We start from the raw sequence: 113598 nt of genomic DNA, 5'->3' as shown, positions 1-113598 counted from the left end.
GCTTACCCTGCCCGCAGGAGGACAGACAATGCGCATACTGGTGGTAGAAGATGAGCCCAAGACCGCGGACTATCTGAACAAGGGGTTGAGCGAATCCGGCTACACGGTGGCCGTGGCGCTGAACGGCTTTGACGGTCAGCACCTGATTCAGGAGGAAGAATTCGATCTGATCATCCTCGATGTCATGGTGCCCGGGCTGGATGGCTGGCAGCTGCTGCAGATCATCCGCCGCACCTCTCAGCTACCTGTGCTGTTTCTGACCGCCCGAGATGCCGTTGACGATCGGGTCAAGGGGCTGGAGCTGGGTGCCGATGACTACCTGGTCAAGCCCTTCTCCTTTGCCGAGCTGCTAGCCCGGGTCCGTACCCTGCTACGCCGAGCACCGGCACGGGAATCCTCGGTCTTCGAGGTCGCCGACCTGCAGCTGGACCTGCTACGCCGCCGCGTCAGCCGCAACGGTGAACGCATCAGCCTGACCAACAAGGAGTTTTCCCTGCTGCACCTGCTGATGAGCCGCGAAGGCGAAGTGCTGTCCCGCACCTATATCGCCTCCCAGGTGTGGCAGATGAATTTCGACAGCGACACCAATGTGGTGGATGTGGCCATTCGCCGCCTGCGCGCCAAGGTCGATGACCCCTACCCGACCAAACTGGTCCAGACTGTCCGCGGCATGGGCTATGTACTGGAGGCGCCTGCATGAGCATCTGGCCCCGGGCGCTCAGCCTGCGACTGGCTCTGCTGTTTGCCTTGGTCAGCATCCTGGTGCTGGGCAGTATTGGCTTGTACCTTTATCAATCGCTGTACAGGGAGATTGCCTGGCGGGATGACCAGGCGCTGCTGGGGCGGCTGGATCGCATGCATGCCCTGCTGGATGACAGCGCCAGTATTGCCGCACTGCGCGAGCGCCCGCAGTTGTACGGCAATATGCTGGGCAACCGCCAGAGTCTGCTGTGGATTCTGGATATCCAGGGCAAGGCACTGATCGAAATCAACCCCGCGAACCTGGCCATTCCTCGGCTGCCGCCTGCCGAGGCCATCCGCTTTACCCAGCTCTCCGGCAAGACGCCAGCACGGCTGGCCTGGGTCCAGGTACGCCAGGGTGAACGATCGGTCACCCTGGTTGCCGGCAAGCTTCTGGCCGAGCGCAACCAGATGCTGGCCGCTTACCGTCTCAAGCTGGGCATGGCCCTGGCCGTGGGAGCCCTGCTGGCCTTTGCGCTGGGCGGGCTGGTCAGCCAGCGAGGGCTGCGTCCGGTCCGCCACCTGGCGGATAGAGCCGCGCGCATCGATGCGCAGCATCTCCATCTCCGGCTGGAAGATCATCACCCGGTCAGTGAGCTACAGGCCCTCAGTCAGGCCCTGAACCAGATGCTGGCCCGCCTGGAAGACGGCTTTGCCCAGCTGTCTCGCTTCTCAGAAGACCTGGCTCACGAGATGCGTACCCCGCTGAGTAACCTGATGGGGCAGACTCAGCAGACCCTGAGCCACCCTCGCACTCGGGACGAGTATGAAAGCCTGCTGGTCTCTAATCTGGAAGAGTATGAGCGTCTGTCCCGCATGATCGATAGCATGCTGTTTCTGGCTCGTACCGAACAGCCCAGAGCCTCGATTCATGCCGAAGCCCTGGCGCTGGGCGAACTGGTGGAGCAGCTGAGCGAGTACTTTGAGGGTATGGCCGAGGACCGAGGCCTGCAGCTGATCAACCAGGCCAGACATGAAGTCTGTGCCGACCGTGACCTGCTGCGTCGGGCGCTGGCCAACCTGATCGCCAACGCCCTGCGTTATGCCGAGGCAGACAGTTCCATTCTGATCAGCAGCCATGAACGTAACGGCGGCATCGAAATTCGTGTCCACAATCGGGGGCCGGCCATCGCCGCCGAACACCTGCCTCGCCTGTTTGAGCGCTTCTACCGCTGCGATCCTGCCCGTGCCGAATCCGACGATTGCGGTGGCCTGGGGCTGGCGATAGTCCGCTCGATAATGCTGCTGCACGGCGGCCATGCTGAGGTCAGCAGTGATGACAGCGGCACCTGTTTCATGATCTGGCTGCCTTACCGTCAGACTTCGGTCTCATCTATACTGAAGTGAAATTAGGGTGGAAAAGGAGTCACGATGGCCGACCCACATACGCACCGGCCATTACGCTGGCTGTGGCTGTTACTGACCTGGCTGTGCATTGCGCTGGCTTTGGCCGGCGCCCTGTTACCGGGGCTGCCAACGACCATTTTCATATTACTTGCGGCCGGGTGTGCCTCACGCTGCTCGCCACGGCTGCGCCTCTGGCTTCAGCAGCACCCCCTGTTCGGTGAACGCCTGCGCAACTGGGAACAGGGGGGCTATATCGACCGGCGCACCAAGTGGGTGGCCAGTGCCGGTATGCTCACGGCCTTGGCAATTGTGCTGATCACCATTAGTCACCCAGTCCTGCTGGCGGCTATCCTGCTGTTTATCGCGACAGGGGCCTTAGTCGTCTGGTCGCGACCTGAGCCCATCTCGGATCAGACGGCCTGGCCCGACTCCAGAGATTCGGCCTGATACAAACAACAACGCCCTGCATCATGCAGGGCGTTGTCATTTGGGGCTCACAACTCGAAAGTCGCTTTATTCCACCGTAACACTCTTGGCCAGGTTGCGCGGCTGATCCACATCCGTGCCCTTGAGCACGGCCACGTGGTAGGACAGCAGCTGCAGCGGCAGGGTAAAGGCGATCGGATCCAGCACCGGGGGCATGGCCGGCAGGTAGATCACATGGATACCTTCCTGCGGCTGGATGCTTTCCTCACAGCCGGCAAAGACAAAGAGCTCGCCACCACGTGCCCGCACTTCCTGCAGGTTGGCCTTTAGCTTATCCAGCATGCCGTTACGCGGCGCTACGGCAATGACCGGCATATCCTTGTCCACCAGCGCCAGAGGACCATGCTTGAGCTCACCCGCCGGGTAGGCCTCGGCATGGATATAGGAAATTTCCTTAAGCTTGAGTGCTCCCTCCATCGCCACCGGGTAAAGGCTGTTGCGGCCGAGGAAAAGCGCATGGTGCTTCTCGGCGAAGTGGGCCGACATCTCCTCGATGGGGCCATCCAGTTCCAGCAGCTGTTCCAGCAGGGCCGGCAGCTGCTGCAGGGCCGCGATCAGTTCGAACTCTTTCTCGGTGTCGAGACCATGACGGCGCCCCAACGCGATGGTGGTCAGCATCAGCGCCACCAGCTGGGAAGTGAACGCCTTGGTCGAGGCCACACCGATCTCGGGGCCTGCGTTGGTCATCAGGCTCAGATCGGACTCACGCACCAGCGAGCTGCCCGGCACGTTGCAGATCGCCAGCGTTGCCAGCACCCTGTCCTTCACCTCACGCAGCGCCGCCAGGGTATCGGCGGTCTCGCCGGACTGGGACAGGGTCAGCAGCAGGGTACCTTCAGGCAAGACCACCGGACGGTAACGGAACTCACTGGCCACCTCCACCATGCAGGGGATACCAACCAGCTCTTCAATCCAGTACTTGGCGACCATACCGGCGTGATAGCTGGTACCACAGGCCACGATCTGCACCTGTTTCACCTGATCGAAGATGGCACCGGCCTCACTGCCGTACGCCTGCTCCAGCAAGTGACCGGAGGCGATACGCCCTTCCAGAACAGCCTGCATGACGCGGGGCTGCTCGTAGATCTCCTTGAGCATGAAATGACGGAACTCGCCCTTCTCAGCACTGCCCTGACCATGTTCGAAAGTGCTCACTGCACGCTCGACCGCATCTCCCTCAGCATCGAATACCTGAATCCGTTCAGCTTCCAGAACCGCAATATCGCCGTCCTCAAGGAACATGAAGCGATCGGTCACCGGCAGCAGCGCCAGCTGGTCGGAAGCGATGAAGTTCTCGCCGATGCCGACACCGATCACCAGTGGGCTGCCCTTGCGCGCTGTGAGCAGCTGCTCCGGCTGATCGGTATGAATCACCCCCAGGGCGAAAGCGCCCTCCAGGTAGCTCAGCGTCTGACGCAGGGCTGCCTGCAGGTCGAGGCCCATCTTCAGTTCGCGATCCAGCAGGTGCGCCACCACCTCGGTATCGGTCTCCGACGTAAACACGTAGCCTGCCTGTTGCAGCTCACGCTTGAGCGGCTCGAAGTTCTCGATGATACCGTTATGCACCACGGCCAGGCGTTCGCCGGACATGTGCGGGTGGGCATTCTGCTCCGACGGCTTGCCGTGGGTCGCCCAGCGGGTATGGGCGATGCCAAGATGCCCCTGCAGTGGCTGTTGCTCACAGGCATCGGCCAGCGCCTGCACCTTGCCGATGCGACGCAGGCGGTTGATTTCGCCCTGGTCAAGTACAGCCATGCCGGCCGAGTCGTAGCCTCGGTACTCCAGACGACGCAGGCCTTCCAGCAGGATCCCCGCCACAGGGCGCGCCGCGATGGCGCCAACGATTCCACACATGCTCAGGATCCCTTTTTCTGCGGGCGCGCCCAGTTATCGAGGTTAATCTGCTTGCCACGCGCTACGGCCAGCTGATTATCGGAAACGGCCTTGGTCACCGTAGAGCCGGCTCCTACCGTCGCGCCGGCACCAATCTCCACCGGCGCCACCAGCGAGCTGTTGGAGCCGATAAAGGCGCCGTCACCGATTCGGGTCAGCGACTTGTTGACGCCATCATAGTTGCAGGTAATGGTGCCTGCACCCACATTTACGTCCACACCGATCTCGGCATCACCGATATAGGTCAGATGGTTTACCTTGGAGCCGGCACCGATACGCGCCTTCTTGGTTTCAACAAAGTTGCCGACCTTGCTGCCAGCCGCCAGCTCAGTGCCGGGACGCAGACGAGCAAAAGGACCAACCTGGGCATGCTCCGCTACCACAGCACCGTCGATCATGGAGTTGGCTTCGATCCGCGTGCCGGCTCCGATGCGGGCATTACGGATAATGCAGTTGGCGCCGACCTCGACACCTTCACCCAGCACCACTTCACCCTCGAAAATGGTGTTGATATCGATCAGCACATCTTGACCCGTCTTCAGATTACCGCGAATGTCGATACGGGCGGGATCAGCCAGGGTCACGCCATCGGCCATCAACGCCTCGGCCAGCTGACGCTGATACCAGCGCTCCAGCTGGGCCAGCTGCTGGCGGTTATTGACGCCCTGCACTTCCTGCTCGGCCTCGGGCTGAATCGCGCGCACGCGCATGCCCTCTTCCGCTGCCATGGCGATGACATCGGTCAGGTAATACTCGCCCTGGGCGTTGTCGGCAGACAGCTTGGGCAACCACTCATGCAAGGCCGAGGACGGCAACGCCAGAATGCCCGTGTTAACCTCGCGAACAAGTTTTTCCTGTTCGGTGGCGTCCTTATGCTCGACGATGGCTACCACGTCACCAACCGCGTTGCGAATAATCCGGCCATAACCGGTCGGATCTTCCAGGGTCACGGTCAGCAGACCGAGGTCACCATGCGCCGCGATCCTGATCAACTGCTCGAGCGTTTCCGGTCGCGTCAGCGGTACATCACCATAGAGCACCAGTACCACCGAATCCTGGCCAATATTCGGCATCGCCTGAGCCACGGCATGGCCGGTTCCCAGCTGCTCACGCTGCCAGACAAAACTCAGCGCCTGGCCTGACATTGCCTGCTCGACCTGCTCGCCCTCATGGCCAATCACCACATGCAGGGCCTCGGGCGCCAGACGCTGAGCACTGTCGACCACATGCTGCAGCATCGGTTTGCCGGCCAGGCCATGCATCACTTTCGGCAACGCTGACTTCATGCGACTGCCCTGCCCGGCAGCCAGAATCACTACATCCGTTTTCATATTGTCTCGGTACCCTGAGGTCGCAACTGCCTGTCACGACATTGAGATATAAAGTGCACGAAACTTTAGCGTATACTCGTTCTCGATCAATACTATTTGTCACAAAAAAATTGACAAAATGACACCAGAAATTTTCGAGCTGCTTGGCCTGACCGAGCGCGATATCAATATCTACAAGGCCTTACTGGCACTGGGCCCCAGTTCTATTCGAACCGTAGCTGAACGTGCCGGTGTCAATCGTGGCAGCACATATGAATGCCTGAAGAGCCTGCAGCAACGTGGCATCGTCACCTACCTGCCCAAAGGCAAGCGGCGCTATTTTTCGGCACGGGAGCCGGGAGTGCTGCTGCAGCTGGCCGATGAGCGCCGCGAACAGATGGAACAGGCGATCGATCGGCTGAAGAACGCCGTCATCCCGGAATTGCACCACCTGAAACCGGACTTCAGTACCGCCAACGTGGAGTTCTATGAAGGGGATGCCGGCATTGAGCAGGTACTGCGCGATATCCTCAACCGGGTGGGCGCACAGCCGGAGCCGGTCTATTCGGTATTTTCATCCAAGCCGATACGACCCTTGCTCTACCGCCCCTTTCCCAACTTCACGGCACAGCGGGTCGCCCGGGGCATCCGTGTGCGTGCGATTGCGATCGGTGAAGGCGGTGAAAGTGCCGAGTTGTCCGAGCGCAAGTGGATCAGAACCGACGGCCCCGTGGATGCGGCCTATATCGCCATCTACCCGCCACGCTGCGCGATCATCTCGCTGGCCTCGGACAACTACCCCACCGCCGTGGTGATCGATTCCCGTGAGGTTGCCGGTGCCCAACAGATCATCTTCAATACCTTGTGGCAGCTGCTGTAATCACTCCTGCTCAGTCCCCTGGGCGAATCCGGCATATTTCAGACACAAAAAAAGCAGCCCGAGGGCTGCTTTTTTGAGCGTTGTCGAAAAACCGATTACTTACCGGCCTTGCGACGAATCTGCTGCAGAGTGCGAAGCTGGGCCGCTGCCTCAGCCAGCTGAGCCGCAGCACGGGAGTATTCGAACTCGCCGGTCTTGTCAGCCATGGCATGCTCGGCATGCTTCTGGGCTTCAAGCGCCGCGGCTTCACTCAGATCACCCGCACGCAGTGCAGTATCAGCAAGCACTGTCACCTTATGCGGCTGGACTTCGATGAAGCCACCGGAGACGTAGAATACATCTTCCTCACCGCCCTGCTTGCGCAGCTCGACAGGGCCTGGTTTCAGTTCCGTCAGAAGCGGAGCGTGACCCGGGTAAACACCCAGGTCACCCAGGCTACCTGTCACGGAGACGAACTCGATGAGGCCAGAGAAGATCTCTTCTTCGGCACTTACGATGTCACAATGAACAGTCATAGCCATCTTGATTACCTCTTAAAAGGTTCCGCGCGGAACTTACAGGCCCTTCGCTTTCTCGACTGCTTCGTCGATAGAGCCGACCATGTAGAACGCCTGCTCAGGCAGAGCGTCGTATTCACCTGCCAGGATGCCCTGGAAGCCACGGATAGTGTCTTTCAGAGACACGTATTTACCCGGTGCACCGGTGAAGACTTCAGCTACGAAGAACGGCTGAGACAGGAAGCGCTGGATCTTACGCGCACGGGATACGGTCTGCTTGTCTTCTTCAGACAGTTCGTCCATACCCAGGATCGCGATGATGTCCTTCAGTTCCTTGTAGCGCTGCAGAGTCTGCTGTACGCCACGAGCCACTTCGTAGTGCTCCTGACCAATGACCAGCGGATCCAGCTGACGAGAGGTGGAATCCAGCGGGTCGATCGCCGGGTAGATACCCAGCTCCGCGATCTGACGAGACAGTACTACAGTCGCGTCAAGGTGGGAGAAGGTGGTCGCCGGAGACGGGTCAGTCAAGTCATCCGCCGGTACGTATACCGCCTGGATAGACGTGATGGAACCAGTCTTGGTGGAGGTGATACGCTCCTGCAGAACGCCCATCTCTTCCGCCAGAGTCGGCTGGTAACCCACTGCAGACGGCATACGACCCAGCAGTGCAGATACTTCAGTACCCGCCAGGGTGTAACGGTAGATGTTGTCGACGAACAGCAGTACGTCACGGCCTTCATCACGGAATTTTTCCGCCATGGTCAGGCCGGTCAGGGCTACACGCAGACGGTTACCCGGCGGCTCGTTCATCTGACCGTAAACCATCGCTACCTTGGACTGGTCGAACTGGTCAACGTTTACAACACCCGCTTCCTGCATTTCGTGGTAGAAGTCGTTACCTTCACGGGTACGCTCACCTACACCAGCGAATACAGACAGACCGGAGTGCTGAGTCGCGATGTTGTTGATCAGCTCCATCATGTTTACGGTTTTACCTACACCGGCACCACCGAACAGACCGATCTTACCACCCTTGGCGAACGGGCATACCAGGTCGATAACCTTGATGCCGGTTTCCAGCAGTTCATTGGTCGCTGCCTGATCCGCGTAAGACGGTGCCTTACGGTGGATCGGGTAACGCTCTTCTTCACCGATCGGACCACATTCGTCGATCGGTTTACCCAGAACGTCCATGATACGACCCAGGGTCGCAGTACCAACCGGTACAGAAATCGGAGCGCCTGTGTTGGTCGTTTCCAGACCACGGTTCAGACCTTCGGTCTGGCCCATGGCGATTGCACGTACGACACCGTCGCCCAGCTGCTGCTGAACTTCGAGTGTCAGGCCGGTTTTTTCGACGGTCAGTGCGTCGTAAACCTTCGGTACGCTGTCACGCGGGAATTCCACGTCTACAACCGCACCGATAATCTGAACAATACGTCCGCTACTCATGTTCGGATCCTCTTAACTTTTAAACCTGTTCACTGCATCAAACAGCAGCAGCACCACCGACGATCTCGGAGATTTCCTGAGTAATCGCCGCCTGACGAGCCTTGTTGTATACCAATTGCAGCTCATCAATCAGGTTGCCGGCGTTGTCGGTTGCGTTCTTCATCGCCAGCATACGTGCTGCCTGTTCACAGGCATTGTTCTCAACCACGGCCTGATAGACCAGGGACTCGATGTAACGCGTCAGCAGGCCGTTCAACAGCTCTTTCGCGTCCGGTTCGTACAGATAGTCCCAGTGATGGTTGAGAGTCTCATCATCGTCTTCCGCCTTCAGCGGCAGCAGCTGTTCTACAACAGGCTTCTGAGTCATGGTGTTCACGAAGTCGTTAGACACGATGAACAGCTGATCCAGCTTGCCTTCGTCGTAGTTATCCAGCATCACCTTGACCGAACCGATCAGCTGTTCCAGTTCCGGCGCATCGCCGAGACCGCCTTTCGCTGCTACGACGTTACCGCCGAAGTTACGGAAGAAGGTGATTGCCTTGGAGCCCAGTGCGCAGACATCGACGTCGATGTTCTGGTCGTGGAACTCCTTCATTTTGCTTACAGCTGCCTTGAACGCGTTCACGTTCAGACCGCCACAGAGGCCACGGTCGGATGCCACTACAATGAAACCGACACGTTTGACCTCACGCTCCCGCATGTAGAGGTGCTTGTATTCAGGGTTGGCTTTCGCCAGATGCTGAATGACACCACGGATGCTCTGGGCGTACGGACGGGAAGACTGCATGCGGTCCTGAGCCTTGCGCATCTTCGACGCAGCAACCATTTCCATGGCGCTGGTGATTTTGCGCGTGCTGCTGATACTCGCAATCTGCGTCTTAATCTCTTTTCCGACTGCCATAGTTCCGCCTATTAAACTTGACTCAGTATTGGACCGGCCGGTGTTGCTGGCCGGTCACCTGCTCTGACGAGCGATTACCAAGTTTGGGTAGACTTGAACTTCTCGATGCCAGCCTTGAACTGAGCTGCGATTTCGTCGTTGAAATCGCCCTTCTCGTTCACTTTCGCCATCAGATCAGCGTGTTCGCTGTTGAAGTAGGCGACCAGGGCTGCTTCGAAAGCACCGATCTTGTCCAGCTCGACACCCTTCAGGAAGCCTTCGTTGGCAGCGTACAGGCTCAGACCCATCTCGGCGACGGACATCGGAGAGTACTGTTTCTGCTTCATCAGCTCGGTTACGGCCTGGCCGTGTTCCAGCTGATTACGAGTAGCATCGTCCAGGTCGGAAGCGAACTGTGCGAACGCTGCCAGCTCACGGTACTGAGCCAGAGCCAGACGCACACCACCACCCAGCTTCTTGATGATCTTGGTCTGGGCAGAACCACCCACTCGGGATACGGACAGACCTGCGTTGATCGCAGGACGTACGCCAGAGTTGAACAGGCTGGTTTCCAGGAAGATCTGGCCATCGGTGATGGAGATCACGTTGGTCGGTACGAACGCGGATACGTCGCCACCCTGGGTTTCGATGATCGGCAGTGCGGTCAGAGAACCGGTCTGGCCTTTCACTTCACCGTTGGTGAACTTCTCAACGTAGTCGGCGTTGACACGGGACGCACGCTCCAGCAGACGGGAGTGCAAGTAGAATACGTCACCCGGGTAAGCTTCACGGCCCGGCGGACGACGCAGCAGCAGAGAGATCTGACGGTAAGCCCAAGCCTGCTTGGTCAGGTCGTCAAATACGATCAGCGCGTCTTCACCGCGGTCACGGAAGTATTCACCCATGGCACAGCCGGCGTACGGCGCCAGGTACTGCATGGCAGCCGGATCAGCAGCGCCTGCAGCTACGACGATGGTGTGATCCATCGCGCCGTGCTCTTCCAGCTTGCGTACCACGTTAGCGATAGTGGACTGCTTCTGTCCGATCGCAACGTAGATACACTTGATGCCGGTACCTTTCTGGTTGATGATCGCGTCAATGGCGATCGCAGTCTTACCGATCTGACGGTCACCGATGATCAGCTCACGCTGACCACGACCTACCGGTACCATCGCGTCGATCGCTTTCAGACCGGTCTGAACCGGCTGATCAACGGACTGACGTGCGATAACGCCCGGCGCAACCTTTTCAACTGCGTCGGTGATTTTCGCGTCGATCGGACCCTTGCCGTCGATCGGGTTACCCAGCGCGTCTACAACGCGACCGAGCAGTTCCGGACCAACCGGTACTTCCAGGATTCGACCAGTACAACGGGCAGTCATGCCCTCTACCAGACCCTGGTAGTCGCCCAGTACTACGGCACCTACAGAGTCACGCTCCAGGTTCAGCGCCATACCGTAGACGCCACCCGGGAATTCGATCATCTCGCCGTACATAACGTCGGCAAGACCGTGGATCAGGATAATACCATCGGATACGCTGACGATGGTGCCCTCGTTACGGGCTTCAGAAGACACGTCGAGCTTTTCGATGCGCTTCTTGAGAATCTCGCTGATCTCAGAAGGATTCAGTTGCTGCATTGTTATTCCTCACACTCAGGAATTCATCGCTTCGGCCAGTTTCGCCAGTCGTGCACGAACGGAACCATCGATCACAAGGTCATCAGAGCGAACGACCACACCACCGATGATGGACTTGTCCACCTGGGAGGTCAGTTTCACTTCACGACCCAGCTTGCTGCTGAGGGCTTTCGCCAGTTTTTCCTGCTGTGCATCATCCAGCGCAAACGCAGTAGTCAGGTCGACATCGACCTTCATTTCCAGGTTTGCTTTCAGGATGTTGAACTGCACAGCAATTTCCGGCAGCAGGGCCAGACGGCGGTTTTCGGCCAGCAGGAAGACAAAGTTCTTGCCTGCCTCATCGATCTGCTGTTCGCAGACAGAAATGACCAGTTCCGCTTTCTGTTCCACTGTCAGTGCCGGATTGCTCAGCACACGGGCCAGCTCGCTGTCCTGAACCGCCTGAGCGGCCAGGGACAGCAGGTTGGACCACTGATCGAGGTTGCCCTTGTCGCGCGCATATTCGAATGCGGCTTTGGTGTAGGGCCGAGCGACTGTATTGAGTTCAGCCATCGTAAACCTCGCTTAAAGCTCAGCTGCCAGTTTCTCAACCAGCTGTGCGTGGGCTTTTTCGTCAACAGAGGCTTCCAGAATCTTCTCGGCACCGGCAATTGCCAGTGCGCCAACCTGTGCACGCAGAGCTTCACGTGCCTGGTTGATTTCCTGATCGAGTTCAGCTTCAGCGGATGCTTTCACGCGATTAGCTTCTTCGCGTGCCTGCTCCTTGGCTTCCTCGATGATCTGGTTAGCCCGCTTGTTGGCCTGTTCAATGATGGCGGCTGCCTCTTCCTTGCTGGCACGCATATCGTTAGCGGCTTTTTCCTGAGCCAGCTTCAGATCACGTTCAGCACGGTCGGCCGCATCAAGCCCTTCGGCAATCTTCTTCTTACGCTCAGCCAGCGCACCGGTGATCGGCGGCCAGACGTATTTCATGCAAAATACGACGAAGAGGAAGAATGCAATGGCCTGACCAATGATGGTGAGATTGATATTCACGCCATTACCTCTCGCGGTTGTCGGTTTAAGTAGTTACGTAAAACGCTATTCGAACTACTTGTTAGCCAGCAACAGCGAACAGGACGTACAGACCCAGACCCACGCCGATCATCGGGATCGCGTCAACCAGGCCCATTACGATGAAGAACTGAGTACGCAGCAGCGGAACCAGTTCCGGCTGACGAGCAGCACCTTCCAGGAACTTGCCACCCAGGATACCGATGCCGATAGCAGCACCGATTGCACCCAGACCCAGCATCAGCGCAGCAGCGATATACAGCATTGCTTCCATTTTTTCTCTCCAACTATTTTCAAGGTTAAGTTTAAGTTTTCAGAGTTTTACAAAAGTAAATCGTTAGCTATCCGATCGCACTCAGTGATCATCGTGAGCCATGGCCAGGTAGACAATCGTCAGGACCATGAAGATGAACGCCTGCAGCGTGATGACCAGAATGTGGAAGATCGCCCAGGGCACGGACAGTACCCACTGAGCCCAGAACGGCAGCAGCGCGATCAGGATAAAGATCATTTCACCGGCATACATGTTACCGAAGAGTCGCAGTGCCAGAGATACCGGCTTGGCCAGCAGACCGACGATTTCCAGGAACAGGTTGAACGGTGCGAAAATTTTCGGCAGCGGCTGGAAGGACAGCTCTTTCAGGAAGCCGCCAACACCTTTCTGCTTGATGCTGTAGTACACGATCAGGGCAAAGACGCTGAATGCCATGCCACCGGTCACGTTAACATCGGTAGTCGGTACGATCTTGAAGAAGTGAATACCCATCTGGCCGGCAACGTACGGAATCCAGTCGATCGGCACCAGGTCCATCAGGTTCATCAGGAAGATCCAGACGAAGATGGTCAGCGCCAGTGGCGCGATCACCGGATTCTTGTGATGGAAGATACCCTTCACGTTGTCGTCGATGAACTCGATGATGGTTTCAATGAAGTTCTGTGCGTTACCCGGAACGCCAGAGGTCACCGCCTTGGCCACCTTGCGGAAGAACCACACAAACAGGAGGCCCAGACCAACAGACCAGAGCATGCTATCCACGTTGATCGCCCAGAAACCCATCTCCGCAGCTTCCTGCGCACTGTGTGCGAAACCCCAACCGGATTCGGGATGGTTACCGAAGGTCAGGTTGGTCAGGTGGTGGGATATGTATTCTGAGGATGTAACTGTTCCACTTGCCATTCTCAGCTTCTCTCATTCAAAGTTTTTCAGGAACCGGTCTTGAACAGCTTCATCTGCAGCATCCATCCGGATAGTTGCAGCAAGATGAAGGTGCCAAATAGGGAAAATGGGCTCAGAGGTCGAACCAGCATGAAGGTTGCGCTGAACAGCGCGACCGCCAGCATCATTTTCCCTATTTCGCTCGCGTACATACTGACCAGTACGGTGCGTGCACTGTTGGCGTTCCGGTTACCCAGCGCGCGCCAGGTAAAATACAAATTCGGTAGCAGGTAGAGCATGCCCCCCAGAAAAGCCGAGTAGGCTTCCACTGTGCCGAGCAGCAAACAGGCCGCAGATACGATCAGTATCAACGCGGCCTGTAACAAAAAGATGCGCATAAACCCGCGAAAGCTGCGCTGGCCATAACGGCTGCGTGCTGCCGGGGCCTGTTCTGCCTCACCTTTTCTCAATTCTGATCCTGTTTCCAGCCTGAACAGTGCCCAAATTGCGGCCCGATTATAGGCATTCCCCCCCACATTCTCAACTCAATCCCGACAGTTTTGCACTAAGGTCTTAACTTCCTGCGTCCTTGGTGCGCCGGGTCATGAGATCAGCTGCAGGATCGCCTCAAGCTCCTCACGGGACTTGAAATCGATCGAGATCTTGCCCTTGCCGTTGGCACCACTGCGAATGCTGACACCCGTCGACAACCGCTGTGACAGGGAGCCTGCCAGCTGTTCCAGCGCAGGGTCCACCTCGGGCTTGGGTTTGGCAGGCGCTTCGGCCTGCCCCTGGTAGCGCTTGACCAGCTGTTCGGTCTGACGCACGGACAGCTCTTTCGCCACGACTTCGTCCGCGGCACGAATCTGCACCAGCCCCTGCAACGCCAGCAGCGCTCGGGCATGACCCATCTCCAGATCACCATGCTCCAACAGCGTACGGACTTCCGGTGTCAGGTTCATCAGGCGCAGCAGGTTGGTGATGGTGGAGCGCGACTTGCCCACGGCATCGGCGACCTGTTGCTGAGTCAGCTCGAACTCGGTTTGCAGGCGCTGCAGTGCGATCGCTTCCTCGATCGGGTTGAGGTTTTCGCGCTGAATATTCTCGATCAACGCCATCGCGATGGCGGCTTCGTCCGGCACGTCGCGAATGATTACCGGGATCTGGTTCAAGCCGGCCATCTGGCTGGCACGCCAACGGCGCTCGCCAGCGATGATCTCGTAGCGCTCATCCGCGATCGGACGGACTACGATCGGTTGCATCACGCCCTGACTGCGGATGGAGCTGGCCAGCTCTTCCAGCGCTTCGGGATTCAGGTCCCGTCGTGGCTGATAACGCCCCGGTTCTATGACGTTTACCGCCAGTTCGCGCAGGTTACCCTCCTGCGCGCTGCCTTTCGCCGCAGCAGCCGTACCCTGCTCACCATCGCCATGACTACCCGACACATCAGACAGCAGTGCATCCAGGCCCCGTCCCAGTCCGCGTTTCTTCACTACCATTTACTCTGTTTCCTGTTCCGTCAACGCTGTTTCCGTCGGGGCCGTTTCGGCCGCCTGCTCACGGTCGGTGCGCCGGATCAATTCACCGGCCAGGGCCAGATAGGCCAGGGCACCGCGCGAGTTCTTGTCATACTGCAACGCCGGCAAGCCGTGGCTTGGCGCTTCCGCCAGACGCACATTGCGCGGAATCACCGTGCGATAAACCTTGTCACCAAAATACTCCACCAGATGGGCCGAGACATCCTTGGTCAGGCTCATGCGTGGATCGAACATGGTGCGCAGGATCCCCTCGATTTTCAGCGAGGGGTTCAGGCGCTGGTTGATCTTGTTGATGGTACCGACCAAAGCACTGATCCCTTCCAGCGCGTAATACTCGCACTGCATCGGGATGATCACCCCGGCGGATGCGGCCAGCGCGTTCACGGTCAGCAGGTTCAGTGATGGCGGGTTGTCGATCAGGATGTAGTCGTAGTCATCCATCACCGGCAGCAACGCCATTTTCAGCCGGAATTCACGGCGCGGCAGCTGCAGCAGTTCGACTTCGGCGGCCGTCAGGTCCCCGTTGGCACCGATCAGATGGTAGCCGCACTGGGTCTCAGTGATGATCGCATCGGCCGCACTGGCCTGATCGGTGAGCAGCTCATAGACCGAGCACTCAAGCTGATGCTTGTCGATGCCGCTGCCCATGGTCGCGTTCCCCTGAGGGTCCAGGTCAATCATCAGCACCCGCTTGTGAGTCGCCGCCAGTGACGCCGCCAGATTGACGCAGGTGGTTGTCTTGCCCACGCCGCCCTTCTGGTTGGTAATGGTGATGATTTTGGCCACGCCTATGCTCTCCCTAGAATCAGCAGGTGCCGCTCGCCATCGGTATCCGGCAGTTGTAGCCGGTGAGTTTCACGGAGCACAAAGCCTGCCGGCATCTGTTCAATTTCGGACTCAGGATACAGCCCTTTCATGGCAAGAAAAACACCCTGATCAGCCGCCAGGTGACCGCTCAAGTTGAGCATGTCGGCAATGGACGCAAAGGCGCGCGAGATCACCATGTCAAACGGTTCGGCGTCGACCACCTCGACGCGGCCATTGATCACGGTCAGGTTGTCCAGGCCCAGTTCAGCCTTTACCTGTACCTGAAAACGGGTCTTCTTGCCGTTGCTGTCCAGCGTGGTCACCTGCAGATCGGGACGACAGATCGCCAGTGGAATCCCGGGCAGACCCGGCCCGCTGCCCACGTCCAGCAGGCGGCCTTCGCCGATCCAGGGCAGTACGCTGAGACTGTCGACCAGGTGACGGGAAATCATCTGCGCCGGGTCACGCACGGCGGTGAGGTTGTAGGCCTTGTTCCACTTCACCAGCATCTGGTGGTAGGCCAACAGGCGCTCGATCTGGCTGTCGTCCAGTTCAATCTGCAGCGGTTTCAAGCCGCGCAGCAAAAGGTCACGGAATTCGGACATTACTCGGCTACCTGCTTGTTGACGCTTTTGTTGAGCTGACGTTTCTTCAGGTACACCAGCAGCAGCGAGATCGCCGCCGGGGTCATGCCCTGGATGCGGGATGCCTGCGCCAGGGTCTCCGGACGCTGCTGGCCCAGCTTCAGCTTGAGTTCGTTGGACAACCCACTGACCTGGTCGTAATCAAAGTCATCCGGCAGGCGAGTATTTTCCTGACGACGCATCTGTTCGATCTCGCCTTTCTGACGCTCGATATAGCCGGAATACTTGAGCTGAATCTCGACCTGCTCAGCCGCCTGCTCGTCTTCGATCGGCTCGCCCTTGAGATTGGCCACGTCCGGGTAGTTCAGCTCGGGGCGCTTGATCAGATCGGCCAGATTGTATTCCCGGTTCAAACCGGTCTTCAGCTTCGCATCAAGCTGCTCGGCTTCCGGCGTGTTCGGATGCACCCAAGTATTTTTCAGCCGTTGCAGCTCCTGCTCCATAGCTTCTCGTTTGGCCTCGAAGCGCGCCCAGCGCTGATCACCCACCAGACCCAGTTCGCGGCCCTTTTCGGTCAGGCGCAGGTCGGCATTGTCTTCGCGCAGGATCAGGCGGTATTCCGCCCGGCTGGTGAACATGCGGTAAGGTTCAGACGTCCCCAGGGTAATCAGGTCATCGACCATCACGCCGATGTAGGCCTCGTCACGACGCGGATACCAGGCTTCGCGGTCCAATGCCCGGGCGGCGGCGTTGTAGCCGGCCAGCAGTCCCTGAGCGCCCGCTTCTTCATACCCGGTCGTACCGTTGATCTGACCGGCAAAGTAGAGCCCCTGGATATGTTTGGTTTCCAGTGTGTGGCGCAGGTCCTGGGGGTTGAAGAAGTCGTACTCGATGGCATAACCCGGTCGCGTGATATGGGCATGCTCGAAGCCACGAATGGAGCGCACCAGTTCCATCTGCACATCGAACGGCAGGCTGGTTGAGATGCCGTTGGGATAGAGCTCGTGGGTGGTCAGCCCTTCGGGTTCGACGAAGACCTGATGCTGGTCCTTGTCGGCAAAGCGGTTGATCTTGTCTTCGATGGACGGACAGTAACGCGGCCCGATTCCCTCGATCACGCCGGTGTACATTGGTGAACGATCGAGGCCACCGCGGATGATGTCGTGGGTGCGCAGGTTGGTGTGCGTGATGTAGCAGTTCACCTGCTGCGGATGGTCGTCAACACTGCCCATGAATGACATCACCGGCGTCGGTGTATCACCCGGCTGTGGCTGCATCACCGAAAAATCGACACTGCGGGCATCGATACGTGGCGGTGTTCCTGTTTTCAGACGATCGACCCTTAACGGCAGTTCACGTAATCGCTGTGCCAGGCGGACCGATGGCGGATCTCCCGCACGCCCACCGGCATGGTTGTCCAGACCGACATGGATGACACCTCCGAGGAACGTGCCTGCGGTCAGTACCACTGAACGGGCATGAAAGCGGATGCCGGTCTGGGTGACGACCCCTTTCACCGTTTCCCCTTCCATGATCAGGTCATCAGCCGCCTGCTGAAAGATCTGCAGATTGGGCTGGTTTTCCAGAATGGAGCGAATCGCGGCCTTGTACAACACACGGTCCGCCTGGGCACGGGTGGCTCTGACCGCCGGTCCCTTGCGGGCATTAAGTATTCGGAACTGGATACCACCACGATCGGTGGCACAGGCCATGGCGCCATCCAGAGCATCGATCTCCTTGACCAAATGGCTTTTGCCAATCCCGCCAATGGCCGGGTTGCACGACATCTGTCCGAGCGTCTCGATGTTATGGGTCAGAAGCAGTGTTTTGGCACCGATGCGGGCGGCTGCCAGGGCAGCTTCGGTGCCGGCATGTCCGCCACCAATCACGATCACATCAAAGCGGTCAGGGTAGTCCACTGAAGGCCTCACATATTGCAGGTTAGAGCTGGCCGAAACTGGCCGGAGAAAAGGGTGACAAGTATAGCGCTCCCGGAAGCGTTAAGAAATGGTCAAAATTTAGCCAGCCCTTCCTTATGACCTTTTGACGGACATACAGGACATATATAAGTAAGAAGAAAGGATATATATAAGAAAGGATTGTTATTGTTCTTTATATATAGGCAGCCCTGTTTTCAGGGATATCCATGTTTTTCTCTTTATCATCAGCTACTTACGACTATACAAACCCTGTTGTCCAATACGGTTCAGGCTGGTGAGCGCCTGAGGACAGCATGTGTACAGAATGGCCAATTATGCACAGGGTAAAGTTATCCCGTGATGAGACACAGTTATTCACCGGTCATGATCACAACAACTTCCCAGCCTTGTGTGCATAGTTTGAGCGGCGAACAACTCTGTTGGTTCACTCTGCATAAGTAGAGTATATCCTAGGGATAAGCGAGATGTGGATAACAATTCGTCCCAAGAAAATGTGATCGGCGCAGTGAATAACCCTGTGTGCGAACTGTATAACTTGTTCCCGCTGCGAGGCCTGTTTTTGTGCATAATTTATTTTTAAATAGAAGATTAAGCTATAGAAATCATTAAAATCAGTATGTTACTTGATTCTGCCCTGTGTGCTTTTATGTGAATAGATGAGTTTTCAACATGCGAGCCAGGCGCAGGTTTTCTGAGTTGTATGTGTTTTATACACTTCGGGGAAGTATGGCTGTGGCTGTGGAAATCAGTGGTAGGCGGGAAAAAATTTCGCTTGTGAATAAATTGCGGCCGACTGAATCGGCCGCGGCAGGTGTTACTGACGGATGCCCTCAATGCTGAGGATCAGGGTGACCTCTTCCGCAGCGGGGCCTAGTTGAGCATGGATGTTGAAGTCGGCCAGGCGGATTTTGGTGCTGCCCTCAAAGCCTGCACGGTAACCGCCCCAGGGATCCTTACCCTCACCAATCGGAGCTGCATCGATGACCACTTCTCGGGTGACACCATGCAAGGTCAGGTTGCCGGTTACAGCCAGTCGTCCGTTCTTCAGTGTCTCGACAGCGGAAGATGTAAAACTGGCACTGGGAAATTCATCCACAGCCAGGAAATTTTCGCCGCGTAAATGCTTGTCACGCTCGGCATGATTGCTGTCCACACTGGCTGGATCGATCTGGACACTGATTCGGCTGGCTTCAGGGTTAGTGCTATCCCAGCTGAAGGAGCCACTGAAGTCATTAAAGCGGCCATAGAGCCAGCTATACCCCAGGTGACTGATCTTGAAATTAATGAAGGCGTGCTGGCCGCGGGTATCGATGGTGTAATCGGCGGCCTGTACGGACAGGCTGCTCAATGCCATTGAAGCGCCCAGCAGCAGGGTGCCCAGAGTTTTCTTCATCTTATTGATCCTCGTGTGTGGAAATCGTGGGGTTGAGCATGCGTACCAGTGTGGTGTCACGATCATAAACATGATGTTTGAGTGCGCCCAGTGCATGAAGTGCCGTCAGAGTCAGTACGCTGATGGCGGACCAGTAATGGAACTGGCCGGCAAGATCGGCCTGCTGCTCCAGTCCACTGATCAGTGCGGGTATCTCGAACCAGCCAAACAGGCTGATGCCTTCTCCTTTGGCAGTCGAAATCAGGTAGCCGCTGGTCAGGATTACGGCCAGCAAGGCGTAGAGTGCCCGATGTGTGAGGTGTGCCAGCCGTCGCTCCAAGTCGCTGTGGCTCTTGGGGGGCTGGGGTACAGGCTGACGGCAACGCCAGTAGAGTCTGAACAGCAGCAGCGGGATCAGCAGCAGGCCGATACTCTTGTGCCAAAAGGGAGCAACCTGATACCAGGGACTGTAGTAACCCAAATCGACCATCCAGAGTCCAAGGATGGCGAGGCCGATAATGGCAATGGCCATGCTCCAGTGGATCAGGATGGCGATCCAGCCATAGGCGGATGAATGGTTGTTGAACTGCATGCAATATCCTCCGGTTGAGCTGCTCATTGTGCCAGCCCACCCGGAGGAGAAAAATGGTGATGAATGGAGGGGAATAATCTAAAAAGCTGATGACTTGGGCTATTTACCGATGCAGAAAGAGCTGAAGATACGTCCCAGCAGATCATCGGAGGTGAATTCCCCGGTGATCTCGCTCAGTACCTGCTGTGCCTGACGCAGATCCTCGGCCAACAGCTCGCCGGCTCCATGCAGCTGCAGCTGTTCGGCACCGGTATCGAGCAGCTCGCGGGCGCGTTCCAGCGCATCGATGTGGCGGCGGCGGGCCATGAAGCCGCCTTCGGTGGTGCTACTGAAGCCCATCACCTCTTTCAGATGCTGGCGCAGCAGATCCACACCCTGCTCTTGCCGTGCGCTCAGTGAGATCAGTGTGTACTCACCCTGTTGCGTCAAACCGATCGCCTCGCCGGTCAGGTCGGCCTTGTTACGGATCAGCGTGACATGGCTGAAGTCGTCCAGGTGGTCGGCCAGCTCGGGCCAGAGCTGGGCCGGGTCGGTGGTGGCCGACTGGGTACTGTCCACCATCATCAGAATGCGGTCAGCCTTGCGGATCTCTTCCCAGGCGCGATCGATGCCAATGCGCTCCACCGCATCAGGGGCATCCCTCAGGCCGGCGGTATCGATGATATGCAGCGGCATGCCGTCGATGTGGATATGTTCGCGCAGCACGTCTCGGGTGGTGCCCTCGATATCGGTGACGATAGCGGTTTCACGCCCGGCCAGGGCGTTGAGCAGGCTCGACTTGCCGGCGTTGGGACGACCGGCGATCACCACGTTCATGCCTTCGCGCAGCAGGCTGCCCTGGCGGGCTTCCTGACGGACTTCACCGAGTTGCTGCAGGATCAGATCAAGATCGTTTTGCACCTTGCCGTCTGCGAGGAAGTCGATCTCCTCCTCGGGGAAGTCGATGGCGGCTTCGACGTAGATACGCAGCTGAATCAGCGCCTCGACAAGTGCATGTACCCGTTCGGAAAAGGCGCCCTGCAACGAGCGCAAGGCACAGCGAGCCGCCTGTTCCGATGAGCTGTCGATCAGGTCGGCGATCGCCTCGGCCTGCGCCAGGTCGAGCTTGTCATTGAGGAAGGCGCGTTCGGAGAACTCGCCGGGACGTGCCAGGCGCGCGCCGAGGGCGATACAGCGCTGTAGCAGCAGGTCGATGATCACCGGGCCGCCGTGACCCTGCAGCTCGACCACGTCCTCGCCGGTAAACGAGTGCGGGTTGGGGAAATAGAGCGCGATGCCCTGGTCCAGCACCTGTCCGCCCTCGCCCAGGAACGGCGTGTAGTGGGCATAACGCGGTTTGGGGCAAAAGCCCAGCAGCTGTTCGGCGATGCTCAGCGCCTGTGGACCGGACAGACGGATAATGCCGACGCCGCCGCGTCCGGGCGGTGTGGCCTGGGCGGCGATGGTGTCCTGTTGAGTGCTGAGCATGTGAGTCTCCTGGCCATGATCGTGATTCTGAAACGCAAAAAGGCTCCCGAAGGAGCCTTTTATTTTACTGCGGAAGCGGACGTTAGTCTTTCGCTGCGCCTGCTTCGATCTGTTTGTTGATCACCCACTGCTGAGCGATCGACAGGATGTTGTTGACCAGCCAGTACAGTACCAGACCTGCCGGGAACCAGAGGAAGAAGAAGGTGAACAGAATCGGCAGCATCTTCATCATCTTGGCCTGCATGGGGTCAGGCGGAGTCGGGTTCAGTGACTGCTGGATGAACATGGTGACACCCATCAGGATCGGCAGGATGAAGTACGGGTCCATCTGCGACAGGTCCTGGATGTAGCCGAAGAACGGTGCGTGGCGCAGCTCAACGGATTCCATCAGTACCCAGTACAGCGCGATGAACACCGGCATCTGTACCAGGATCGGCAGACAGCCGCCCAGCGGATTGATCTTCTCCTTCTGGTACAGCTTCATCATCTCCTGGGACATCTTCTGGCGGTCATCGCCATAGAGTTCCTTCAGACGCGTCATTTCCGGGCCAAACTTGCGCATCTTGGCCATCGACTTGAACGCCTTGGCATTCAGGTGGAACAGGGCGGCCTTGACCAGGATGGTGATGCCGATGATCGACAGACCCCAGTTGCCAACGACGGAATGGATCCATTTGAGCAGCATGTACAGCGGCGAAGCGATCCACCAGAGCCAGCCGTAATCGATGGTCAGGTTCAGGTTGGGTGCAATCTGCTCCAGCTGGTCGACATCTTTCGGACCGGCATAGAAGGTCGCGCTGACCGTCTGGGTCTGACCCGGTGCCACGCTGAAGTCCGGTGACAGGAAGCCGGCGATGTAGTTGCCGTTCAGCTTGCGTGTCTGGTAGGTGTATTCGGCACCCGGTGCCGGAATCCAGGCACTGAGGAAGTAGTGCTGCACCATGGCAACCCAGCCATCCGGGCTGCTGGTCTTGAAACGCTCCTCATCCATGTCGCCGAAGTCAACCTTCTGGTAGTTGTTCTCGGCGGTGGAGAAGACAGCACCCAGGTAGGACTGCATGCCCATGGAAGTTTGCTGGGACGGGTCCGGGGTGCCGTCGCGCTTGATCTGGCCAAAGAGCACGGCATCGAAAGCGTCGGCGGAGCCGTTGTTGACGATGAACTCGACGCCAACCTTGTACTCACCCTTGGCAAAACTGAAGCGCTTGGTCACCTGAACACCGCTGTCGGTAGTCAGGACCAGGTCGACATTCAGGCTGTCGCCATCCATCACATATTCGGTCTGTTGGCTGGTGTACAGCGGGCGACCGCCCTTGGCCGCATCCGGGCCGTCCTGGCCGATCAGACCGCTTTGGGCAACATAGGTACGGTTGCTGTTCTGTTCCAGCAGTACGAACGGCTGGTCACTGTTCAGCACCGCATCATGCTGCGGCAGTGCGGCCTGGATGATGTCGCCACCACGCGGGTCGACCAGCAGGTCCAGCACATCGGTGCGGATATGGATCAGAGAACCGCTTTCTGCTTCCGCAACGGCGCTGTTGTCGGTGACCGGGATATCGGCACTGGCAGACGCATCGGATGCCTGGGGCAGTTCGGCAATGCTTTGGGAGTCGCCACTGTTGCTGTAGGCGGAAACGGTGGTCGCTTGCTGCTGCGGCTGGTGCTGGGCAGGACCATAATCTTCATTCCACTGCAGCACCATCAGGTAGGAGACCAGTGCCAGAGCGGCGATCAATATGACTCGCTGTACATCCATGGTGGTAGAACCATCAGTTTGTTATGTGAGCTTTCGGGCTTTTTTGCCGGCACGTGTCCAGCAACGCCTGATCATGGCATGCAAATCCGGGTTTTCCAGACCGTCCAGTCCCTTGCGGGCCAGAATGATCATGTCGAGAGCCGGGAGTTGATGCTGGTGCAGGCGAAACGATTCGCGAATGATACGCCGAACCCGGTTGCGTTGCACCGCCCGACGGACATTTTTCTTGGATATGACAAAGCCGATCCGGGGATGTCCAAGATCGTTGGGGCGGGCCAGAATCAGCAGGTGCTGATCCGGTACTTTGACGACCGCACGGTCGAAAACGCGTTTGAAATCCCCACCAGTCAACAAGCGCAACTGGCGGGGATATCGGAAGTCGGTCATTCAGTCATGCGACCTTATACAGAGTCTGAATCAGGCAGACAGACGCTTACGACCTTTGGCGCGACGACGGTTCAGAACCTGACGACCATTTTTGGTGGCCATGCGAGCACGGAAGCCGTGGTTACGTTTGCGTTTCAGAACGCTGGGTTGGAATGTTCTTTTCATTGCTCAGTCCTGCTTTCACTGATGTACGTGAGGTGGCTGATAACCACGGGTACAAAATCGAGACGCGAAATTTTATGGAATTGCTGGTTATCTTGCAAACAATTTTTGTGCTTTGCCGCATATTCTTTCTCTGAGCAGGTTTCAGCTCCTGAAAATACCGGCAGACAGGCAGGTGAGAAGGGAAAACTCATGTTGTAATCAATATTCTGGGGTTAATTATTATTATCAAAGCAAAAACAATAGTTTGGTCTGTTGGTAACTCTGCATAAAAGGTGTTTTTAAACTGTATTTTGCGGACTTTTGGCAGGTTTTTACCGGGGTGATCCTGGATTTTGGCTGCCGACTCAAGGTTATTCATCTTTTTGCACAAAAGCCGCATTTACTGTGGATAACCACTCTGTGAGGCGTTAGAATAGTCTTCTTTCTTTATATAGTACGATCACCCTTGGGCTCTGTAGGCTGAGCGGTCGGGAGTAGATGGATGTCAGTTGATCTTTGGGAGCAGTGCCTGAGAGCCTTGCAGCAGGAGTTTCCCTCCCAGCAATTCAACACCTGGATCAGACCTCTGCGTGCGCAGGACAGTGCGGACAATGAGCTGCTGTTGCTGGCACCGAACCGCTTCGTCAAGGACTGGGTGGCGGACAAGTTTCTGGCTCGCATCCAGCAGGCAGTCTGTGAAGCCATCGGCGATATGAGTGTCGAAGTGCGTCTGGATGTGGCCGGTCAGGTGGGCGCGGCAATGCCCCGTACCCGCACTGCCCCGGGCCGTATGCGGGCAGCGCGTCCGGCTGCTGAGCGCATGGCGCCGATTAGCCAGCCAACTCAAGCACCAGCTCCAGCTCCTGTACCCAGTGCAGCACCGACCTATGAACCGGTGGCTGAGCCTGAACCGGCTCCTGCTCCCGCCGTTATGCCCGCGATGGTCGAGCCCGAGGCACCTGAGCCTCTGAGTGAGCCGGTTGTCGAACCAACACCGCAGATGGGCTTCTTTGATCAGTTTGAGCAGCCTGAAACCACCGGTGGCATTCAGCCCATGGGCGGTCGCCGGGTCGAGGTTGAAGGCGGTGTGCGTCACCAGTCCAACCTCAACCCGATGTTTACCTTCGAGTCCTTCGTGCAGGGCAAGTCCAACCAGCTGGCGCTGGCCGCCGCCCAGCAGGTGGCCGACAACCCGGGGGGATCGTACAACCCGCTGTTTATCTATGGCGGTGTGGGCCTGGGTAAAACGCACTTGATGCACGCGGTGGGCACCGAGATGCTCAAGCGCAACCCCAACGCACGTATCGTCTATCTGCACTCCGAGCGTTTCGTGGCCGACATGGTAAAGGCGCTGCAGCTGAACGCGATCAATGACTTCAAACGCTATTACCGCTCGGTGGATGCACTGCTGATCGACGATATCCAGTTCTTTGCCGGCAAGGAGCGCTCCCAGGAGGAGTTCTTCCATACCTTCAATGCGCTGCTGGAAGGTGGTCAACAGATGATCCTGACCAGTGACCGCTATCCGAAAGAGATCCACGGCGTTGAGGAACGACTGAAATCACGTTTCGGTTGGGGGCTGACGGTGGCGATCGAGCCGCCGGAACTGGAGACCCGGGTCGCGATCCTGATGAAGAAGGCGCAGGAAGCGCAGGTTAACCTGCCGGATGATGCGGCCTTCTTCCTCGCGCAGAAGATCCGGTCCAACGTGCGCGAGCTTGAAGGTGCGCTGAAGCGGGTGATAGCGAATGCTCACTTCACCGGTAATGCGATCAATACGCCCTTTATCAAGGAATCCCTGAAGGATCTGCTGGCGTTGCAGGACAAACAGGTTAGTATTGATAACATTCAGCGGGTGGTGGCTGACTACTACAAGATCAAAGTGGCAGATCTGCTCTCCAAACGCCGTAGCCGCTCGGTGGCGCGGCCGCGCCAGATGGCGATGAGCCTGGCAAAAGAGCTGACCAACCACAGTTTGCCCGAGATCGGGAATGCGTTTGGTGGCCGAGATCATACGACAGTGTTGCATGCCTGTCGCAAGATCAAGGAACTGCGTGAAACCGATACCGATATTGCTGAAGATTACAAAAACCTGCTGCGTCATCTGACGGCGTAGTGATGGACCTGACAGGGTAGCCTGAATCATGAGACTTGTTATATCCCGCGAAGCGCTCATCAAACCACTGCAGCTGGTCGCTGGTGTTGTGGAACGCCGTCAGACGCTGCCGGTGTTGTCCAATATCCTGCTGGTGGCTGAAGGCAACCAGCTGTCGCTGACCGGTACCGACCTGGAAGTTGAACTGGTGGGTCGCGTACAGCTGGAGGAAGCGGCTGAAGCCGGTTCGGTGACCGTGCCGGCCCGCAAGCTGATGGATATCTGCAAATCCCTGGCCGACGATGCCCGTATCGAGCTGGAGCTTTCCGGTCAGAAGATGATGATCAAGTCCGGTCGCAGTCGTTTCAGTTTGTCGACCCTGCCTGCGCACGAGTTCCCGAACGTGGAAGACAGCCCGGAAACCTTCGAACTGCAGCTGCCGCAGTCGGCGTTGCGCCGCCTGATCGAGCAGACCGGTTTCTCCATGGCACAGCAGGATGTTCGTTACTACCTCAACGGCATGCTGCTTGAGGTCAAGGATGGCGAACTGCGCAGTGTGGCAACCGACGGCCACCGTCTGGCCACCTCGGTCAGCCCGGTACAGACCGATACCGGCTCTCAGCAGCAGATCATCGTCCCGCGCAAGGGTATCCTTGAGCTGGCTCGCCTGCTGCAGGGTGGTGACGAGAACGTCAAGCTGGTGATCGGTGCCAACCACATTCGTGCCAACGTGGGGGACTTCACCTTCACCTCCAAACTGGTCGATGGCAAGTTCCCCGACTACCAGCGCGTGATCCCGCGCAACGGCGACAAGGAGTTGCTCGGCGACCGTCAGGAGCTGCGTCAGGTCTTCAGTCGTATCGCCATCCTCTCCAACGAGAAGTACCGTGGTGTGCGTCTGACCTTGAACGATGGTTATCTGCAGGTGATGGCGAATAACCCTGAGCAGGAAGAAGCGGAAGAAACCGTGGCCGTGGATTACCAGGGCGGTCACCTGGAGATCGGCTTCAACGTCAACTACCTGCTCGACGTGTTGTCGATCCTCAACTCCGACGTGGTGCGTTTCACTCTGCTGGATTCCAACAGCAGTGCGCTGATTCAGGGCTATGATGAGCCCGAAGCGCTGTACGTCGTCATGCCGATGCGCATGTGATCTTTTCGGGCGCCCACCCGGGCGCCCTGCTTCCCGCACCCCGATGCCGCTCAAGCAGCTCAAGATTCAGAACATCCGCAACCTCTCGTCGGTCAGCCTGACCCCGTTGAGCCGTATCAATATCCTTCATGGTGACAACGGCAGCGGCAAGACCAGCGTACTGGAGGCGATCCATTTTCTTGGCCTCACCCGCTCCTTCCGTGGCAGCCAGTTCCGTCATCTGCTGCAGGAGGGTCAGCAGCAGGCTTTGGTATTTGCCCAGGCTGATCCTCTCGGCCAGGGACAGGTCAAGCCGCTGGGGGTTGAGCGCAGCCTCGAGGGTGAGGTGCGGGCCCGGTTTGCCGGGGAAAGTCTGGGTGCGACCGATCTGGCGGAGCTGCTGCCACTGCAGGTGATCAACAGCGATACCTTTGACCTGCTGGACGGCAGCCCCGGGGTTCGGCGCCAGTTTCTCGACTGGGGCGCCTTCCATGCTGATCCGGCGTTCATTCAGCACTGGCGCGGCTTCCGACGCGCACTCAAGCAGCGAAATTCCCTGCTGAAATGTGGTAAAATCGACCCTCGCGTCCGTAAGGTCTGGGACGCCGAGCTGATCCACTATGCCGAGCAGATGACTGAACTGCGCCAGGCCTATATCGACCGCCTGCTGCCCGACTTCGAAGCGGCGTTGAGCGCACTGCTGCAGGGTGTTGAAGTACGGTTGCTGTTCAGCCCGGGCTGGGATCGCAAGAAGGGACTGGAGGTGCTGCTGGCGGAAAGCTTCGAGCGTGATCTGCGCCAGGGCTTTACCAGCCTGGGACCGCAGCGAGCGGACCTCAGGTTCAAGGTTGGCAGCCTCAATGCCACCGACCGCCTTTCCCGTGGTCAGAAAAAACTGGTGGTCAGTGCATTCAGGCTGGCCCAGGGCGCGCTGTTTCATCGCCTCAGCAACCGCGCCTGCATCTATCTGATCGATGACCTGCCGTCGGAGCTCGATGAGCGCCACTGCCGGCAGTTTTGTGAATTTTTGGAGGCGAGTGCCAATCAGTGCTTTATCACCTGCGTGGATCCCGGCCTGCTGAGCCGGATCTGGCAGTCAGACACTGATGTTGCATTGTTCAGGGTGGAATCCGGTACGTTAACGCACGAAGGTGCGCCAGGAGATCAAACATGAGTGGTGAAAACCAGAGTTACGACTCGTCCAGTATCAAGGTTCTCAAGGGGCTTGATGCGGTCAGAAAGCGGCCGGGCATGTACATTGGTGATACCGATGATGGCAGTGGTCTGCATCACATGGTATTCGAGCTGGTCGACAATGGTATCGACGAGGCGCTGGCTGGCTTCTGCTCCGAGATCGGTGTGACCATCCACCCGGACGAGAGCGTGACCGTGTCCGATAACGGCCGCGGCATCCCCACCGATATCCATGAAGAGGAAGGCGTTTCGGCGGCCGAGGTGATCATGACCGTGCTGCACGCCGGCGGCAAGTTCGACGACAACACCTACAAGGTGTCCGGTGGTCTTCATGGTGTAGGTGTATCCGTGGTCAACGCCCTCTCCTCCGACCTCAAGCTGACTATCCGTCGCGCTGGCCAGGTGCATGAGCAGATCTATCACCACGGTGTGCCTGAAGCGCCGCTGGCGGTGGTCGGTGAAACCGAACAGACCGGCACCATTGTCCGCTTCAAGCCATCGGAAGATACGTTCAGCAACATCCAGTTCCAGTACGACATTTTGGCCAAGCGCCTGCGTGAACTCTCCTTCCTTAACTCCGGCGTGCGTATCCGCCTGAAGGACGAGCGCAGTGGCCGAGAAGAGGTGTTTGAGTACGAAGGCGGCCTGGGGGCGTTCGTTGAGTTCCTCAACCAGAACAAGTCGCCGGTGAACAAGATCTTCCATTTCAACCTGATGCACGAGAACGGCGTCGGCGTTGAGGTGGCGATGCAGTGGAACGACAGTTTCCAGGAAAGCCTGCACTGCTTTGCCAACAACATTCCCCAGCGTGATGGCGGTACCCACCTGTCCGGCTTCCGTACGGCGCTGACCCGCAGCCTGAACAGCTACATCGAGCAGGAGCAGCTGAACAAGAACGGCAAGGTCAGCACCAGTGGTGATGACAGCCGTGAAGGCCTGACCGCGATCATCTCGGTCAAGGTGCCTGATCCCAAGTTCTCCTCGCAGACCAAGGACAAGCTGGTCTCCTCGGAGGTGAAAACCGCGGTCGAGCAGCTGATGGGTTTGCAGCTGCAGGAGTACCTGCTGGAGAACCCCCAGGATGCCAAGGCCGTCGTTCAGAAGATGATCGACGCCGCCCGTGCCCGTGAGGCGGCGCGCAAGGCGCGTGAGATGACCCGTCGCAAGGGCGCGCTGGACGTGGCCGGTCTGCCGGGCAAGCTGGCGGATTGCCAGGAAAAGGACCCGGCGCTGTCAGAACTCTACCTGGTGGAGGGTGACTCCGCGGGCGGATCGGCCAAGCAGGGCCGTGACCGCCGTACCCAGGCGATCCTGCCGCTCAAGGGTAAGATCCTCAACGTGGAGAAGGCGCGCTTTGACAAGATGCTGACCTCTGCCGAGGTCGGTACCCTGATCACCGCGCTGGGCTGTGGTATCGGCCGCGAAGAGTTCAATCCGGACAAACTGCGTTACCACCGTATCATCATCATGACCGATGCGGACGTGGATGGCTCGCACATCCGCACCCTGTTGCTGACCTTCTTCTTCCGTCAGATGCCGGAGCTGATCGAGCGTGGCCACATCTATATCGCCCAGCCGCCGCTGTACAAGATCAAGAAGGGCAAGCAGGAACAGTACCTGAAAGACGACGAGGCACTGGATAACCATCTGCTGCAGGGTGCACTGGACGGCACCAGCCTCTACCCGAGCGAAGACTCGCCGGCGATCTCAGGCCCGGCACTGGAAACCCTGATCACTCGCTACCGTCAGGTCGAGCGCATGTGTCAGCGGCTGAGCCGAGTCTATCCGCAGGAAGTGCTCAAGCGCCTGCTTTACCTGCCGGCACTGAAGCTTGAACAGCTCTCTTCTGCGGATACCGTGCGCCAGTGGTCCGAGCAGCTGTGCCAGGCACTGGCCAACTACGTGGATGGTGGTGAGCGTTACGAGTGTTCGTTGCAGGAAGACCGTGAACACAGCCTCTACCTGCCGCTGATCAAGATCATTCAGCACGGCGTGGATACCGACTATGTCATGGATGTGGAGTTCTTCCGCTCTCGTGACTACCAGGCGATCGTCGAGCTGGGTCAGGAACTGCAGTCTCTGCTCGATGATGGCGCCTATCTGGCGCGTGGCGAGCGTCGCTTTGCCCTCACCGAACTGGGCCAGGGCATTCGCTGGCTGCTTGAGCAGTCCCGTCGCGGCAACACCATCCAGCGCTACAAGGGGCTCGGTGAGATGAACCCGGATCAGCTGTGGGAAACCACCATGGATCCGGATGCGCGTCGCATGCTGCAGGTTACGGTCGATGATGCCATCGCTGCCGACCAGCTGTTCACCACACTGATGGGTGACGAAGTCGAGCCGCGCCGGAACTTCATCGAGTCCAACGCGCTGAGCGTGGCCAACCTGGATATCTGATTCGGTACAGGCTGAAAGCAAAAAGCCGCTCACTCGAGCGGCTTTTTTGTGTTCGTTGTTTACCCGTCCTAACCCCACCTGGGGTCCGTTGCGATAACTTCTTCGCGCTTGGCATGTTCATCCCGAAACCCCTTCAGAATGGGGTAGTCTCTCAGGTTGATCAGTTCACGGAAGTCGGCCCAGTCAATTAGCGTGTACAGGCAGATGGCCGGGTATCGCCAGAGTCTGAAATTGCCTTCCAGCACCTCGTGTTCCAGAGTGGCCAGTGAACTCTTGATTCGCTCTCTCTGCAGGCGGTAGATCATCACCTCGGTACTGGTATCCAGTCCCGAACGCTGACTGAGCAACAGCATCACCAGTGAATCGAGCACCGCGTCGATGATGGTCATGCGGTTCTCTTCCTCCCAGCTGAGTGGCTCGCCAATGCCGTGGATCTGCTGTAGATAACGCGCGATGACGCGTGAGTCGTAGATGGGTTGTTCGTTGTCGATCAGCACCGGGATCTTCATTATCGGTGTCTGTGTGGCCAGGGTCGAACGGCCTTCGGCATAGATGTCGAGTTGTGTATAGGTATAGGGGAGCCCGGCCAGCAGCAGGCGTGTACGGCGTACAAAGGGGGATGTGTTTGAACCAATCAGCTCCATGGGGCCCTCCTGTTCGTCGGTTTCACGTGGAACCTTGGGGGCTATTCAGAGTATAGGTCGAGAACAGCGATAGATTGAAGGTGGGGTTCCACGTGAAACAGGAAGGCCTCTGTGCCCTCGTGGCATAGCGATCCACAAAAAAGCCCCGCGGGTGCGGGGCTTGATTCAACTGTTCCGGCTAGGCTTGTTGATTAGCCGAGCAGCGAGATATCGGCGACACCCAGAAAGAGTCGACGCAGGCGTTTGAGCAGTGCCAGGCGGTTGGCGCGGATCGCTTCGTCGTCGGCCATTACCATGACGTTATCGAAGAAGCTGTCGATCACCTCGCGCAGTGCGGCGAGTTTCTCAAGCGCTGTGCGGTAGTCGCCCTGCTCGAACACCGGCTGAAGGTCGTGTTCGACTTCGGCCAGTGCAGAGGCCAGTGCCTTCTCGGCGTCTTCCTGCAGCAGGTCGGTATCGACGTCGGTGGCGATCTCGCCTTTCTGCTTGCCGAGGATATTGCTGACGCGCTTGTTGGCAGCGGCCAGGGCTTCAGCTTCCGCCAGGTTGCGGAAGTGGCTGACCGCTTCGATACGACGGTCGAAGTCCAGCGGGCTGGTCGGACGCAGTGCGTGCACGGCGAGGAAGGTCTCGGCACTGATGCCGCGATCGTCATACCAGGCGCGGAAACGCTCGAGCATGAAGTCCAGCACGCGGTCGGCCAGGCCTTCGCTGCCCGGCAGTTCGCCGTGCTGTTCAGCCGCCAGGGTCAGCAGCTGATGCAGGTCCAGGTCCAGCTTGTGCTCGACGATGATGCGCAGCACGCCAAGGGCAGCACGACGCAGCGCAAACGGGTCCTTTGAGCCGGTCGGCGGCTGATTTATGCCGAAGAGGCCGGTCAGGGTATCCAAGCGGTCGGCGATCGCCAGCGCGATACCGGTACGGCTGGCGGGCAGTTCGTCACCGGCAAAGCGCGGCTTGTACTGCTCGTCCATCGCCTGAGCGACCTCTTCCGGCTCGCCATCATGCAGCGCGTAGTGATAGCCCATCAGGCCCTGGAGTTCGGTGAACTCGAACACCATGTCGGTCATCAGGTCGCACTTGCTCAGCTGAGCGGCGCGGCGAGCATAACCGGCATCGCCGTTGATCAGTTCGGCGATGGCGGCCGCGAGGCCTTCGATGCGCTGGCTCTTGTCGAAAACAGTGCCCAGCTGCTGCTGAAATACGATCGACTTGAGCTTGTCGATACGTGCGTCGAGCGGCTGCTTCTTGTCGGTCTCGAAGAAGAAGGCGGCATCGGCCAGGCGCGGACGAATGACCTTCTCGTTACCCTCAATCACCTGCTGCGGGTCCTTGGACTCGATGTTGGCCAGGGTGATGAAATACGGCATCAGTTTGTCGTCGGCGTCCAGCGCGTGGAAGTACTTCTGGTTCTCTTTCATGGAGAGAATCAGTGCTTCTGCCGGAACATCGAGGAAACGCTCCTCGAAACGACCGGTCAGCGCCACTGGCCACTCGTTCAGTGCGGTGACTTCATCGAGCAGGTCTTCGTCGATCTGCGCGGTGCCACCGATGCGCTCGCCTTCACGGATCACCTGCTCGCGAATCAGTTCGCGACGCTCGGCGAAATCGGCGATCACCTTACCGGTTTCCTTTAGTACGCGGGCGTAGTCGGCCGGGGCGATCAGCTCGATATCCTGATTGTAGTGGAAGCGGTGGCCACGGGTCTTGCGACCGGCCTTGAGGCCCAGGATCTCGGCGTCGACCACTTCGTCACCGAGCAGCATGCAAAGCCATTTGACCGGGCGTACGAACTCGGTGCGGGACGAACCCCAGCGCATGCGCTTGGGAATCGGCAGCTTGTTCAGGGACTCGGAGACGATGCCCGGCAGCAGGGAGGCGGTGCTCTGCCCCTGCTCTACGCCGCGGTAGACGTAGTAGCTGCCCTTGGGTGTTTCCATCACTTCCAGCTGGTCGATACCAACGCCGCAGGAGCCGGCAAAGCCCTGCACCGCCTTCTCGGGGGCCTGGGTCGCCGGGCCGCGTTTTTCAATCTGGCGGTCGGGCTGTTGCAGCTGGATACCGGTCAGCAGCACGGCCAAGCGGCGCGGCGCGGCATAGGGGCGGGCTTCGGTGTAGCCGATACCAGCGGCATCCAGGCCGGCGGTAATGCCATCAAGGAAGGCGCCGGACAGGGTCTTCAGCGCCTTGGGCGGCAGCTCTTCGGTACCGAGTTCAACCAGAAAATCGTGCTGGGACATTACTTATCCTCCTCACAGGCAGCCAGAACTTCTGCCCGGATCGCGTCGGGGGCCATCGGGAAACCAAGGGCGCGGCGTGCTTCGAAATAGGCATGTGCGACATCGCGGGCCAGGGTGCGCACACGCAGGATGTAGCGCTGACGCTCGGTCACGGAGATGGCGTGACGGGCATCCAGCAGGTTGAAGGTGTGCGACGCCTTGAGCACCATTTCATATGCAGGCAGCGGCAGGTTGGCAGCCAGCAGTTTCTGGCACTCGGCTTCGTAGTGATCGAAGTTGGTGAACAGGGCCGGGACATCGGCATGTTCGAAGTTGTAGGTCGACATCTCCACTTCGTTCTGATGGAAAACATCGCCATAGCTGACAGTGCTGCCGTCCGGATGACGCGCCCAGACCAGGTCGTAGACGCTGTCCACGTTCTGCAGGTACATGGCGATGCGTTCCAGGCCGTAGGTGATCTCGCCGGTCACCGGGTAGCACTCGAGGCCGCCGGCCTGCTGGAAGTAGGTGAACTGGGTCACTTCCATGCCGTTGAGCCAGACTTCCCAGCCCAGTCCCCATGCGCCCAGGGTTGGTGACTCCCAGTTGTCCTCAACGAAGCGCACATCGTGTACGTTCAGGTCGATGCCCAGATGTTCAAGCGAGCCCAGATAGAGCTCCTGAATGTTGTCGGGTGAAGGCTTGAGTACAGTCTGGAACTGGTAGTAGTGCTGCAGGCGGTTGGGGTTTTCGCCATAGCGGCCGTCGGTCGGGCGGCGGCTGGGCTGCACGTAGGCGGAGCGCCAGGTTTCGGGGCCGATCGCCCGCAGGAAGGTACAGGGGTGGAAGGTACCGGCACCCACCTCCAGGTCCAGTGGCTGCACGATGACACAGCCCTGTTCGGCCCAGTATTGCTGCAGGGCCAGGATCAGTCCCTGGAATGTGCTAACGTCTGGAGTCACCTTGTCAGTCACGGAAATCACCATTGCTGTTGAATGTGGTCGAAATAGGAGCAGAATTATACATGATCACGGCGGTGAATGGCCCTACTCCGCTTGACCCCGGGGCATATTTCTGCCCGCCGGCCCGCGATACTTACCCCTGCCTGCGGGTCTGTCTATAATCACTGCCACCAGGCATACCGGATGGAGAAAGTTGTGAAGCTGATCAAGTCGTTGTTGGCCGTTGCCCTGCTGGGATTGCTGTCTCTGCTGCCATTGCGCTGGTCGCAGGCGCTGGGCCGCAAGCTGGGCGATCGTTACTGGCACAAGGGTGATGCAGCCAAGATGACGCGGCAGACGCGACGCAATATCAACGCCTGTTTCCCCGAGTGGAGTGAGTCCGAGCGCGAGGCGCTGGTGCATGCCAGCCTGCAGCAGACCGGTTGTTCGCTGTGCGAGATGGGCATGTCCTGGCTCTGGCCGGCCAAGCGCACGCTGAAAAAGATTCGTCAGGTACACAATGAATCGCTGATTACCGAGGCGGTTGCTGCGGGCAAGGGGGTTATCCTTATCGCACCTCATTTGGGTAATTGGGAGGTGCTCAATCTTTACCTGTCCGCCCAGTATCCCTTCACTGCGATGTACAAGCCGCCGCGGATGAAGCTGATGGACGACCTGATCAAGCGCATGCGTGCTCGACTTGGCACCCGGATGGCCCCGGCCGATACCCGTGGCGTGCGTATGGTTATGAAGGCGCTCAAGCGCGGCGAGATGGTCGGTATCCTGCCGGACCAGGAGCCCGACGCCAGCGGCGGTATCCATGTGCCCTTCTTCGGTGTTCAGGCGCTGACCATGAAGCTGCTGCCCCAGCTGGCGGCTCAGACCGGTGCAGTCGTGGTCTGTGGCTATGCCGAGCGGTTGCCGAATGCGGAAGGCTTCGATCTGCATTTCGTGGCGGCAGAGTCAGGGATCAACAGTCGCAACCTCGAGGAAGCAGCAACGGCGATGAATCTGTCGGTAGAAGCATGTGTCCGTGCCCTGCCGGCACAGTACCAATGGGAGTACCGTCGTTTCAGTACGCGCCCTGAGGGCGCGCCCCGCTTTTACGACTAAAAATGCTCAGTAGTACGACCAATCAACGGCGCCAGAATGCCGGGGTGAACAGCACCAGCATGGTGAACACCTCAAGGCGCCCCAGCAGCATGGCCAGGCAAAGAATCCATTTGGCGGTCGGGTTGAGATCGCCAAAGTGGGCGGCCACCTCTCCCAGCCCCGGACCCAGGTTGTTCAGGGTCGCACCGACTGCCGACCAGGCAGTCACCTGATCCAGCCCGGTGGCCAGCAGCGCTATTAGCATCACCACAAACACGATCAGGTAAACCGAAAAGAAGCCCCAGACCGCCTGCAGGATAGGGTCCGGAATGGCTCTTTGCCCCAGTTTGACCGGAATCACTGCATTGGGGTGGATAAGGCGAAGGATCTCCCGGTAGCCCTGTTTCAGGATCAGCAATATGCGGATTACTTTCATGCCCCCCGCGGTCGAGCTGGCACAGCCACCGACGAACGCCATAACGAAGAGCATGAACGGCAGCATGGCCGGCCAGTGGGCGAAGTCAGCAGTAGCGAAGCCCGTGGTAGTGGCGACGGATACCACCATAAATGAGGCTTTGCGCAGTGAGTCTATGGCGGGATAGGTCTCGGTGATTACAAGTACGAACAGGGTCAGCAGCGTAATCAATCCCAGCAGTGACAGGTAAAAACGGAGCTCGGGGTCCTGTAGGTAGTGCAGCAGCGTACGGTGACGCCAGGCAACAAAGTGAAGGCCGAAATTGATGCCGGCGATCACCATGAAAAAGATGGCAATTGCCTCGATAGCGGCACTGTCGAAGTGTCCGATACTGGCATCATGGGTGGAGAAGCCACCAATGGCAACGGTGGAAAAGCTGTGGCCGATGGCATCGAACGGTGTCATGCCGGCCAGCCAGTAGGCTAGCGCACAAGTAACAGTCAGTGACAGGTAGATGTACCAGAGCGCCTTGGCGGTTTCCGTAATGCGGGGAGTGAGCTTGTTGTCCTTGACCGGCCCCGGAGTTTCGGCACGGTACAGCTGCATGCCCCCGATGCCCAGCATCGGCAGGATCGCTACGGCCAGGACGATGATTCCCATACCGCCCAGCCACTGCAGCTGCTGACGGTAATAGAGGATGGAATGCGGCAGTTCATCCAGTCCGGTCATTACCGTGGCCCCGGTGGTAGTGAGGCCGGAGATGGATTCGAACACCGCATCCACCGCGGAGAGTCCCGGGTGTTCCGACAGCATTAGCGGTAGCGAACCGAAGAGACCCAGTACTGTCCAGAACAGTACCGTGACCAGAAAGCCGTCCCGGATACGCAGCTCCTGACGTACGGCGTACACGGGTACCCAGATAATGAAGCCGGTGACCAGTGTGATGGCAAAGGCGGTACTGAATGCCCAGTGGGTCATGTCTTGATAGTAGAGAGAGACCGCCAGGGGGGGCAGCTGGGTGATGCTGAAGATCATCAGCAGGATACCAAGAATGCGCAGGATCACTTGAAAGTGCATCGACAGAACCTCAGAAGAAGGCCAGGCCAACCTGGAATAGACGTTCCACTTCGGCAATGCGCCGCTTATCGACCAGGAAAAGGATCACGTGATCGTTGTTTTCGATCACAAGGTCATCATGGGCGATCAGTACTTCACTGCCGCGAATGATGGCACCGATGGTGGTGCCCGGCGGCAGATCGATTTCTTCGATGGCACGCCCCACTACCTTGGAGCTGCGTTTGTCGCCGTGTGCAACCGCCTCCAACGCTTCAGCGGCACCGCGACGCAGTGAGTGCACGGCCGCGACATCACCGCGACGCACGTGGGTCAGCAGTGCACCGATGGTGGTCTGCTGCGGCGAGATGGCGATATCGATCACCCCACCCTGTACCAGATCCACGTAGGCCGGGTTGTTGATCAGAGTCATCACGGTACGGGCACCCAGTCGCTTGGCCAGCATCGAGGCCATGATGTTGGCCTCGTCGTCGTTGGTCAGGGCGCAGAAGACATCAGTGTCCTCGATGTTTTCCTCGACCAGCAGGTCGCGGTCGGAGGCGCTGCCGTGCAGCACGATGGTGTTATTCAGGTCACGCGCCAGCCAGTTACAGCGATCCAGGCTGCGCTCAATCAGCTTGACCTGGTAGTCACTTTCCAGTGATCCGGCCAGGCGAGCCCCGATGTTGCCGCCACCGGCGATCATGATTCGCTTGTAGGAGCGGTCAAGACGGCGCAACTCGCTCATCACTGCACGAATGTCGCGACGGGCGGCGATGAAGAATACCTCGTCATCGGCCTCGATCACCGTATCCCCCTTCGGGATCATCGGGTGGTCCTGGCGGAAGATCGCGGCCACGCGGGTATCGATATTGGGCATGTGTGAGCGCAGGAAGGAGATCTCGCGGCCCACCAGAGGGCCTCCATAGTAGGCCTTGACCGCTACCAGCTGGGCCTGGCCAGAGGCGAAGTCCAGTACCTGCAGGGCGCCCGGATACTGGATCATGCGCTTGATATGCTGGGTCACCAGCTCCTCAGGGCTGATCAGAACATCGACCGGGATCCCCTTCTCACCGAACATGGCATGGTCGCGCTGCAGGTAGTCATGTTCACGCACGCGGGCGATCTTGGTCGGGACGTTGAACAGTGCGCGGGCCACCTGACAGGCGGTCATGTTGACCTCGTCACTGTTGGTCACGGCGATCAGCATGTCAGCGTCCTGCGCGCCGGCCTGCTCCAGCGCACTTGGATAGGACGCCTTACCTTCGATGGTGCGAATATCGAGCCGATCCTGCAGTTCACGCAGTCGGGCACTGTCGGTATCGATCACGGTGATGTCGTTGGCTTCGTTGGCCAGATGTTCGGCCAGAGAACCACCGACTTGGCCCGCGCCCAGAATGATGATCTTCATGCGTTCGAATCGTCCGTCGCTTTGTTCAGGGTGGCCTTGTCCAGAACGGCCTTGTCTAGAACGGCATAGTAGAAACCGTCATGCCCTTTGACCTGTGGGAACAGCTGGCGGCCAAAGGGGCGGGCCTCGCCCCACTCCGCCTCGATCGGCTGATGGCGGGCATCGTCGTGCTGGCGCAGGAAACGCTCAATGATACGCTCGTTCTCCTGGCTGAAGATGGAACAAGTGGCGTACACCAGGCGCCCGCCTGGTTTCAGCATCTGCCACAGGTTGGTCAGGATGTTGAGCTGCACCTGTGCCAGTGCCGCGATCTCGTCACCCCTGCGCAGCCACTTGATATCGGGGTGGCGGCGGATGACACCGGTGCCACTGCAGGGGGCATCGACCAGAATGCGATCGAAGGCGGTGCCGTCCCACCAGTCCTGGCTGCTGGCATCGGCAGTCAGGACGCGGCATTCCAGTTCCAGCCCCAGGCGCTGCAGGTTGTCTGCGATGCGTTGGGCACGGGCCGGTTCGAGCTCAATGGCCAGCACTTCCTGCAGCCTGGGTGTGGCTTCCAGCAGGTGGCACAACTTGCCTCCCGGTGCCGCACAGGCATCGAGAATGCGTTCGCCGGGCGTGGCTGCCAGCAGCTCGGCGGCCAGTTGCGCCGCTTCATCCTGAACGCTGAGCTGGCCAGCGGTAAACCCGGGAATGGCCGCCACATCCATCGGTTCGGCCAGGGTCAGTCCTGCTTTGCTGAAGCGGCAAGGCTCGGCCTCGATACCGGCGTCGGCCAGTTGTGCCAAAGCCTGATCGCGTGACTGCTGGCGCTCATTGGCCCTCAGGGTCAACGGCGCCTGCTGGTCATTGGCGCTCAGGATGGCTTGCCAGTGGTCCGGCCAGTTGTGGCTGAGCTTGTCGATGAACCATTGAGGATGGTTCCACGTGAAACATGGATCATCGGCCAGTGCCTGCTCCAGGGCGTCCCGCTCGCGCTGATAACGGCGCAGTACGGCGTTGAACAGCTTCTTGGCCCAGGCCTTGTTCAGCGTCTGGGTCGCTTCAACGGTTTCATGCAAGGCGGCGTGGGCCGGAATGCGGCTGGACCTGAGCTGCCAGAGCCCGACCAGTAGCAGCGCTTGCAGGTCCATGTCCTGGGGCTTGAAGGGCTTCTTCAGCAGTTTGCCTGCCACTGCCTGCAGGCGGAACAGCTCGCGCATGCTGCCGTAGCAGAGCTGCTGAAGCAGCGCTCGGTCCTGGGGAGGGCAGTGCTCCAGGGCATCGGGCAGATGGGTGCTCAGGGAACCATGTTGGCGTAACAGCGGCGCCAGTACCCCGGCTGCGAGGGCGCGAATGTTGATCGGATCAGCCAAGGCGAACTCCCGGGGCAAAACGCTCCTTGTGCGCATTAAGCAGGGTTTTGACCGGCTGGGCTTTGCCGCCGGGTAGCTGGAGCTGGGTCAGGCGGAGACAGCCCTGTCCGCAGGCGATGCTAATACCGTCGCCATCGGCCGCCACAATAGTGCCTGGCACGGCGTCAGTGTCTGCCGGGTCAATTTCGGCCGACCAGATGCGCAGGTTGTCCTCGGCGAGACGAGTAAAGCAGACCGGCCAGGGGTTGAAGCCACGTACCCGGCGCTGGATCTCTGCCGCCGGCAGGCTCCAGTCGATCTGCCCTTCCTGTTTTTCAAGCTTGTGGGCATAGGTGGCTAGATCGTTGTTCTGGGGCTCCGGCGTCAGAGTGCCGGCGGCCAGTGGTGCCAGGGTGTCGACCAGCAGCTGAGCACCGAGTACCGCCAGACGGTCGTGCAGCGTGCCGCTGGTATCAGAGGCCTCGATGGCGCATTCAGACTTACTCAGCATGTCACCGGTATCCAGGCCGGCATCCATCTGCATGATGGTGATGCCGGTGGTGGCGTCACCGGCCAGCAGTGCGCGATGGATGGGAGCGGCGCCCCGCCAGCGCGGCAGCAATGATGCATGCACATTGATGCAGCCGAGCCGAGGTGTGTCGAGCACGGCTTGCGGCAGCAACAGGCCGTAGGCCACTACGATCATCAGGTCGGCATCGAGATCCGCGAGAATCTGTTGCTGTTCGCTGTCCTTGAGGCTGAGCGGCTGGTAGACCGGCAGGTCGTGTTCCAGGGCCAGTGCCTTGACCGGGCTGGGGCGCAGCTTGCGCCCGCGGCCTGCGGGGCGGTCGGGCTGGGTGTAGACGGCCACGACCTGATGCTCGGTGTTCAGGACAGCCGCGAGGCTCTCGGCGGCAAATTCCGGGGTGCCAGCAAAGACAATGCGCAGAGGGGTATCACTCATCAATCGGGACTCCATACAAAAACAGGCTTGCCTGCGCAAACCTGTTTCGGATCATGCCAGCGCCACTCAGGCCTGGTGGTGAGCTTCAAGCCGGTGCTTTTTTTCCAGCTTGGTGCGGATGCGGTTGCGCTTCAGTGCGGTCAGGTAGTCGACAAACAACTTGCCGTTCAGGTGGTCCAGTTCATGCTGGATACACACTGCCAGCAGGCCTTCCGCTTCCAGTTCGTAGGGCTCGCCGTCGCGACCAAGCGCCTTGAGCAGGATGCGGTTGGGGCGTTCGACATCTTCGTAGAAGCCCGGTACCGACAGGCAGCCTTCCTGCATCTGCTCCAGCTCATCCTGCAAAACGGTGTATTCAGGGTTGATCAGAACCAGCGGTTCGCTCTTGTCTTCCGAAATGTCGATCGTGACCACGCGCTTGTGCACATTGATCTGGGTGGCGGCCAGGCCGATGCCCGGGGCGTCATACATGGTCTCGAACATGTCGTCGACCAGTTGGCGGATCTCGTCGTCGACCTGCTCTACCGGCTCGGCGATGGTTCTTAGACGCGGATCAGGAAATTCAAGAATATTGAGCTTGGCCATAGGTATCTGCTTTTTCGGGCGGTAAAATCCGCCCCTTGAGTGGCAAAAAAAATCAACTGCCATCATTATACTGAATTACTTGTCTAATGCATTTCTTTGCAGGCCATGAGCACGTGGAAACGGCGGGTTGTCTGAGGCCATAATCGTACAAGGGAGCTGAACAATGAGAGGATTGCTGTATGGCGTGGTTGGCGCCTGCCTGATGCTGGCGGGAATCGCCTCCGCTGCCGAGCGCGCAGACCGGTTGAAGTTGCAGGAAAACCACCCGACCGAGTATGTGGTGGTCAAGGGCGATACCCTTTGGGGCATCTCAGGCCGTTTTCTGCAAAGCCCCTGGCGCTGGCCAGAGGTATGGAACGTAAACCCGCAGATCGACAATCCTCACCTGATCTATCCGGGTGACCAGATCTACCTGACCTGGGTCGATGGTCAGCCGCGACTTGGCTTGCGCCGTGGTATTCGCAAGCTGAGCCCCCAGGTACGCGTGCAGACATTGGCCCAGCCGGTGCCGGCGATCCCGCTGCGTGATATCGCCAGTTTCCTCAACGATAACCTGGTGACTCAGGGCGATGAGCTTGCAGCGGCGCCGTACGTGATCGGTGGTCGTAACGAGAGCATCATTGCAGGGGCCGGCGATCGTGTTTACGCCCGTGGCACCCTGATCGATGAAGAGGTCGAGCAGCAGACGCTGTACCGCCCGGCACGTGAGTATACTCATCCGGTTACCGGTGAATTCCTGGGCTATGAGCTGTACAAGGTGGCTGACGTTGCAGTGGCGGCGACCGAGGGGGATGTCATCACCCTGGATCTGCACAAGACCCGTGAAGAGGTGCGTGCCCGCGACCGTCTGCTGCCCAGCGGCTCTGAGCGGATCCAGTCCGTTTTCCATCCGCAGCCGGGTGGCGAGCTCAGTGACGGTGTGATCATCGATGTACTGGGTGGTGTGGCTAAAATTGGTCAGTTCGATGCTGTCGCGATCAGTGCCGGCGAGTATGAAGGGCTGGAGCCCGGCGATGTGTTTGCCATCTTCAAGAAGGGCGAAGCGGTCAAGGATCCGGTCAACGGTGATATCGTCGAGCTGCCGTCGGAGCGTGCCGGTGAGCTGATGGTGTTCAAGACCTTTGATCGTGTCAGTTATGCGCTGGTGATGAAAGCGACCAATGTGATCTCGGTCGGCGACGAACTGCGCGTACCCTGATTCACTAACTCAGGACTTCGATATGAGCGATCCAAGGGAATGGATCGCAGCCAGTCTGTTGCCGGGCATTGGCCCGGTGACGCTGGCGCGACTCCGCCAGGAAGGCACCGATATTCCTCGCCTGCTCAGGGGCGAAACCGCCCTGCCCCAGAATTGTCGGCTGCGACCGCAGACGCTTGCTGCACTGCATGAGTATCAGCGTCATGGTGAGCTGTATCGACAGGCGGAAGCCCTGCTGGCCTATGCCGAGACCGAGCAGCTGCATTTGCTGCCCCTGCCCCATCCCGACTACCCCGAATTGTTGCGGCAGATTGCTGACCCGCCCCTGGTGCTCTGGATCAGGGGGGATCCCGGTGTGCTGAGCTTGCCACAACTGGCGCTGGTGGGTAGCCGCAAGGCCAGTCGCGAAGGGGGGCGTCTGGCCTACGAATTCGCCACTGCGCTGTCGGCTTCGGGCGTGATACCGGTCAGTGGCTTGGCGCTGGGCATCGATGCCGCGACGCATCGCGCCTGTGTTGATCGGCAGGCGCCCACGACCGCAGTGGTGGGCACCGGGCTGGATCAGGTCTATCCTCGGCGACACCAGGCCCTGGCCGCTGCGATTGTTGAGCAGGGTGGCGCCATCGTCTCCGAATATCCGCCCGGTACGGCGCCATTGCCTGGCAACTTCCCCAAGCGTAACCGGATCATCAGCGGCCTTGCCGTGGGTACCCTGGTGGTGGAGGCGGCTCTGCGCAGCGGTTCGCTTATCACGGCCCGACAGGCGTTGGAGCAGGGGCGCGAGGTGTTTGCCATACCCGGCTCCATCCATCATCCGCTCAGTCGGGGCTGCCATGCCTTGATTCGAGAAGGCGCGATTCTGGTTGAACAGGTTGATCAGATCATTGAGCAGCTGGGCTCACTGATGGGGTCCCTGTTAGTGGCTGGAGACGTTGCCAGTTCGGTTGAAGCCCCGCCCCCCAGTCCGCTGTTGCAACAGATTCCTTTTGACAGCATTTGGCTGGACTCGTTGGCAGTAGAACTCGAGTTGCCAGTGGCCGAGTTGCAGGCAACATTGATGCTGCTGGAACTGGATGGCTATATTGAACTGAGTGGTTCACGGGTACGCCGGTTGCGCTAGGAGCGCTGGAAACTCTGTCTGGCGATTCGCCGCTCGACAGGTGGGGAATTTTCATCCAGTGCTTGCTATAATTGCGCCCTTTCCTTTTTTCCGGCCAAGCCGGAAGCCAGACCGTACGTGTAGTGGCGGCGCCCTTGCCCTGCTGCGCAGTCAGAGTGATGACGGGAGTAACAGATGAGTGCAAAAGTGGCGATCGTGATGGGTTCGCGTTCGGATTGGCCCACCATGGAGGAAGCGGCCGGAATCCTCGATACCCTGGGCGTTGAGTACCACACTGAGGTGGTGTCTGCGCACCGGACGCCGGACAAGATGTTCCGCTTCGCCGAGCAGGCCGCCGATAACGGCTACAAGGTGATCATCGCTGGCGCCGGTGGCGCGGCCCACCTGCCGGGCATGATCGCGGCCAAGACGCTGGTGCCGGTACTGGGTGTGCCGGTACAGAGCAAGGCGCTGAACGGTCAGGACAGCATGCTGTCGATCCTGCAGATGCCGCGTGGCGTGCCGGTCGGTACGCTGGCGATCGGTGGTGCCGGTGCCTTCAATGCCGGCCTGCTGGCGGCACAGATGCTGGCGACTGAAGACAAGGCGCTGGCTCAGCGCCTGGCTGACTGGCGCCAGGCTCAGACTCAGACTGTTCTCGATAATCCCGATCCGCGAGGTTGATTGCCATGCTGCCACGAATCGTCGTTGCCGGTAACGGTCAGTTGGGCCAGATGCTGCAGCAGGCCGGTGCGCCCATGCAGCTTGACGTGATGCCGGTGGATCCGAATGGTGATATCGAACTGGGCCTGCGTCCGGATGATGTCATCACCGTCGAAATCGAACACTGGTCCGACAGTGTCAGCGGCCTGCAGCTGAAGCAGCACCCGAACTTCCGCAACAAGGTTGCCCTGCACATGGTGATCGATCGCCAGCGCCAGAAGGCACTGCTGGATCGCTTGCAGGTACCGACATCACCCTGGGTCAGTCTGGAAGATGGTGACCTGAATGCGCAGCTGGAATCAGTTGCCGACAAGGTGATCGTCAAGCGCCGCCGTGGCGGTTATGACGGCCGTGGACAGTGGCGTTGGCAGAAAGGCGACCAGGCGGAAGCGGAATGGGCCGGTGAGTGCATCGCCGAGGCGATGATCCCGTTCAGTCATGAAGTTTCCCTGGTCGGCGCGCGCAATGCCGCCGGTGAGAAGGTGTTCTACCCGCTGACCCGCAACTGGCATGAAAACGGCATCTTGCGTGCCAGCGTGGCCAACCTGCCGGTACCGGCGGAGCAGCAGCAGAACGCCGAAGAGTGGCTGGGGCGCATCATGGATGACGAGGGCTACATCGGTGTCATGGCGATGGAGTGCTTCGTGGTCGATGGCAAGCTGCTGGTTAACGAGCTGGCGCCCCGCGTGCATAACTCAGGACACTGGACCCAGGAAGGCTCGGCCATCAGCCAGTTCCAGCTGCACCTGCGCGCGCTGGCCGACCTGCCACTGATCACCCCACCGGTGGATGGCGTGTCGGTGATGTACAACCTGCTGGGTCGAAACTGGAAACCCGAGTGGCTGCAGGTGCCGGGCGTGCACGTGCACTGGTACGGCAAGGAAATTCGTCCGGGCCGCAAGGTCGGTCACGTCAACATTTGCCGCCCCGATGTGGCCTCGCTGATCGACAGCCTCAAGGCGCTGCAGGCGCTGGTCGATGACGAGGACAAGATCGCATTCGAATGGAGCCTTGCCCAGCTGCAGGGCTGATACGCCTGTCACAAGACTTTCCACGGAGCCGCGGCTGAGATGCTGCGGCTCCCTCTTCCCTTTCTTCGCGGTGGTGTACACATGAATCACTGGCAACTCAAGGAAGCGGTACGCTGCATCAATGGCGGTGGTGTCATCGCCTACCCGACCGAAGCGGTCTGGGGACTGGGGTGTGATCCTTACAACCGTCAGGCGGTACAGCGGCTGCTGGAGCTGAAGCGACGTCCCGAGCACAAGGGACTGATCCTGGTCGCGGCGAATGAATCCCAGATCGAGCCTCTGCTGGCCCCGTTAAGTGATGAGCAGCGCCAATGCCTGCGCGACACCTGGCCCGGCCCGAATACCTGGCTGCTGCCGGATCCGAAGAACCTGATCCCGCGCTGGGTCAAGGGCTGTCACAGCCCGGTGGCTGTGCGAGTCAGTGCCCATCCGCTGGTACAGGCACTGTGCAGGGAATATGGTGGCCCCCTGGTATCGACGTCAGCCAACCGCAGCGCGGCCGAGCCGGCAAGGTCAAAATTGAAAGTCAGTACTTACTTCGGTGCTGAGCTCGATTTTATATTGCCGGGTGAACTTGGTGGCCTGGACAAGCCTACAGTGATTCGCAATATCCTCGATATGCAAACGATCAGGGCGTAGTAAGTATTCGCTAACTTTGATGGAGAGAGATTATGTCGGCACCTGATGCACAACTGGTGAAACAATACCTGCTTGACCTTCAGGATCGCATCTGCGCCGCCCTCGAGCAGGCAGATGGCGAAGGTCGTTTTGTCGAGGACAGCTGGGAGCGAGCCGAAGGTGGTGGTGGTCGCACTCGCGTGATCAGCAAGGGGGCGGTGATCGAGAAAGGCGGGGTCAACTTCTCCCATGTACACGGTGATGCCCTGCCCGGTTCGGCGACGGCACACCGTCCCGAGCTGGCCGGTCGCAGTTTCGAGGCGATGGGTGTCTCCCTGGTAATCCACCCGCATAACCCCTATGTGCCGACTTCCCATGCCAATGTACGTTTCTTCATCGCCGAGAAGGAAGGCGAGGAACCGGTCTGGTGGTTCGGTGGCGGTTTCGACCTGACCCCTTACTACGGTAATGATGAAGACTGCCGTCACTGGCACCAGGTGGCGCATGATGCCTGTGCGCCCTTCGGTGAGGATATCTATCCGCGCTTCAAGCAGTGGTGTGACGACTACTTCTACCTCAAGCACCGCCAGGAACCGCGCGGCATCGGTGGCCTCTTCTTCGACGATCTAAACGAACTGGGCTTCGATAAGAGCTTTGCCCTGATGCAGTCGATCGGTGACGCCTATGTGCCGGCGCTGCTGCCGATCATCGAGAAGCGCAAGGACACCCCTTATGGTGAACGCCAGCGTGACTTCCAGTTGCACCGTCGCGGCCGCTACGTGGAGTTCAACCTGGTCTGGGACCGCGGCACCCTGTTCGGTCTCCAGTCCGGTGGTCGTACCGAGTCGATCCTGATGTCACTGCCGCCGGAAGTACGCTGGGACTACGACTGGAAACCCGAGCCGGGGACCGAGGAAGCGGTGCTGTACGAACGTTATCTGCAGCCGCGCAACTGGCTGGAGGTCTGAGATGGCGGATCGCTATGCCGTGTTCGGCAACCCCATTGCGCACAGCAAGTCGCCGCAGATCCATGCCCGCTTTGCCGAGCAGACCGGACAGGCACTGACGTACACGGCCGAGCATATCGAGGAAAACGACTTCGAGGCAGCGGTAGAGCGCTTCCTGCAGGGCGACGGCAAGGGACTGAACATCACCGTGCCATTCAAGGAGCGGGCCTGGGCCTTGGCGCAGTGGCGCAGCGAGCGTGCCGAGCTGGCCGGTGCGGTGAATACCCTGTATCGACTGGACGATGGCCGATTCGCCGGCGACAACACCGATGGTATCGGCCTGGTGCGTGATCTGGCAGACAACAACGGTGTAATGCTGAACGGTGCTCGGGTGCTGGTGCTCGGTGCCGGTGGTGCCGTGCGCGGTGTACTCCAGCCGCTGCTGGCGGCCGGGGTGAACTCCATTCTGGTCGCCAACCGCACGGTCGCGCGTGCCGAGACCCTGGCCGAACTCTTTGCCGAGGATGGCCGGGTGCAGGCCTGCGGCTTCGATCAGGTGCCCGCCGAGGCGTTCGACCTGATTGTCAACGGTACCTCGGCCAGCCTGCAGGGCGAGCTGCCGCCGGTGCCGTCAGCAACGGTTGGTGCCAACACTGCCTGTTACGACATGATGTACGGTACCGAGCAGACCCCCTTCTGCCGCTGGGCCAGCGAGCTGGGTGCGGCCCGGGTGATCGATGGCCTGGGCATGCTGGTGGAACAGGCGGCCGAGTCCTTCCGTATCTGGCGCGGTGTTCAGCCTGACACGGCGCCGGTGATCGCGGCCATGCGCGCGGCCCTCACAGCCGGCTGACAGGTTTCATCAAGGCGTCAGGCTCTGGTGCTAGCCCACTGAATCTGAACGCCTTTTTCCATGCTCTTTGGCACTGGCGCCTTGCATCCGGTAAATGCGAGGCGGTATAACAGAGACACACCCTCTGTTAGTGGAGTACGCGCATGGACAAGCATCTGCCACTGGCGCCTGCGGCGCTCTATCGTACCTGCGACCCTGAACTCCTGCCTTTCAAGACCACCGAATCCCTGGAGCCCTTTGCCGGTTTCTTCGGCCAGGACCGTGCCATCGAGGCGATGGCGTTCGGCATCGGCATGCAGCGCCCCGGCTATAACCTCTTCGTCATGGGTAACCCGCATACCGGCCGTTTCTCCTTCGCCATGGAGAGCCTGAAAGCGTCCGCCAAGAAGCAGAGCAAGCCCAGCGACTGGTGCTATCTGAACAACCTCAGCGACAATCGCTATCCGGTGGTGCTGGAGTTGCCCGCCGGCCGGGCCGGTCAGCTGAAACGGGATATCCGCCACCTGCTCGACAGTGTGCTGGCCGAGCTGCCGGCGGCCTACGAGAACCCGGCCTACCAGCGCATGAAGAGCCAGATCGAGCGTGACTTCAATCGCCATTACGATGACGCGCTGAACCGGGTCGAGCGCAAGGGACGTGAGTACAGCATTGCCGTTTATCGGGATGGTGCCAATGTGGGCTTTACCCCGGTGGCCAACGGCCAGGCGATGGATGAAGCGGCCTTCTCCCAGCTGCCCGAGGACGACCGCGATGCGATCCAGGCACATATCTCCGAGCTGGAAGAGATGCTCAACGACAGCCTGACCGGGCTGCCGGTGTGGCGCCGCGAGGCCGCCGAACAGATGAAGGTGCTGGATCGGGAAACCGCGCGCCTGGCCGTGGAGCCGCTGATCCAGCCGTTGCGTGACAAGTACGCCAATATCGGCGGCATCGTCGACTACCTCAAACATATCGAGGCCGACCTGATCCGCAACGCCAGTGATCTGCTCGGCGAGGATGGCGCACTGGAGGGCAAGAGCGACGTGGTGCGCCGCGAGTACCTGGAGCAGAACTACGGACTCAACCTGCTGGTCGACAACCACAAGACCAAGGGTGCGCCGGTGGTGTTCGAGTCCCACCCCAGCTACGAAAACCTGTTCGGCCGGGTCGAGTACATCAGCGAGATGGGCTCTATGGTGACCAACTACACGTTGATCCGATCCGGTGCCCTGCATCGGGCCAACGGCGGCTATCTGGTGCTGGAGGCGGAAAAGCTGCTGGAGCAGCCGTTCGTCTACGCGGCGCTGAAGCGGGCGCTGAAGGCACACGAGATTCGCATCGAGAATCCGGTCAACGAGTACACCGGCATCAGCACCATCACGCTGAGTCCCCAGCCGGCCAATCTCAAGGTCAAGGTGGTACTGGTCGGTGAACGGGATACCTACTACCTGCTGCAGGAGCTGGATCACGACTTCGAGAAGATGTTCCGCGTGGTGGTCGACTTCGACGAGGATGTGCACCGTACGCCCCACTCCATTCGCCAGTATGCGCGCCTGATGAAAACCCTGGCCAGCGAGGAAAACCTGGCCCCGCTGACCCGCCGCGCGGTGGCCCGGCTGGTGGAACACAGCTCGCGCCTGGCTGGTGATCAGGACCTGCTCTCGGCCCATGTGGGGGAACTGGTGGACCTGCTCTGTGAATCCGACTTCCGCCGGCGCGAACAGAATGATGCCCTGATCAACGCCGACCATGTGGAGCTGGCGCTGGAGGCCAAGGAGCGCCGTACCGGGCGGCTGTCACAGAAGATTCTGGAGAGCATTCTCAACGAGACGGTGCTGATCGATACCGACGGCGAAGCCATCGGCAAGTCCAACGGCCTGACTGTGCTGCAGGTGGGCGACGTCTCCTTCGGCAGCCCGGCGCGGATCACCGCTACGGTACATCCGGGCAACAAGGGGATCGTCGATATCGAACGTGAAGTCGCCCTGGGGCAGCCGATCCACTCCAAGGGCGTGCTGATCCTGTCCGGCTTCCTCGGCCACACGTACGCTGGTGACTTCCCGCTGGCGCTGTCGGCCAGCCTGGCGATGGAGCAGTCCTACGGTTACGTCGACGGCGACAGCGCCTCCCTGGCGGAGATCTGTACGCTGATCTCCGCCCTGACCCATATCCCGATCCGCCAGCAGTACGCCATTACTGGCTCGATCAACCAGTACGGTGAAGTGCAGGCGATAGGGGGCGTCAACGAGAAGATCGAGGGCTTCTTCCACCTGTGCAAAACCCGCGGTCTGACCGGTTGGCAGGGCTGCATCATTCCGCGCGCCAATGTGCGGCACCTGATGCTCAAGGATGAAGTGGTACAGGCCGCGGAGGATGGCATGTTTCATATCTACGCTGTCTCCAGTGTCGATGAATGCCTGGAGATTCTGATGGGCCGCGCGGCAGGTGTGCGCAAGGAGGACGGTCACTTCACCCAGCGCAGCATCAATGCCCAGGTGGTGAAGCGGCTGCGTGAGCTGGCCAAGGCCAAGGCGTGAGTCCAGTAATGTGGAGGGACTGACCAGAAAACGGCCCTCTGATTACAGCGGGCTGCAGAGGCAGCCCGCATGCTCCCTTCCGATATCCTTCGGCGACCTGTTATCCCAAGCGCAGGCTCATATGGTTGTCCCAGGCCAGCCGGGCGGCTACCGGGTCCAGTGGAAGGCGCTCGCGCAGGTTGTCCAGCGGCCGCATGCGGTACAGATGGCCGGTCCCTGAACTGACCAGAAACTCGCCGTCCTGGTTGGTGGCACTGAGGCCGCAGCCGTCGCGACAGCGCATGGACGTAATGAACCGATCCTGCTCCAGATCCCAGAAGGTGATCAGGTTGCCCCTTGGCGCCGACACAGCCGCGACCCTGCCTGAGCGGTCGATGCGGGCGCTGCCGGCATACTGTTCCATCTGGTTGTTGATCGGCTCGGGTGCCCGCAGCAGCTTGAGCGCTTCGCCCCGCCGATGCAGCGCCACCAGCGATTTGTTGTCGCTGATAGGGCCCTGGTACTGCAGCGCGATCGCCACTGTACCGGCCGCATTACGATCCATGTGGCGGATGCTGAGCTGATGCTCTTCAGCGGCCATGCCGACCTGTTCCAGCAGCTTGCCGGAGCCAAGGTCAATGTAGGCCAGCGAGGGGTTCATGCTGTCCAGATTGAGTTTCTCGCGGCCCCGATCGGGTCGTGTCAGGATGCCGCCATTGGCTACGATTACCTCGTCCCCGTTCAATAACAGCTCGTGTGGGCCTATGCCATAGCTTGGTATACGGCTTATCTGGGCGAAGTGGTTACTGACATCGCGAATCACCACCTGCCCCTGGCCGCTGGCCAGATCGTTTTCGGTGCTGACCAGCCAGCGGCCGTCCGGCGTGAACAGGGCGTGGCCGTAGAAGTGGTGACCTTCGCCGGCGTCGATGCGTTTGACCTGCTGGCCGGTTTCATAGTCGACCACTTCGATGAAGCGGCCCGGACGCCGCGCCACGGCGGCAGCCCAGGGCTGTTGCGGATGCAGCTCGACGTGATGGGCGCGCTCCGGCAGCGGGTAGCGCAACCGGGTTTGCCCTTCGGCGTCGGTGACCAGCAACCAGTGTTGCTTGCGGTCACTGGCGGCGCTGACCAGTACGCCCCTGCTCGAGGCGGTGCCGGCCAGTACGCCGGTGGCGGGCAGCATCAGGCCTGCAGCGAGCAGACCCAGAAAATGGCGGCGGTTAGTCTCCATCACGGCTGTTGAACCCCAGTTGGATACCGAGCACGTTCATGGCGCTGTCCAGCTGTTCACTCAGCTGCTTGAGTTGAGCGGTGACGCTGACCAGCTGGGCATGCGATTCCGCCTGGGTAATGGCGGTTTTCAGCGGTGTCTGAACCTGGTCCAGTGACTGGTTGATGTTGCTGAAACTGAGGCGGATATCGCGTGCCAGATCAGAGGCGCCGGCCTGTTGCAGCAGCTGGTCCACACTGGGCTCGGTCCCCTGGTAGAGCTCGTTCAGCGCCGCCAGGTTGCTGCGGATGTTGGCCAGGGAGTGGCCGCTGCGGTGGCTTTCCAGCAGTTTGGGTTTGGCCGCGCGGGCCGTTTCACCCATCGGCTTGCCCAGTTTGCTGTCGCGGATCGCCTCGATCGGCTCTACCAGTGATGCCATCAGCTCCACGGCCAGTTCGGCAGCGACTGCGCTATCCTGTTGCAGCGGAAATTCCTCAGTGGCCTGAGCCTGCCATTCCTGATGAATCGCATGGCTGACCTGAGCGACGTGTTTGGCGGTGGCCCGGGTCAGCTCGCAGCTGCGATCCTGCTGTAGTCGTTCCAGAGCATCATCACTGAACAGCAGGCGTTCCAGTGCCGGGAAGCCCTGGATGGAAACGCTGGCGTGGCGGAAGAACTCGGCATCGTAGGGCTGGTCGGATGCCAGCGCCTGGCGCAGCTGACGTGCCCCGATGTTCTTGCGGTCGGGCCAGAACTCCAGGCCGAAGTTGCGCATCAAAAACTGTACGGGGCCGAACTGCACGTGCTGGATGCCCTGCCAGGCCTGCATGGCATCACGCCAGGCCGCGCGAGTCGCCTCCAGCGTCTGTTCGGTTGGTGTCTGGCACAGTGCCGCTGAGGACTGCGCCAAGGCGTCCGCCGTGGTGTCCAGCTGTGCATATCGCGGCAGTACATGCTGCTGCACGGCCTGGTGGTTGAAACGGGACCAGTCCGGCTGGTAAGAGTCGGCATGGGCAAGCCCCGCTGCCAGCACCAGGCCAGTGGTGGCCAGCCAGAGCGGCCACATGCGGGAGTGAGTTGATTGCATCAGAGTGACTCCAGAAACGAGATCAGTTGCTTACGCTGTTGCGGGGGCAGTTGGCGGAAATACTCACGGGCACTTTCCGCCTCCCCTCCGTGCCAGAGTATGGCTTCGGCAAGGGTACGAGCGCGACCATCATGCAGCAGGGCACGCTCTTCGCTAACGGCTTGATGGTGACTCAACCCCCACAGGGGCGGGGTACGCCATTCACGGCCACTGGCGGCAAATTCGGGACGTCCATCGGCCAGTCCTGCGCCCATATCGTGCAACAGCAGGTCAGTATAAGGCCAGATGGTCCTGTTGCTCAGTGCGGGGCGGTCGGGGGCCTGTCCAGTGCGCTGGGACGGTGTATGACACTGGCTGCAGCCTGCCTCGGCAAACAGTCGCTCGCCGGCCAGCACGTCGGGATGCTGCGGCTGGCGACGCAGCGGTACCGCCAGGTGCTGAGTATAGAACAGCAGCACGGCCATCATCTCTGCCGAGGCTTCGTGCCCGCCCTGCGCTTCGGTATTGCCGTTGGGCGCGTTGAGGCAGGCTGGCTGAGCCGTCGTGCAGTCGCCGGCAGGCAGGGGGTAGTCGGGATTGGAGATGCCGATATCGGTGTTCAGTGCACTGGCATTCTGCAGGCGCAAATCGGCTTGCCCTGCCTTCCAGCCAAACCGCCCCAGCTGCCGCTGCTCATGATCCGGGTGATAGACGCGGTTGGTGCGACCCGAGATGCCATCGCCATTGCGATCATCCGGATCCTCGCGGGCCAGGATGTCGGCGTCCGGGATCAGCTCCAGCAGCCCCAGCCCGATCATGGCCGGTGCCAGGCGCGGTGACAGTTGCGTTTGCCGGTGGACCTCGCCGTAACCGGGCCGGGTCAGCTGATACACCGGCTGGCGCAGATCAACCCGTTCGCCGCCGTTCAGCTCGACGCTGTGATGACGGTATTCAAGCTGGAGGCTGGCTTCGGCCGGCAGACCGGCTACGGCAAAGGTCTGCAGCTGAGTGCCATAGGTGGGTTCGGGGGTAACGCCCAGAGGTGTTTGATGCCCATTGCCGGGAATACCCAAACGGATCAGCAGGCCGTTGCGGTTGCTGCTGCCCTGCTCGTCCGGTGGTATGCCGCGGCCGTTGTTGATATGGCACTGGACGCAGGAACGGGCATTGTACAGAGGTCCCAGGCCATCACTGGCGGTGGTCGATGACGGTGATGAAACCCAGAGCTTTTCGAAAATGGCGCGGCCGAGCACGAAGTTCATGCGCTGTTCGAAGGGAAGACCTTCGACAGGCTGCATGAAGGCTTTGCGCTCGGCTGCGGAAAAGGATGGACCGAGCCGGTTGGGACTGAAATCAGCCCGGTCCGAATTGGCTGCCACTGCCATGGCGGCCTGGCTGGTGCACAACGCCAGCCAGAGGGCCAGCCGAGAGGCCCTTTTGAAGGAGGGCAGGCCTGTCGGGCTGAGTGCAGAACGGGTCATCGATGAATCAGCCACCGAGGACAGCTGAAGGGTTATCCAGGCTGTCGGAACCTTCCAGCTCGACATCCGTAATACCCAGGGTTGCCATCACCTCTTCGAGGACCTGTGTCTGTGCCGTCAGTGCATCGACGAAGGCCTGGACCTTGGCGTTGCCTTCGGTGTTGCCGGCGGCGATCAATACGTCGAAGGTTTCACCCTGCTGGGCGGCGTCAACCATCGCCTGAGCGGCGTCCATGGTGGCATCCAGGTGAGCCCGCATTTTAGCGTCCAGTGCCGGGTCAGCCGCTTGGGTCAGCGCGGACAGGGAGGCCCCGTTCAGGGTGCTGCCGTCGATGCGGCTGTATTCGCCCAGGTAGGCGTTACGAATACCCAGCGCATCGTAGTAGTGGGACCAGTGGGTGTTATCGGAGAAGCAGTCGTGTTCCTCTTCCGGGTCGTGCAGCATCAGACCCAGTTTGGTACGTTCACCACCCAGTTCGCCATAGGACAGGCTGCCCATGCCGGTGGTGATGGTCGCCAGGCCACCCAGTTCGCCCTTGGCGGCCAGCTGCTGACGCGCTTCACCGCCCTGTTTCCAGTTGTTGGCCATCTCGATCAGGTCATCGACCAGCAGGTCGGTGGCGGCCTTCAGGTAGGCCGCACGGCGGTCGCAGTTGCCGCCGGTGCAGTTGTCGCGATCAAAATCGGTGGCTGGACGCTCACCGGCACCGGGCTGGGTGCCGTTCAGGTCCTGGCCCCAGAGCAGGAATTCGATGGCGTGGTAGCCGGTGGCCACGTTGGCCTCAACGCCGTCGATCTCGTGCAGGGTTTCGGCCAGCAGCGTCTTGTCGATGCTAGTGGCGTCGACCTGCTTGCCACCGATGTTCAGCGTCGGGTTGGCGATGATGTTGGCGCTGTACCAGGCGTTGATGTCGGACTCGCTGCCATAGCTGTTGCCATCAACGTAGTCGATCAGGCCTTCATCCAGCGGCCAGGCGTTGACCTTGCCTTCCCAGTCATCAACGATGGCGTTGCCGAAGCGGAATACCTCGGACTGCTGGTAGGGTGCACGCGCCGCTTTCCAGGCGTCACGAGCCGCCTGCAGATTGGCCTCGGTCGGCTGGTCCAGCAGGGTGTTGACGGCCTGCTGCAGTTGTTGGGCAGCGGTCAGAGCGTCGGCAAAAACGGCTTCGGCAATATCGGCGTAGTGCTGGTTGACACTGGCAGCCTTGATCTCTGCTGCGGCGGGGGCCGCGCTGGCCTGGCTGATGGCGACCGGAGTGAACGGAGACATGACCGCTGCGGCGATGGCGGCGGGCAGCAGAAGGCGTTTCAGTGACATGACAACTCCCTGGATCAAGTTAAGAGTTGGCTACACTAAACTAAATGCAAATCGTTATCAATAATATTAATTTGCCTGAATGAAAAAAACCGGCATGTATTTTGCCGGCTTTCATGTCAGGGCTTGGCTGTGCTTGAGAGAGCCAGATCAGCGCTGGGCCCAATCCTCGCTGTTGTGCTTGGCGGACAGGCGGGCGTAGTTCTCGGCGGTATAGGTAAAGAACTCTTTTTCCTTCTGCGTCAGCTCACGCTGTGGCTTGGCCGGGCGGCCCACATAGAGGAAGCCGCTCTTCAGCGTTTTGCCCGGCGGCACCAGGCTGCCGGCACCGACGATCACTTCATCTTCGACTACGGCACCATCCATGATCATCGCCCCCATGCCGACCAGGATGCGGCTGCCCAGCGTGCAGCCGTGCAGCATCGCCTGGTGGCCAACGGTGACATGGTCACCGATGATCAGCGGGAAACCGTCCGGGTTATAGGGGCCGGCGTGGGTGATATGCAGTACAGAGCCGTCCTGAATGCTGGAGTAGCAACCGATACGGATACGGTGCATATCGCCGCGAATCACCGTCATCGGCCAGACCGAGCTGTGCTCACCGATCTCCACATCACCCAGCACCACGGCGCTGGGATCAACGAACACATTATCGGCCAGTTTTGGGGTCATCCCCTGGTAGGGTCTTACATTCATGTGGCGCTCCTGAATCTGATTGAAATCACCTTGGCTGGCCCCCATTGTATACTGATTGAAGTGTTGACCCTGCAATGCGGTCCCGAAGGCCGATCCATATTGGAGAGAACCCATGTCCAACCCCCTGCTCGAACGTCATCTGCTGCCCCCGTTCAGCCGTATCCTGCCGGAGCATGCCGAGCCCGCCATCGACGAGCTGCTGGTGCGCAACCGTGCCCGTATCGCCGAGTTGACCGCCGATGCGTCGGTCAGCGGCTGGACACTGGTGGCCGAGCTGGAGCAGCTCAACGACGAGCTGGCCCAGGCCTGGTCACCGGTCTCCCATCTGAATGCCGTGATGAACTCCGATGCCTGGCGCGAGGCCTACAACGCCTGCCTGCCGAAGCTGTCCGAGTACTGGACCGAGCTGGGTCAGCACCAGGGCCTGTTTCAGGCGTTCGAGGCGCTGGCTCAGAGTGACGAGTTCCAGAACCTGAGTCCGGCGCGACGCAAGGTGGTGGATAACGCCCTGCGCGACTTCCGTCTGTCCGGCATCGCGCTGCCGGAAGCCCAGCAGAAGCGCTATGCCGAATTGCAGCAGCGCCTGTCCGAGTTGACCACCAAATTCTCCGAGAATGTGCTCGACGCCACCCAGGGCTGGTGGAAGGAAATCAGCGACGAAGCCGAGCTGTCGGGTCTGCCGGAGCATGCCGTCGCCGCGGCGAAAGAAGCCGCCAAGGCCAAGCAGCTGGACGGCTGGGTGATCACGCTGGACTTCCCTGCCTACTATGCGGTGATGGCCTTTGCCGACAACCGCCGTCTGCGCGAGGAGCTGTACCGCGCGTTCAGCACCCGTGCTTCCGATCAGGGGCCCAAGGCCGGTGAATGGGACAACTCCGAGGTGATGAACGAAATCCTGTCACTGCGCCACGAACTGTCACAGCTGCTCGGTTTCGATACCTACGCCGACTACTCGCTGGCGACCAAGATGGCACAGTCACCGCAACAGGTGGTCAGTTTCCTCGAAGACCTGGCTACGGAAACACGCCCGGTGGCAGAGCAGGAAGTGGCCGAACTCCAGGCCTTCGCGCGTGAGCGTGATGGCATCGAAGAACTCAATGCCTGGGATGTGACCTACTACGGCGAGAAGCTGAAGCAGGTGCGTTACGAGATCTCGCAGCAGGAATTGCGTCCCTATTTCCCGCTGCCGAAAGTGCTGGACGGTATGTTTAATATCGCCGGTCGTCTGTTTGACCTCCAGGTCGAGGAGCAGCCAAGCTTCGACAGTTGGCACGCGGATGCACGCCTGTTCGCGCTCAAACGCAATGGTGAGCCCTTCGCTTACTGCTATCTTGATCCCTTCGCCCGCAGTGGCAAACGCGGTGGTGCCTGGATGGATGACTGTCGGGTACGTCGTCGTCTGAGCGAGGTCGAGCTGCAGCTGCCGGTGGCCTACCTGGTGTGCAACTTCACCCCGCCCCTGCCCGGCCAGCCGGCACTGCTGACCCATGACGAGGTTACCACCCTGTTCCACGAGTTTGGTCATGGTCTGCATCATATGCTGACGCAGATGGAAGAAGCCGATATCAGCGGCATCAACGGCGTCGCCTGGGATGCGGTGGAGTTGCCGAGCCAGTTCATGGAGAACTGGTGCTGGGAGCCGGAAGCGCTGGCGCTGATCTCCGGCCATCACGAAACCGGCGAGCCCCTGCCGCAGGCATTGCTCGACAAGATGCTGGCGGCCAAGCACTTCCAGTCCGGCATGATGATGATGCGCCAGCTGGAGTTCTCGCTGTTCGACTTCCGCCTGCACCACGAATATCAGCCGGGCGAGACCGAAATCCAGGCGCTGCTGGACCATGTGCGGGAACAGGTGGCGGTTATCCGTCCACCGGCGGACAACCGCTTTCAGCATGGCTTCAGCCATATCTTTGCCGGTGGCTATGCAGCGGGTTACTACAGCTACAAGTGGGCCGAGGTACTGTCGGCCGATGCCTTCTCCCGTTTCGAGGAGGAAGGGATTTTCAACACCGATACCGGCCTGGCCTTCCGTCAGGAAATTCTGGAACAGGGCGGCTCCGGTGACCCCATGGATCTGTTCGTTGCCTTCCGTGGCCGCGAGCCCAGCGTTGACGCCCTGCTGCGTCATTCCGGCATCCGTTGAGAGGTTTGGTGAACATGAGTGTACAAAAGCGATTCATCGCCGGCGCGGTCTGCCCGCGCTGCGGCGAGATGGACACGGTGCGGATGTATCGTGACGAGGAGCGTGAATACCGCGAGTGTGTGAAGTGCGGCTTTGCTGACTCTCTGCGTCTCGATGGGCGGCCTGACCCCAGCGAGATTGAGACTCGGGTCAGCGGCGAGCGTTCCGACCAGGCACCGGCGGCGGTGGCCGATGACAGCCCTCAGCCGATCCGCATCATGGATCCCGGCACCCTGCACCGCGACCATTGAGCATAATTATCCCGCCTGCATCGCCCCTGCCCTGTGGCTGGGCGATGCAGAGTCCCCTTGAGCACACATACCACGACCATGAATGGGGCGTGCCCCAGACCGATGATCGAGTGCTGTTCGAGTTTCTGGTGCTGGAGTCGGCCCAGGCCGGGCTGAGCTGGCGCACGGTGCTGGAAAAGCGTGAGGGCTACCGCCATCACTATATGGGGTTCGATCCCGAGCAGGTCGCGGCATTCGGTGAATCAGAGATAGCGGCGATGCTGGCCGACCCCGGCATTATCCGCAACCGGGCCAAGATCGAAGCCTCGATCAACAATGCGCGGGTATTTCTCGAATTGCAGGCCCGCCATGGCAGCTTTGCCCGTTTTCTGTGGCGCTATGTGGACGGTTGTCCCATCCAGTCCGGCTTCGAACGGATGGAGCAGATTCCTGCCCAGACCGCACTGTCGCAGCAGCTGGCGAAAGACCTCAAGCGCGGAGGGGTACGCTTTTTCGGCCCGACTATCGCCTATGCCTACATGCAGGCGGTAGGGTTGGTGAATGACCACTTACTCCAGTGTCCCCGCCATCAGGCTTGTCTGGAGCTGGGGCAAGCGCTCGGTCTGTGAATGGCTCCGGTCATGGCGGCATGACCGGAGCTGTCAGCGGTGGATCAGAAGTAGGTCGCCAGGACCAGGTTCAGCGTATCGGTATCGTCGGCGGAGTCGTAGCCTTCTTCACGCACGTACTCGGCGATCAGCTCGGCATTCTCACCCAGTTCGCGGCTGACGCTGGCAGCCAGGCGCTGCTCGGCCAGATCCAGGCCTTCGGCCTCATCCGATTCACTGTAACCCAGCGCCAGGGTACCCGGGGCGCCGAAGACTGAGGTGTTGTAGTGGCTGCCCAGGTGCCAGACGCTCGGCTTGGCGCCGCCCAGTGTCTCAAACTCGTCTGCCTGAACCCATTCGGCGGAGAAGCCCAGCTCACCCAGTTCGAGCGCAGCGTTCACGCGCCAGGCTGACTGGTTTTCGGTCAGGCCGAAAGCTTCGGTGTTGCCGATGTTGTTCAGGTAGCCGGCACCGACGGACAGGCCATTGTCGAAGGCGAAGCCCAGGTTCAGGCCGGCGTTGTTGACGTGGTCGTCGTTGTCCTGATCACCCTTGAAGATATAAAGATCGGAGCTGAAACCACCCTGAGCGTAGCTCAGCATGGCCAGATCGTCGGTGTTGTCGGTCAGGTCGTCGGTCAGCGGATCGGTCCAGGTGGCGCTTTCGATTACGCCGAAGGGAATACCGGTCTTGCCGACGGTCAGGGACAGCGGGTTGCCTTCTTTGGCGATGACGGCGATCGCTTCATCGACGAAGAAGTCATCGCCTTCTTTGTACTTCAGCGTGGTAGACAGGCTGATCAGGTCATTGACCTGAGCATCCACGACCAGCTCGACAGTGTCCACGTCGAGGTCGTTTGTGCTGCCCTCGTCCAGTTCGCTGTGGGTGGCCATAAATTCGGCTTTACCACTCAGGGTTACGTGGTCGCTCCAGTTGCTGCCGGCTTTCGATGACGTTGCAGTGGGCTGGCTTGCCTGGCGGGCTTCCAGTTCGGCGATGCGCTGTTTCAGGGCTTCGATCTCGGCGGCAACAGAGGCCTGGGCAGCCAGCGGAGCAGCCAGCGCAGCGGCGCAGGCAAGGGAAAGCAGGGATTTTTTCATGTTGGTTCCAGCGAGGTAGTATTATGTATAGATCTAATGCGAATCGTTATTAATTGTATTTCAATAAATTCCCGCTGTGCAAGTGTTCTTTGGCAGCTGCTGCCTACTGCGGAGGAAGGAGTGCCTGGTTCTGGTGCCAGACCCGGTAGATGACACCGGCCTTGTCATCGGAGATCAGCAGGTCGCCGTCGGGCTCGACCAGCACATCCACCGGGCGCCCCCAGGCGCTTTCGCCCTGCAGCCAGCCGGTGACGAAGGGCTCAATGCGGGTGACCTCCCGGCCCTGGGTGGTGATGCGCATCACCCGGTAACCGACCTTGCTGGAGCGGTTCCATGAGCCGTGCTGGGCCATGAACAGGGTGGTGTGCGGCGTATCGGGGAACTGGCTGCCGCTATAGAAGCTGATCCCCAGTGCCGCCACATGGGCGCCGAGCAGTGCCACCGGCGACTGGCTATTGATCGCCTCGGCACCGGCGCCAAAATCCGGGTCCGGCAGTCCGTCGCCATGGATGAACGGAAAGCCGAAATGCAGCCCGCCCTGCCCGGCTCGGTTGAGTTCGTCATCGGGCTGGTCATCGCCGAGATGGTCGCGGCCGTTGTCGGTAAACCAGAGGCTGGCATCCTGGGGATGCCAGGCAAAGCCCACCGAGTTGCGCACGCCGCGTGCCCAAGGCCGGGCAATACCGGTTTCGGGGGCAAAGCGCATGATGCTGGCAAAGCGTGGATCGGACTCCAGGCAGACATTGCAGGGGGCTCCGAGGGTGAAATAGAAGGCGCCGTCCGGCCCCTGCTTGAGGTATTTCCAGCCGTGATGGGTGATATCGGGCAAGCCGTCGAGCAAGGTTTCGGGGGCTGGCGGGTTGGGCAGTCGATGGTCGATATCCACCAGCCGGATCAACCGGGTCAGCTCGGCGACATACAGATTACCATCGGCCCAGGTGACGCCGTTGGGCAGTCGCCGTCCCGACAGCAGTGTATATCGGGTCTCGTAGCGTTGATCACCGTCGAGATCCTGCAGCGCGAATACGCGGCCATCACGACGGGTGCCCACGAAGAGAATGCCCGACGGGCTTAGCGTCATCTGGCGGGCATTGGGTACTTCGGCAGCCACTTCGATACGGTAGCCGGGGGGCAGCTGCAGCTGTTCCAGTGGCAGAGCCTGACTGCAGCCGGCAAGACCCAGCGTGGTGATCATCAGCAGACTGCGCATGTCGTTTCTCCTCTGTTGCCCTGAGGAGAGTTTGGCCGGCGGAGCCCTGTTGCGCCAGTTGGCTAACCTGGGGTGAACCAGGCGTTGCGGCGATCCAGACGCCAGAATACCCAGGCTCCGGTCAGGCCACGGGCGGCAAACAGGGACAGAAACGCCAGCCAGAGACCATGGTTGCCCAGCGGCTGGCTCAGCCACCAGACCGGCGCGAATACCAGCAGTACCGAGATCAGCATGGTGTCCTGCATCGCTTTCACCTGGGTGGTGCCGATGAAGATACCATCGAGCAGAAAGCTCCAGGTGCCGATAAGGGGCAGCAGGATAATCCAGGGCAGGTAGCGCGCTGCCTCTTCACGAACTTCGGGGATATCGGTGAGCAGCTGAATAATCGGCTGGCCACCGAGCCAGAACACCAGCGTCAGCAGCAGAGCACTGACGGCCGACCAGAGGGTGGCGCAGATCAGTACCTGATAGAAGCCCTGCTTCCGTTTCTGGCCCAGTGCTTTGCCGGTCAGTGCTTCAGTTGCGTGGGCAAAACCGTCCAGCGCATTGGAAATCAGCAGCAGGAAGTTGAGCAGCACGGCGTTGGCCGACAGGATGCTGGTGCCCTGCTGAGCGCCCTGAGCGGTGAAGAAGGCAAAGGTCATCAGCAGCAACAGGGTGCGTACGAACAGGTAGCGGTTCACGCTGATCAGCTCACGATAGTCACCGAGGCGGTGCAGCTGTTGCCAGGCCCAGACTCCGGGAATATGGCCGAGCAGGCGACGGCAGAACCAGAGGCCGAGCAGCAGGCTGAAATATTCGGCACATACCGTGGCCAATGCCACGCCATCGGCGGCCATGCCGAAACCGAACACGAACAGCAGATCAAGCAGCATGTTGAGCAGGTTGGTGCTGGTCAGCAGGATCAGCGCAACGCGCGTATTCTGATTGCCGACAAACCAGCCCAGCAGGGCAAAGTTGCACAGTACGGCCGGTGCACCAAAGGCGCGAATCGCGGTGTATTCGACGGCTGAAGCCAGCACCGCCGGCTCAGGGTCCATCAGCTGCAGCGCCAGCGTGGTCAGCGGTGTACGCAGCAGCAGGATCAGCAGGCCGATGCCGGCGCCCAGAATCAGTGACTGGCCCAGTAAGGTACGGATGCGCTCACCGTCATCGCGGCCGCTGGCCTGAGCCACCATGCCGGTGGTGCCCATGCGCAGGAAACCGAATGCCCAGTAGAGAATGGAGAAAATCATGCTGCCGACGGCCACCGCCCCCAGGTGATGAGGTTCGGGCAGGTGACCAATGACGGCCGTATCGATCAGGCCCAGCAGCGGCACGGTGATGTTGGACAACATCATCGGCCAGGCCAATGACCAGACGCGCGTGTGCGTGGCCCTGTCCGGCCAGTAGGCGGATGCTGTCATCGCGCCTGCAGGGCCCGGATCGGCAGGCTGTACAGCAGCAGGAACTCCACCAGCGCGGTGACGACTACGGAGGGCCCGGCTGGCGTATCCCAGAACCAGGACGCGCTGATTCCGCCGGCTACCGCCAGCATACCCAGCAGAGAAGCGAACACGGCCATCTGTTCGGGTGTGTTGGCGAGGCGGCGTGCGGCGGCGGCCGGAATAATCAGCAGCGAGGTGATCAACAGGATGCCGACCAGTTTCATCGCCACGGCGATCACGACCGCGATCAGCAGCATCAGTGCCAGACGAGTGCGGGCCACGGGCACGCCTTCCACCTGGGCCAGCTCCTCATTGATGGTGATCGCCAGCAGCGGGTTCCACAGCCTCCAGAGCAGCAGCAGGACCAGCGCCCCACCGCCGTAGATCCAGTAGAGGTCGCTGGGTGCAATCGCCAGCAGGTCACCGAACAGGTACTCCATCAGGTCGATACGTACGTTCTCGAGCAGGGCGACTGCCACCAGGCCCAGCGACAGTGAGCTGTGCGCCATGATGCCGAGGAGTGTGTCGGTGGCCACCAGGTGTTGGCGCTGCAGGGAGACGAGCAGCACTGCCAGCAGTACACAGCAGGCGACCACGGCCAGATTCAGGTTGATATCGAACAGAAAGCCCAGCGCGATGCCCATCAGTGCCGAGTGCGCCAGGGTATCGCCGAAATAGGCCATGCGTCGCCAGACGACAAAAGCCCCCAGGGGGCCTGCCAGTGCCGCTATGCCCAGGCCGCCGGCCAGGGCCAGAATCAGAAACTCAGCCACAATGATGTCCGCTACATTCGTCAGGTTGGGGATGGTCGACGATGATATCGCCGTGGGCATCGTGCTGGTGCCCGTGATGATGGTTGTACAGCGCCAGGGTGCTGGCCTGTGCGGGGCCGAACAGTTCGATGAACGAAGGATCGCTGCTGACGTGTTCGGGATTGCCGGAACAGCAGATGTGATGGTTCAGGCAGACAACATGATCGGTGGACGCCATGACCAGATGCAGGTCGTGGGAGATCATCAGCACGCCGCAGCGGCGCTGTTTGCGGATATCGGCGATCAGCTGGTACAGCTCCAGCTGGCCGTTCAGGTCCACGCCCTGTACTGGCTCGTCCAGTACCAGCAACTGAGGATCACGCAGCAGGGCGCGGGCCAGCAGCACTCGCTGGGTCTCGCCGCCGGAAAGATTGTGTATGGAATGTTTTAGCAAGTGGGCAGCACCGACATCTTCAAGTGCCTTCAGCATCAAGGTGTTATCCGTCTTCTTGGGCGTGTTCAGAAAACGTTCCACTGACAATGGAAGAGTGCGGTCTATATGCAGCTTCTGTGGCATATAGCCGATATTAAGCCCCGGTTTTTTCCATACATTCCCAGAAGAAGGTTTTATCAGGCCCAGTACGACACGCACCAGTGTGGTCTTGCCGGCTCCGTTGGGGCCGATCAATGTGGTGATACAGTTGTCATGCAGGTGCAGGTCGATGGTGTTGAGAGCGGTCTGTTTGTTAAAGCGGACGCTGACCTGCTCAAGGCGCACCAGATCGGGATTGTGTTCAGGCATCGCTCCCCTCCCCGGCCTGACAGTTGGGGCAGAGGCCGGTGACTTCCACGGTTTCCTGCTCGATGGTAAAGCCCACCGCCCGGGCGCTCTGCTCCAGCGTGGCATGCACCGGACCGGCATCCAGTTCAGAGGTCGAATGGCACTGGCGGCAGATCAGGAAGCAGCCCTGATGCGCCTGTTCCGGATGCGGGCAGCCCACAAAGGCATTCAATGAGGCGATGCGGTGAACCAGTCCCTGCTCCTGCAGAAACTCCAGTGCCCGGTAGACAGTCGGTGGCGCGGAGTTGAAACCGGCTTCGGCCAGTGCCGGCAGCAGCTCGTAGGCGCCGATCGGCTGGTGGCTTTGCCAGATCAGTTTCAGTACCAGTTCACGTACCGGAGTCAGACGCTGCTGACGCTCACGGCACAGCAGGCGTGCCTGTTGCAGAGCCTGATCAATACAGTGCTGATGATCATGGCCGGATTCAAAAGCCAGGTTATCCATAGGTATCCAGATAGTTATCCAGTTCGTTCAACGGCTGTTTTGTTATAGTATAACTTGATTGCTTGTGTAGAAGAGATCATGCCCAGATGAAATTTTTACTCCGAACCGCGGTTTCCACCCTGTCCCTGTCGGCGGCTCTGCTGACGGCCTTGCCGGCCGGTGCTGCGGAAGTAGTGACCAGCATCAAGCCACTGCAGCTGATCACCTCGGCGTTGACCGAGGGAATTACTGAACCCGAGCTGCTGCTGCCGCCAGAAGGAACGCCTCACCATTACGCCCTTAAGCCCTCCGACATGCGCAAGCTGGCGGATGCCAGGGTGGTGGTCTGGGTGGGGCCGGGGCTGGAGCAGTTTCTGCAGAAGCCATTGTCCCGCACCGACGCCCGGATTGTAACCCTTCTGCCGGACAGCAAGCCGCATGAGCACGGTGTCGCGACAGTAGACGATCATGATGACCATGACCATGACCATGACCATGACCATGACCATGACCAGCACCAGGAAGTCCTGGCGCAGGCTGAACCCGAGCATCACTCCCATGCCGCTGGTGAAGACTCGCATATCTGGCTGGATCCACTTAATGCCTTGGCGATGGCTGATCAGATCCTGCCCGCACTGCAGCAGGCCTTTCCGCAGCAACAACAGCAGTTGTTGGCCAACCGTGACGCGTTCGAACAGGCGGTGCGTAACAAGGATGCTGAAATAGCGGCACAACTGGAGCCTTACAAGGCGCGCGGCTTTTTCGTATTTCATGATGCCTACAGTGGCTTCATTAAGCACTATGGCATGAACCAGTTGGGTTACTTTACAGTGGATCCGGGACGCAAGCCGGGCGCCCGTCACCTGACCGAGATTCGTCAGCAGCTGGAACAGAGTCGAGCGGTTTGCGTGTTCAGCGAACCCCAGTTCACCAGCGCGGTGGTTAATGCGATCACCAGCGGACTGGACGTGCGTCAGGGCGAACTGGACCCGCTGGCACGTACGGCAGTGCCCGGTCCGCATGGCTATACCGACTATCTGCAGATGCTTAGCGACAGCTTTGCAGACTGTCTGCAGAAAAAAACTGAATAAAAATAAAAAAAGGCTTCACAAGGTCGAAAGTGGTCGATATAATGCGCCCCACTTTCGAAGCAGATGTGGTGGAATTGGTAGACACGCTAGCTTCAGGTGCTAGTGCCTTCACGGGCGTGGGAGTTCGAGTCTCCCCATCTGCACCACCTTTCATCGTCAGATGTCAGGCTCTTCGAAAGCGACAATTTGAGTGGTAGCGCACATTAAAACGTCACACCCAATGCAGATGTGGTGGAATTGGTAGACACGCTAGCTTCAGGTGCTAGTGCCTTCACGGGCGTGGGAGTTCGAGTCTCCCCATCTGCACCATCCTAGGTTCGTCCTGAACCTGGATGCAAATCCCCAAAACGTGTTTAAAAAGATTAAGACACTCAGGGTGTTTTTGCGCGTGTCTGTCGGGCCCCAACGGGGCATGTCAGAGCCCATTCCTCATGCCTCAATTCGCGATCAGCAGATACAGCTGCATCAGTGCCGGGAAAATGGCGATCAGCAGTCCGCCCACTACCATGGCGATGGACGCTCCCACTCCGATTACTTCATAGTCATGATCTTCATGTGTATGGCTCATCGTACGGTCCTCTTGCGGATACAGGGTGGCAATTAGCATGCCTCTATCTGATAAATAGCAAGCAAGGTGCCAACTCCAATATATGGGCCTAATAGGATGATATATATGACTTTTATGGTGCTTGCTCGGAACGCAAGGCCTGCCTCTGCCTGCGACTGACTGTCGTATTCGGCAGTTAACGGCAGGCGGCTGACAATTTTGACGGGCGTGATCACTGAATGACCGAGCGGCAATAAAAAAGGTGGCCATTTCGGCCACCTTAAGTCTTGTCTGACAGCTGTAGAGGTGATTAACGACGCACGATAAAGTCCTGCTCAATCAGCTCGGCATCCCCTTCTACCACCTTGGCATAGGTCGCTTTGGCGTTGACGCGGACCACTTTGACCACGGCAATCTTCTCTTCCAAATGGCCCAGTGACTCGTTGGTGTAGGGGTCGAACATCTCGTCACCGAGGAAGTAGACATCGAGCAGGTCTCCCGGCTTCAGCGTCTTGCCACCCTGGTTCAGTACCACCGTTTTGCCTTTGACCGCCACTACGCGCATCGGATAGATGTTGGCCAGCGCCTTCTGTGCCAGTTGCACGGCCAATTCCGCGGTGATACCCGCCTGGGATGAGCCATACTGCTTCAGCATGGCGCGAATGTCAGCGTCACTGAACTTCAGATTGATCGAGTCAGACCACTTCACCTGACGGGTAGCGGCCAGAATGATCTTGTAATCCAGCTGGGCACTGCCGCTGTAGCTGACGATGGTTTCGCCGGTCAGCTGCAGGGTTTTGACATGCCGCGTGCTGCGTACATTGCGGATGTTGCCCACCACGATGTAGTCCGCGCCCAGCACGTTGCCGGCCTTGGCCTGCTCCGCCAGTGCCGCATCATCGCTGAGCCAGAGCGCTTTTTCTTGCTGGAACTCGGCACCGAACTCCCGGTCGAGTACATTCATGCGCCGTGACTGAGTGAACTGGTCAAGAATGCGGTTACGCAGTTCGGCTTCCACTTTGGCTGCGGCGGTGTGGTCACCCAGCAGTGAGTAGCTGCGCTTGTCGCTGTGGAACGGCATCACCGCCAGCGTACGGCGGCTGTCAGCCGGCAGGCCGGGCTTGTCGTACTGGAGCACATGCACGCTGACATCGGCGCGGAAGCTGCCATCACTCTGCTGCTCCACGGAGTGGATATCATAGCGGGATACCAGCCCCTTGGTTTTCAGGCGCAGGTCGCCGCGCTGTGCAATTTCCACCGCACTGGTGAACTGGTCACCTTCACTGGTACTGACACTGGTCCGGCCGGACAGCGTACTCATCACCTCATGGCTGTCGACGCTGACACCGGTGGCCTGACGCAGTCCCTGTACCAGCGCATCGCTGATCGCCAGATTGCGGCTGTTGCCATAGCCGACGGCATCCACGACCTGCTCAGCCGCGAAGCTGAAACAGGCCCAGAGCATAGTGGACAGCGCCAGTAGCGTTTTCAATACTGATCGCATCATTTTGGCCTCAGAAGTCGTCCGCAGACATCAGTTTCATGCTTTGGCTGCCGCCGGCCTGACCGTTAACCGGCTGGCGGCTTTCGGCCTGACGCTTGGGCTGAGGTCGATGATCACGCAACTGGCGGGCATTCTGTTCGGAAACCGGATGCCAGACGTAAATCACGCCGTTGATCTCATGACCATAGGTCGGGTGCTTGGCCGTCCAGCGCATCAGCTCGCTGGTACCGACCAGGTCCTTGACGCGACCTGTCGCTTCCATTTCCTGATCGAGGGCGCGGATGAACTCGCGGCTGCTTTCTTCGCGCTCAGAAATGTCGCGGCCCTCGGCACGCACAATGCCGACGCGCTGGTTGCGCATGACGTCGCTCTTGGTTTCGTCGAAGCTGCCGGTGGATTTGAACAGGGTGGCAAAATTACCGAAGGCATCGGCGCGAGCCGCGGCAAAGGAAACCTTTCGGTTGTCATACAGCTGCTGATAGTCGCTGCCGCGATAGGGGTTGCCAGATTGACCAAAGGAGACCAGGACCGGATAGCCCTGCTCGTCATACATGCGGCGAATACCGAATTCATTGATCAGCGTGGCCTTGTCGGCGAACAGCTGATCCAGCGGCACGGCACTGGCCTTGTCTTCTTTGGGAGCAATATCTCCCTTGCTGGCGATGACGTCATCGATGAAGGCACGCATCTTCGGTGATGCGACGATGGCAACCGCAACGACATGGTTGCCATCAGCGTCGCTGGCCTCAAAGGATTTGACCGGGATAACACCGGTCAGCTCGTGGCGGGCTCGTCGCGTGACCGAGTCGGAGATCGAGCGTTCGAACAGCACGGCACGCTTTTCGCTCGGGGCGGAACGGAACTCTTCCGGATCGATACCCAGCTCGACCAGTTTCTCGTCGAGCATGCCGCCGGCGACGGCAATGGCCTTGTTCAGCACTTCTTCGAGCTTGTTGCGGCTGGTCAGCTCTTCTGCCGTGAACTGCGGCATCTGGCTGGCATCATCGAACAGGCGGGTAGCGGAGTTGGCCACAACGCTGGTCCCCAGGTGGGTCAGGTAGTCAGCCTTGGCGTTGAGCAGCGCTTCCTTATAGGCCATGACACGGGCATTACCCCAGTCGCGGCTTTCCGGCCGCAGCATGACGCTGGCCTGCCCGACACCAAAATAGAGTTTGCCACTGCGCGCCTTGCTGACGAAGCCGCGGCCCTCACTGCGTTTGTATTCGTCGATCATGTCATCGATCACCATGCCGGGATCGATCATTTCCGGCTGAGCGGAAGCGGTAATGTCCTGTTCGACCTCAGTCATTTCGGCTTCGGTCATCGGGGCCGCAGTTGCGGCAGCTGCGGGAGCTGCTTCGGCCCAGACCGCAGTATGCATGGCTGTGCCGATGGCCGCCGCCAGCAGTGTTGGAATCAGTTTTTTCATCGTCGTCTTCCTTTACGTTACCAGGAGGTTCCCTTGGCGCTGCCCAGTTTGCGGATGGGTGTTTCGCCTTCCCAGACTGCCAGGCCGTTGGCGAGATCGGTCAGGGTCAGCTGGAAGTAGTACTCCACCAGCTGCTTGTTGCCGTCGACACGGTTGTTACGCTGAATGATCTTGCCGGACAGGCTCATGTTTGGTGCCGCCAGGCGCTGGCGCACGAGGGTGGAGCGATCCACTTTGCGTGACTGGCTCAGCTCGGCATAGGCCTGGGTCATCTTGTCTTCGGCACCGTTGAGGCCAATGGCGGTAGTGGTCAGTACCTTGCCGCTGCGCAGCAGGTCGACACGGATTTTCTTCACCAGCTGGTCGGTATCGATGCGCTGCATGGTGTCGTTGAGTACGGTGGAAACCACCATGATGTGCTTCTTGCCGTCGTGGCGATCGACGGCGCCGGAGGTCAGCATCGACTGCACGGCGTCGGAGGCGGCCTGTTCAAAGTCGCTGCCGCTCAGGCCCATGGTGACCGGCTGATCAACCGCTCCGGGTGTCAGCAGCTGGGTCTGGGGGGTACAGCCGGCGGCCAGGCCAAAAACAGTGGTCAGGGCGAGGGCTTTGATCAGGGTATTACGAGTGCTCATCCATCAATTCCTTGTGCAGAGTTGGCAACGGGAGTTCGGGGGTCAAACAGCTGGATACGGTAGCTGACGGCCTTGGGGCTGGGGGCTACACGGTCGATCATTACCGGTTCGGCCGGGCGCAGCGGCTGCTGTTCCCAGCGTCCTGACAACCCCTGGAGTTCAAAGCCGTTGGCATCGAACCAGCTGAAGCGATAACGCAGGGTCTGTTCCTGGCTGCTGCGGTTGTACAGGCGGACACCGGCACGCAGCAGATTACTGGAGGCATAACCCTCTTGGACTGCCTCGATCTGCAGATAGGATTGGGCGCGCGGGCCGATCAGAAGTTGGGGGTGTTCAACGGGCTGCTGGGGTTGGGTTTGGCAACCCAGCAGCGTAAGGGCGGCTGTTGCCAGCACGCCGATACGGATCTGCATGGTTCGTCTCCTTACGAAATTCAGGCATCAAAGCCTGTAACCTGATAGACAGGTGTGCTTCCTGGTGCACTTGCCTTGACATAAATAACAGAAAAACGGCTGTCTGGCAGTTCGACTTTAAGCGGCTGTGCCAGCCCTGGCGCGGTCAGCTCCAGTGTACCGCTGGCCGGCTTGCGCAAACGTGAGATCTGCACTTCTTTCGGCAGACTGCTCCAGCTGCGGGTATCGGCACGCGTGGTGGCGGCCTGATAGACCCCGGCCAGCAGGCTGCCGGCCACGCCGAGCTCTTTCTTGGCCTGGTACTGGATAAAGGCTTTGGTCAGCGTGCTGGCGACGGCTTCGGTCACCTTAAGCGGGAATTCGCGCTTGAATTCGGTCTGGATCACCCGGTCCATGCTGGCCAGCAGTTCGGTTTTGCCCAGGCGTCTGCCGCCGGAGTGGATTTCCAGATAGGGGTAGGCGCGCTCGCGTTCCTTGAGCTTGGGCAAGGCGATCTGCGAGTACTCGACTTTGTCGCTGAGCAGGAAGAGCGGCAAGGGGATCAGGATTTCGTCGATCGCGGGAGCTTCGCCGTTCTCGAAGATCACCCAGACCGCCGGACTTAGCTTGTGCTTGCGCCAGGCGCCGGTGCGCAGGTTGTTTGCTACCTTGAGGTCTGTTTGTACGGCGCGGTTGCGCGGTGCCATACCGGCCACTCGACGCAGCGACTGGCGTGCCTTGCCATAGTCTTCGCGGTCCGCACTGGCCAGGGTGAAGTAGAGGCCATGCAGGTAATCGGTATAGGGGTTAACGAAATCGGGGTAGGCCTGCCAGGCTTCCAGTTCGGGGAAAGACTCGTAAATGGTCTGTTTCGATTCCTGCTCACTCTTGCTGAAATCGAGCTGTGAGGTTGCGGCCTGTTCACCTTCAGTTTGCTGGCGGGTTTGGGCCAGTTTTTCCTGCTGTTCCTCGATACGCGCCTTAAAGGTTTCTTCGGCACGGCGCTGGCGGTCGGCAGCCCGGTTGAACTCAATGCGGGCACTCTGCATATCCTGCAGGAAAATGCTGTTCAAGGCCTTGTAGGTATTCACCATGACACCGTCATAGACAGTAGGGTCATAGCGGTTGAGGTTGTTGTTGATCAGTGTGGCCGTGACTTTCTCCAGGCCCTTGCGGCCGATACTTTCGGTATCTTCCGCCTTCATCATGGTTTCGGCGTGATCGAAGATCCTGTTGCTGTAGTCGAACTGACCGCTGGCACCCAGTGCGCTGCCGGCCTGCAGTGACCAGAGCAGGTCACCACCCTTGCCTTCTGTATCAATGCCTCCGGCCTTGAGGGCAAAGTCGGCGGCGGCCTGATACTGGCCCTGGCTAAAGTGCTGGTTGAAGTCTTCCTGATTTTGTTTGCTGGACAGAGTCTGGCAGCCGGCGAGTAGCATCAGACCGGACGCTAGTGCCAATCCCTTGAGTGCGGGGGGCGGGTTTCGCATTGATATCTCCTTATCTCCCTGAAACCGCTGAACCTATGCTGCATTGCATAGCGGCGCTCAATTTATCAGCTCAGTCAGAGGGGTCAATGATTTGTATCTATAAGGAGACGTTGCCAAGGCAAGCGGGAGAAAGTCTGAGCGGGATATGGCTTCCGTGCCCTTCCCTCTGCTACTTGTCCTGAGCAGTACGGCGCATCGTAAAGAGGAAATGTGACGAGTGGATGACAGTGGGACGGAGATTGCCCACAGGATATTATCCACAACAGGTACTTATGCACAGGCTTAAAGTAAACTATCCAGATTCTGCCTTGAAAAAGCCTGTTAAAACGGCGTGTGGATAACGAGTGTGTAAAGTTCGTTATCCAACAGGGTGGTTAAATAATAACCGGTTTTTCTAAGGGCTTTAATTACGTGCTCTGTGAGCAAGTGTTACGAACTTGTGAAAGGGCTATCCACAAAAGCGTACAGCGCCTTTGTGGATATAAAAACGACCGGGTTTTCAACAGCGGTTGGGCGTGGCTGAGTGCAAGTGGATAGTTATGTACACTATCCACAGGGGCGGCGGTGGATGTTGGCAAATATTGTTATGCCATGAGTCAGTCAGCGGGTATCCAGCCATGATTTCGCTTAGCCAGGCTGAAATGTCATCGTCGGAGTATTATCATCAGTATCGGCGGGTTACCGGTTAAACCTCTGGTAGTCTGGTGTAAAACATATGTGGCGGGTCGTTTTTGTAGTGGTTGCCCGCGAGTGTTGAGAGTGTAGAGACAGAATGAATAGCCTGAGTCATGACCGGTTCGCCCGACAAGGATGGGGGCTATTGCTGGTGTTATTGCTGAGTGGCTGCTCGGTGCTGGAAACGCAGCCTGATCGTACGGCGGAACAAAAAATGCCGCAGCAGGAAGTGAAGCGCCTGCTGGCCCAACCCTATATTGATCCGCTGACCGATTACCTGAAACAGCATAGGCGGGATGCGCAGCGCCGTTCGGTGCTGAAATCCGTAGCCGTCGAGCGCGACCGTCGTTGTGAGCAGGTCGCGCAGCGTTATGCACAACGCGCCAAAACCGATACCGTCCTGTCCCGTTATCGCAAAGGTTATGAGTACTCCTGTCCTGAGCAGGTGAAAGCCTTTGCCGAACTGGTTGTAAAGGCCCAAAACTCACGGCAGCCGGAGCCGGCATCGGACTTGGAGCATCGCACCGCCGCCGTGGCTGCCATTGAGCTCGCAACACGGGACGACAAGGCTGCTGCCAACGAATGTTACCTGCTGGCGCAGATCCATAACCACGCGGATGCCATTTCAGCCTGCAGCGTGCCGGCCCGATCCGGTGATCTCAAGGCCCAGCGAGCGCTGGCAGACAGCCTGACCGCCCTGCAACGTTTCGATGAAGCGCGAGGCTGGCTGCTGAAGGCGGCCCAGCAGCACGATATACAGGCGCAGATCCGGCTGGCTGAAATGTCGCTGAACGCACAGACGGGCGCTGCTGATCCGGCACAGGCCTGGGCCTGGTATCGTCAGGCGGGTGACGCTGCTCAGGCGGCGAGTCTGGAAGCTGGTTTGACGCCTCAGCAACGCCAGCAGGCATTGCAGCGGGTACGCAAGCAGCTGGATGCTGGCCATTGAGGCTGTCTCCGAGGGCGTCTCCCCTCCGCTGGCTGCCTGGCTTGCTTCGCCTGGAGTCATCCAAACAGTCGATCATGTGGGGACTGGTACTGCTGGTAGCGCTGTTCATGGCCGGCCTGTGGATCCTGTCTTCGTTGAACCTGAAGTATTCGCAGCAAGCAATGGCTGAACTGCGCCAGCAGCAGATCGAAGATGGATTCATGGCCCGCCTGGAACAGATCGATACCGAGCATCGGCGGCTGGAGGCCTACGCCGATGATCTGGTGCAGCAGGCGGCCCTTTTTCTTACCCTGCGACAGCGCGGCAGCATGTCGCCGCAGGACCTTGAGCAGGAACTGCTGCATCGGCTTCAACGCTATAACGATGTTTTTGGCAGCGGGGTCTGGTACTGGCCTGGCCTGATCAAAGCCAAGATCCCCTTTGCGGTACTAGCCTACCGCAGTGCCGAGGGGCCCCAGCTGTACCGGTCTGCTGAGCAGACCTGGCAGGATTATCGCCAGCAGATCTGGTTCCCGTTGGTTCTTGGCGATGACGGGCAGGCTGGCACCATGGATGCGGCAGCCCGCTATTGGACCCAGGCCTATTACAACCCACTCACGGATGCCGCCGTGATCAGCCTGATTCAACCGATCAGCACCGCTGACGGGCAGGTCATTGGTCTGGTCAATGTTGATCTGCATGCCGATACCCTGATCGAGTATGTCAGTCGTATCCATATGACGCCCGGAACTTTTGCCTGGTTGATTGATCGTGACGGGAGGCGGTTGTCGAGTTTGAGTCAGATCGAGGATGCGGTGCTGGCAGAAAGGACCATGGCTGCAGTGGAGCAGGCACTGGAGGCACCGGTACAGCAGAGTGATGAGCGGGTGCTGATTGATGTCGATGGCCGCCGTTTCGAACTGTTTCATGCCCGCACCCGTGGTGGCTTGGTGTTTGGCGTTGGGGTGCCGAGAGACGAGATCGACGCGGTGCTGGCGCCGATGCGTGATGCCAACCGCAGTATTCTCTGGCTGGCTGGCCTGACGATTCTGCTGCTGTCCGGTGTAATTCTGTTCAAGGTGGCCGGACTGATGCGTGAGCTGCAGGCATCCTACACCGATGAGCTGACCGGGTTGGCCAACCGGGCGCGCCTGCTGCAGGACCTGCAGCGTCAACGGCAGGCGGCGCTGGTGATTCTGGATATCGACCGCTTTCGTGAGCTTAACGCCCTGTTCGGACATGATTGTGGCGACTATATTCTGACGACACTGACAGAACGGCTGCAGGCCGGGATACGCAGTGATGCAGGCAGCGGTCACAGCCGGTTGTATCGCGTGGGTGCGGATGAATTTGTCTGGCTGGGGTCTGAGCAGTCACATGAGTTGCTGGAAACCCGAGTGTTGCAGCTGCTGCAGCTGGTTCAGGGCCTGCCGTTGCAGTGGCAAGGTCATGAATTTCACGTCAGCGTGACGCTGGGAGCCTCCTCGTCGTCCGCCGCATCGCCGGAGCCGCCTCCGGATCTGATCAGTGAAGCTCAGGAGGCGCTGAAACAGGCTCGCCAGCAGGGCGTGAACTATCAACTGCATGATCGAACTCGCTCACTGGAGCAGCAGTTTGAACACAACCTGCGCTGGGCCAACCGCTTGCGCGAGGCGCTGCGAGCGGACCGTTTGCAGCCCTGGTTTCAGCCGATCTACTCGCTTGAAAGCGGTCGGGTGGAAAAATACGAGTGTCTGGTGCGGATGCTGGACAGCGATGGCCAGGTGATCTCGCCAGGGCTGTTTCTCGATGTGGCGCGACAGCTGCGCCTGGATCGCCAGATTACCCGCCTGATGGTGGAGAAGTGCTGTCGTCACTTTGCCGGTACCACGCTGCAGTTTTCGATCAACCTGTCCTACGGGGATCTGCGCGACGAGAGCCTGATCGGTTTTATACTGGAGCAGCTGGACTTGAAGGGGGTCGGTCCACAGTTGATCTTCGAGATTCTGGAATCGGATGGTATCGAAAACTATGAGCAGGTACGCCATTTCATCGAACAGGTGAAGAAGCGTGGCTGCCGCATAGCCATCGATGATTTTGGCACCGGCTATTCCAACTTTGAACACCTGCTGCGACTGGATGTGGATCTGATCAAGATTGATGGCAGCCTGATCCGTCATCTGCATACTGACCCGGGGACCCGCCGTGTGGTACGGGGTATCGTCAGCTTTGCCCACAGCCTGCAGATCCAGACCGTCGCGGAGTTTGTACATGCAGAGGCGGTATTACAGCAGGTACGGGCGCTGGGCATCGACTTCGCGCAGGGCGAGGTGATTGGCATGCCTCAGCCCGAACTGCTGGAATGAGTGTGGCTGTCAGGCGCGACGCGCCAGCCCCGTGAAATTGAAAATGAAACGCTCGGTGTCCAGGGCCGGCAGCGGCCGCGAGTAGAAATAGCCCTGAATCTGTCGACAACCGTGATCCAGCAAGAAATCCACCTGTTCGCCGGTTTCCGCCCCCTCGGCGATGATCTCAAGCCCCAGGCTTTCTGCCAGTGCGATCACGGCACAGGTGATGGAGATATCCTCCTCGTCATACGGCAGATCGCGCACAAACGACTGGTCGATCTTCAGTTTGGTGATCGGCAGGCGTTTCAGATAGGACAGGGATGAGTAACCGGTACCGAAATCGTCCAGAGCGATACGTATCCCGGCCTGATGGATCTGCTGCAGCACCTTGATAGCCGCTTCCGGCTTGGTCATCAACTGACTTTCGGTTACCTCAATCTCCAGCCATTCGGCACGGAAACCGGTTCCGTCGATCAGCTGCTGCAGGGTGGCGACAAACTCCTCATGCTGGAAGTGGCGCACCGTCAGGTTGACCGACAGTACACCCGGGTTGATGCCCTGGCGGTACCAGTTGGCAAACTGTGTCATGGCCTGGCGGATAATCACCAGGTCCAGCTGGTGGATCAAACCGGTGGCTTCAGCCAGCGGGATGAAGCGGGCGGGTGAAATCATGCCCTGGTCCGGGTGATGCCAGCGTGCCAATGCTTCGAAGCCGATAATGGTGCCACTGGCAGCGTCGATTTGTGGCTGGTAGTAGGGCGTCAGCTCACCATTGCCGAGCGCTGCCCTCAGCTGGGCTTCGAGCGACAGGCGCTCCAGTGCCTGCTGGGTCAGGTTGGTATTGAAATATTGATAGTCATTGCGGCCTTCGCTTTTGGCCTGATACATGGCGGCGTCGGCCTGCATCAGCAGCTCGTTGGCCGTCTGGCCGTAGTCAGGGAAAAGGCTGATGCCGATACTGCAGCTGATGTAGAGTTCGGTTTGCTCGACTTTCAGCGGGCGGCTGATCGCCTGCAGGATTTTGCGGGCGACCTCTGCGGCCTGGTCGGCTTCCTGCAGCCCTTCGAGCAGGATGGTGAACTCGTCACCGCCCTGGCGGGCCAGGGTGTCCTCGGCCCTCAGGGTACGGGTCAGGCGGTTGGTGATGATATTGAGTACCTTGTCACCGGTATTGTGGCCGAGCGAGTCGTTAATGGTCTTGAAGTGGTCCAGATCGACGAACAGCACGGCGACTTTGCTGCGTTGGCGGCTCGCCTGCATGATGGCGTGGTTGAGTCGGTCATTGAACAGCGTACGGTTGGCCAGTCCGGTCAGAGCGTCGTGGTGCGCCATATGATCCAGGGCATCCTTCTGTGCCTGCAGATCAAGTCGTGACTCGCGGATCGAGGTGATCATGGTATTGATACTGTTGGCCAGGGTACGGACTTCCAGTGGCCCCTCCTCGTTGGGCACCATATGAACAGGAATGCCACCCTTGTCCGTATCCCCGATGGTCCTGATCATGGTGTCGATGGGCTTGAGGATGACGCGCCGTGTCATCAGCAGCAGAATCAGTACGATCAGGGTGCAGATGATCAGGGTGTTGACCAATGACTCATGAATGATGGCGGCTAGCTTGGCATCAAGCTCGGCCCCCGATGCATAAAGGCGGACTTGGCCGATCGGCTTGCCGGTTGAACTCAGGATCTCTCGGCTGTCGGAATAGTAGCAGTTGTCGAGATGCTGCCAGTGACTGGTGTTGTCAGCTTCAAAATCCAGTACCTGGTTGGCAGAGGTACGGAACTTGCCGGTGATATAGGCCGGTTCACCGAGGATGCTGCCGAGGTTGTAATCCTTGACCAGTACGGCGCAGTTGGCATTGCGACTGACTTCGTTGGCCAGAATCTTTTCGTACTCGTTGACCGCAAAAGCCTCCATCAGGTCGGCAATGTTTTTTTGCAGTGTAAACAGGCTGCGCGTGGTACGTTCCTGCATCTCCTGGGAGATGCGTTGCTTGGAAATGAAGTAGTCGATCGCGGCACTGCTGGCAACGGTAAGGAACACGGTCGGCAGGATGATGCCGAGCAGCAGCATGAAGATGGTGGGAGAGGTCGGCGACCGTTGCATCAGGGGTTAGCCTCTAGGCCCAGCACATTGCGCCGGATGGTGCTCAGGTTCTGCTCCAGGTTCTCCGCAGAGATGGCCAAGACCGGCAGTTTCTGTTCGTGTGCGATGCTTTCCCCCTGCAGGTGCTGATGCAGGCTCAGGACCGCCTGCTCCCCCATCAGGAAGGGCTGCTGCATGGCGGCACCGACCAGAACGTCCGATGGAATCAGCTGCAGGAACTCGGGCTCGGCATCGAACGTCAGCAGCAGTATTTCGCCCTTGCGGCCGCTGTCCGCTATGGCATCCAGGGCCCCCTGGTAGCGGTCCGAACCTTGCAGCCAGAGTGCGCGCAGATCCGGAATGCTGTCGATCAGCTCGCGGCTGAAGGCATAGGTTTCATCATAGGAAAAGTCGACCTGTTGTCGCATGGCTGCGTTCTGGATGCCGGCTTCATTCAGGGCTCTCATGAAGCCGGCGGTGCGGGCCTGACCGTTCAGACGCTTCTGCGGAATGGCGATGATACCTACCCGTCCCTGTTGCCACCCTTTGCTCTGCAGGGCCTGCGTCAGTACCTTGCCAATCTGGTAGGCACCGGTGTAGTTGTCTGACGAAATGTAGCTGACATAGTCATCCGAGTCGGCGCCAATATCGGCAATTATCACGGGAATACCGGCGCGGCCGGCCAGTTTTATCAGGGTGGCGGCTGCCGAAGAATTGGTGGGCGAGATGATCAGCCCCTTGATCTGCTGCTGAATGGCGGTAGCGACAAATTCGAGCTCGCGGCGGGCGTCGTTATGGGGGCTGTAGATGCTGACGTCGTAGCCGAGTTCCTGTGCCTGTCGGCGAATACCGCTGGCCATGATGTTCCAGAAGGGAATACGAGTATCCGATGCGATATAGGCCAGTCGCGGCTGAGGGGCGTCCTCTGACATCAGCTCCATGGCGCGTGCCGGGACGGTCAGCATGCAGCACAACAGTGCTATCAGGGTGAGAGGCCAGAACAACGCGGAGAGAACTGAAACATCCTTTTGCATAGGGCGCAGGGTCCGTGGGTGTATGTACCTTAATAACGGCTAGAGTACCACTATCCCTGTAGAGTTGAAGTGATAATCCCCAGTCGCTTGCCTGGTATCATGATCCGTTGGTTCGGTGACAGTCCGGTGGCAGTAGGAAACACCTGCTGTCGCTTTCGATAATGTGTCACGGCCCAAGCTCTCAGGTTATCTCTGGAGTGTATCCGGCAGTAACTCTGAAACAGCCACGCGGGTTGGGGCCTACCTTGGCCTGTTTCTCGCTTAGCCGGGAATGACCAGAAAATCCGTGGGTTTCGCGATGGGACTGGAAGAGGCTTTAAAAGATAAAACGAGGAAAATCTGGCTGTGAAGAGCCATAGTTCAGGACGGGACAGCAGAAACAAAAAAGCCCCGCTTTCGCGAGGCTATTTTGAAGAATTTTGGTGCCCAGAGGCGGAATCGAACCACCGACACGGGGATTTTCAATCCCCTGCTCTACCGACTGAGCTATCTGGGCAACGGGGGCGTATTTAATCGGAAAACCTTGGGCTGGTCAAGCACTTGTCGAAATTATTTTTCCGGCGGTACGTAACCTTCGGCCTGGTCGTAATCTTCACCGGAGAGAAACTTCTCCATCTCCTGCTGCAGATACTTGCGGCTTTCCGGATCCATCAGGTTCAGGTGCTTCTCGTTGATCAGCATGGTCTGATGGTCGGTCCACTCCTGCCAGGCTTTCTTGGACACGTTGTCGTAGATCTCCTGGCCCAGCTGGCCCGGGTAGGGTGCGCGTTCCAGTCCTTCCAGTTCCTGTTGGTATTTACGGCAGAAAACGGTGCGGCTCATTGATGATCTCCGAGGTTAGCTGGCATAGCGCTCAAGCAGACGCTTGACCGGGGCCGCCAGGCCAATATTTGCAGGTTGGTCCACGTTATACCAGAGTGCCGGCGCGCCTTCCATGACAGAGTTTGTGGGGTCTTTGACCGCCACACGTGCCGGGGTGATGTCCAGGTGGTAGTGGCTGAAGGTGTGGCGCACGGGTTCCAGTACTTCGGTGGCCGCCTGGTCAATCTCCAGCCCCAGTGCAGCGGGAGCATCGCGCAGGTCAGCCACTTCGGGCAGACTCCAGAGGCCACCCCAGATGCCGCTGGGCGGGCGCTGCAGCAGCAACACCTCGCCGTCTGCGTTGCGAATCAGCAGCATCAGCGTTTGCTTCACCGGCAGGGTTTTCTTTGGTCGCGGTGACGGCAACTGGTCGGTCAGATTCAGGGCGCGGGCTTCACAGTGCTGCTGCAGTGGGCAGAGCAGACAGCTCGGCTTGCTGCGGGTACACAGGGTTGCACCCAGATCCATCATCGCCTGAGTGTAGTCACCCACGCGTTGATGCGGGGTGTTGCGCTCGGCCCAGGCCCAAAGCTCCTTCATTACCGCCGGTGTGCCCGGCCAGCCTTCCACGGCGTAGAAGCGTGCCAGCACCCGCTTGACGTTGCCATCGAGGATAGCGGCGCGGTTGCCGGTGGAGATGGAGACGATGGCACCGGCCGTGGAGCGGCCGATACCGGGCAGGGCTTCCATCTCGTCGACGTTTTGCGGAAACTCGCCACCCAGCTCACGGCTGACAATGCGTGCCGTCTTGTGCAGGTTGCGCGCTCGGGCGTAGTAGCCGAGCCCGGTCCACAGGTGCAGTACCTCGTCCTGCTCGGCGTCCGCCAGGTCATGCACCGTGGGAAAGCGTTCGATAAAACGCTGAAAGTAGGGAATCACCGTTTTCACCTGGGTCTGCTGCAGCATGATCTCCGAGATCCAGGTGAAATAGGCGGTCTTTTCGGCCTGCCATGGCAGGTCGTGGCGGCCGTGCTGGTCAAACCACTCCAGCACGGCGGTGTGGAACTGCTCAGGTGTCATCGGCCGAACAGCCCCTTGAGCACCTGGCCGGCACCTTCCTCGCCCAGTTTTTCCTTCAGTTTTTCTTCGACCTGGCTGCCAACCTTCTCTTCCACCTTGCGCTTGGCTTCGGCCTTGAGCAGGTCGCCGATAAAGCTGGTGTCCAGACGGCACAGCTTGGCCGGTTCGTCGTAGAAACCGCCCTTGCAGTTGACCGGCACCTCGACGCCTTCCAGACGGTTGTTGACCGAGCAGCTTTCGTTGAACAGGTTGCCTTCGAGGGTCATGCCCACGCGGTAATCCAGCGACTGCTGCGGCAGGTTGATGGTGCCCCGGCCGGCCACGCTCATGGCGTCCAGCTTGGCGGTGAGATCGTTGTTGCTGACCACGCCGTTACGCATGTTGAAGCTGGTGTTCAAGTCGGCGAAGGGGGTGGTTTTGTCGACCTGTTCGGCGTTAATCCACAGGGCTGACAGGTTGTTGATGCCCTGGCACATGGACTGAGCGGCATCGATCCCCTTGATCAGGCCCTCGGCCATCTGCACGCTGGCACTGCCGTTGAGCGAGTTGACCCAGGCATGAACCGACTGGCCGCTCATGCTGATGTCGGCACGGCTGTCGAGCTTGCCGGCGACCACATCGGTATCGGCCAGGGTCTGCAGGGCGTTGCCAATCTGTACCCCGGTCACGCGGGGGGCGACACTGATGCGCAGCGGTGCCTTGCGCGCGTCCAGCTGAGCGGTGGTGCTGACCTGGCCGTCAAAGACGCTGGTGTTGAAACGGGTCAGCTTGATCAGGCCGTTGCTGGCCGCAACGCTGAGTCCCGGTTTGTCCAGCTGGATACCGCTGATCTTCAGGCTGTCCAGGTCCAGCTCGGCACTGAGGTTAAGCGCACGCAGCGGCTCCAGCGGGATGATTTCATCCTTGGGCCAGCCCTGAGCCTTGGTGGAAGTTGAACCAGCCTTAGCGGTACCGCCTTCGCTCTTGGCGGCCGCTTCGGCCTTGGGCGGCAGGTAACGGTCGGCATCCAGGGTGTTGCCCTTGAGCTGCAGTGCGATGCGCTGGGAGTCCAGTGCCAGGCTGGCTTCGCCATTGAGCTGAGTATCATCCAGCTGCAGGCTCAGGGGCTTCAGCTGCACGATGCCGGCAGGGCCGCCCAGAGTGGTACTGAAGGCCAGTGCCGTCAGGGCGTTATTGTCGGCCGTTTCCGGTGCACTCTGTCCCAGTGTGGTCAACAGCTGTTTCAGGTTGAAAGTGTTGCTGCTCAGTTGTCCGCTCAGCTGCGGCTGATTGAAGTTGCTCAGGCTGAGTTCACCGTTGAGGGTCAGCGGGTCAGCCTTGATCTGCAGCTTGCGGATATCGATCTGCTGATCGTTGAGGCGGGCATCCAGGTCGGCGGCCAGGGCCAGTTTCAGTGCGGCAGGCAGGCTGGCACCTTCGATCAGGTCCAGGGTGGTGCTCAAACCGGCCAGCTGGTAGCGGTTGGCGGCCAGATCCAGGGTGACCTCGGACTCCAGGTCGACCCGGCTGCTCAGTTGCAGCTGGTCAGCGGCAAACTGGCGCAGTGCGAAGCCCAGCTGCAGCGGGAAGGCGTTGCCGCTGCTGATCTGGCCAGAGGTCAGGTTGAGTTCGCTCAACTCGATGCGGCTGTTGCTGGCCTGATCGGTAAAGGTCAGTGCCGCGTTGCGCACTTTGATCGCTTCGATATCGAGTGCCAGTGCGGCGCCTTTCGGTGCAGAGCCTTCATCGCTGGCAGACGCGGACGGCTGTTCGCTGCCGGCTGCTGATTTCGTGGTCGGGCTCCAGTTGTTGTCGCCCTGGCTGTCCTGGACCAGCGCCAGCGTCAGGCCATCGACCAGCAGGCGGTTCATCTGCAATTCGCCACCGATCAGGGCGGGGATGCTGACCGAGACCTCAGCCCGCGTCAGTTGGCCCAGAGTCGGCTTGTTCGGGTAGCCGACACCGACCCGGTTCAGCTCCAGCGCCAGCCAGGGAAAGAAAGACCAGCCGATATCGCCGTCGATCTGCAGCTCGATGCCGGCCTTGTCCAGAGCGGCATCACGAATTTCATCCTTGTAGTCGTTGGGATCGATCAGTGTGGTGACCGCTGCAACCGCCCCTGCGAGCAGCAGAACGATCACCAGAAGCGCGATGGCTATCAGCTTGATTGCTTTCATAAATTGGCCCTGTAATTTCCCTGGGGTTTAAACTGAGGTTGAGTATAGCGGATCTGCCGGATGCATTGTTATGCCGGCGGATGAACCTGCCGTTACGCCTCAGTTGGATGTATAATGAGCGTTTTCGTAAACCCCAGGCGGAGAGAGAGATGGCCGAGCGTAAAGCCCAGGTAACGCGCAACACGCTGGAAACCCAGATTACTGTTGCCGTAAACCTTGATGGCACCGGGCAGCTGGATGTGGATACCGGTGTACCTTTTCTGGATCACATGCTGGATCAGATCGCCCGACATGGCCTGATCGATCTGGAGATCAGCGCGATCGGCGACCTGCACATCGATGATCACCACACCGTGGAAGACATCGGCATCACACTGGGCCAGGCGTTCAAGCAGGCAGTGGGCGACAAGAAAGGCATCTTCCGCTACGGCCACGCCTATGTGCCGCTGGATGAAGCCTTGTCCCGTGTCGTCATCGATTTCTCCGGCCGTCCGGGTCTGGAGATGGATGTGGAGTTCACCCGGGGCCGTGTCGGCAACTTCGATGTAGATCTGTTTTCCGAGTTCTTCCACGGCTTCGTCAACCACGCCATGGTGTCGCTGCACATCGATAACCTGAAGGGCAAGAACACCCACCATCAGGCCGAGACCATCTTCAAGGCGTTTGGTCGTGCCCTGCGCATGGCGCTGACCGTGGATCAGCGTGCCGCTGACATCATGCCGTCCACCAAGGGGTGCCTCTAAGCCATGAGCAGCATCGCAGTAATCGATTACGGCATGGGCAACCTGCACTCGGTGGCCAAGGCGCTGGAACATGTTCAGCCGGGCGTTGAGGTGCGGGTGACCGCCGATCCCGAGCTGGTGCGCAGCGCCGACCGAGTGCTGCTGCCCGGCGTTGGCGCCATCCGCGACTGCATGGCCGAGATTCGCCGCCTGGGCGTGGATACCGAGGTGCGTGAAGCGATCGCCTCCGGCAAGCCGTTCCTGGGCATCTGTGTCGGCTACCAGGCACTGATGGAGTTCTCCGAGGAGAACAACGGCGTTGATTGCCTCGGTGAATTTGAGGGGCGCGTCAATTTCTTTGGTGATGACCTCAGGGATGCCGACGGCGAGCGCCTGAAAGTACCGCACATGGGCTGGAACCAGGTCTATCGCACCCAGGATCACCCGCTCTGGGCCAACATTGAAGATGGCAGTCGTTTCTACTTCGTACACAGCTACTACGTAAAGGCGAAGCAGAACGAGCTGGTTGCCGCTACCTGCAATTATGGCGTCGATTTCGACGTGGCGATTGCCCGCGATAACGTCTTCGCGGTGCAGTTCCACCCGGAGAAGAGCCAGAAGGTCGGGCTGCAACTGCTGCAGAACTTCCTTAACTGGGATGGCCGTCCCTGACCGCTGAATTCGCACGACAACTTTTGACTGATTATTCTGGATCCGAGCCGATATGCTGATTATTCCCGCGATTGACCTCAAAGATGGTGCCTGTGTTCGTCTGCGTCAGGGCCGTATGGATGACTCCACCGTATTCTCCGACAACCCGGTCGAGATGGCCGCCAAATGGGTTGAAGCTGGCTGCCGTCGTCTGCACCTGGTTGACCTGAACGGCGCTTTTGCCGGTGAACCGGTCAATGGCGAGATTGTCAAAAAGATTGCCGAAGCCTACCCGGATCTGCCGATCCAGATCGGTGGCGGCATCCGCTCCGCCGAGATCATCCAGGCCTACCTGGACGCCGGCGTGCAGTACGTCATCATCGGCACCAAGGCGGTGAAAGACCCGAGCTTTGTCACTGAGATGTGCAAGCAGTTCCCGGGTCACATCATCGTCGGCCTGGACGCCCAGGACGGTTACGTGGCGATCGATGGCTGGGCCGAGATCACCGATATCAAGGCGGTGGAACTGGCCAAGCAGTTCAAGAACGACGGCGTCAGCGCCATCGTTTACACCGATATCAGCCGTGACGGCATGATGCAGGGCGTCAATGTGGAAGCCACCGTAGAACTGGCCCGCGAAGCCGGCATTCCGGTGATCGCCTCCGGTGGCGTGACCAACATCGAAGATATTAAGGCGCTGGCCAAGGTCGCCGATCAGGGCATTCTGGGCGCCATCACCGGCCGTGCCATCTATGAAGGCACCCTGGATGTGGCCGAAGCCCAGACGCTGAGTGACGAGCTGACCGGCAACTGAGAGAGATAGAACCATGGCACTGGCAAAACGCATAATCCCCTGTCTCGACGTGGAAAATGGCCGCGTGGTGAAAGGGGTCCAGTTCGTCGATATCCGTGACGCCGGTGACCCGGTCGAAGTGGCCAAGCGCTACGATGAGCAGGGCGCCGACGAGATCACCTTCCTCGACATCACCGCGACTCATGAAGGCCGCGACACCATGGTGCATACCGTGGAGAAGATGGCGTCCCAGGTATTCATCCCGCTGACTGTGGGCGGCGGCATCCGCACCTGCGAGGATATCCGTACCATGCTCAACGCCGGTGCCGACAAGGTATCGATCAACAGCGCGGCGGTGAAAAATCCGGATTTCGTGCGTGAAGCGGCCGAACGTTTCGGCAGCCAGTGCATCGTGGTGGCGATCGACGCCAAGAAGGTGAGCCAGCCTGGCGAACCGGACCGCTGGGAGATCTTCACCCACGGTGGCCGCAAGCCCACCGGCATCGATGCCGTTGAGTGGGCCAAAAAGATGGTCGATCTGGGCGCTGGCGAGATCCTGCTGACCTCCATGGACCAGGATGGTGTCAAGAACGGCTACGATATCGGCGTTACTCGCGCCATCAGCGAAGCGGTACACGTACCGGTGATCGCGTCGGGTGGTGTGGGTAATCTGGACCACCTGGTGGAAGGCTGTATCGAAGGCAAGGCCGATGCCGTCCTGGCGGCGTCAATCTTCCACTTCAACGAGTACAGCATTCCCCAGGCGAAGGAATACATGCGTCAGCACGGCATCGAAGTGCGCCTTTGATGCCGCCAGAGGCCTGACTCAGAATTCGTAGCTGAGTCCGGCCTCGTATTTCATCTCGCCCCGGTCGGGGCCATTCAGATCACGTTCGATCTTGAACTCGAACTCGAATCCTGGCATCGGTGTTTCATATTCCAGTGCTACCCGGCCCTGCCAGCGCTCCTCGTCTTCCCATTGCCAATGCCCGGTTGCCAAGTCCCGTTCCGCCTTGTCCTCGCGCTGCCAGGTCGGGCCGGCTGTGACTTCCCAGCCGTCGAAGGGCGGAATCCAGCTCAGCCAGAGGCTGGCTTCATACTGCAGCTCCTGCTCGGCGGCTTCATCCCGCTCACGGGCAGAGTCGTCCCACTGGCGGTAGTATTCGTGTTTCACCTCCAGTCGCGGCAGTACAAAGAGGCTGCTGATGGCTGTCATGTACTCGCCCTGCAGACGCAGTTTGCTTTTGTAGCCACTGCCTCGGCCTGAGCGAGGCTTGGCATCCTCGGCCAGACTGGTGGCCTTGTATTCGATATCAACGAAGCGGTCGTGGTAGCCGTTCAGCCGCCAGTGATAGCCGCCCAGCCCTGAGCCGAGTTCATATTGGAAACCCAGGCCGAGGATCGGCGTGTTCTGCCACTCGGTGCGGCTTTTGTCCTTTTTCAGCGAGCCGTCTTCGCGGTATTCGCGCTTGCTGTCCCGGGTACGCTCGTACTGCATGCCCAGGCGGGCCTGTAATTCGATGCGGTCATTCAACGGCTGGTTGATCAGCAGCAGGGTGCGGTTCTCGTAGCCGGTCTTGCGCCGCCGCACTTGCTTATCGAACCGACCATCATCCTTGTATTGAATGCTGTCGCTTAGCGGGCTGCGGCTATATTCGAGGTCACTCTTCAGCTCCAGCTCTACGGCGTGCAGGGGCGCTGTCAGCGCTAGGCTCAGCAGTGGCAGCCAATGCTTCATTGTCTTGCTCCAGTAATTGTTGAAGGGCTTCCAGCGACATGGGGCGGTACAGGCCGAACCCCTGACCCAGGCAGGGGCCAAGGCGTGTGAGGCAGTCGCGCTGATCCTGGGTCTCGATGCCTTCGGCCACGACCAGAAGATTCATCGACTCCGCCAGCGTCATGATGGTGGCCACCAGCGAGTTGCTGCTGCCGGGCTTGAGTTCGCTGATAAAGCTGCGATCGATCTTGAGCCCGTCAATCGGCAATTGATGCAGGTAGCTCAGGGACGAGTAGCCGGTGCCGAAATCGTCGATCCAGATGCTCATGCCAACCGCTTTCCATTGCTCCAGTGTCTGGCGGCAGTCTTCCAGATGACGAATCATGCTGGTTTCGGTCAGTTCTATACTGAGACTCCGGTCGGGAACCTGCTCATTGTGGGTCAGCTCGGTCAGGAAGTCGCGCGTACTGTTCTGATGCAGGGCGGCGCCAGAAATATTGATGGAAACCACGAAGCCCGGCTTCAATTGCTGCAGTTTGAGCAGGTCTTGCACCGCTTGACGCGCCACCCATTCGGTGACAGGGCCGATCAGGTCGGAGTCCTCGATGGTCGGGATGAACAGTCCGGGCGAGATCAGACCGCGCTCGGGATGGTGCCAGCGCAGCAGGGCCTCGGCGCCGCGGATACTGCCATCGGCGAGGCTCAGCACCGGTTGGTATTCGAGCTGGAAATGGCCCTGTTCCAGTGCCGTGCGTACCCCCTGTAGTACTTCAATGCGCTGATGCAGCTGCTGATTCATCTGTGGCGAGAAGAATGCATATTGATTGCGGCCGCTCTGCTTGGCTGCGTACATGGCGATATCGGCGTGCTTGAGCACTTCACTGCTGGTGATGCCATCATCCGGATAGATGGTGATGCCGATGCTACTCGAGATACGGAAGTAGCGGCCGTCAATCAGGAAGGGCTCGTCCAGTACTTCGGCGATGCGCCGGGCCAGTTCCGCGGCCTGCTCATCATCTCCTAGGGCGGGATACAGTGTGACGAACTCGTCACCACCTAGCCGCGCCAGCAAAACGTCATCCTGGTCAGGTGCCGACAGTTCCAGCTCCAGTAGCAGATTGCGCAGGCGGGCGGCGGCTTCGAATAGCAACAGGTCGCCCATCTCGTGGCCGGCGGTGTCATTGACCTCCTTGAAGTGGTCGAGATCGATGAACAGGACTCCCAGTCGCTGTTTTCGCTGCTGAGCATGGTCCAACAGGCTGTCCAGTGATTGCTGGAACCAGTGCCGGTTGGGCAGCTGGGTCAGGTTGTCGAGGTAGGCCAGCTGGTTGGTTTGATGATGGCTTTGTTCCAGACTACGCCGCATCTGCTCCAGAGCCCGTCCCAGTTGCCCAATCTCGTCCCGCTGTGCGATGTCGAAACAGACACTGCGATCACCGTCGCCGTACCTCAGGCTCTTGTCGGCCAGCTGCTGCAGTGGCTTGAAAAGATGGTGACAGAAGCGGTAGACGATCCAGAGGGTGACCAGCAGGAGCAGCAATGTGACCAGTACAAGGCGGGTCAGTACCTGCTTTTCCTTGGCCTGAGCGGCGGTTTGAAGTTGTTCATTATATATCGCCAGTCGCTGCAGGGAGTCGGAAAAATCGACGGTCAGTGCCAGGTAACCGGCAATATGACCGGCGGTGCTGACCGGCTGCAGCAGGTGAAGCTGGTTGTCGCGCCAGAGAATCCGCGGTTCAGGGCCCGGCGTCAGTGGCACCAGTGTTTCCAACGGCAGGCCGAATTCCGGGATGGTTTCACTGCCATCGTGCAGCAGAGTGCCCTGAGCGTTGAACAGGTATGCATGCTGGAGGCCGCGGTTGCGCCTGATCTGCGCAAGTTGAGAGCCGATTTCACTCAGGTCCAGGTGGTAGAGAGGAATGTCCAGCTGTGAGGCCAGAGCCTGGCTCAGCAGACGAGTATCCCGTTCCAGCTGGGCTTTCAACGCGTTACCCAGATGTGTATTGCCGCTGTCGATGGAAAAGCGGCTGTATTGCTGAAAACTGTTGGCCAGCAGGGTGAAATGGGCAGCGGACAGAATCATGATCAGGACGGCAAAGCCGCCAGTCAGTCGCCGGCTCAGAGAACTCTTGATACGTGACCTCATGGCAGTATTTCGACCTCGAGAGATTGCAGCAGCTGCAGGTCATCTGCTTCGAGTCGAGTGATTCGGCTGGTCTGCTCGTAGCGCTGCAACAGGGACTTGTCCTGTTCCGGGTGCATCGCCAGCAATGCTTGCGTCAGTGCCTCACGGGCCCCGGGTTCAAGGTTGGGAGTCACCATTTCAAAAGCCCGAGGATAGGGGGCCGAGCGGTGGATGATGCGCATCTTCTGTAGCAGTTCGGCAGGGAGGCGGCCAGGGGTGGTCCAGTCGCCGTCATTGAGTGCGCCAGCGGCAGCGATTCCCTTGTCGACCCAAAGCAGGTTATTACGCTCGTTGCGGCTGAACGCATAACCGACCTTATCGGCGGGGACGGTCTGTCGCGGAGTCTCCAGCGGGCTTGTGGCCAGGCCGTGCTGGTGCAGTGCTGTCAGAGGCAGGAAGTAACTGCTGAACGAGTTGGGGTGCTCAAACGCGATCACCCGGCCTGTCAGGTCCTGAAGACTTTGCACCGGGCTGTCTGCCGGCACATAGATCAGGCTTTGATAGGTGTGTTGACCGCGCTTCCATTTTCGTGCGATCGGCGTAGCCAGCTGGTGCTGATAGAGCCGGGCGGCGCTCAGAGGGGTTTCGGTAATCCAGTGCACTTGGCCTTTGCGAATGGCCGTCTCGAGCTGGCTCAGGTCGGGATAGATCTTGACGCTGGCACTGTCGTAGCCGAACGGCGCCAGCGCCTCAACGATATGCTCAGCCATGGGGCGCAGCTGACGAAAGTCTTTCTTCGGACGGTCACTGATCTGTGCCAGCACCAGCGTCTTGGCGCTGACCGAACCACCGGTGAGCAGCAGACACCAGGCTAGCAACAAGGCGGATAGGGGACCGAATAACGAAGATCTGACCATTTGAAGAGCCGATATTGATGTGGAATAGGCTCAAAATCCTACGTTAGATGTAGGGGTAATGCCAGAGTTCGGCAGTTCTATATTCAGTCGGGTCTCAGGCGCATAAAGCGGGCAAAGCGAGGCTTTCCATGGCGAGTCAGACCGTTATAGCGGAATGTCAGGGTGCTGCCGATCGCTGGTGGATTGGCTCGCTCGGCATCGCTGAAACCGGTGCCTAGCCGAAAGCGGGTGCCGTCCTGTTGCTGCACCAGCAGTGAGCCCATTTTGCCGGAGTATTTGCCCTTGCCGGGGAGGTGGGCGATGACGATAGCCTCTGCATCCTGAAATGGCTTAAGTTTGCGCAGGTCTAAAGTGCGCTTGAGCTGGTAGAGAGCGTCGGCACGATGCAGCATCAAGCCTTCGCCGTTCTGGTTGATCACTTGAGTGAACAGTTGCTCCAGAGCCTCGGGTGTGGTGCCTCGGTGCTGGGCAACCAGCTGAAGGTTGGCAGCAGTCGAGGCAATGAGCAGCTGTCGCAACTGTTCATGACGTTGCGCAAAGGTGCCGGGCCACTGTGGCAGGTCGAACAGCATGAAACGTACCTGTTGCCACTCCTGCTGACTGGCGGAATGGCTGCGGATCAGTGCCGAAAGCGGCTCGAAAGCGCCGTAACCGATCCAGAGCTCGCCTTCCAGGTGCTGCTTGGGCCAGTCGTGGGTGAAGCTATCGGGAAGGTTGATCGGATAGCCGCTGCGGGTCAGCAGCTGCTCGCCGTCCCAGTAGGCGCGTACACCATCATATTTTTCGCTGACCAGCCAGTTGGCAAGATCGCTGGGTAGAGACAGGTCTCCGCCTATTTCAACGCCTTGCATGAACGTGTGAGCGGGTGAAGCAGCTGCCGGCAGGCCTAGCCCGAGCAGCAGTAACAGCGGGGTATGCTTGAACATGGCATTCCTCCTTGAATACCCTGAGCCGACCTTATCCCTGGTCGGCGGCAATAAAAAAGGCTGCCGAAGCAGCCTCTTGTCGTCATGCGGTCAAATCAGTTGCCCAGCATGTGTTCGATTGCGCCCTTGATCTCGTCGTCGGAGCAGTCGGCGCAGGTGCCGCGCGGCGGCATGGCGTTGAAGCCGTTCAGGGCGTGAGTCAGCAGGGTTTCCATGCCTTTCTCGTCCAGGCGCAGCTGCATTTCGTTGGTGCCGAACTTGGGAGCACCCAGAACGCCGCTGCCGTGGCAGGCAGCACACTTGCCAGTGTAGATCTCTTCACCGGAGCGAGCACCACCGGTGCTGGCAGCCGCTGCAGCGGCAGCACCACCACAGTTTTCATCACCTTGAACACAGACAGAGCCAACCGGCTTGATGCGTTCGATGATCGCTTCGTCGGTTGCAGCCTGAACGGAGGCGGTCAGCGCCATGCCCAGACCGAATGCGCAGAGTGCAGATGCAGCTTTGGCAGCAAATTTTTTCACAGTCACGACCTCATCACTTGAGTAAGTTGTCGGAGCAGTGATGCCTGGCTGAAGGCCTTGGAGTGCCTATGGCTGGGACCTGATGCAGACATGACTGCGCTCACAAAATCTGGCCAAGGATTATACCGGCAAAAATCCCATACGGAAATTGAGTTGATGCAAAGACGCGGCTTTTTGACAAAATCCCGGGTTAATTCTTGCCATTTGGGCGCTGATACGAGCGGAAACCGCGAATGGTTCCTGTGCCTGGGTAGTCTGGTGGCATCTGTACCCGGGTGGATTTTTCGGTCTGATTTCGGCTGGTGTGGCCGTCTTGCAAAGGCATTTCATTGTCGTGCACACTCATTTTGAAATACCCGTCAACGCCATACCGAACATCTCCAGCTGCACTAAAATCGATACTTCAATCTGAGGAAGGAGTTTTCCCTTGGCCGGAACCAACCTGCTTGCCCTGATCGATGATATTGCGACTCTGCTCGATGACATCGCGCTGCTGTCCAAGGTTGCGGCGAAGAAAACCGCGGGTGTCCTTGGCGACGATCTGGCGTTGAATGCCGAGCAGGTCAGCGGGGTCAAGGCGGACCGTGAACTACCTGTGGTCTGGGCCGTGTTCAAGGGTTCGATCATCAATAAACTGATCCTGGTGCCGGCCGCGTTGCTGATTGCCGCCGTGGCCCCCTGGCTGATTACGCCACTGCTGATGGTCGGCGGCGCCTACCTCTGCTTCGAAGGATTCGAGAAAGTCCTGCATACCCTGAAGCGGAACCCTGAGGCGCGGCGCAAGGAGCTGGAAGCCGTGGCCGACCCGACACTGGACCTGGTGGCCTACGAGCGCAAGAAGATAAAGGGTGCCATCCGGACCGACTTTATCCTGTCGGCCGAGATCGTAGTGATCGCGCTGGGCACGGTGCAGGCGGCTGCCTTTGGCATTCAGGTGGCCGTGGTATCGGCCATCGCACTGGCGATGACGGCGGGGGTCTATGCGCTGGTTGCCGCTATCGTCAAACTGGATGACGCCGGGCTTTATCTGGTGGAGAGCCAAAAAGCCGAGGCATTGGGACATTTTCTGCTGCGTCTGGCGCCCCGGCTGATGAAGATGCTATCGGTGGTGGGGACCGCAGCCATGTTTCTGGTTGGTGGCGGCATCCTGATGCACGGCATTCCCGGCTCCCATGAGTTTTTGCATCATCTGGAAATAGCCAGGGATGGTCTGCCGGCGCTCGGCGTGATCGTCAATGGTGTGTTGCCCACGCTGATCAACGCGGCGGCTGGCGTGATTGTCGGTGGGGCGCTGTTCCTGATCGTGGAATACCTGATTCATCCGCTGCTGCAGCGGTCGTCCTGAGGGCAGGGATAATTCACTTGGCAAACGGGTGGTGGATCCGTACTATATGCCCCGCAAACACTTCCATTGTGCGCCTGTAGCTCAGCTGGATAGAGTAGCAGGTTCCGATCCTGTTGGTCGGGGGTTCGAATCCCTCCAGGCGCGCCATTTTTTGTTTTTCCTCGCTGTAAAAAGAATTTCACCGAAACCGAGACATACCTGCAGACAGCCCCGCCATTTCTGCTGTTTCCCTGCATCTTTTATATTTATCGGATGTGCAGATCATCCAGACGGGCTCCACTGCCGTCCAGAGTTTCGGGCAGACTATGACTGTATTAGCGGTGGAATTCAGACCATGTGGGTCGGAGAGAGTCAGTGCGGAATTTTAGCCGCAGCATGCCTGTATTCAGCCAGCGTCGCGCCGATTTTGATTAAGCTCCGGGCCAGTTCTCGCGACAGGTTCATCATCAGCACGCCAAAGTCCAGTGGATAGGCGCAGTGCAAGGCGTAGAAATGATCACTGTCGACCTCCAGAACCAGAGCGTCGGAGGAAGCAACCGCTGTGCCCAGGCGTGATGTCAATGCAATCAGGCTGACAAAGCCGATCTCCTGGCCAACATGGTAATCACAAATATGTTCGGGTTGGCCATCATTTTGACGGTAGTAGCTCACTGAGCCCTGCAGAATGACGAAGAAAGAGTCGCCACGTTCACCTGGCTTGAACAGGAAGTCACCATCACTCAGCCTGAAAACCCGTCCCTGAATCATCAGTTGCCTGATGGCGGGCTCTGACAGTGCGCCAAAAGTCGAGGCGCTTTTCAGAAAGTCCATGCCCAGTTCCTGCAGTAAGGTTTCACCACTCAACTCTTGCATGACAGCCGCTCTCTTACGGGTATTGAAACGAGAAAGTTTGGTCAGGCCAATCATGCTGATTATGGACCAAAGGCGGCTGAATTGCCCTTTGATGCTACCAACCCTGCGGCTAGGGCATGTTGTCACCTGCTGGGCACCAGGCCATGGCTGAGATCAGTTGAGCCCTTCCCGGCTGTCAAGGAATCGCAATACTTGGTCGATATCCTCCACTCCCTGCGCCTGATTATTTATGACTGGAGGAATATCCGATGCGAGTACTCAAGACTTTCATGCTGGGTGGTTTGGTTGCGGCACTGACCGCCTGTACTACGGGCACCAAGAACGAGCCGGTAGCGGCTGCAGATCTGAATAACGAAGACCTGTACGAAGTGCATCACGATGGTCGTATCCATGTGTTTGATGACCAGGCGACCTATCAGCAGTTTCTTGAGGTGGGTGAAACCTCTTTCCGCCAGACCTTCATCGGTGCAGGGCCCAAGGGCGAAACTCTGGTGTTCGGCGTAACCGGTGCCGACAAGAAAAAGAAAGTTGATCAGGTAGCGGGTTACAACCTCTACCACGGCACCCTGCCGGCAGCCGGCACCTTCTACGGCGAGATGCGCATGGAAGGCCGTATCTACGTGTTCGATCGCATCGAAGATATGGAAGCCGTACGCACCACTGGTGAAGCGCCGCTGCGTTACACCGAAATCGGTGCCGGTCCCAAGGGTGAAACCCTGGTCTTCGTGCTGCGCAGCGACAATAAAAAGCAGAAGCCGGTTGAGTTGATGGCCGCCTTCAAGCAGCACAACTCCTGATAGCTGTTTACCCCAGTCCTTCAGGGACTGGGGTCAGTCAGCCCCATGCCAGCATACGGGACTGGCGTGGGGCTGGTGTGGAGGGCCGGAATCAGCGATCCCCGCCGATCATGCGGCCGATACCGCCGAGTACCGAGCCTTCGCCCTGGTCCTTGCCGCCATTGGCGGGTGCATGGGCCAGAATGCGGTCGGCCATGCGCGAGAACGGCAGGCTCTGCAGCCAGACGGTGCCGGTACCGGAAAGTGATGCCAGGAACAGGCCTTCACCACCGAATACCATCGACTTGAGGCCGCCGGCACGCTGGATGTCGTAGTCGATCCCTTCAGTAAAGCCGACCAGGCAGCCGGTATCGACCCTCAGGGTCTCGCCGTTCAGTTCCTTTTTCACCACGGTGCCACCGGCCTGGATGAACGCCATGCCGTCCCCTTCCAGTTTCTGCAGGATGAAACCTTCGCCACCGAAGAAGCCGGCGCCGAGGCGACGGTTGAAGCTGATGCTGACCTTGGTTCCCAGGGCGGCGCAGAGGAAGGCATCCTTCTGACAGATGACTTTCTCGCCCAGTTCGGCCATGTTCAATGGCACGATGTTGCCCGGGTAGGGGGCAGCAAAGGCGACGCGACGCTTGCCGCTGCCGTTGTTGCTGAAATGGGTGGTGAAGATCGATTCGCCGGTGAACACTCGTTTGCCGGCGGAGAACAGCTTGCCCATCAGGCCTTCGTCGGGGTTGGAGCCATCGCCCATGCGGGTATCGAAGCTGATATCCTCTTCCATGTAGGTCATGGCGCCGGCTTCGGCGATGACGGTTTCGCCCGGGTCCAGTTCAACCTCGACCAGTTGCATTTCCGAGCCGAGAATTTCGTAATCCAGTTCGTGGCAGCGCATTATGCGGTTCTCCTTTGTGAGTGCCTGTCCCGGTCCGAGTATACCCCGAGTGCTCAGGTTGCACGGCCAGGAAGCGAAACAAATCGGTGTACAACCAAGTCTGTTAGGATTCCGAGGGAGCCGATATACTGCCGGAAGTAATTCAAACAAATGTACATCCAGCAACCGCGAAAGGAGTCCGCAGTGGCATCGACCGGCTCTCAAATGATGGCAGAGGAACATCAGCTTCAGGTCTTGATGGCGCGCCAGCCTGTATACACTAAAAGCCAGGATGTGGTGGCTTTCGAGCTGCTGTTTCGTGATAACGAGGGGCGTTTTGTCGAAGGGCTCAAGGATGATGAAGCGACCCTGGGGGTGTTGTTGGGGACCTATTCCAGCATCACCAAAAAAGGTGTGGTGAAATCGCTGCCATGCTTCCTCAAGGTGACTGACAGCTTTCTGCTCAACAACGATCTGCCGGAATTGCCGCGGCAGAACTTCGTGCTGGAGCTGCTGGGCCACTCCAATATCACGCCGGAGCTGATTGCTCGGGTCAAGGACCTGGCGCGCCAGGGCTACCGTCTGGCACTGGCCGACTATGACCCCCGTGATCCCAAGTTTGCGCCGTTACTGAATATCGTTCATGTACTCAAGCTGGATATCCAGCTGCTGGGCCTGGATAACATACCACCGCTGCTGCAGCAGCTGAGGACCTATCAGCTGGAGCTGCTGGCCGACAAGGTGGAAACTCAGGAAGAGTTCCGTCGCTGTCTGGAAATGGGTTTTGGCCTCTACATGGGCTACTTCCTCAGCAAGCCGGAAGCGGTCAAGGGCAAGAAGATCACCGGCAACAAGGTCGTTCTGCTGCAGATTCTGACTGAATTGCAGCGGCCAAATGCGACGGCGCAGTCGATCGAACAGATTGCGCTGCAGGATCCGGCACTGACCTACCGTATTCTGCGTGTGGTCAACTCGGCAGCCTTCAATCTGAAACGTGAGATCAGTTCTCTGGCGCATGCGATTACGCTGCTGGGTATCGACCAGATCAAGCGCTGGGTGCTGCTGTTTCTCAGCGCTGCCGACAAGGACAAGCCGGATGAGCTGACCCGCAACATGCTGACCCGTGGTCGCATGTGTGAGCTGTTGGCCGAGATGATGGGCCGCGATGAACCGATCAACCACTTTATTGTGGGGCTGCTGTCGCAGCTGGATGTGCTGCTCGATATGGAGATGGCCGACCTGCTGGAGCAGGTACCGCTGCAACAGGATATGAAGACAGCGCTGATCGAGCGCAGCGGTTCCTATGGTGAACTTCTGCGTCAGGCCGAATATTACGAACGTGGTGAGTTCGATCAGCTCAGCCGTGCCCTGGACCGCCCCTTCTATGAAGTGGCTTACCGCCATAGTCTGAACTGGTCACAGCAGGTATTGCGGGCGATGCAGGGCAGCTGATGCCCGTGTCGCTCCTGAATATGTTGCCTCCGGACCTGTTGCCGCTGGATGCGCTATTGCTGGTGCTGACCGCCGGCTTCACCTCGCTGATGACGGCTACACTGGGGATCGGGGGGGGTGTGTTGCTGCTGGTGATCATGGCCCAGCTGGTGCCAATCGCCGCACTGATTCCCGTACATGGCCTGGTACAACTGGGCTCCAATGCCAATCGTGCCATCATGACCCGCCAGCATATCGACTGGTCACTGAGTCGTCGTTTTTTGATCGGGGCTGCCATTGGGGCCGGGGTGGCGTCGCTGCTGGTGGTGCAGTTGCCGCTGGAGGTCATTCAGCTGGCGGTGGGCGGATTCATCCTGTGGATGATCTGGGGACCCAAACCGGCGGCCCAGGTTCTGACCCCGCTGAAAACCCTCTTTGCCGGTGGCCTGACCACCTTCTTCTCGATGTTTGTCGGTGCTACCGGGCCGCTGGTGGCGGCGTTTGTTCACCGTCACAGCCACGACAAGATGCAGACGGTGGCCACCTTCGCTGCCACCATGACCGGTCAGCACCTGCTCAAGGGCGTTGTATTCTCGGTGGTGGGTTTCTCCTTCGCCGACTGGTTGCCACTGATTGTGACGATGGTCCTCAGCGGCATGCTCGGTACCTGGGTCGGGCTGAACCTGCTGCACAAGGTGTCGTCGGTCTGGTTCAACCGGCTGTTCCGCATTGTGGTGACACTGCTGGCGCTGCGGCTATTGTGGCAGGCCGGCGAGACTTTACTGCCCCGCCTGCTCGGTTAGTGCAAAACCTATCTACGTTGCCGGATACGGCGTTAACAACAGGCTTAAAATGCTCAGTTAGTTCACTAAACTGCGCTTTTGCGCCTGTTGCTGCCCGGGCGGTGTTCCGCTTGTCCCGGCTGCCTCGATAACGGTTTTTACACCCGGTGGATGGTCAGAGAGGCTGCAGGTTGGCGAAGCCGACCACCAGCCACTTGCTGCCGACCTCTTCGAAATTCACCTGCACCCGTGCCTTGGGACCACTGCCTTCGAAATTGGTCACGATACCCGGGCCGAACTTGGCGTGCATTACCGGCTGACCCAGACTCAGATCGGTGCTGGGTACCTCGGCGCTGGACAGGGAGGAGCCGCCGCCAAAGAGGCTGCTGGGTTGTTCCTGCTGTGCACCGTAGGGGCGGCGTACCGTGGCGTTGAGGCGGACCTCTTCGATCAGCTGCGGCGGAATCTCGTTAACGAAACGGGACACCCGGTTAAAGGTCTCCTTGCCGTGCAAGCGGCGGGACTCGGCGTAGGTGATGTGCAGCTTCTGCATGGCGCGGGTGATGCCCACGTAGCAGAGGCGGCGCTCCTCCTCGAGGCGGCCCGGCTCTTCCACCGACATGCTGTGTGGGAAGAGGCCTTCTTCCATGCCGGCCAGGAACACCAGCGGGAACTCCAGCCCCTTGGCCGAGTGCAGTGTCATCAGCTGGACGCTGTCGGTATTGACGTCGGCCTGGGTCTCGCCGGCATCCAGTGCGGCCTGGTCGAGGAAGGCCGCCAGTGGTGAACTGAAGCCGTCTTCATTGTCTTCCTGCCACTGACCCATGAACTGGCGAGTGGCGTTGACCAGTTCCTCCAGGTTCTCGATGCGGGACTGGGCCTTTTCGCCTTTCTCCTTCTCGTGGTGCTGGATCAGGCCGGAGTGTTCGATGACGTGCTCGGTCTGCTCGTGCAGCTCGACTTCTCGGGTGTCACTGTCGAGCTGGTTGACCAGGTCGATGAACGCCTGCAGCGCGTTGTTGGCACGGGCCGGCAGCGTTTTCAGTTCGGTGATCTCGTTGGCGGCGCGCCACATGGACACGTTCTCGCCGCGGGCGTGGTCGCGGATCGCCTCGATGGTGCGGGTGCCGATGCCGCGGGTGGGCACGTTGATGATCCGTTCCATCGCAGTGTCGTCGTCACGGTTGGCCAGCAGGCGCAGGTAGGCGAGGGCGTTCTTGATCTCCAGTCGGTCGTAGAAGCGCTGGCCGCCATAGATGCGGTAGGGCATGCCGGCACGGATTAGCATCTCTTCCAGTACGCGGGACTGGGCATTGGATCGGTACAGGATCGCGGATTCGTCGCGGCGGTTGCCCTCTTCGACCCACTTCTGAATCTGGTCGACGATGAAGCGTGCTTCGTCCTGTTCGTTGAAGGCACTGTACAGTGAGATCGGTTCGCCCTCGCCCAGTTCGGTCCACAGCTCTTTGCCGAGGCGGCCGAAGTTGTTCTGGATCACCGCGTTGGCCGCCTGCAGAATGGTACCGGTGGAGCGGTAGTTCTGCTCCAGACGGATGGTCTCGGTGCCGGGGAAGTGCTCTTCCAGGTGCTGGATGTTCTCGATGCGGGCACCACGCCAGCCGTAGATCGACTGGTCGTCATCACCCACCGCCATCAGCTTGTTCTCGCCTTCGCAGAGCAGACGCAGCCAGGCGTACTGGATGGCATTTGTGTCCTGGAACTCGTCCACCAGCACGTAGCGGAAGCGTTCGCGGTAGTGTTGCAGCAGCTGGGGCGCACGGTCACGCAGCAGTTCCAGGGCGCGCAGCAGCAATTCGCCGAAGTCGATCATGCCGCCACGTTCGCAGGCATCTTCGTAGGCTTCGTATACCCGGATCATCATCGTCTGGTAGGGGTCGCCGGTACGCTCGATATGGGCGCTGCGCAGGCCTTCATCCTTCTGCGCATTGATAAACCACTGGAACTGGCGCGCCGGCCAGCGGCTGTCGTCCAGGTTCATCTCCTTGCACAGCCGCTTGAGCAGGCGCAGCTGGTCGTCGCTGTCCATGATCTGGAAGTTGTCGCGCAAACCGGCATCGCGCCAGTGGGCGCGCAGCAGGCGGTGAGCCAGGCCATGGAAGGTGCCCACCCACATGCCGTGAGTGTTGATCCCCAGCAGGTGCTCGATACGTCCGCGCATTTCTCGCGCCGCCTTGTTGGTGAAGGTCACTCCCATGATCGAGTAGGGCGACAGACCCTCGGTCTCGATCAGCCAGGCGATGCGATGCACCAGTACCCGTGTCTTGCCGGAACCGGCGCCGGCCAGCACCAGCAGGTTCTTCACGTCAGCGGTCACGGCCTGCCGCTGGTGGTCGTTGAGCGAGTCGATGATATGTGTAACGTCCATGGGACCTGCGCGTTGATGAGAAATGATGAAGGATGAAAGAGGCAGTATACCAGCCTGCGGCACCGGGTCTGAACCCAAGGGTGACCGGGTGCCGCAGAGGGTTAAATCGTGGCGGGGGTGTCGATGCGGTTGATCAGGATACGGCGGAACTCGTCCGGATCCTTCAGCTTGGTAGTGATGCCGGCACGGGAGGCCTGCTCGATGCCCAGCCAGGGGATCAGCCGCGACAGCCAGAAACGCATGGCTGCAGTACGCGTCAGGGTCGGCCAGGCGGCCATCTCTTCGTCGCTGAAAGCGCGCACGCCGGCATAGGCACGGGTCAGCGCCTGCTCCCGAATCGGATCTACTCGACCCAGGCTGTCGGTACACCAGTCGTTGGCTACGATGGCCAGGTCGAACAGCAGGAAAGCGGTGGCAGCGTTGTAAATATCGAGGATCGCTTCCAGGTGGTTGTCGACGAACAGCGCATTGTCGTGAAACAGGTCCCCGTGGATGGTACCCAGCGGCAGCCCGAACGGCTGGTTACGCAGCTCGTCGAACAGGGCCACTTCCTGCTGCAGCAGTTCGGCATCTTCCGGCTTGAGCAGGTGACGGATCGCCTGACTTTCGCGGCGCCACCAGAACACGCCGCGTTGCGCCTGGCGACGCAGGTAAAAGTCCTCGCCGGCCAGGTGGAAGCGGGCCAGGGCAGCTCCTATCTCGGCGCAGTGCTGCGTCGTAATCTGTTCGCGATCCAGATGGTGACCGTGGAAACGAGGCTGGAAGAAGGCCGGCTTGCCGCACAGCTGCTTCAGCGCGATGCCGTTGCGGTCCTTGATCGCATGGGGCACAGGGACCTGGCGGGACTGCAGCCACTGGCCCAGCTCGACGAAGAAGGGCATTTCGTCCTGGCCCAGCTCTTCGAACAGCGTCAGCACGTAATCGGTCTGCTGCCCATTCTGTTCCAGGGTGACAAAGTAGTTGCTGTTTTCGATGCCGCCTTCAATGCCGCTAAAGTCCACCAGTTGCCCAAGGGTATAGTCCTCGAGCAGGGCTTCAAGCTGGGGGCGGGAGATCTGAGTATAAACGGCCAAGGTCGGTTACCAGCGGAAGATGACCCATTTCGGAATCAGCAGCTGTGATTCCTCCACGCGGATGAATTTCTGCGAGCCTTCGGCCGGCACCAGGTAGTAGGGCTTGCCCACCTTGGGCACTACCTTGATCTCCTTGAGCTGGCCGTTAACGGTGTACTCGTAGTAGGTGCTGTCACCATCGTGGGTGATGGTGATCTCCGGCTCGGTCAGTGCCGGGTCGTCTACTACTTCTGCCTGGGCCAGGGGCGCAAGGGCCAGCACGGCGGCCAGTGTCAGTTTTTTCAGCATCATTGCTTCCCAATTGGTTAGTCGGGGTCGAATTGTCTATGATTGTGGGCCTTGTCGCAGGCACGAACAACCCCTCGAAACAGATATATGGATACTCCCATGAGCGAACAGCACGCCCCGGTCATTCTGGTGGATGGCTCCTCCTACCTTTATCGCGCCTTCTTTGCTTCCCAGCAGGCGGATCTGCGCACTGCCGATGGTACGCCCACCGGCGCCATTCGCGTGGTGACCTCGATGCTCAAGCGGTTGCTCAAGGATTATCCTGACAGCCCGGTCGCGGTGATCTTCGATGCCAAGGGCAAGACCTTCCGCGACGAGATCTATGTTGAGTATAAGTCACACCGGCCGCCGATGCCGGACGACCTGCGCACTCAGGTAGAGCCGATCCATGCCATTATCCGTGCCATGGGGTTGCCGCTGTTTGTCGAGGAAGGGGTGGAGGCGGATGACGTCATCGGGACGCTGGCGCGTCAGGCCAGCGAGTCCGGTCGACCGGTGGTTATCTCCACCGGCGACAAGGATATGGCCCAGTTGGTGGATGAGCACGTCACCCTGATCAACACCATGAACGACACCAAAATGGATGTGGCCGGTGTCGAAGAGAAGTTCGGCGTGCCGCCACGCCTGGTGATCGACCTGCTCGCACTGATGGGCGACAAGGTTGACAACATCCCGGGCGTGCCGGGGGTGGGTGAAAAGACTGCGCTGGCGCTGCTGCAGGGTGTCGGTGGCATCAGTGACCTCTATGCAAACCTGGACCGGATCCCCGAGCTGGGCTTCCGCGGTTCCAAGACCATGCCGAAGAAGCTGGAAGAGAACCGCGAAGCGGCGGAGCTGTCCTACCTGCTGGCGACGATCAAGACAGATGTGCCGCTGCATATCGACCTGCACGACATCACCCTGCCCAAGCCCGAGCCCGAGCAGCTGGTTGAGCTGTTCAGGCAGTTCGAGTTCAAGAGCTGGGTGCGTGAACTGGAAGCCGGTGATGCAGAAGAGCTGGGCGCCGATGAGCCGGTCGAATCTGAAGATGCCATCGAAACCGAATACGAAACCGTGCTGACCCAGGCAGCCTTCGATGCCTGGTTAGCAAAATTGAAGGCGGCCGGCGAGTTCGCCTTCGATACCGAAACCACCAGTCTCAACTATATGGAGGCGCAGCTGGTCGGGGTCTCCTTTGCCGTTGAAGCGGGCAAGGCGGCCTATGTGCCGCTGGCGCACGATTACATGGGTGCGCCGGAGCAGCTGGACCGTGCCGCGGTGCTGGCGCAGCTGAAGCCGCTGCTGGAAGATCCGGCACTGAAAAAGATCGGTCAGCACATCAAGTACGACATGAACGTGCTGCGCCATTACGGTATCGAGCTGCAGGGCATCGGTGCCGACACCATGCTCGAGTCCTACGTGCTCAACTCCACCGCCAGCCGCCACGACATGGACACCCTGGCCGACCGCCACCTGGGTGTGACCACCACCAGTTTCGAAGATATTGCCGGCAAGGGCAAGAAGCAGCTGACCTTCAACCAGATCGAGCTGGAGCAGGCGGCGCCCTATGCCGCCGAAGATGCCGATATCACCCTGCGCCTGCACCAGAAGCTGCAGCCGCAGCTGGCCGCCGAAGGCGAATTGCTGCAGGTGTTCGAGCAGATTGAGCGGCCCCTGATTCCGGTGCTGTCGAAAATGGAATATCGCGGTGCATTGGTGGATGCCCGAATTCTCGGTGAGCAGAGCCGGGAGCTGGAGCTGCGCCTGGGCGAGATTGAAAAGGAAGCCTTCGAGCTGGCGGGCGAGGAGTTCAACCTCAACTCCACCAAGCAGCTGCAGGCGATCCTGTTCGACAAGATGGGCCTGCCGGTGAAGAAGAAAACGCCGAAAGGGGCACCGTCTACCGCCGAAGAGGTACTGCAGGAGCTGGCGCTGGACTATCCGCTGCCTAAACTGCTGATCGAGCAGCGTGGCCTGAGCAAGCTGAAGAGCACCTACACCGACAAACTGCCGCAGATGATCAATCCGGCGACCGGCCGTATTCACACCTCCTATCACCAGGCGGTAACTGCCACTGGCCGTCTGTCATCGTCGGAGCCTAACCTGCAGAACATCCCGGTGCGTACGCCGGAAGGGCGCCGCATTCGTAACGCCTTCATCGCGCCCGAGGGCTACAAGATCGTCGCGGCGGATTATTCACAGATCGAACTGCGTATCATGGCGCACCTGTCGGGTGACGAGGGGCTGCTCAATGCCTTCCGTCACGGTGAAGATATCCACAAGGCGACGGCGGCCGAGGTGTTCGGTACCACTGTGGATAAAGTTACGACTGACCAGCGTCGCAGCGCCAAGGCGATCAACTTTGGCTTGATCTACGGTATGTCTGCCTTTGGTCTGGCCAAGCAGCTGGGCATCGGTAACAAGGAAGCGGGCCGCTATATCGAGCACTACTTTGCCACCTACCCGGGCGTGCAGCGCTACATGGATGAAACCCGGGCCCAGGCACGCGACCAGGGCTATGTTGAAACCCTGTTTGGCCGCCGTCTTTACCTGCCGGATATCAACAACCGTAACCCGATGAAGCGCCAGGCCGCGGAACGTACGGCGATCAACGCGCCGATGCAGGGTACGGCGGCGGATATCATCAAGCGGGCGATGATCGCAGTGGATAACTGGCTGGATCAGGGCGAGATGGATGCCCGCATGATCATGCAGGTACACGATGAGCTGGTGTTCGAGGTGCGTGAGTCGGAAGTGGAGCGCTTTGTCGAGCAGGTGCAGCCATTGATGGAGCAAGCTGCCGAGCTGGCGGTGCCGCTACTGGTCGAAGCGGGGATCGGCGATAACTGGGAACAGGCACACTGATCTTTTTTTAAACACTGGTGAACTTTTCGGGAAGGAGCTGTCTCACTTCAGGAGCCACGTAAGAAAAATCCATTGTCTGTGCCAGCGTGGACCGTGGCTCGCTCTGTCATGACATCTCTTGCCCCGGCCCTGGTTTCCCCTTCCTGCGGCCGGGGTTTTTCTTTGACGATGTTTAGCGACCTGTCAGGCTTCGCTGTCGTCTTCGGTCAGGTCTTCCAGCAGCCAGCTGTTGATACGCTGGCGCAGTTGATCGACCCCGGTGCTCTTCAACGCAGAGAAGGTTTGTACGCTGACCTTGTCACCCAGACGTTCTTTCAGCGTTTTCTTTACCTGCAGCATAGTGTTCTTGGCTGGGCCGCGCTTGAGCTTGTCTTCCTTGGTCAGCAGCACGTGCAGCGGCACCCCGGTGGCTTCGCACCAGTGCACCATCATCTCATCGAACTCCTTCATCGGGTGGCGAATATCCATCACCAGCACCACGCCGCGCAGACTCTCTCGATGCTGCAGGTAGGCATCCAGGTGGCGCTGCCAGTGCTGCTTCATCGCGATCGGTACCTTGGCGTAGCCGTAGCCTGGCAGGTCAACGATCTTCAGTCCTTCAATATTGAGGCTGAAAAAGTTGATCAGCTGGGTACGGCCCGGCGTCTTTGAGGTGCGGGCCAGGCTGTTCTGCTGGGTCAGTGCATTGATGGCACTGGACTTGCCAGCATTGGAGCGACCGGCAAAAGCCACCTCGGCACCGGTATCCGGGGGGCACTGGTCCAGCCGTGCGGCGCTGATCTCGAAGCGAGCTAGGTTGTAATGGATAACGAGGTCGGGCGTGGACATGGCTATGGGCTCGGCTGGATATAAGTGTGATGAGGTTCAGGTCAGTGGCCATGTAAAGGCGGCCACCAGGCTCAGTAAGGTTGCAGACATTCTAACACAGAGTGAACAGGCGTCATCGCGCCCAGGCTTGACATGCCGAGGTTAGTGCCGGATCTTCAAGTCTTTACGAATACACCCGGGAATAACGATTGATGCGAGCCTCGATCCCTTTGCTGGTGGCACTGTTGCTTTCAGGTTGTACAACCTATCCATTGGGACTGGATGAAGAAAGCTGGCAGCAACTGTCGCCGCAGCAGAAACTGGAGGCCGGTCAGCAACAGGCTGAGCTGGACCAGGCGCGTGATCTCAGGCTGGCGCGGGAGGCTGAAGCCCGTGCGGAAGAAGCACGGCGAGAAGCAAATGAGCTGATGCTGAGGCGCCGCGAAGCGGCTTATGGTGAACGGGTACAGTGTGTACTGGAGCCGGCGGCTTATCGAAATGGTGGTGAGTGGCAACGGCTGAAGCCGGTGGCGATGGATCTGGTCATGGGCATGTCTTTGGGTATTGAACTGCATGAGGTCAAGCGTTCCTATCGTACCCATGAGGCGGTGGCCTGGTTCGATGGCCAGCAAGTATTTATTTGCCCAGATGAATACAGTGCCAGAAGAGGTTCGGAAAGGTGTGTCAGCGTAGCGGGTCACCATCGCGAGTACCGTCAGGGGCTAATCCGGCAGATCGAATCCGGGAATTTTCTCAAAGGTCGATTGAGCTGCAGCCTTGTCGAACGGGGGCCCGGGTGGAAAAACCAGGGGCATGGAGGGGGATATCGCTAAACCGTACCTTGGTCGAATCTGCGGCGTAATGCACTCGTTTTTTGTAGTGATAAATCGCGCGCGCCTGTATAGTATTTGGCGAATGCGGTAACCGTAAGGATGGCTATCGATTTGACGTTTGTGGCTTGCTCTATTCTTGGTAGTGCAACCTGTTGTTTTGCAACGTTTTTTCAGATTGGTCACAAATCGGTTTATAATGCCGCCAATTTTACCCACGAACAGAGCCTGTCTCCAGTCAGGGTAATCGTAGGATTGGCCATTTTCGCCGTTTTGACTTCAAAGGGCGGAAATATACACACATTTCGTCAAGCAAGAGTCTGGGTTAGTCAATGAACAAACTACTGATCAGCTTACTGGTAAGCATCGGCCTCACTGGTGTCGCTCACGCGGCTGGTGATGCAGCTGCGGGCCAGGCCAAGACTGCCGTTTGTGCAGCCTGTCACAGTGCAGATGGCAACAGTGTTGTAGGTAACTTCCCGAAACTGGCTGGACAGGGTGAAAAATACCTGCTGAAACAGCTGAACGATATCAAGAGCGGCGCACGCACCGTTCCAGAGATGACCGGTCTCCTGACCAACCTGAGCGATCAGGATCTGGCCGATATCGCAGCTTACTTCGCCAGCAAGAAGGTTCAGCTGGGTCAGGCTGCGGCTGATCAGGTCGAGCTGGGCCAGAAAATCTGGCGTGCCGGTGTTGCTGAAAAGGGTGTGGCAGCGTGCACCGCTTGTCACGGTCCGACTGGTCAAGGCATCGATACAGCTGCGTATCCGTCGCTTAGCGGTCAGCATGCACAGTATGTTGAAACCGCTCTGGGCAAGTTTGCCAAAGGCGAGCGTAACAATGATCCGGCCAGTATGATGCGTGACATCGCTGGCAAACTGAGCGAAGCTGAAATCAAAGCGGTTGCTCAGTACGTGCAGGGCCTGCACTGATCATCAGCATTGGATGATCACAACCAGAAAGGGCAGCTTCGGCTGCCTTTTTTGTGCGCGTCAAAAGGTGGCCTACTGAACTAAACTTGAGTCTGTGCGGTCTATCCGAGACGCGTCAACAAGATATAAGGATGAGATGTATGTTGAAGAAACTGCTGATGACGGCGGTACTGTCGCTTATGGCGACCTTGGCCTGGGCGGAGGACTACCGCGCCGGAGTCCAGTATTTTGAACTGCCCTTCCCGGTCAAGACGGCCTCAGCTGACAAGATCGAAGTGACCGAGGCGTTTGGCTACCTGTGCCCCCATTGCAACAGCTTCGAGCCGCTGTTGGCCAAATGGCGTAAACAGCAGGCCGATGATGTGGAGTTTGTCGGGTTGCCGGTGGTGTTTGGGCGCAGTTGGGAGCCGCTGGCGCGTGCCTATTATGTGGCTGAACTGAGCCACAAGGTGGAGGAAAGCCATCAGGCGATGTTTGATGCGATCCACTTGCAGCGCAAACGCTTCACTGGCCCCAAGGCCTTGGCTGATTTTTATGCGCCGCTGGGCATTGAACCGGAAAAATTCAACAAGCTGTACGACTCCTTTGCCGTCAACATGAAACTGAAGCAGGGTGACTCCCGGCTGCGCAGTTATGAAATTACCGGTGTCCCGGCCATCGTGGTGAACGGCAAGTACCGGGTAACAGCTCAGTCCGCCGGTGGACACAAGCAGATGCTCGAAGTCGTGGACTATCTGGTCGAACGGGAGCGTGCAGGGCACTGATCGCACTGTTGCTTGATCCAGTATAAGAAAACCGCCTTGCACAGGCGGTTTTGCATTTCTATTCCCGGCAGAAGTGAATATTCTATTAGGCGATACTCCTTTAGCCCGGTGACGAGGTAATTCGTGTCTGATCAGATCAACTGGAAGCGGAAATATGCCGATCTGACACTTGAAGTCGATCAGCAGCGGCAGGCTGATGCTCACTTGAAAGAGCAGATGAATGCGTTGATTCGTCACCTGTGCCTGGGGCTGCAGGGTAATGCTCCGGATCTCGATCAGGAGCTGGATACCCTGAGTACGGCCCTGCAATCACAGAATAATGCCCGTGTGCTTTCTTCCAGTCGTCGCGTCAAACAACAGCTGAACCAGTATGATCTGAGCCGGCAGCATGCAGCGGAAAGTCTGCAGCGTTCGCTGAAACGCTGGGGTCAGCAGCTGCGCCAGCTGAATCGGGTTGCCACGCTCGACCCCCTGATTGCGAATGCTGAAGGGCGATCAGCGGTGGCAGTACAGCAACTGTCCTCATTGGCGGAGTTGATGAATGAGCTGGTGGAGTTGCAGGGATGTATGCTGCGCGGCAGTGAGCCTGATGCGGCTGCCAACGAGTTCGAACTCAATCGTGACAGCCAGCAGGATCTTGAACTGCTTCAGGCCGAGATAGCACGTCAGCTGATACGCCTGCTGGAGCTGCTTCAGGTTCCGGCCGAGGGTGTTGAAAAGGCCAGGGGGGTGGTGCATGAGCTGGAACAGGGGCTGAAGCTTGAGCGCTTACCGGAAATAATTGTGGTTATCGCCGAGCTGGTGCGCATGGCGGGTGGCAACAGTCAGGAAGACTTCGAAAATTACCTGCTGACGCTGAACTCCCAGCTGGCCTATGTACAGCAGTTTCTGGAGGATAGCCGCTGTGATGAGCGCGAAGCACGTGATGCCCATCGTACGCTGGATGAAGAGGTACGCCGAGACGTGCGCACCATCCACCGCACGGTAAAAGATTCAGAAGACCTGGGGCAGCTGAAGCATAGTGTGACCCGCCAGCTGGCATCTATCATGCGTAGCATGGAGCAGTTTCGCCAGCATGAGCAGGAACGGGAAGACCGGCTGAACCAGCGTTACGACGAGTTGTTGCATAAGGTTGATCAGATGGAGCTGGAAACCAGCAAGGCACGTGCGCGCATGCAGGAGGAGCAGCTGCGTGCACGAACGGATCCGCTGACCGGCCTGCCGAACCGGACCGCCTATGAACAGCATCTGGATACTGAAATGCAGCGCTGGGAGCGATACCGCGCCCACTTCTCCATGGCCGTAGGCGATATCGACTTCTTCAAGCGAATTAATGACCAGCTGGGCCATCTGGCCGGTGACCGGGTGCTGCGACTGGTAGCCAAGGTGCTGCGCCAGAATCTGCGAGGCACGGATTTCATCGCCCGTTTTGGTGGCGAGGAGTTTGTCATTCTGTTCCCGTCTACCAGTGCAGAAGAGGCGCTGCAGGCGACGGAGAAGCTGCGTGTTTCCGTTCAGGACAGCCCCTTCAACTTCAAGGGCGAACCCGTCGAAGTCACCCTGTCATTCGGTGTGGCCGAGGTTCAGGACGGGGATGACCTCGAATCGCTGTTCTCTCGTGCCGACAAGGCGCTTTATCGTGCCAAAGAACAGGGGCGAAACCAGACACAGCCCGCCCTTACAGGCTAAAATAGCCCTCCTTTTAAACGGGACAGGATCTCTCTGGCTGTGCGGACTCTAATGCGCTCGCTGAAGATCGCGTGGATCTTCGCCTATTACCGACTCGATACTTTCTTCAACCAGCCACTGCTGCCCTGGTATGTGCGCGCGCTGTTCTGGCTGCTGCCCTGGCGCTATATCCTGCCGGCCAGACGCAGTCAGGCGGAACGCCTGCGACTGGCTCTGGAAGCGCTGGGCCCGGTATTCATCAAGTTCGGTCAGATGCTGTCGACCCGGCGCGACCTGCTGCCTGACGATTTGGCGGAAGAGCTGGCCAAGCTACAGGACCGGGTGCCCCCCTTTTCCGGTGAGCGGGCGCGCAAAATCATCGAACGAGAGCTGAAGCAGCCGATTGATGAGGTGTTTGCCCAGTTCGAGGTCGACCCGATGGCGTCCGCTTCAGTGGCACAGGTTCATGCGGCGACCCTGCATACCGGCCAGGCGGTGGTGGTCAAGGTGATCCGTCCCGGTATCCGGGCGGTCATCCGGCAGGATGTGGCGCTGCTCTACCTGATCGCGCGACTGGTCCATGCGCTGTGGATTGAAGGGCGTCGCCTGCGGCCGGTAGAAGTGGTAGCGGAGTACGAGCAGACCATCTTTGATGAGCTGGATCTGCGCAAGGAAGCTGCAAACGGCTCCCAGCTGCGACGAAACTTTGATCAATCACCAATCCTCTACGTACCCGAAATCTTCTGGGATTACACGCGGCAGCAGGTACTGGTGATGGAGCGAATCCATGGTATCCCGGTGGCTGATGTGGCACAGCTCAAAGCTCAGGGTACCGATATGAAGAAGCTGGCCGAACGGGGGGTCGAAATCTTCTTCACCCAGGTGTTCCGTGACAGCTTCTTCCATGCGGACATGCATCCGGGCAATATCTTCGTGTCCCGTAACAACCCGTCTGACCCGCAGTACATCGCTGTCGACTTTGGCATCATCGGTTCGCTGAATGCCGAGGACCAGAGTTATCTGGCACGCAATATTCTTGCCTTTTTCAAGCGAGACTACCGTCAGGTAGCCCAACTGCATATCGACTCCGGTTGGGTACCCCGTGATACCAATGTCCATGCGTTCGAGACGGCGATCCGCAGTGTATGTGAACCGATTTTCGAAAAGCCACTGAAGGACATTTCCTTCGGCATGGTGTTGCTGGGCCTGTTCCAGACCGCGAGGCGCTTCAACATGGAGGTGCAGCCGCAGCTGGTACTATTGCAGAAAACCCTGCTCAATATCGAAGGCCTGGGTCGCCAGCTCTATCCTGACCTGGACCTTTGGCAGACCGCCAAGCCGTTCCTCGAAAACTGGATGCAGGAGCGAATGGGCGTAAAAGCGGTCTACCGTAATGTGAAGGAGCAGGCGCCTGAGTGGCTGGAAAAGCTGCCGCACCTGCCGCAGATGGTATATGACAGTCTTGAACAACTGAAACTGCATTCCGAAGCTGATGCCCGGGTTCAGTATCAGCTGTTGGAAAAACAGCAGGTTATGCAGCAGCGCAAGCGACGTTTGCTGTTGTCTGGCAGTGCCCTGGTAGTGGTCGCGATACTGGCGGCACAACCGGAGATGAGGCAGCTGGTGACCAACTGGCCCTGGTATGCCTATCTGTCCGGGGCTGTGGGAGGCCTCTTGCTGTGGCGTGCTTGAGGTAGTCGCTGCTGCGTGGATCGGTTATGCTTCGCGACTGACTATATTAGTAACAGAACAGATGGAAGGCGCATGTCGGTAGATTGGCTTGATCAGATCAAATGGGATGAAAAGGGGCTGGTACCGGCGATTGCCCAGGATCACCAGAGCGGTCGTGTGCTGATGGTCGCCTGGATGAACGAAGAAGCACTGCGACTGACGGTCGAGGAAGGTCGCGCAATCTACTGGTCGCGTTCACGCAATCGTCTGTGGCGCAAGGGTGAAGAGTCTGGCCACGTACAAACGTTGCATGAGCTGCGCCTCGACTGTGACGGTGATGTGATACTGCTCAGCGTTGAGCAGCTGGGAGCCATCGCTTGCCACACCGGACGCGAAAGCTGCTTCTACCGCGTGCTGCGCAATGGCAGTGAGTGGGAAACTGTGGATGACGTGCGCCGCAACCCTGACGAGATCTATAGCAAAAAGGCCTGAGCCATGACTGATGTACTTGCCCGCCTGCACGATGTGCTCGAAGCCCGTAAGGGTGCGGACCCCGAAAGCTCCTATGTGGCTTCCCTGCATGCCAAGGGGTTGAACAAGATCCTGGAAAAGGTAGGGGAAGAGAGTGTTGAAACCCTGCTGGCTGCCAAGGATGCTGCCCTGAGCGGCGATACATCTGATCTGATTTATGAAACTGCCGACCTCTGGTTTCATTCTCTGGTGATGCTGTCCCACTTGGGCGAAAGCCATGAAGCGGTACTGAACGAGCTGGCGCGCCGGTTCGACCTGTCTGGCCTGGAAGAGAAAGCGTCTCGAAACAAATAACGGCCGAATACTCCGTGAGTTCGGCTGCACGCACCCGCGTGCCAACCCTTATCCAAATTGAGCGTCATTTAGCCTGGGAGTCATTATGCTTGGTGGAATTAGTATTTGGCAGTTGCTGATCGTTCTGGTCATCATCATTTTGCTGTTTGGCACCAAAAAGCTGCGTAACATCGGGGGTGACCTGGGGGGCGCACTGAAAAGCTTCAAAAAAGCAGTCAATGAAGACGACAAAGAGCAGAATGACTCCGCTGACGAGCAGAAGAAGCTGTCTGCCGAGCAGGATGCTCAGTTCAAGGACGGTGATTCTGCTGCCAGCAAGACTGACAATAAAGCGCAGAAGTAAGTCGAACGGCCATGTTTGATATTGGCTTTTTCGAGCTGCTGGTCGTGGGAGTGGTGGCCTTGCTGGTACTGGGGCCCGAGCGCCTGCCAACAGCCGCCCGTACCTGCGGCCTTTGGCTGGGGCGCGTGCGTCGTTCGCTGACCTCCATTCAGTCTGAAATTCGTGAAGAGTTGCGGCTGGAAGAGCTGAAGCGAAGCGCTGCTATTGAGAAAGAGCAGCTGGATCGTGAGTTGGAGGAGATGCGCCAACCCTTTCAGCAGCCTGCTGCGGCCGACAAGGGTGAGGCTGGAACCTCCTCGGTTACTCGCTCGGAGCCGTCGGCCAGTGACGACCAGGCCAGCCAGCCGGACAGCACTAAGGACAAGCCATGAGTGCAGAACACATGGACCAGGAACAGCCGCTGATTTCGCACCTGGTGGAGCTGCGCCAGCGCCTGCTCTACTCGGTGTTGGCCATTCTGGTGATCTTCCTGGGGTTGTTTGCCTTTGCCAATGACCTCTATACCTGGTTGTCGGCTCCGCTGACGGCATTGTTGCCGGAAGGGACGAGCATGATCGCAACCGATGTTACCTCGCCCTTTTTCGCTCCGTTCAAACTGACTCTGGTGGCCTCGGCTTTTCTGGCGATGCCTTTTCTGCTGCATCAGGCCTGGAGCTTTATCTCTCCAGGGCTCTACTCGCATGAGAAACGCCTTGCCGTGCCCTTGCTGGCATCCAGCATCTTCCTGTTCTATCTGGGTGTTGCCTTTGCCTACTTCGTCGTTTTTCCGCTGATCTTTGGGTTCTTTACCAGTGTCGGACCGGAAAACATTGCGGTGATGACCGATATCAGCAGCTATCTCAACTTCGTGCTCAAGCTGTTTTTTGCATTCGGCATCGTTTTCGAGATCCCGGTGGCAACTCTGTTGCTGCTCTGGTCAGGGGTGGTATCGGTAGAAGGCCTTAAAGCCAAGCGTGCTTATGTGATCGTGGGCTGCTTCGTACTGGGGATGCTGCTGACGCCGCCCGATATTATTTCGCAAAGCCTGCTGGCAGTACCCATGTGGCTGTTGTTTGAGCTGGGTATTTTGCTGGGCAGCATTCTGATCAAGCGTCCTCGTGTTGAAGATGATGCCGAGTTGGATGAGGCGATCGAGCAAGAGAAACAGAATCGGCAGTGAGTTGCTCCATCTCGAACCGGGATACAGTATGCAAACAGGCGCCCCTTTTGAGAAAAGGTGCGCCTGTTTACGTTTTTAACCTTTTTGAAACTTTTTACAGAAAGGCGTTGACTCCCCGCTGGGGATGCGTAGAATACGCCTCCTCGCTTGAGACGACAGGGTTCGCGAAACGCTGAAGCCTCAAATGAGAAGGAAGTAAGTTCTTGAAATCAATAAAATTTCTGATGTAGAATTCACCTCCTTGATTTCAACCGGTTCGTTGTGAGGTGCTTCGGCACTGAAACAAAAAACGAAAAAAAGGTTGACATCGAAACTCGGCGTAGTAAGATATGCGCCTCGCTTGAGACAACAGGTTGCACCGAACGGTGCGGTTGATCAAGCCCGCTCTTTAACAAATTGATCAGGTAATATGTGTGGGCGCTTGTCAGGATTGAGCACACAAAGCTTAATCAAGGCAAGCAACCTAACTGAATA

104 protein-coding genes and 4 tRNA genes are annotated in these 113598 nt (G+C 59.1%); 45 read left to right on the top strand and 63 right to left on the bottom strand.

Annotated features, from left to right (window positions below; genetic code table 11):
- Positions 1–28: 28 nt before the first annotated feature.
- Genes ABD013_RS17005 through ABD013_RS16995 form a run of 3 tightly spaced genes read left to right on the top strand, consistent with a single transcriptional unit; the run spans position 29 to position 2535 of the window.
- Positions 29–700, top strand: coding sequence for a heavy metal response regulator transcription factor (locus tag ABD013_RS17005; RefSeq protein ID WP_343808763.1), 672 nt, complete (start codon positions 29–31; stop codon positions 698–700).
- Positions 697–2088, top strand: a complete 1392-nt coding sequence (locus ABD013_RS17000; protein WP_343808761.1) for a heavy metal sensor histidine kinase — start codon at positions 697–699, stop codon at positions 2086–2088. The genes ABD013_RS17005 and ABD013_RS17000 overlap by 4 nt, the downstream gene beginning before the upstream one ends.
- Before the next feature lie 24 nt (positions 2089–2112).
- Positions 2113–2535 (top strand): YbaN family protein, encoded by a 423-nt coding sequence (locus ABD013_RS16995; protein WP_343808759.1) that lies wholly within the window; start codon positions 2113–2115, stop codon positions 2533–2535.
- A 66-nt stretch (positions 2536–2601) separates the two neighbouring features.
- Here ABD013_RS16995 and glmS read toward each other — a convergent pair whose 3' ends face one another.
- Positions 2602–4428, bottom strand: a complete 1827-nt coding sequence (gene glmS, locus ABD013_RS16990) for a glutamine--fructose-6-phosphate transaminase (isomerizing) (RefSeq protein WP_343808757.1) — start codon at positions 4426–4428, stop codon at positions 2602–2604.
- 2 nt (positions 4429–4430) lie between these two features.
- The gene (gene glmU, locus ABD013_RS16985; protein ID WP_343808755.1) at positions 4431–5798 is read right to left on the bottom strand and encodes a bifunctional UDP-N-acetylglucosamine diphosphorylase/glucosamine-1-phosphate N-acetyltransferase GlmU; all 1368 of its coding nucleotides are present in this window, start codon (positions 5796–5798) and stop codon (positions 4431–4433) included.
- A 118-nt stretch (positions 5799–5916) separates the two neighbouring features.
- Between glmU and ABD013_RS16980 the strand changes: the two genes are divergently transcribed.
- Entirely contained in the window at positions 5917–6657 is a 741-nt protein-coding gene (locus ABD013_RS16980) for a TrmB family transcriptional regulator (RefSeq protein ID WP_343808753.1), read from the top strand.
- A 95-nt stretch (positions 6658–6752) separates the two neighbouring features.
- On the opposite strand, the gene ABD013_RS16975 is transcribed toward ABD013_RS16980, so the two are convergent.
- The 19 genes from ABD013_RS16975 to rpmH all read right to left on the bottom strand — a co-directional run bounded on the left by ABD013_RS16975 (position 6753) and on the right by rpmH (position 23946).
- Positions 6753–7178: a F0F1 ATP synthase subunit epsilon gene (locus ABD013_RS16975; protein ID WP_343808751.1), complete on the bottom strand. Its 426-nt coding sequence runs from the start codon at positions 7176–7178 to the stop codon at positions 6753–6755.
- Between the two features lie 33 nt (positions 7179–7211).
- A complete protein-coding gene (gene atpD, locus ABD013_RS16970) occupies positions 7212–8609 on the bottom strand; it encodes a F0F1 ATP synthase subunit beta (protein ID WP_343808749.1) in 1398 nt (465 codons plus the stop codon).
- 37 nt (positions 8610–8646) lie between these two features.
- Complete coding sequence (gene atpG, locus ABD013_RS16965) at positions 8647–9510, bottom strand: F0F1 ATP synthase subunit gamma (protein WP_343808747.1); 864 nt, start codon at positions 9508–9510, stop codon at positions 8647–8649.
- Positions 9511–9584: 74 nt separating this feature from the next.
- Complete coding sequence (atpA, locus tag ABD013_RS16960) at positions 9585–11129, bottom strand: F0F1 ATP synthase subunit alpha (RefSeq protein ID WP_343808745.1); 1545 nt, start codon at positions 11127–11129, stop codon at positions 9585–9587.
- A 15-nt stretch (positions 11130–11144) separates the two neighbouring features.
- Positions 11145–11681 carry a F0F1 ATP synthase subunit delta gene (locus ABD013_RS16955; protein ID WP_343808743.1) on the bottom strand — a complete coding sequence of 179 codons (537 nt, stop codon included), beginning with the start codon at positions 11679–11681 and terminating at the stop codon, positions 11145–11147.
- Between the two features lie 12 nt (positions 11682–11693).
- A complete protein-coding gene (locus tag ABD013_RS16950; protein ID WP_343808741.1) occupies positions 11694–12164 on the bottom strand; it encodes a F0F1 ATP synthase subunit B in 471 nt (156 codons plus the stop codon).
- A 61-nt stretch (positions 12165–12225) separates the two neighbouring features.
- The gene (gene atpE, locus ABD013_RS16945; RefSeq protein ID WP_106591824.1) at positions 12226–12456 is read right to left on the bottom strand and encodes a F0F1 ATP synthase subunit C; all 231 of its coding nucleotides are present in this window, start codon (positions 12454–12456) and stop codon (positions 12226–12228) included.
- A gap of 81 nt (positions 12457–12537) precedes the next feature.
- Positions 12538–13359, bottom strand: a complete 822-nt coding sequence (atpB, locus tag ABD013_RS16940) for a F0F1 ATP synthase subunit A (RefSeq protein WP_343808739.1) — start codon at positions 13357–13359, stop codon at positions 12538–12540.
- A gap of 26 nt (positions 13360–13385) precedes the next feature.
- Positions 13386–13874, bottom strand: coding sequence for an ATP synthase subunit I (locus ABD013_RS16935; RefSeq protein WP_343808737.1), 489 nt, complete (start codon positions 13872–13874; stop codon positions 13386–13388).
- 66 nt (positions 13875–13940) lie between these two features.
- Complete coding sequence (locus tag ABD013_RS16930) at positions 13941–14837, bottom strand: ParB/RepB/Spo0J family partition protein (RefSeq protein ID WP_343808735.1); 897 nt, start codon at positions 14835–14837, stop codon at positions 13941–13943.
- Complete coding sequence (locus ABD013_RS16925; RefSeq protein ID WP_343808733.1) at positions 14838–15662, bottom strand: ParA family protein; 825 nt, start codon at positions 15660–15662, stop codon at positions 14838–14840.
- 2 nt (positions 15663–15664) lie between these two features.
- On the bottom strand, positions 15665–16288 hold the full coding sequence (gene rsmG, locus ABD013_RS16920) for a 16S rRNA (guanine(527)-N(7))-methyltransferase RsmG (RefSeq protein ID WP_343808731.1): 624 nt from the start codon (positions 16286–16288) through the stop codon (positions 15665–15667).
- Positions 16288–18186 (bottom strand): tRNA uridine-5-carboxymethylaminomethyl(34) synthesis enzyme MnmG, encoded by a 1899-nt coding sequence (gene mnmG, locus ABD013_RS16915; protein WP_343808729.1) that lies wholly within the window; start codon positions 18184–18186, stop codon positions 16288–16290. Before mnmG ends, rsmG begins: the two co-directional genes overlap by 1 nt.
- A gap of 835 nt (positions 18187–19021) precedes the next feature.
- A complete protein-coding gene (locus ABD013_RS16910; protein WP_343808727.1) occupies positions 19022–19600 on the bottom strand; it encodes a YceI family protein in 579 nt (192 codons plus the stop codon).
- A 1-nt stretch (position 19601) separates the two neighbouring features.
- A complete protein-coding gene (locus ABD013_RS16905; protein ID WP_343808725.1) occupies positions 19602–20171 on the bottom strand; it encodes a cytochrome b in 570 nt (189 codons plus the stop codon).
- Positions 20172–20270: 99 nt separating this feature from the next.
- Positions 20271–21638, bottom strand: coding sequence for a tRNA uridine-5-carboxymethylaminomethyl(34) synthesis GTPase MnmE (gene mnmE, locus ABD013_RS16900; protein WP_343808723.1), 1368 nt, complete (start codon positions 21636–21638; stop codon positions 20271–20273).
- 82 nt (positions 21639–21720) lie between these two features.
- Entirely contained in the window at positions 21721–23394 is a 1674-nt protein-coding gene (gene yidC / locus ABD013_RS16895) for a membrane protein insertase YidC (protein WP_343808721.1), read from the bottom strand.
- A 21-nt stretch (positions 23395–23415) separates the two neighbouring features.
- Entirely contained in the window at positions 23416–23781 is a 366-nt protein-coding gene (rnpA, locus tag ABD013_RS16890) for a ribonuclease P protein component (RefSeq protein WP_343808719.1), read from the bottom strand.
- A 30-nt stretch (positions 23782–23811) separates the two neighbouring features.
- On the bottom strand, positions 23812–23946 hold the full coding sequence (gene rpmH / locus ABD013_RS16885) for a 50S ribosomal protein L34 (protein WP_104005388.1): 135 nt from the start codon (positions 23944–23946) through the stop codon (positions 23812–23814).
- A gap of 481 nt (positions 23947–24427) precedes the next feature.
- Here rpmH and dnaA point away from each other — a divergent pair, with 481 nt between their 5' ends.
- The 4 genes from dnaA to gyrB are packed head-to-tail and all read left to right on the top strand — an operon-like array spanning position 24428 to position 30743.
- Positions 24428–26041: a chromosomal replication initiator protein DnaA gene (gene dnaA / locus ABD013_RS16880; protein ID WP_343808714.1), complete on the top strand. Its 1614-nt coding sequence runs from the start codon at positions 24428–24430 to the stop codon at positions 26039–26041.
- Between the two features lie 28 nt (positions 26042–26069).
- Positions 26070–27173 (top strand): DNA polymerase III subunit beta, encoded by a 1104-nt coding sequence (dnaN, locus tag ABD013_RS16875; RefSeq protein ID WP_343808711.1) that lies wholly within the window; start codon positions 26070–26072, stop codon positions 27171–27173.
- Positions 27174–27216: 43 nt separating this feature from the next.
- Complete coding sequence (recF, locus tag ABD013_RS16870) at positions 27217–28326, top strand: DNA replication/repair protein RecF (RefSeq protein ID WP_343808709.1); 1110 nt, start codon at positions 27217–27219, stop codon at positions 28324–28326.
- Positions 28323–30743, top strand: coding sequence for a DNA topoisomerase (ATP-hydrolyzing) subunit B (gene gyrB, locus ABD013_RS16865; RefSeq protein WP_343808706.1), 2421 nt, complete (start codon positions 28323–28325; stop codon positions 30741–30743). The genes recF and gyrB overlap by 4 nt, the downstream gene beginning before the upstream one ends.
- A 68-nt stretch (positions 30744–30811) precedes the next feature.
- Here the strand turns inward: gyrB and ABD013_RS16860 are convergent, their stop codons facing one another.
- The 3 genes from ABD013_RS16860 to glyQ all read right to left on the bottom strand — a co-directional run bounded on the left by ABD013_RS16860 (position 30812) and on the right by glyQ (position 34592).
- Positions 30812–31387: a glutathione S-transferase family protein gene (locus tag ABD013_RS16860; RefSeq protein ID WP_343808703.1), complete on the bottom strand. Its 576-nt coding sequence runs from the start codon at positions 31385–31387 to the stop codon at positions 30812–30814.
- 191 nt (positions 31388–31578) lie between these two features.
- Positions 31579–33627, bottom strand: a complete 2049-nt coding sequence (glyS, locus tag ABD013_RS16855) for a glycine--tRNA ligase subunit beta (RefSeq protein WP_343808700.1) — start codon at positions 33625–33627, stop codon at positions 31579–31581.
- Positions 33627–34592 carry a glycine--tRNA ligase subunit alpha gene (gene glyQ, locus ABD013_RS16850; protein WP_343808697.1) on the bottom strand — a complete coding sequence of 322 codons (966 nt, stop codon included), beginning with the start codon at positions 34590–34592 and terminating at the stop codon, positions 33627–33629. Before glyQ ends, glyS begins: the two co-directional genes overlap by 1 nt.
- Before the next feature lie 171 nt (positions 34593–34763).
- On the opposite strand from glyQ, the gene ABD013_RS16845 reads away from it, so the two are divergent.
- Entirely contained in the window at positions 34764–35660 is an 897-nt protein-coding gene (locus ABD013_RS16845; RefSeq protein ID WP_343808694.1) for a lysophospholipid acyltransferase family protein, read from the top strand.
- Between the two features lie 22 nt (positions 35661–35682).
- Here the strand turns inward: ABD013_RS16845 and ABD013_RS16840 are convergent, their stop codons facing one another.
- The 5 genes from ABD013_RS16840 to def form a co-directional block, all read right to left on the bottom strand.
- Positions 35683–37131: a TrkH family potassium uptake protein gene (locus tag ABD013_RS16840; protein WP_343808691.1), complete on the bottom strand. Its 1449-nt coding sequence runs from the start codon at positions 37129–37131 to the stop codon at positions 35683–35685.
- A 10-nt stretch (positions 37132–37141) separates the two neighbouring features.
- A complete protein-coding gene (gene trkA / locus ABD013_RS16835) occupies positions 37142–38518 on the bottom strand; it encodes a Trk system potassium transporter TrkA (protein ID WP_343808689.1) in 1377 nt (458 codons plus the stop codon).
- Positions 38515–39873: a 16S rRNA (cytosine(967)-C(5))-methyltransferase RsmB gene (gene rsmB / locus ABD013_RS16830; RefSeq protein ID WP_343808686.1), complete on the bottom strand. Its 1359-nt coding sequence runs from the start codon at positions 39871–39873 to the stop codon at positions 38515–38517. The genes trkA and rsmB overlap by 4 nt, the downstream gene beginning before the upstream one ends.
- On the bottom strand, positions 39866–40816 hold the full coding sequence (fmt, locus tag ABD013_RS16825; protein ID WP_343808683.1) for a methionyl-tRNA formyltransferase: 951 nt from the start codon (positions 40814–40816) through the stop codon (positions 39866–39868). Before fmt ends, rsmB begins: the two co-directional genes overlap by 8 nt.
- Positions 40817–40882: 66 nt before the next feature.
- Complete coding sequence (def, locus tag ABD013_RS16820) at positions 40883–41401, bottom strand: peptide deformylase (protein WP_343808680.1); 519 nt, start codon at positions 41399–41401, stop codon at positions 40883–40885.
- A 163-nt stretch (positions 41402–41564) separates the two neighbouring features.
- Here def and ABD013_RS16815 point away from each other — a divergent pair, with 163 nt between their 5' ends.
- From ABD013_RS16815 to ABD013_RS16780, 8 genes are all read left to right on the top strand, one after another.
- The gene (locus ABD013_RS16815) at positions 41565–42599 is read left to right on the top strand and encodes a LysM peptidoglycan-binding domain-containing protein (RefSeq protein ID WP_343808677.1); all 1035 of its coding nucleotides are present in this window, start codon (positions 41565–41567) and stop codon (positions 42597–42599) included.
- Between the two features lie 22 nt (positions 42600–42621).
- Entirely contained in the window at positions 42622–43719 is a 1098-nt protein-coding gene (gene dprA, locus ABD013_RS16810; RefSeq protein WP_343808674.1) for a DNA-processing protein DprA, read from the top strand.
- 174 nt (positions 43720–43893) lie between these two features.
- A complete protein-coding gene (gene purE, locus ABD013_RS16805) occupies positions 43894–44382 on the top strand; it encodes a 5-(carboxyamino)imidazole ribonucleotide mutase (RefSeq protein WP_343808671.1) in 489 nt (162 codons plus the stop codon).
- A gap of 5 nt (positions 44383–44387) precedes the next feature.
- Positions 44388–45452: a 5-(carboxyamino)imidazole ribonucleotide synthase gene (purK, locus tag ABD013_RS16800; RefSeq protein WP_343808668.1), complete on the top strand. Its 1065-nt coding sequence runs from the start codon at positions 44388–44390 to the stop codon at positions 45450–45452.
- A gap of 81 nt (positions 45453–45533) precedes the next feature.
- Positions 45534–46091: an L-threonylcarbamoyladenylate synthase type 1 TsaC gene (gene tsaC, locus ABD013_RS16795; protein ID WP_343808665.1), complete on the top strand. Its 558-nt coding sequence runs from the start codon at positions 45534–45536 to the stop codon at positions 46089–46091.
- Positions 46092–46123: 32 nt separating this feature from the next.
- Entirely contained in the window at positions 46124–47038 is a 915-nt protein-coding gene (gene hemF / locus ABD013_RS16790) for an oxygen-dependent coproporphyrinogen oxidase (protein WP_343808662.1), read from the top strand.
- 1 nt (position 47039) lies between these two features.
- Positions 47040–47870, top strand: coding sequence for a shikimate dehydrogenase (gene aroE, locus ABD013_RS16785; protein ID WP_343808659.1), 831 nt, complete (start codon positions 47040–47042; stop codon positions 47868–47870).
- 143 nt (positions 47871–48013) lie between these two features.
- Positions 48014–50386, top strand: coding sequence for a Lon protease family protein (locus tag ABD013_RS16780; protein ID WP_343808657.1), 2373 nt, complete (start codon positions 48014–48016; stop codon positions 50384–50386).
- 100 nt (positions 50387–50486) lie between these two features.
- Here the strand turns inward: ABD013_RS16780 and ABD013_RS16775 are convergent, their stop codons facing one another.
- From ABD013_RS16775 to ABD013_RS16755, 5 genes are all read right to left on the bottom strand, one after another.
- On the bottom strand, positions 50487–51599 hold the full coding sequence (locus ABD013_RS16775) for a DUF1513 domain-containing protein (RefSeq protein ID WP_343808813.1): 1113 nt from the start codon (positions 51597–51599) through the stop codon (positions 50487–50489).
- Positions 51589–52665, bottom strand: coding sequence for an imelysin family protein (locus ABD013_RS16770; RefSeq protein WP_343808654.1), 1077 nt, complete (start codon positions 52663–52665; stop codon positions 51589–51591). The genes ABD013_RS16775 and ABD013_RS16770 overlap by 11 nt, the downstream gene beginning before the upstream one ends.
- Positions 52665–54125 carry a di-heme oxidoreductase family protein gene (locus ABD013_RS16765; protein WP_343808651.1) on the bottom strand — a complete coding sequence of 487 codons (1461 nt, stop codon included), beginning with the start codon at positions 54123–54125 and terminating at the stop codon, positions 52665–52667. The genes ABD013_RS16770 and ABD013_RS16765 overlap by 1 nt, the downstream gene beginning before the upstream one ends.
- Before the next feature lie 7 nt (positions 54126–54132).
- Positions 54133–55446, bottom strand: a complete 1314-nt coding sequence (locus ABD013_RS16760) for an imelysin family protein (RefSeq protein WP_343808649.1) — start codon at positions 55444–55446, stop codon at positions 54133–54135.
- A 147-nt stretch (positions 55447–55593) separates the two neighbouring features.
- The gene (locus tag ABD013_RS16755; protein WP_343808647.1) at positions 55594–56139 is read right to left on the bottom strand and encodes a gamma carbonic anhydrase family protein; all 546 of its coding nucleotides are present in this window, start codon (positions 56137–56139) and stop codon (positions 55594–55596) included.
- Between the two features lie 112 nt (positions 56140–56251).
- Here ABD013_RS16755 and prlC point away from each other — a divergent pair, with 112 nt between their 5' ends.
- The 3 genes from prlC to ABD013_RS16740 are packed head-to-tail and all read left to right on the top strand — an operon-like array spanning position 56252 to position 59180.
- Positions 56252–58282, top strand: a complete 2031-nt coding sequence (prlC, locus tag ABD013_RS16750; RefSeq protein ID WP_343808644.1) for an oligopeptidase A — start codon at positions 56252–56254, stop codon at positions 58280–58282.
- 14 nt (positions 58283–58296) lie between these two features.
- Complete coding sequence (locus ABD013_RS16745) at positions 58297–58572, top strand: YheV family putative zinc ribbon protein (protein WP_343808641.1); 276 nt, start codon at positions 58297–58299, stop codon at positions 58570–58572.
- Positions 58573–58616: 44 nt separating this feature from the next.
- Complete coding sequence (locus ABD013_RS16740) at positions 58617–59180, top strand: DNA-3-methyladenine glycosylase I (RefSeq protein ID WP_343808638.1); 564 nt, start codon at positions 58617–58619, stop codon at positions 59178–59180.
- 44 nt (positions 59181–59224) lie between these two features.
- Here ABD013_RS16740 and ABD013_RS16735 read toward each other — a convergent pair whose 3' ends face one another.
- The 6 genes from ABD013_RS16735 to ABD013_RS16710 all read right to left on the bottom strand — a co-directional run bounded on the left by ABD013_RS16735 (position 59225) and on the right by ABD013_RS16710 (position 64940).
- Positions 59225–60259 (bottom strand): LbtU family siderophore porin, encoded by a 1035-nt coding sequence (locus ABD013_RS16735; protein WP_343808635.1) that lies wholly within the window; start codon positions 60257–60259, stop codon positions 59225–59227.
- 103 nt (positions 60260–60362) lie between these two features.
- The gene (locus ABD013_RS16730) at positions 60363–61469 is read right to left on the bottom strand and encodes a PQQ-dependent sugar dehydrogenase (RefSeq protein ID WP_343808632.1); all 1107 of its coding nucleotides are present in this window, start codon (positions 61467–61469) and stop codon (positions 60363–60365) included.
- 62 nt (positions 61470–61531) lie between these two features.
- Positions 61532–62875: an MATE family efflux transporter gene (locus tag ABD013_RS16725; RefSeq protein WP_343808629.1), complete on the bottom strand. Its 1344-nt coding sequence runs from the start codon at positions 62873–62875 to the stop codon at positions 61532–61534.
- Positions 62872–63669 carry a zinc ABC transporter permease subunit ZnuB gene (gene znuB, locus ABD013_RS16720; RefSeq protein ID WP_343808626.1) on the bottom strand — a complete coding sequence of 266 codons (798 nt, stop codon included), beginning with the start codon at positions 63667–63669 and terminating at the stop codon, positions 62872–62874. The genes ABD013_RS16725 and znuB overlap by 4 nt, the downstream gene beginning before the upstream one ends.
- Complete coding sequence (gene znuC, locus ABD013_RS16715; protein ID WP_343808623.1) at positions 63662–64450, bottom strand: zinc ABC transporter ATP-binding protein ZnuC; 789 nt, start codon at positions 64448–64450, stop codon at positions 63662–63664. Before znuC ends, znuB begins: the two co-directional genes overlap by 8 nt.
- Positions 64443–64940: a Fur family transcriptional regulator gene (locus ABD013_RS16710; RefSeq protein WP_425543422.1), complete on the bottom strand. Its 498-nt coding sequence runs from the start codon at positions 64938–64940 to the stop codon at positions 64443–64445. The genes znuC and ABD013_RS16710 overlap by 8 nt, the downstream gene beginning before the upstream one ends.
- An 80-nt stretch (positions 64941–65020) precedes the next feature.
- On the opposite strand from ABD013_RS16710, the gene znuA reads away from it, so the two are divergent.
- The 3 genes from znuA (at position 65021) to ABD013_RS16695 (ending at position 66313) form a co-directional block, all read left to right on the top strand.
- The gene (gene znuA / locus ABD013_RS16705; RefSeq protein ID WP_343808617.1) at positions 65021–66004 is read left to right on the top strand and encodes a zinc ABC transporter substrate-binding protein ZnuA; all 984 of its coding nucleotides are present in this window, start codon (positions 65021–65023) and stop codon (positions 66002–66004) included.
- A 59-nt stretch (positions 66005–66063) separates the two neighbouring features.
- Positions 66064–66150, top strand: a tRNA-Leu gene (locus ABD013_RS16700).
- Between the two features lie 76 nt (positions 66151–66226).
- A tRNA-Leu gene (locus tag ABD013_RS16695) sits at positions 66227–66313 on the top strand.
- A 127-nt stretch (positions 66314–66440) separates the two neighbouring features.
- On the opposite strand, the gene ABD013_RS16690 is transcribed toward ABD013_RS16695, so the two are convergent.
- The 6 genes from ABD013_RS16690 to ABD013_RS16665 form a co-directional block, all read right to left on the bottom strand.
- Positions 66441–66572 carry a hypothetical protein gene (locus ABD013_RS16690; protein ID WP_343808614.1) on the bottom strand — a complete coding sequence of 44 codons (132 nt, stop codon included), beginning with the start codon at positions 66570–66572 and terminating at the stop codon, positions 66441–66443.
- 289 nt (positions 66573–66861) lie between these two features.
- Positions 66862–68058 carry a hypothetical protein gene (locus tag ABD013_RS16685; protein WP_343808611.1) on the bottom strand — a complete coding sequence of 399 codons (1197 nt, stop codon included), beginning with the start codon at positions 68056–68058 and terminating at the stop codon, positions 66862–66864.
- Positions 68059–68065: 7 nt separating this feature from the next.
- Complete coding sequence (locus ABD013_RS16680; RefSeq protein WP_343808608.1) at positions 68066–69484, bottom strand: DUF6844 domain-containing protein; 1419 nt, start codon at positions 69482–69484, stop codon at positions 68066–68068.
- Positions 69485–69501: 17 nt separating this feature from the next.
- Positions 69502–70119 (bottom strand): penicillin-binding protein activator LpoB, encoded by a 618-nt coding sequence (gene lpoB / locus ABD013_RS16675; RefSeq protein ID WP_343808606.1) that lies wholly within the window; start codon positions 70117–70119, stop codon positions 69502–69504.
- On the bottom strand, positions 70116–70532 hold the full coding sequence (locus ABD013_RS16670; RefSeq protein WP_343808603.1) for a DUF1425 domain-containing protein: 417 nt from the start codon (positions 70530–70532) through the stop codon (positions 70116–70118). Before ABD013_RS16670 ends, lpoB begins: the two co-directional genes overlap by 4 nt.
- Before the next feature lie 20 nt (positions 70533–70552).
- Positions 70553–72001, bottom strand: a complete 1449-nt coding sequence (locus tag ABD013_RS16665) for a COG3014 family protein (RefSeq protein WP_343808599.1) — start codon at positions 71999–72001, stop codon at positions 70553–70555.
- A 772-nt stretch (positions 72002–72773) separates the two neighbouring features.
- Between ABD013_RS16665 and ABD013_RS16660 the strand changes: the two genes are divergently transcribed.
- Both ABD013_RS16660 and ABD013_RS16655 read left to right on the top strand, forming a co-directional pair.
- A complete protein-coding gene (locus tag ABD013_RS16660; RefSeq protein ID WP_343808596.1) occupies positions 72774–73625 on the top strand; it encodes an SEL1-like repeat protein in 852 nt (283 codons plus the stop codon).
- A 74-nt stretch (positions 73626–73699) separates the two neighbouring features.
- The gene (locus ABD013_RS16655; protein ID WP_343808593.1) at positions 73700–75949 is read left to right on the top strand and encodes an EAL domain-containing protein; all 2250 of its coding nucleotides are present in this window, start codon (positions 73700–73702) and stop codon (positions 75947–75949) included.
- 9 nt (positions 75950–75958) lie between these two features.
- On the opposite strand, the gene ABD013_RS16650 is transcribed toward ABD013_RS16655, so the two are convergent.
- The 6 genes from ABD013_RS16650 to ABD013_RS16625 all read right to left on the bottom strand — a co-directional run bounded on the left by ABD013_RS16650 (position 75959) and on the right by ABD013_RS16625 (position 83087).
- Positions 75959–78037: a putative bifunctional diguanylate cyclase/phosphodiesterase gene (locus ABD013_RS16650; protein ID WP_343808590.1), complete on the bottom strand. Its 2079-nt coding sequence runs from the start codon at positions 78035–78037 to the stop codon at positions 75959–75961.
- A complete protein-coding gene (locus ABD013_RS16645) occupies positions 78037–79050 on the bottom strand; it encodes a substrate-binding domain-containing protein (protein WP_343808587.1) in 1014 nt (337 codons plus the stop codon). The genes ABD013_RS16650 and ABD013_RS16645 overlap by 1 nt, the downstream gene beginning before the upstream one ends.
- Positions 79051–79470: 420 nt before the next feature.
- Positions 79471–79546: transfer RNA gene (locus ABD013_RS16640), tRNA-Phe, on the bottom strand.
- Between the two features lie 53 nt (positions 79547–79599).
- Positions 79600–79872 (bottom strand): oxidative damage protection protein, encoded by a 273-nt coding sequence (locus ABD013_RS16635; RefSeq protein ID WP_343808584.1) that lies wholly within the window; start codon positions 79870–79872, stop codon positions 79600–79602.
- Between the two features lie 15 nt (positions 79873–79887).
- A complete protein-coding gene (mutY, locus tag ABD013_RS16630; protein ID WP_343808581.1) occupies positions 79888–80931 on the bottom strand; it encodes an A/G-specific adenine glycosylase in 1044 nt (347 codons plus the stop codon).
- Positions 80928–83087: an AsmA family protein gene (locus tag ABD013_RS16625; protein ID WP_343808578.1), complete on the bottom strand. Its 2160-nt coding sequence runs from the start codon at positions 83085–83087 to the stop codon at positions 80928–80930. The genes mutY and ABD013_RS16625 overlap by 4 nt, the downstream gene beginning before the upstream one ends.
- 149 nt (positions 83088–83236) lie before the next feature.
- Between ABD013_RS16625 and hisB the strand changes: the two genes are divergently transcribed.
- From hisB to hisF, 4 genes are read left to right on the top strand one after another with little or no spacing between them, the layout of a single operon-like run.
- The gene (gene hisB / locus ABD013_RS16620) at positions 83237–83830 is read left to right on the top strand and encodes an imidazoleglycerol-phosphate dehydratase HisB (RefSeq protein WP_343808575.1); all 594 of its coding nucleotides are present in this window, start codon (positions 83237–83239) and stop codon (positions 83828–83830) included.
- Between the two features lie 3 nt (positions 83831–83833).
- Positions 83834–84481 carry an imidazole glycerol phosphate synthase subunit HisH gene (gene hisH, locus ABD013_RS16615; protein ID WP_343808573.1) on the top strand — a complete coding sequence of 216 codons (648 nt, stop codon included), beginning with the start codon at positions 83834–83836 and terminating at the stop codon, positions 84479–84481.
- A gap of 52 nt (positions 84482–84533) precedes the next feature.
- On the top strand, positions 84534–85274 hold the full coding sequence (hisA, locus tag ABD013_RS16610) for a 1-(5-phosphoribosyl)-5-[(5-phosphoribosylamino)methylideneamino]imidazole-4-carboxamide isomerase (protein ID WP_343808570.1): 741 nt from the start codon (positions 84534–84536) through the stop codon (positions 85272–85274).
- 13 nt (positions 85275–85287) lie between these two features.
- Positions 85288–86061: an imidazole glycerol phosphate synthase subunit HisF gene (gene hisF, locus ABD013_RS16605; protein WP_343808567.1), complete on the top strand. Its 774-nt coding sequence runs from the start codon at positions 85288–85290 to the stop codon at positions 86059–86061.
- 18 nt (positions 86062–86079) lie between these two features.
- Here the strand turns inward: hisF and ABD013_RS16600 are convergent, their stop codons facing one another.
- The 5 genes from ABD013_RS16600 to ABD013_RS16580 all read right to left on the bottom strand — a co-directional run bounded on the left by ABD013_RS16600 (position 86080) and on the right by ABD013_RS16580 (position 91462).
- Positions 86080–86991, bottom strand: a complete 912-nt coding sequence (locus tag ABD013_RS16600; protein ID WP_343808564.1) for a hypothetical protein — start codon at positions 86989–86991, stop codon at positions 86080–86082.
- Entirely contained in the window at positions 86915–89116 is a 2202-nt protein-coding gene (locus ABD013_RS16595) for a putative bifunctional diguanylate cyclase/phosphodiesterase (protein ID WP_343808561.1), read from the bottom strand. Before ABD013_RS16595 ends, ABD013_RS16600 begins: the two co-directional genes overlap by 77 nt.
- Positions 89113–89976 carry a phosphate/phosphite/phosphonate ABC transporter substrate-binding protein gene (locus ABD013_RS16590; protein ID WP_343808558.1) on the bottom strand — a complete coding sequence of 288 codons (864 nt, stop codon included), beginning with the start codon at positions 89974–89976 and terminating at the stop codon, positions 89113–89115. Before ABD013_RS16590 ends, ABD013_RS16595 begins: the two co-directional genes overlap by 4 nt.
- A 119-nt stretch (positions 89977–90095) precedes the next feature.
- The gene (locus tag ABD013_RS16585; RefSeq protein WP_343808555.1) at positions 90096–90938 is read right to left on the bottom strand and encodes a DNA ligase; all 843 of its coding nucleotides are present in this window, start codon (positions 90936–90938) and stop codon (positions 90096–90098) included.
- 95 nt (positions 90939–91033) lie between these two features.
- Complete coding sequence (locus tag ABD013_RS16580) at positions 91034–91462, bottom strand: c-type cytochrome (RefSeq protein WP_343808553.1); 429 nt, start codon at positions 91460–91462, stop codon at positions 91034–91036.
- 427 nt (positions 91463–91889) lie between these two features.
- Between ABD013_RS16580 and ABD013_RS16575 the strand changes: the two genes are divergently transcribed.
- Both ABD013_RS16575 and ABD013_RS16570 read left to right on the top strand, forming a co-directional pair.
- A complete protein-coding gene (locus ABD013_RS16575; RefSeq protein ID WP_343808550.1) occupies positions 91890–92807 on the top strand; it encodes a DUF808 domain-containing protein in 918 nt (305 codons plus the stop codon).
- Positions 92808–92877: 70 nt separating this feature from the next.
- Positions 92878–92954, top strand: a tRNA-Arg gene (locus tag ABD013_RS16570).
- 204 nt (positions 92955–93158) lie between these two features.
- Here ABD013_RS16570 and ABD013_RS16565 read toward each other — a convergent pair.
- Positions 93159–93659 (bottom strand): cyclic nucleotide-binding domain-containing protein, encoded by a 501-nt coding sequence (locus ABD013_RS16565; protein WP_343808547.1) that lies wholly within the window; start codon positions 93657–93659, stop codon positions 93159–93161.
- A 248-nt stretch (positions 93660–93907) separates the two neighbouring features.
- Between ABD013_RS16565 and ABD013_RS16560 the strand changes: the two genes are divergently transcribed.
- Entirely contained in the window at positions 93908–94456 is a 549-nt protein-coding gene (locus ABD013_RS16560) for a hypothetical protein (RefSeq protein WP_343808544.1), read from the top strand.
- A 91-nt stretch (positions 94457–94547) separates the two neighbouring features.
- On the opposite strand, the gene ABD013_RS16555 is transcribed toward ABD013_RS16560, so the two are convergent.
- Positions 94548–95339, bottom strand: coding sequence for a TIGR00266 family protein (locus ABD013_RS16555; protein ID WP_343808541.1), 792 nt, complete (start codon positions 95337–95339; stop codon positions 94548–94550).
- Positions 95340–95522: 183 nt separating this feature from the next.
- On the opposite strand from ABD013_RS16555, the gene ABD013_RS16550 reads away from it, so the two are divergent.
- Both ABD013_RS16550 and ABD013_RS16545 read left to right on the top strand, forming a co-directional pair.
- The gene (locus ABD013_RS16550) at positions 95523–96770 is read left to right on the top strand and encodes an EAL and HDOD domain-containing protein (RefSeq protein ID WP_343808539.1); all 1248 of its coding nucleotides are present in this window, start codon (positions 95523–95525) and stop codon (positions 96768–96770) included.
- Between the two features lie 5 nt (positions 96771–96775).
- Positions 96776–97552, top strand: coding sequence for a sulfite exporter TauE/SafE family protein (locus ABD013_RS16545; protein WP_425543421.1), 777 nt, complete (start codon positions 96776–96778; stop codon positions 97550–97552).
- A gap of 154 nt (positions 97553–97706) precedes the next feature.
- Here the strand turns inward: ABD013_RS16545 and uvrD are convergent, their stop codons facing one another.
- From uvrD to ABD013_RS16530, 3 genes are all read right to left on the bottom strand, one after another.
- Positions 97707–99917, bottom strand: coding sequence for a DNA helicase II (uvrD, locus tag ABD013_RS16540; RefSeq protein WP_343808534.1), 2211 nt, complete (start codon positions 99915–99917; stop codon positions 97707–97709).
- 101 nt (positions 99918–100018) lie between these two features.
- Positions 100019–100990 carry a homoserine kinase gene (locus tag ABD013_RS16535; RefSeq protein WP_343808531.1) on the bottom strand — a complete coding sequence of 324 codons (972 nt, stop codon included), beginning with the start codon at positions 100988–100990 and terminating at the stop codon, positions 100019–100021.
- Positions 100991–100996: 6 nt separating this feature from the next.
- Positions 100997–101278 carry a DUF2782 domain-containing protein gene (locus tag ABD013_RS16530; protein ID WP_343808528.1) on the bottom strand — a complete coding sequence of 94 codons (282 nt, stop codon included), beginning with the start codon at positions 101276–101278 and terminating at the stop codon, positions 100997–100999.
- Between the two features lie 99 nt (positions 101279–101377).
- Here ABD013_RS16530 and polA point away from each other — a divergent pair, with 99 nt between their 5' ends.
- Positions 101378–104122, top strand: coding sequence for a DNA polymerase I (gene polA / locus ABD013_RS16525; RefSeq protein ID WP_343808525.1), 2745 nt, complete (start codon positions 101378–101380; stop codon positions 104120–104122).
- Positions 104123–104305: 183 nt separating this feature from the next.
- Here the strand turns inward: polA and yihA are convergent, their stop codons facing one another.
- Positions 104306–104950, bottom strand: a complete 645-nt coding sequence (yihA, locus tag ABD013_RS16520) for a ribosome biogenesis GTP-binding protein YihA/YsxC (protein ID WP_343808522.1) — start codon at positions 104948–104950, stop codon at positions 104306–104308.
- Between the two features lie 191 nt (positions 104951–105141).
- Here yihA and ABD013_RS16515 point away from each other — a divergent pair, with 191 nt between their 5' ends.
- The 10 genes from ABD013_RS16515 (at position 105142) to tatC (ending at position 113124) form a co-directional block, all read left to right on the top strand.
- The gene (locus tag ABD013_RS16515; RefSeq protein WP_343808519.1) at positions 105142–105762 is read left to right on the top strand and encodes a hypothetical protein; all 621 of its coding nucleotides are present in this window, start codon (positions 105142–105144) and stop codon (positions 105760–105762) included.
- Positions 105763–106091: 329 nt separating this feature from the next.
- Entirely contained in the window at positions 106092–106694 is a 603-nt protein-coding gene (locus ABD013_RS16510; RefSeq protein ID WP_343808516.1) for a c-type cytochrome, read from the top strand.
- 140 nt (positions 106695–106834) lie between these two features.
- On the top strand, positions 106835–107458 hold the full coding sequence (locus ABD013_RS16505; protein ID WP_343808514.1) for a thiol:disulfide interchange protein DsbA/DsbL: 624 nt from the start codon (positions 106835–106837) through the stop codon (positions 107456–107458).
- Between the two features lie 123 nt (positions 107459–107581).
- Positions 107582–109147 (top strand): diguanylate cyclase, encoded by a 1566-nt coding sequence (locus tag ABD013_RS16500; protein ID WP_343808511.1) that lies wholly within the window; start codon positions 107582–107584, stop codon positions 109145–109147.
- Between the two features lie 39 nt (positions 109148–109186).
- Positions 109187–110818: a ubiquinone biosynthesis regulatory protein kinase UbiB gene (gene ubiB, locus ABD013_RS16495; protein WP_343808508.1), complete on the top strand. Its 1632-nt coding sequence runs from the start codon at positions 109187–109189 to the stop codon at positions 110816–110818.
- A gap of 72 nt (positions 110819–110890) precedes the next feature.
- Positions 110891–111289, top strand: coding sequence for a phosphoribosyl-AMP cyclohydrolase (gene hisI / locus ABD013_RS16490; protein ID WP_343808505.1), 399 nt, complete (start codon positions 110891–110893; stop codon positions 111287–111289).
- 3 nt (positions 111290–111292) lie between these two features.
- Positions 111293–111622 carry a phosphoribosyl-ATP diphosphatase gene (locus ABD013_RS16485; protein WP_343808502.1) on the top strand — a complete coding sequence of 110 codons (330 nt, stop codon included), beginning with the start codon at positions 111293–111295 and terminating at the stop codon, positions 111620–111622.
- Positions 111623–111707: 85 nt separating this feature from the next.
- Positions 111708–111965 carry a Sec-independent protein translocase subunit TatA gene (tatA, locus tag ABD013_RS16480; RefSeq protein ID WP_343808499.1) on the top strand — a complete coding sequence of 86 codons (258 nt, stop codon included), beginning with the start codon at positions 111708–111710 and terminating at the stop codon, positions 111963–111965.
- 11 nt (positions 111966–111976) lie between these two features.
- On the top strand, positions 111977–112336 hold the full coding sequence (tatB, locus tag ABD013_RS16475) for a Sec-independent protein translocase protein TatB (protein WP_343808497.1): 360 nt from the start codon (positions 111977–111979) through the stop codon (positions 112334–112336).
- Positions 112333–113124 (top strand): twin-arginine translocase subunit TatC, encoded by a 792-nt coding sequence (gene tatC, locus ABD013_RS16470; RefSeq protein WP_343808495.1) that lies wholly within the window; start codon positions 112333–112335, stop codon positions 113122–113124. The genes tatB and tatC overlap by 4 nt, the downstream gene beginning before the upstream one ends.
- Positions 113125–113598: the final 474 nt, after the last annotated feature.

It is taken from the genome of Marinobacterium maritimum, from assembly GCF_039523155.1.
Taxonomy (GTDB): Bacteria; Pseudomonadota; Gammaproteobacteria; order Pseudomonadales; family Balneatricaceae; genus Marinobacterium; species Marinobacterium maritimum.
This window is presented reverse-complemented; position numbering and strand designations above follow the sequence as displayed.

What these genes read in the sequence shown, in the direction of transcription:
- ABD013_RS17005 (WP_343808763.1), top strand. Translation starts at nt 29, where the DNA reads ATGCGCATACTGGTGGTAGAAGATGAGCCCAAGACCGCGGACTATCTG.
- ABD013_RS17000 (WP_343808761.1), top strand. Translation starts at nt 697, where the DNA reads ATGAGCATCTGGCCCCGGGCGCTCAGCCTGCGACTGGCTCTGCTGTTT.
- ABD013_RS16995 (WP_343808759.1), top strand. Translation starts at nt 2,113, where the DNA reads ATGGCCGACCCACATACGCACCGGCCATTACGCTGGCTGTGGCTGTTA.
- glmS (WP_343808757.1), bottom strand. Translation starts at nt 4,428, where the DNA reads ATGTGTGGAATCGTTGGCGCCATCGCGGCGCGCCCTGTGGCGGGGATC.
- glmU (WP_343808755.1), bottom strand. Translation starts at nt 5,798, where the DNA reads ATGAAAACGGATGTAGTGATTCTGGCTGCCGGGCAGGGCAGTCGCATG.
- ABD013_RS16980 (WP_343808753.1), top strand. Translation starts at nt 5,917, where the DNA reads ATGACACCAGAAATTTTCGAGCTGCTTGGCCTGACCGAGCGCGATATC.
- ABD013_RS16975 (WP_343808751.1), bottom strand. Translation starts at nt 7,178, where the DNA reads ATGGCTATGACTGTTCATTGTGACATCGTAAGTGCCGAAGAAGAGATC.
- atpD (WP_343808749.1), bottom strand. Translation starts at nt 8,609, where the DNA reads ATGAGTAGCGGACGTATTGTTCAGATTATCGGTGCGGTTGTAGACGTG.
- atpG (WP_343808747.1), bottom strand. Translation starts at nt 9,510, where the DNA reads ATGGCAGTCGGAAAAGAGATTAAGACGCAGATTGCGAGTATCAGCAGC.
- atpA (WP_343808745.1), bottom strand. Translation starts at nt 11,129, where the DNA reads ATGCAGCAACTGAATCCTTCTGAGATCAGCGAGATTCTCAAGAAGCGC.
- ABD013_RS16955 (WP_343808743.1), bottom strand. Translation starts at nt 11,681, where the DNA reads ATGGCTGAACTCAATACAGTCGCTCGGCCCTACACCAAAGCCGCATTC.
- atpE (WP_106591824.1), bottom strand. Translation starts at nt 12,456, where the DNA reads ATGGAAGCAATGCTGTATATCGCTGCTGCGCTGATGCTGGGTCTGGGT.
- atpB (WP_343808739.1), bottom strand. Translation starts at nt 13,359, where the DNA reads ATGGCAAGTGGAACAGTTACATCCTCAGAATACATATCCCACCACCTG.
- ABD013_RS16930 (WP_343808735.1), bottom strand. Translation starts at nt 14,837, where the DNA reads ATGGTAGTGAAGAAACGCGGACTGGGACGGGGCCTGGATGCACTGCTG.
- rsmG (WP_343808731.1), bottom strand. Translation starts at nt 16,288, where the DNA reads ATGTCCGAATTCCGTGACCTTTTGCTGCGCGGCTTGAAACCGCTGCAG.
- ABD013_RS16910 (WP_343808727.1), bottom strand. Translation starts at nt 19,600, where the DNA reads ATGAAGAAAACTCTGGGCACCCTGCTGCTGGGCGCTTCAATGGCATTG.
- ABD013_RS16905 (WP_343808725.1), bottom strand. Translation starts at nt 20,171, where the DNA reads ATGCAGTTCAACAACCATTCATCCGCCTATGGCTGGATCGCCATCCTG.
- mnmE (WP_343808723.1), bottom strand. Translation starts at nt 21,638, where the DNA reads ATGCTCAGCACTCAACAGGACACCATCGCCGCCCAGGCCACACCGCCC.
- yidC (WP_343808721.1), bottom strand. Translation starts at nt 23,394, where the DNA reads ATGGATGTACAGCGAGTCATATTGATCGCCGCTCTGGCACTGGTCTCC.
- rnpA (WP_343808719.1), bottom strand. Translation starts at nt 23,781, where the DNA reads ATGACCGACTTCCGATATCCCCGCCAGTTGCGCTTGTTGACTGGTGGG.
- rpmH (WP_104005388.1), bottom strand. Translation starts at nt 23,946, where the DNA reads ATGAAAAGAACATTCCAACCCAGCGTTCTGAAACGCAAACGTAACCAC.
- dnaA (WP_343808714.1), top strand. Translation starts at nt 24,428, where the DNA reads ATGTCAGTTGATCTTTGGGAGCAGTGCCTGAGAGCCTTGCAGCAGGAG.
- dnaN (WP_343808711.1), top strand. Translation starts at nt 26,070, where the DNA reads ATGAGACTTGTTATATCCCGCGAAGCGCTCATCAAACCACTGCAGCTG.
- recF (WP_343808709.1), top strand. Translation starts at nt 27,217, where the DNA reads ATGCCGCTCAAGCAGCTCAAGATTCAGAACATCCGCAACCTCTCGTCG.
- gyrB (WP_343808706.1), top strand. Translation starts at nt 28,323, where the DNA reads ATGAGTGGTGAAAACCAGAGTTACGACTCGTCCAGTATCAAGGTTCTC.
- ABD013_RS16860 (WP_343808703.1), bottom strand. Translation starts at nt 31,387, where the DNA reads ATGGAGCTGATTGGTTCAAACACATCCCCCTTTGTACGCCGTACACGC.
- glyS (WP_343808700.1), bottom strand. Translation starts at nt 33,627, where the DNA reads ATGTCCCAGCACGATTTTCTGGTTGAACTCGGTACCGAAGAGCTGCCG.
- glyQ (WP_343808697.1), bottom strand. Translation starts at nt 34,592, where the DNA reads ATGGTGATTTCCGTGACTGACAAGGTGACTCCAGACGTTAGCACATTC.
- ABD013_RS16840 (WP_343808691.1), bottom strand. Translation starts at nt 37,131, where the DNA reads ATGCACTTTCAAGTGATCCTGCGCATTCTTGGTATCCTGCTGATGATC.
- trkA (WP_343808689.1), bottom strand. Translation starts at nt 38,518, where the DNA reads ATGAAGATCATCATTCTGGGCGCGGGCCAAGTCGGTGGTTCTCTGGCC.
- fmt (WP_343808683.1), bottom strand. Translation starts at nt 40,816, where the DNA reads ATGAGTGATACCCCTCTGCGCATTGTCTTTGCTGGCACCCCGGAATTT.
- def (WP_343808680.1), bottom strand. Translation starts at nt 41,401, where the DNA reads ATGGCCAAGCTCAATATTCTTGAATTTCCTGATCCGCGTCTAAGAACC.
- ABD013_RS16815 (WP_343808677.1), top strand. Translation starts at nt 41,565, where the DNA reads ATGAGAGGATTGCTGTATGGCGTGGTTGGCGCCTGCCTGATGCTGGCG.
- dprA (WP_343808674.1), top strand. Translation starts at nt 42,622, where the DNA reads ATGAGCGATCCAAGGGAATGGATCGCAGCCAGTCTGTTGCCGGGCATT.
- purE (WP_343808671.1), top strand. Translation starts at nt 43,894, where the DNA reads ATGAGTGCAAAAGTGGCGATCGTGATGGGTTCGCGTTCGGATTGGCCC.
- purK (WP_343808668.1), top strand. Translation starts at nt 44,388, where the DNA reads ATGCTGCCACGAATCGTCGTTGCCGGTAACGGTCAGTTGGGCCAGATG.
- tsaC (WP_343808665.1), top strand. Translation starts at nt 45,534, where the DNA reads ATGAATCACTGGCAACTCAAGGAAGCGGTACGCTGCATCAATGGCGGT.
- hemF (WP_343808662.1), top strand. Translation starts at nt 46,124, where the DNA reads ATGTCGGCACCTGATGCACAACTGGTGAAACAATACCTGCTTGACCTT.
- aroE (WP_343808659.1), top strand. Translation starts at nt 47,040, where the DNA reads ATGGCGGATCGCTATGCCGTGTTCGGCAACCCCATTGCGCACAGCAAG.
- ABD013_RS16780 (WP_343808657.1), top strand. Translation starts at nt 48,014, where the DNA reads ATGGACAAGCATCTGCCACTGGCGCCTGCGGCGCTCTATCGTACCTGC.
- ABD013_RS16775 (WP_343808813.1), bottom strand. Translation starts at nt 51,599, where the DNA reads ATGGAGACTAACCGCCGCCATTTTCTGGGTCTGCTCGCTGCAGGCCTG.
- ABD013_RS16770 (WP_343808654.1), bottom strand. Translation starts at nt 52,665, where the DNA reads ATGCAATCAACTCACTCCCGCATGTGGCCGCTCTGGCTGGCCACCACT.
- ABD013_RS16765 (WP_343808651.1), bottom strand. Translation starts at nt 54,125, where the DNA reads ATGACCCGTTCTGCACTCAGCCCGACAGGCCTGCCCTCCTTCAAAAGG.
- ABD013_RS16760 (WP_343808649.1), bottom strand. Translation starts at nt 55,446, where the DNA reads ATGTCACTGAAACGCCTTCTGCTGCCCGCCGCCATCGCCGCAGCGGTC.
- ABD013_RS16755 (WP_343808647.1), bottom strand. Translation starts at nt 56,139, where the DNA reads ATGAATGTAAGACCCTACCAGGGGATGACCCCAAAACTGGCCGATAAT.
- prlC (WP_343808644.1), top strand. Translation starts at nt 56,252, where the DNA reads ATGTCCAACCCCCTGCTCGAACGTCATCTGCTGCCCCCGTTCAGCCGT.
- ABD013_RS16745 (WP_343808641.1), top strand. Translation starts at nt 58,297, where the DNA reads ATGAGTGTACAAAAGCGATTCATCGCCGGCGCGGTCTGCCCGCGCTGC.
- ABD013_RS16740 (WP_343808638.1), top strand. Translation starts at nt 58,617, where the DNA reads ATGCAGAGTCCCCTTGAGCACACATACCACGACCATGAATGGGGCGTG.
- ABD013_RS16735 (WP_343808635.1), bottom strand. Translation starts at nt 60,259, where the DNA reads ATGAAAAAATCCCTGCTTTCCCTTGCCTGCGCCGCTGCGCTGGCTGCT.
- ABD013_RS16730 (WP_343808632.1), bottom strand. Translation starts at nt 61,469, where the DNA reads ATGCGCAGTCTGCTGATGATCACCACGCTGGGTCTTGCCGGCTGCAGT.
- ABD013_RS16725 (WP_343808629.1), bottom strand. Translation starts at nt 62,875, where the DNA reads ATGACAGCATCCGCCTACTGGCCGGACAGGGCCACGCACACGCGCGTC.
- znuC (WP_343808623.1), bottom strand. Translation starts at nt 64,450, where the DNA reads ATGCCTGAACACAATCCCGATCTGGTGCGCCTTGAGCAGGTCAGCGTC.
- znuA (WP_343808617.1), top strand. Translation starts at nt 65,021, where the DNA reads ATGAAATTTTTACTCCGAACCGCGGTTTCCACCCTGTCCCTGTCGGCG.
- ABD013_RS16690 (WP_343808614.1), bottom strand. Translation starts at nt 66,572, where the DNA reads ATGAGCCATACACATGAAGATCATGACTATGAAGTAATCGGAGTGGGA.
- ABD013_RS16685 (WP_343808611.1), bottom strand. Translation starts at nt 68,058, where the DNA reads ATGATGCGATCAGTATTGAAAACGCTACTGGCGCTGTCCACTATGCTC.
- ABD013_RS16680 (WP_343808608.1), bottom strand. Translation starts at nt 69,484, where the DNA reads ATGAAAAAACTGATTCCAACACTGCTGGCGGCGGCCATCGGCACAGCC.
- lpoB (WP_343808606.1), bottom strand. Translation starts at nt 70,119, where the DNA reads ATGAGCACTCGTAATACCCTGATCAAAGCCCTCGCCCTGACCACTGTT.
- ABD013_RS16670 (WP_343808603.1), bottom strand. Translation starts at nt 70,532, where the DNA reads ATGCAGATCCGTATCGGCGTGCTGGCAACAGCCGCCCTTACGCTGCTG.
- ABD013_RS16665 (WP_343808599.1), bottom strand. Translation starts at nt 72,001, where the DNA reads ATGCGAAACCCGCCCCCCGCACTCAAGGGATTGGCACTAGCGTCCGGT.
- ABD013_RS16660 (WP_343808596.1), top strand. Translation starts at nt 72,774, where the DNA reads ATGAATAGCCTGAGTCATGACCGGTTCGCCCGACAAGGATGGGGGCTA.
- ABD013_RS16655 (WP_343808593.1), top strand. Translation starts at nt 73,700, where the DNA reads ATGTGGGGACTGGTACTGCTGGTAGCGCTGTTCATGGCCGGCCTGTGG.
- ABD013_RS16650 (WP_343808590.1), bottom strand. Translation starts at nt 78,037, where the DNA reads ATGCAACGGTCGCCGACCTCTCCCACCATCTTCATGCTGCTGCTCGGC.
- ABD013_RS16645 (WP_343808587.1), bottom strand. Translation starts at nt 79,050, where the DNA reads ATGCAAAAGGATGTTTCAGTTCTCTCCGCGTTGTTCTGGCCTCTCACC.
- ABD013_RS16635 (WP_343808584.1), bottom strand. Translation starts at nt 79,872, where the DNA reads ATGAGCCGCACCGTTTTCTGCCGTAAATACCAACAGGAACTGGAAGGA.
- mutY (WP_343808581.1), bottom strand. Translation starts at nt 80,931, where the DNA reads ATGACACCTGAGCAGTTCCACACCGCCGTGCTGGAGTGGTTTGACCAG.
- ABD013_RS16625 (WP_343808578.1), bottom strand. Translation starts at nt 83,087, where the DNA reads ATGAAAGCAATCAAGCTGATAGCCATCGCGCTTCTGGTGATCGTTCTG.
- hisB (WP_343808575.1), top strand. Translation starts at nt 83,237, where the DNA reads ATGGCCGAGCGTAAAGCCCAGGTAACGCGCAACACGCTGGAAACCCAG.
- hisH (WP_343808573.1), top strand. Translation starts at nt 83,834, where the DNA reads ATGAGCAGCATCGCAGTAATCGATTACGGCATGGGCAACCTGCACTCG.
- hisA (WP_343808570.1), top strand. Translation starts at nt 84,534, where the DNA reads ATGCTGATTATTCCCGCGATTGACCTCAAAGATGGTGCCTGTGTTCGT.
- hisF (WP_343808567.1), top strand. Translation starts at nt 85,288, where the DNA reads ATGGCACTGGCAAAACGCATAATCCCCTGTCTCGACGTGGAAAATGGC.
- ABD013_RS16600 (WP_343808564.1), bottom strand. Translation starts at nt 86,991, where the DNA reads ATGAAGCATTGGCTGCCACTGCTGAGCCTAGCGCTGACAGCGCCCCTG.
- ABD013_RS16595 (WP_343808561.1), bottom strand. Translation starts at nt 89,116, where the DNA reads ATGAGGTCACGTATCAAGAGTTCTCTGAGCCGGCGACTGACTGGCGGC.
- ABD013_RS16585 (WP_343808555.1), bottom strand. Translation starts at nt 90,938, where the DNA reads ATGTTCAAGCATACCCCGCTGTTACTGCTGCTCGGGCTAGGCCTGCCG.
- ABD013_RS16565 (WP_343808547.1), bottom strand. Translation starts at nt 93,659, where the DNA reads ATGCAAGAGTTGAGTGGTGAAACCTTACTGCAGGAACTGGGCATGGAC.
- ABD013_RS16560 (WP_343808544.1), top strand. Translation starts at nt 93,908, where the DNA reads ATGCGAGTACTCAAGACTTTCATGCTGGGTGGTTTGGTTGCGGCACTG.
- ABD013_RS16555 (WP_343808541.1), bottom strand. Translation starts at nt 95,339, where the DNA reads ATGCGCTGCCACGAACTGGATTACGAAATTCTCGGCTCGGAAATGCAA.
- uvrD (WP_343808534.1), bottom strand. Translation starts at nt 99,917, where the DNA reads ATGGACGTTACACATATCATCGACTCGCTCAACGACCACCAGCGGCAG.
- ABD013_RS16530 (WP_343808528.1), bottom strand. Translation starts at nt 101,278, where the DNA reads ATGCTGAAAAAACTGACACTGGCCGCCGTGCTGGCCCTTGCGCCCCTG.
- polA (WP_343808525.1), top strand. Translation starts at nt 101,378, where the DNA reads ATGAGCGAACAGCACGCCCCGGTCATTCTGGTGGATGGCTCCTCCTAC.
- yihA (WP_343808522.1), bottom strand. Translation starts at nt 104,950, where the DNA reads ATGTCCACGCCCGACCTCGTTATCCATTACAACCTAGCTCGCTTCGAG.
- ABD013_RS16515 (WP_343808519.1), top strand. Translation starts at nt 105,142, where the DNA reads ATGCGAGCCTCGATCCCTTTGCTGGTGGCACTGTTGCTTTCAGGTTGT.
- ABD013_RS16510 (WP_343808516.1), top strand. Translation starts at nt 106,092, where the DNA reads ATGAACAAACTACTGATCAGCTTACTGGTAAGCATCGGCCTCACTGGT.
- ABD013_RS16505 (WP_343808514.1), top strand. Translation starts at nt 106,835, where the DNA reads ATGTTGAAGAAACTGCTGATGACGGCGGTACTGTCGCTTATGGCGACC.
- hisI (WP_343808505.1), top strand. Translation starts at nt 110,891, where the DNA reads ATGTCGGTAGATTGGCTTGATCAGATCAAATGGGATGAAAAGGGGCTG.
- ABD013_RS16485 (WP_343808502.1), top strand. Translation starts at nt 111,293, where the DNA reads ATGACTGATGTACTTGCCCGCCTGCACGATGTGCTCGAAGCCCGTAAG.
- tatA (WP_343808499.1), top strand. Translation starts at nt 111,708, where the DNA reads ATGCTTGGTGGAATTAGTATTTGGCAGTTGCTGATCGTTCTGGTCATC.
- tatB (WP_343808497.1), top strand. Translation starts at nt 111,977, where the DNA reads ATGTTTGATATTGGCTTTTTCGAGCTGCTGGTCGTGGGAGTGGTGGCC.
- tatC (WP_343808495.1), top strand. Translation starts at nt 112,333, where the DNA reads ATGAGTGCAGAACACATGGACCAGGAACAGCCGCTGATTTCGCACCTG.